Here is a 112,066-nt window from a genome sequence, read left to right as displayed (position 1 = left end):
CGAGAAGCAGCTGCGCGAGCTGCACATCAAGCTGCGCAACCCCATGGTGGTCACCACCGAGGCTTGATTGCCTAGCTTCCCGTGAACAGCGCCGGTCGCTGTTCACCACCGGGCGCCAGTTCGCGAAAGCGGCTGGCGCTTTTTTGTTGCTTTGAAATTGGGAGCTGCTTGCGCCTGTCAATCTTGAAATTCAGATAGTTTTTAGTCTGAATTCAATGAATGGCATGCGGTAGAAGCTATGAATATTGATGGCTATCAAGCAGCAGGGCGACTCCGCATGCTGTCATCCTGGCCGCGCTAATATGCTGCGATGGAAGTCAGGCCCTACAAGATTCCGCAGTCCGTGCTGGTCGTGATCTACCGTGAAGACGGGAAGGTGTTGCTGCTGCGTCGCAGCATTGCGGCGCCCGAGGGCGAGCCTTTCTGGCAATCCGTCACGGGCAGCAAGGACAGCCTGGACGAGGACTGGCATGAAACCGCGGTGCGCGAAGTGCTGGAGGAAACCGGCATCGATGCGCTGGCGCCGGACTGTTGCCTGACAGACTGGGAACTCGAGAACGTCTACGCCATCTATCCTCAATGGCTGCATCGCTACGCGCCGGGTGTCAGCCACAACCAGGAGCGTGTCTTCGGCCTCCGTGTGCCATCTCACCTGAGCGTGCACTTGAATCCCAGGGAGCACACCGCACATGATTGGCATGATTGGCGTGAGGCAGCCCAGCGCTGCTTTTCTTCTTCCAACGCAGAAGCTATTTTGCTGTTGCCGCGCTTCGAGCCGGCGCTGGCCAAGCGCCGGTGCAGGCAGCAGCCTTGAAACCATCAGTGCCTATGTCTGAAGTTCAGTTGTTTACACCGCCAGAGCCGCAGATCCTGCGCGTGGCCACCTACAACATTCACAAGGGTGTGCAGGGCCTGGGCCCTGCCAGGCGCCTGGAGATTCACAATCTGGGACTCGCGGTGGAGCAGCTCGATGCGGACATCGTCTGCCTGCAGGAAGTGCGCAAGATGAACCGCAAGGAGGAGCAGTACTTCGACCGCTGGCCCAATGTGCCGCAGGCCGAGTACCTGGCTCCCGAAGGCTACGAGTCCGTCTATCTGACCAATGCTTACACCAGGGACGGCGAGCACGGCAATGCGCTGCTCAGCCGCTGGCCGGTGATCGGCTACCAGCACGAGGACATCTCGGACCACCGCTTCGAGCAGCGCGGCCTGCTGCATGTGGAGCTGGACATCCACGGCAAGCGCGTGCACTCCATCGTCGTGCACCTGGGCCTGATTCCGGGCAGCCGCATTCGCCAGATTGCACTGCTGCAGCGCTTCATCGAGCGCGAGGTGCCGCCCAATGCGCCGCTGGTGGTGGCGGGCGACTTCAATGACTGGGGCAACCAGATCAAGCGCATGCTGGCGGGCTTCGGCCTGTTCGAGTACGAGGAGACGCAGGGCATTCTGACCTATCCTTCGCGGCTGCCGATTGCGCAGCTCGACCATATCTATGTGCGCGGCCTGACACCGCTGGGGCTGCAGGTGCCCAAGGGGCGCATCTGGTGGCGCATGTCGGATCATCTGCCGCTGATCGCGGAGTTCCAGCTATAGCAGCCCTGGGCCCGGCCCTGTGCCTTCCCCTTTCTCGCCATCTCTGGCTCCGGGTGCAGGCTGATTGAGTGATTGCTCCTGAAACAATAGCTTCCGACGCCTTGTGAATCTGCCTCTGGATGCCAAATCCTTTGTAGCTTCGGGAAGTTGATTCACTGGTACCATCCTTGGATGTTCAGAGATCTCGCCGATATGAAAAAAGACAACCAGGCCGAAGGTACGCCCGTCTCGGTCAAGATCCGCGAGCGGCTGCAGGCGGCGAACAAGCGTTTCCACGCCAACGACAATATTTCCGAATTCATCGAGCCCGGCGAGCTGGAGAAAATGCTGGACGAGGTGCAGGATAAGATGCAGGGCGTGCTCGATTCCATGGTGATCGACACCGTGCACGACCACAACACCCGTGCCACGGCCCGCCGCGTGGCCAAGATGTATTTGAACGAGGTCTTCCGTGGCCGCTACGTGGCCCAGCCCGCGATCACCGAATTCCCCAATGCCGAGCACCTGAACGAGCTGATGATCGTCGGCCCGATCACTGTGCGCAGCGCCTGCAGCCACCACCTGTGCCCCGTGATCGGCAAGATCTGGATCGGCGTGCTGCCCAACAAGAACACCAACGTGATCGGCCTGTCCAAGTACGCGCGTCTGGTGGACTGGATCATGGGCCGTCCGCAGATTCAGGAAGAAGCCATCATCCAGTTGGCTGATCTGATCATGGACAAGACCCGTCCCGACGGACTGGCCGTGGTCATGGAAGCCTCGCATTTCTGTATGTCCTGGCGCGGCGTGCGCGAGATGGACTCCAAGATGCTGAACTCCGTCATGCGCGGTGCCTTCCTGACCAACTCCGAACTGCGCCGCGAATTCCTCTCGCTCATAGCAGCCCGAAAATAAATGATCCCCCTGTGGCGCTTCGCGCCTTCCCCCAGGGGGGGACGACGCCTTTGCTGCGGGGCGGCCCTTGCTTGGCGTCCCTCACATGTGCTGCGCCAGTCACATCACGCACTGGCCATGTTCGGCCAGATGAGCAACTGAACTTTTCTTTTCAAAAGGCTGCGCGTCGCGCGGCCTTTTGCATTTCCGGCTCCCATGTCCCTGCAAGCGTTCACTCTCATCATCCTGGCCGGCCTGATTCATTCGGGCTGGAACATCGTGGCCAAGAAGGCCGGCGGAGACGCCCGCTTTTCGCTCTACACCGCCATCTGCAACGCCATCATCTGGCTGCCGCTGGGCTGGTGGCTGGGCAAGGATGTGGTGCCTGGCTGGGGCTGGATGGAGTGGGCATTCGTCACGGCCAGCGCCGTGCTGCATGTGGCTTATTTCATTGTGCTGCTGCGCGGCTATCGCGTGGCCGACCTGACGGTGGTCTATCCGCTGGCGCGCGGCAGCGGGCCGCTGATCTCTTCGCTGGTGGCCGTGATCTTTCTCGGCGAGCAGATCTCCACGCTGGGGGCTGCCGGTATTGCGGGCGTGGTGCTGGGCGTGTTTCTGATTGCGGGCGGCCCGCGCATGATTGTGGCCATCCGTGAGGGGCAGGATCTGGAGGCTCGCCAGCGCGTGCTGTCCGGTCTCTACTACGGCCTGCTGACGGGGCTGTTCATTGCCAGCTATACGGTGGTGGACAGCTATGCCGTCAAGATGCTGATGATGTCGCCGATTCTGGTGGACTATATGGGCAATCTGATCCGGCTGGTGATTCTGGCGCCGCTGGCCGCCAGGGACTGGCCTGAGACCAAGCGCCTGTGGCGTCTGCAGTGGCGCTATGCGGCCGTGGTGGCATTTTTCAGTCCCATTGCCTATGTGCTGGTGCTGTATGCGGTGCAAAGCGCGCCCATCTCCCATGTCGCGCCTGCGCGCGAGGTGTCCATGCTGTTCGCGGCCCTGATCGGCGGCAGGCTGCTGGGCGAGGGCGACCGAGCATTGCGCATCGCCGGTGCCATCATGATCGCTCTGGGCGTGACCGCTCTGGGGCTGGGTTGAAATGGGCGGATGTATCGATTTGGCCTGCAGCCTTTGACTATGGATCGCAGGCCGCTGTTTTTGAAGAGAGCTGACAATGCCGACCTGGGAAGTTCTGATCACATTCTTTGGCGTGGCCCTGCTGCTGGGCCTGAGCCCCGGCCCCGACAATCTGTTTGTGCTGGTGCAATCGGCCCAGCGCGGCTGGCGCGTGGGGCTGTGCGTGGTGGCGGGTCTGTGTCTGGGCATTGTCGGGCACACGGCGGCGGTGGCGCTGGGCCTGGCGGCCGTGGTGGCCGCATCGCCCATGCTGTTCACGGTGCTCAAGCTCTGCGGCGCTGCCTATCTGGCCTATCTGGCCTGGGGAGCCTGGCGTGCGCCTGTGCATGTCGAGGAAACTGCCAGGGCGCAGACCGAGCGCGATGTGTTGAGCCTGAGAGTCGCTTTGCGCTGGATGGGCCGCGGTGTGGTCATGAACCTCACCAATCCCAAGGTGCTGATCTTCTTTCTGGCCTTCCTGCCCCAGTTCACCGACCCGGCACGCGGCAGCGTCGCGCTTCAGGTCATGGTGCTTGGCTGCGTGTTCATGCTGGCGGCCTGGCTGGTGTTCGGCTCCATCGCCTGCTTTTCGGGTCTGTTCGGTCAGCTGCTGCAGCGCTCCGCCCGCGCTCAGCGCTGGCTCAACCGCATTGCCGCCACCGTCTTCGGCGCGCTGGCGCTGCGCCTGGTGATGGTGCAGAGGTAGGGAGGGACAGGGCCTAGCGATGCTGGTGGCGAAACTCCTGTGTTTTTCCGCCGTATCCATAGGCTGCGGCACGTGCATCGATCAGATGCACATAGGAGACCTCGTGCAGCCTGGGTAGCAAGCCCGCCATGGTCTGGTGAACAGCCTCCAGATAGAGCGCTTTTTCCGCCTTGGTATTGGTTTCGTCGGTGATGCTGATGCTCAGGTAGAACGAGCTATGGCCGGTTTCGGCCAGGGTCCGGCCGTCGATCCACCATGCATCGGCAGGCACATACCGAATGGAAATGGCGATGAGCTCGGGCTGCTTGTGCAGGATGTCCCGGGTCAGGCGCGCAATCTGCGAGCTGACTTCGCGGCTGAGCTGGGCATCGGCTTGTCCCGATAGCTGGATGTCGATATGTGGCATGGCATTGTCCTTGAATGGGTTGGTGAAGACAGCCTCATTCTGTGGACTCTCTATCCATTTGAAAAACGGAAAGATATGATTGATACCTGCGGTTTTTCCGATGGATAAAACATGGCCTCTCTCGAAATTTCCCAGTTGAGAACCCTGATTGCGGTGAGCGAGGCCGGCAGCCTGACGGCGGCCGCACCCCGATTGTTTCTCTCTCAGTCTGCGGTCAGCGAGCAGATCAAGAAGCTGGAGGACTGTGTGGGTCAGCAGCTGCTGCTGCGCGGCAAGGCCGGTGTGACGCCGACGGCCAGCGGTCTGCAGTTGCTCGATCATGCCCGCCGCATCACGGCCATGGCCGACGAGGCGCTCCTGGACTTGCGTGGTGAGTCCCTGCGCGGGCGGATCCGCCTGGCGGTGACGGACTACTTCAAGCCCGGCCTGCTGGCCCGGATGCTGAAGCAGCTGGCGCATATCCATCCTGGCGTGCGCATGGAGGTGAGCGTGTTGCGCAGCGTCGAGGTGCACGCAGCCGTGTCTTCAGGCCGCAGCGATCTCGGCCTGGTGATGTCGCTGGACAGCGCACAGACGCAGCTGCAGGCCATGGGCTGCAGCGAGGCGCTGGTATGGGCCAGCGCACCGGGCTGGCAGCAGGCAGGGCCGCTGCCGCTGCTGGTGCTGCCGCAGAGTTGCGCCTTGCATCAGCTGGCAATCAGGGAGTTGGAAAAGCGGGCCATTGCGTATGAGATCGCGCACCAGGCCTCGGGCGTTGCAGGCCTGCAATCGGCCATCGCTGCAGGTCTGGGGGTGGCCTGCATCAATGCCTCGGCGCTAGGAGAAGGCGTGGTGCAGACTCCGGCGGGGCTGAACCTGCCCGGTCTGCCCCGGGTCTGGTTTGGTTTGCTGCCGGCGAAAGGCGAGGAGCCGGAACTGCTGGGGCAGGTGCGCGCCCTGCTGCTGCAGCAGTGGTCGTTCTGAACCTGGGCTACTCCGGGCAGGCCGGTGCTAGCCCCAGGACAGCGCCGAGAGATCGTTCACGAACACCGGCATGTCCTTCCATAGTCCGCGCAGCTTCTTGTTCGCCACGGTCACCCATTGTGGTGTGTAGAGAAAACCATGCACCGAGTCGTGGGCCAGCAGGCGCTGGGCATCGCCAAGCAGGCGTGCGCGATCGGCAGGGCGCGGTGTGCTCTTGATCTTGTCGAACAGCTCGTTGAACTCCTTGGACTGGTAGCCCCAGTAGTAGTCGGGCTTGGCGAAGTTGCCCAGATCAAACGGCTCGACATGCGAAATGATGGTCAGGTCGTAGTTCTTGTTGGTGTAGGTGCCAGACAGCCATTGCGCCCACTCCACGTTCTGCAGCTTGAGCTGGATGCCGATCTTGGCCAGCTGGGCCGCAATCAGCTCGCCGCCCTGACGCGCATAGGGCGCGGGCGGCAGCGTCATGGTCAGCGTCAGCGGCGTCTTGATGCCGGTTTCGGCCATCAGTGCCTTGGCTTTTTCCAGATCGAAGGGGTTCACGCCCGTGGTGTCCACATAGCCAAAGGCCGTGGGCACATAGTAGCTGCCGATGGGCACGCCATAGCCGTCGGCGGCGCCGGCAATCACGGCCTTGCGGTCGATGGCGGCGGCAATGGCGCGGCGCACGCGGATGTCGTTCAAGGGCTTGCGTGCATTGTTGATGGCCAGAATGGTCTTGGCGCGCGAGTTGCTCACCACCACCTGAAAGCGGGCATTGGCCTTGAACTGAGGCACGCTGCGCGGTGAGACGCGCGGGAAGGCATCGACATCGCCGGCCAGCAGGGCTGCAACCTGTGCCGCGGGGTCGGGAATGAAGCGGAACACGGCGCGCTTGATGCGAATGCCCGGGGCCGAGCGGTAGCCGGGCCAGGCGCTCAGCGTGACCGATGCGCCCCTGGCCCAGGCCGACAGCTGGTAGGGGCCGGTGCCCACGGGCTTGGCGGCATTGGTGGCGGCGCTCTTGGGCTCGACGATGATGGACGTGGCCTGTCCCATCATGAACAGAAAGTCGGGGTCTATCTCCTGATTGCTCAGCACCACCGTGTGCTCGTCGACGACCTTGGTGCTCAGATTGGCAAAGGTGCGCTTGTCCTTGTTGGTGCTCCTGTCGGCCGCCGCACGGTCAAACGAGAACTTGACGGCTGCGGCGTTGAAGGGCTCGCCGTTCTGGAACTTCACGTCCTTGCGCAGGCGGAAGGTATAGGTCTTGAGGTCGGAGGAAACCTCCCAGCTCTCGGCCAGCAGTGGCGAGACGCTGCCGTCGGCATTGATTTTGGTCAGGGTTTCGAACACGTTGTAGAGCACGACTTCGGCAATCGAAGAGGCGGCTCCTGCCGTGGGGTCGAGTCCTGGTGGCTCCAGGGTCATGGCCAGCGTGACGCTGTCTTTCCTGGCCTGGGCGAGAGCTGGCCAGGTGGCGAACAAGGGCAAGCTGGCAGCCGAGCTGGCCAGCAAGGAGCGGCGATTGAGCATCAACAAAGTCTCCGAGGGGGCTGGCCGCATGGGGCCATCAAAAGCGCTGCAAGTCATCGCGGGGAGCGGACTTGATTCCTACGCGTTTTTACACCAGTCGGAGCGGTCTTTGCGGCGGGCGCAGGCATATCGCTGCTGCGAGTGTGAACAACTGTTTGCCGGCTCGGTTCAGATGACTCGCGGTGCGGCCTTAACCAAGGCCTGGGTATACGGGTGTTCGGGCGCTGAGAACAGCTGGCGCGGCGTACCGCGCTCCACCACCAGGCCCTGATGGAGCACCAGAACCTGATCGCAGACATGCTGGACCACGGCCAGATCGTGGCTGATGAACAGATAGGACAGGCCCAGTTCGCGCTGCAAGTCCTGCATGAGATTGAGCACCTGGGCCTGCACGGAGACATCGAGCGCACTGACCGGCTCGTCGGCCACGATCAGGCGGGGTCGGGTAATCAGTGCGCGAGCAATCGCGATGCGCTGACGCTGGCCGCCGGAGAACTCGTGCGGATATTTGTCGGCATCCTGCGCGCGCAGACCCACCTGTTCAAGCACCTCCAGTATCTGAAGACGCCGTGCCTCGTGGCCGGGTTTCTCGTTCAGGGTTGCCAGCGGTTCGCTGACGATGCGCTCTACCGTCATGCGCGGGTCCAGCGACCCATAGGGGTCCTGAAACACCATCTGGAAGTCGCGCCGCGCCGCGCGCAGCTCCTGTTCGCCAAGCTGATGCAGATTTCGGCCCAGCAGTTCCACCGTGCCCTCGCTGGGGCGATCCAGCGCCATGACCAGGCGCGCCAGCGTGGATTTGCCCGAGCCCGATTCGCCGACCACGCCCAGGCTCTGTCCTGCGGGCAGTTCAAAGCTCACGCCGCGCAGCGCCTGCAGCGGCTCGGGCCTGTGCCACAGCGATGTGCGGGCGCGTGAATAGGCTCGTTTCAGGCCGCTGGCCTTCAGCAGCATTTCGCTGGCGGCTACTGTCGCGCCGGTAGCGGCTGGCCCGTTCATGCCTTGGCTCCTTGCGTCAGCACCTGCTCATACAGGCAGCGTGCCACATGGGGCTGGCGCCAGAAGGCCAGAGAGGCCGGTGCCGCCATGCTGGGCTGGTGCAGGGTGCGGGCCGGGGGCGGCTGCACATAGCAGTCGTCCCGGGTGTGGGGGCAGCGGCCTGCAAACGGGCAGCCTGCGGGCAGGTCCACGAGCTCCGGCACGGCGCCTGCGATGGTGGGCAGATGGCCCGCAGCTGACGCGGCCTGGAGCTGCGGCCGGGCGGCGAACAGGCCGCGCGTATAAGGGTGGGCGCGCCTGGCGAACACGGCCTCCGTCATGCCGGACTCGACCACGGTGCCGCCATACATGACCAGCAACTGCTCCACATTCTGGGCAATTACGCCCAGGTCATGGCTGATGAGCACCAGCGCCATGGAGTGCTCGGCCACCAGCTCCTGCAGCAGATCCAGAATGCGCTGCTGCACCGTCACATCCAGGGCGGTGGTGGGCTCGTCGGCCATCAGCAGATCGGGTCCGCAGGCCAGGGCCATGGCAATCATGATGCGCTGGCGCTGGCCGCCGGAGAACTGGTGCGGGTAGTCGTCCAGGCGCTGTGCAGCCTGTGCAATGCCCACTCGCTCCAGCAGCTCGGTGGCGCGGGCGCGGGCCTGGGCGCGGCTCATTCCCAGATGCAGGCGCAGCGGCTCTGCCACCTGGCGGCCGATGCCGTGCACGGGGTTGAGGGCGCTCATGGGTTCCTGAAACACCATGGCCATGCGGTTGCCGCGCAGCGCGCAGAGCCGGCGCTCGCTCAGGCCCAGCAGCTCCTGGCCGTCCAGCTGGATGCTGCCGTCCACCTGGGCATGTTCGGGCAGCAGGCCCAGCAGCGCCAGTGCCGTCAGCGATTTGCCGCAGCCCGATTCGCCGATCAGGCCCAGCGTGGCACCGCGCTCCAGCGTGAAGCTCACATCGCGCACGGCCTGGGCTCGGCCACGATGAGTTTGCAGATTGATGGTGAGGTTGGAGACTTCAAGCAAAGCCATGTTGATTCAGCGCTCGCGTGTCAGTCGGGGGTCCAGCAGGTCGCGCAGACCGTCGCCCAGCAGGTTCAGGCCCAGCACCGACAGCGCTATCGCCACGCCGGGCCAGACGGCCAGCAGCGGTGCCTGGAACATCAGGGTCTGGGCTTCGCTGAGCATGCGCCCCCAGGAGGGCTCGGGCGGCTGCGTGCCCAGGCCCAGATAGGACAGGGCAGCCTCGGCCAGAATGGCCAGTGCGAACTGAATGGTGGCCTGTACAACCAGCACCGAGGCGATGTTGGGCAGCACATGGCGCAAGGTGATGGCCGTGCGGCTTTGCCCGCAGGCCCGTGCCGCCATCACATAGTCGCGCGACCAGACGGCATTGGCCGAGGCGCGGGTGATGCGCGCAAACGTGGGGATGTTGAAGATGCCGATGGCGATGATGGCATTGACCATGCCCGGCCCGTAGACCGCCGTGAGCATGATGGCGGACAGCAGGGCAGGGAAGGCAAAGGTGAAGTCCGCCAGCCGCATGATGATTTCCTCGACCCAGCCGCGGCGGGCGGCGGCAACCAGACCCAGCAGCACGCCCAGCGCCAGTCCTATGCCCACGGCAATCAGGCCCACCGCAATCGAGGCGCGCGCGCCGACCAGAATCTGCGAGGCCAGGTCGCGCCCGAAGGCGTCGGTGCCCAGCCAGTGCCGGCTGCTGCTGGCCTGCAGGGCGGCGTCCATGTCCATCTCGTAGGCCGAGCCCGGCGTCCAGACAAAAGACAGCAGTGCGGCGGCAATCAGCAAGGCCGTGAGCAAGGCGCCGAGCACAAAACTGCGGTGCTGTCTGGCGCGCTGGCCAAGGCCGAGCGGCTTTGTGCGCGAGAAGGCGCGTGTGGGGTAGTCGGGCACGCGAACGCGGGTATCGGTCTGCCTGCTCATAGGTCGCTGGCTTTGAGACGGGGGTCGATGGCGGCATAGAGCACATCGACGACAAAATTCACCACCACCACCATGGCCGCCAGCAGCAGCACGCAGTTGCGCACCACGATCACGTCGCGGTTGGAGATGGATTGAAAGATCAGCCGGCCCAGGCCCGGCAGATAGAACACGTTCTCCACCACGATGGTGCCGGCCAGCAGATTGGCGAACTGCAGGCCCATGACGGTGACGACGGGAATCATGGCGTTGCGCAGCACATGGCGCCAGAGCGCCGCGCCGCGTGACAGTCCCTTGGCGCGGGCGGTGCGCACAAAGTCCTCGCGCAGCACTTCTAGCACCGCAGAGCGTGTGATGCGCGCGAGGATGGCGGCCTGCACCACGGCCAGCGACACGGCGGGCAGCAGCAGTGCCTGCAGCGCGGGCAGCAGGCCACCGCCGGCTTCCTCGCTCCAGCCCGGAAAGCCGCCGGCCGAGAACCATTGCAGCTTGACCGAAAACAGCAGGATCAGAAGAATCGCAAACCAGAAATTGGGAATGGCAATGCCGATCTGGGCCAGGCCCATCAGGCCCACATCGCCCCAGCGCTTGTGGTTGGCGGCGGCCAGCACGCCTGCCGCAATGGCGAGCACGGCGGTGATGCACATGGCCATGACGGCCAGCGGCACGGTCACCGCAAGGCGCTCCCAGACCAGCTCGGTCACGGCGGAGCCATAGGCATAGCTGTTGCCCATATCGCCCTGCAGCAGGCCGGCTATCCACTGCCAGTAGCGCGTCAGTGCGGGCTGGTCCAGGCCCAGTTGCTGGGTCATGGCGACCACGGCCTCGGGCTCGGCATCGGGGCCCATGAGCATCTGGGCGGCATTGCCGGGCAGGACTTCCAGCACGGCAAACACCACGATGGAGGCGCCGATCAAGGTGGCAATCAGCGTGAGCAGGCGTTTGAGCAAGAAGATGCTCATGGCGTGAGGCGTTGTTTCATCGTGAAGTGGGCGCAGGCGACGTATGCGTGCTGCGCAGCATAGCGGCCATTGTGCCGCTTCCTGGAGGTGCAGGCTTTGTCCCGGATGCAGCCATGTCTTGGGGAGCTTGGGATAATGTGGGCCGATACCGAGAACTGCACAGGAGCTGGCACATGGCATTGATGATTACCGATGAATGCATCAACTGTGATGTGTGCGAGCCCGAGTGTCCTAACGATGCCATCTACATGGGCGAGGAGTTCTACGAAATCGACCCGCACAAGTGCACCGAGTGCGTAGGCCATTTTGACGAGCCGCAGTGCGTGCAGATCTGTCCTGTGGCCTGCATACCGGTGAATCCCGAATACATCGAAAGCCATGAAGTGCTGTTCAAAAAATATGAGCAGCTTACGCAGGCCAAGAAAGAAAATTAAGGCTTTTAGGGTCTGGATTCCTTGTATATCAAGCGCAAATAGCTCCTGATTCAGGAGCTATTTTCATTCTGCTTCGGGTTCAGGCTTCACCACCTGCAGGCGGGGCGGTATCGGGTGCCGGTTTGCGGGCAGGCTTGGGGCGGGGCGCCTTGGTGGTGTGGATGGCGAGAGTGGCCTTGTCCATCTGGCCTGCCACCATCTCGGGCCAGGCCTTGAGCGAATGTGCGATGGCGTCTTCGATCAGCTTGAACTGGTCGGGGGCCGGCTTTTTGAGCACCCAGCTGGCGACCTCGCCCTTGTGGCCGGGGTGGCCTATGCCCACGCGCAGACGCCAGTAATTGGGCGAGCCCAGCTGGGCATGGATATCGCGCAAACCGTTGTGGCCGCCATGGCTGCCGCCGAGCTTGAGCTTGACCACGCCGGGCTCGAAGTCCAGCTCGTCATGCACGACCAGGATTTCCTCGGGCTGGATCTTGAAGAAGCGCGCCAGTGCGCCCACCGACTTGCCCGAGAGATTCATGAAGGTCTGCGGCTCCAGCAGCCAGACGGTCTGGCCGTGGATGCTGGTGCGGGCCATCAGTCCCCAGTAGCTACGTTCGGGAACCAGACTGACCTTGAGTTCGCGCGCCAGCGCATCAATCCACCAGAAGCCGGCGTTGTGCCGGGTGTCTTCATATTCAGGGCCGGGATTGCCGAGGCCGACAAACAGTTTGATCATTGCTGGATTATCTTCTTGCTAGCAAAGCTGGGCTGGCACGCTGGTTCTGCGTGGCCCAAAGAAAAAGCCCACCGAGGTGGGCCTTTTCTTGGAGTACAGCGACAGGCGCCGTACCGAAGACACAAGAATTACTTCTTGCCCTTCTTGGCGGGGGCAGCTGCGGGAGCAGGTGCGGCGCCTTCGGCAGGAGCCACTTCGGGCAGCTTGATGGAGATCAGCGAAGGGTTCTTGTTGGCGCCACGCACCACAGCCTTCACGCCGTTGGGCAGCTTCAGAGCTTGCAGGCCCAGCACGGACTTGGAAGTCAGAGCGCTCAGGTCCACCTTGATGAACTCGGGCAGGTTTGCGGGTTCGCAGATCACTTGCAGTTCGTGCATCAGAGGAGTCACGGTGCAGTTCTCGACCTTCACGGCGGCGGATTCAGCAGCGCCTTCGAAGTGCAGGGGCACGTTCATGTGCAGCTTGGTGTTGCCGTCCACGCGTTGGAAGTCGATGTGTTGCACCAGCTTCTTGTAGGGGTGGAACTGCACGTCGCGCAGCACGACCTTGGTCACTTGACCGTTGATTTCCATGTCCAGGATGCTGGAGTGGAAAGCTTCCTTGTGCACAGCGTGCCACAGGGCGTTGTGATCGATTTCGATCAGTTGGGCTTCACCAGCACCGTAGACGATACCGGGGGTCTTGCCCGACAGACGCAGACGGCGGCTCGCACCCGTACCTTGCTTGGCGCGCTCAGTAGCGACGAATTGCATAACTAACTCCTAGATGGGCGGACCGCGACCAGTCTCGCCCGATTGATAAAAGAATCTGCACCTTGCAGCAAGGCCGTGGATTCTTGCGGTGGCCTCGAAACGCTCAAACCTCCCGAAGGAGGTTTGCTTGGGCTCGAGGCCGAAAAACCAGAGATTTTAAGCGGTAAACAGACTGCTCACCGAATCACCTGTGGAAATGCGGTGAATTGTCTCGGCAAACAGGCCGGCCACGGACAGCTGGCGAATCTTGCCGCACTGCTGGGCTGCGGGGCTCAGAGGAATGGTGTTGGTCACAACCACTTCGTCCAGAGCGCTGCCGTTGCCGATGCGTTCCAGGGCCGGGCCCGAGAAGATGGGGTGCGAGCAGTAGGCGTACACGTTCTTGGCGCCGCGCTGCTTGAGCACTTCTGCAGCCTTCACCAGCGTGCCAGCGGTGTCGATCATGTCGTCCATGATCACGCAGTTGCGGCCGTCGATATCGCCGATCACGTGCATGACTTCGGACACGTTCGCCTTGGGGCGACGCTTGTCGATGATGGCCAGATCGCAGCCCAGTTCCTTGGCCAGGGCGCGAGCACGCACCACACCGCCAACGTCGGGGGAGACGACGATCAGGTCTTCGTAGTTCTTCTGACGCAGATCACCCAGCAGCACAGGGGTGGCGTAGATGTTGTCCACGGGAATGTCGAAGAAGCCCTGGATCTGGTCGGCGTGCAGGTCCATGGTCAGGACGCGCTCGACGCCAACTGCCTGCAGCATGTTGGCCACCACCTTGGCGGTGATGGGCACGCGGCTGGAGCGGGGGCGGCGATCTTGGCGGGCATAGCCGAAGTAGGGGATCACGGCGCAGATGCGCTCGGCCGATGCGCGCTTGAGGGCATCGACCATGACCAGCAACTCCATCAGGTTGTCGTTGGTCGGTGCGCAGGTGGACTGAACCACGAAAACGTCGCGGGCGCGAACGTTCTGCTTGATCTCGACCGCGACTTCCCCATCGGAGAAACGGCCAACGTCGGCAGCACCCAGAGTGGTGCCGAGGTGCTTAACAATCTCTTCGGCCATGCCTGGATTGGCATTGCCCGTGAAGACCATGAAATCAGAGTGATGTGAATGCATTGTGCGTCCCAGTGCTGTGGGTTGCTATGACGCAAGAAGATGTTTGGCAGGGGAAGAAGGATTCGAACCTTCGCATGCCGGAATCAAAATCCGGTGCCTTAACCAACTTGGCGACTCCCCTACACAGGCCTTTTGTCGAAGACAAACAGCCTTATAACTTGTTATCTGGAATCCAGCTGTGAAGTGGGTGTTTTTCCAGATTTTTGCAAATCCTGATCTGCCAGGTGCTTTGAGCACTGCTCAGATCAATGTTTTGCTCAATGTTTTTCGCTATCGGTGCAAATACTGCACTTCCAGAGCCCGTCATTGTAGCATGCAATTTCAGTGATTCTAGCCAGTCTCTGACTTTCTTCACTTCAGGCTGCAGACCTTCGGCGACGGGCTGCAAGTCGTTTCGGCCAAAACCGAAGTGATTCGCAGCGAAGTCGAAGATTCTAGCAGGCTTTGTATCGCGCTTCAGTGACTCGCTGGAAAAAATCCTTGCGGTCTCCAGGCCCTGTTCGGGTTTGACCACCAGAAACTGTTGCTGAGGCAGGGCGTCGCCATCTGTCAGCGGGGTGATGACTTCGCCGATACCGCTGACCCAGGCCGAGTGGCCGCACAGAAAGAAGGGGACGTCGGCGCCGAGCTTCAGGCCAATGCTTTGCAGCTCCTGGCGCGAGAGCTTCAGATTCCAGAGACGGTTCAGCGCCATCAGCGTGCTGGCTGCATCGGACGAGCCGCCGCCCATGCCGGCCTGGGCCGGCAGCTGCTTTTCAATGCCTATGCGCACGCCCTGGGTGCAGCCTGTGGCCTGCTGTAGGGCGTGGGCCGCGCGGGTGATCAGATCATCGGCGGGCAGGGCGATGCCGTTGAGGTCCTCGCGGCTGATCTGGCTGCTGGCGGTGTGCTCGAAATGCAGCACATCATGCCAGTCGATGAGCATGAAGACGGATTCCAGCAGGTGATAGCCATCAGGCCTGCGGCCGGTGATGTGCAAAAAGAGGTTGAGCTTGGCCGGGGCCGGCACGTCATAGAGCGAGTGCATGGCGTGTATGTGTCAGTCAAAAAACGGTGCGGCGATGGCGCCGGGCTGCTGGCGGGTCAGCGGGCGTCCTGGTCGAGAACAATGCGCAAGGAAGCCTCGGGGGGGGGGCTGGTGCGGTCGGCGCGCAGGCGGCCTTCGCTGATTCGGGAAAGATCGGTTTGCCAGCCGCTGACGGCAGTGTTTCTGCCTTGCAGCCAGTCGAACAGGGCTGCAACGGGGATTTCGCTGCCGGTCATCCGGCTGATGAGTTCGGGCAGGGAGTCGGACTGGGTGATCTGATCGCCCTGCTGCAAGGTGGCTCCGGCACGTGTCCATTGGAGCCGGGCCATGATGGAGCCCAGAGGATTGAAGACCAGCAAGGTGCCGCTTTCGGGCTGACCTTGCAACTCGAAGCCGGCGCTGAAGGATTGTTGCTGAGCATCCTGAACCTGCAGCGCCATGCGGCCGGACCAGTGGTGGCTGGCCGTTGCATCGAGCTGCAGCTGCCGCACGGGTTGGGCGCAGCCGCCGAGCATGACCGCTCCCAGGGCCAGCCCGAGGGCCGGAAGCATCTTCAAGAAAGTCGGGCTGCGCTTCATGGCGTCACTTTGAGGCGTTTTAGCGTTTCCAGCAGTGTGTCATTGCTGCTGTCCGCCTTCAGGCCCTGGCGCCATACGAGCTGGGCGCGGTCCTGCTTGCCCAGGGCCCACAGGACTTCGCCCAGGTGGGCGGCAATCTCTGCATCCTGGCGCTTGGCATAGGCCTGCTCCAGCAGCTTTTCGGCTTCGTTCAGATTGCCGCGGCGGAAATTCACCCAGCCCAGGCTGTCGGTGATGAACGGGTCGCCGGGTTCCATGTCCAGAGCCGTCTGTATCAGGGTCTGGGCTTCTTCCAGCTTGATATTGCGATCCGCATAGGAGTAGCCTAGTGCGTTGTATGCATGCTTGAAGTCGGGGGCGCGTTTGATGATGTCGCGCAGCAGGCGCTCCATCTCGCTGAAATTGCCGGCTCTTTCCGCCAGCATGGCGGTGTCGTAGGCCAGTTCCACATCATCGGGGAACTGGCTCAGCAACTGGGCCTGCAGTGCGTAGGCGTCCTTGTTCAGACCGGCATCGCGCAGCAACTGCACCTCGGCAATCTGCTTGAGGCGCTTCTGGTTGGGGCCGTTGGCCGGAATGGCCTGGATCAGGGCGCGAGCTTCCTTCACCTTGCCCTGGCGGGCCAGCAGATCGGCGCGGCGGGCCTGCACGCTGAGCAGGTTGGCGGAGTCGGGGATGCGTTGCAGATAGATGTCGGCTTCGTCGTAGCGCTGGCGCTTTTCTGCCAGATCGGCCCTGAGCAGATAGAGCTGGGATTCGCCGGCAGAGCGGCCCACGCCTTCAGGCAGTTTGGGCAGCAGGGAGCTGAACTGCGTCAGGGATGTATCGGCAGCATCCAGCTCGTTGTCCTGCAGTTGCAGATTGGCGAGCATGGCCCAGGCTTCTGGGAATTCGGGCGCTTCGCGGGTGATGAGTTGCAGCTGGTTCTTGGCATCGGCATTGCGCTTTTGTCCCAGCAGCACGCGGGTATAGGTCAGGCGCAGCTGCGGCGAATGATTCTTTTCCAGATAGCGCTTGACCAGCGGCTCCACTTCGGCGGAGCCCGATTCCAGCAATTCCATGGCCAGCAAGGCGATGGCGCCCGATTCCGGGCTCAGCTTGGCACCGTTCTGCAAGGCTTGCAGTGCGGCAGGCTTCTGGCGGGCAATCAGGCGCATATGACCTATGGTCGCCCAGGCCATGGGGCCGTTCTGCGGGTCCTTGAGGTCGATCTCCAGCGCCTGCTCGACCACATCGGCGGCCAGAGGCTTGTCCGAGGCATTGTTGTAGAGCTGGGTGATGGCCAGGAAGGTGGCGCTGCGGTTGGCTTGCGGGGTCAACTCGACCTCGCGGCGCAGATAGCTGGCCGAGTCTGCGATGCGGTTCATCACCACCAGGATGCGCAGTACGGCGCGGTTGGCGGCGCGTGACTCGGGGTAGGCCTCCAGCCAGGCACGGGCATTGCGCAGGGCGCGGTCACCTGAGCGGGACTGGACGGCCAGTTCGGTAGCGCGGCGATAGAGGTTTTCGTTGTTGCTGGTGCGCGCCGCTTCCATCATCAAGGCCTGGGCGTCCGTGAGGGCACCTTCCTGGGCGGCCATTTCCCCCACCAGAATCTCGTAGAACAGCTCGGCAGACAGGGCCGCTTGCTCATTCTCACGCTCTGCCGCCCGTTCGAGATCGGTGCTTTGCTCGATCTTGTCCGGCTGGGGCGGCGGGTCGGCAGGCTGGGCGGATGCGATTGCCGATCCCATGGCCACAACGGCAGCCACGGCGAGTCCCTGAAAACGTAGAGGATGAACCATCGGCCCATAATAATCCAAGCTTGTTGAACACTTGGCGAAGAAGAGATTGCATGCCTGAGTTACCCGAAGTCGAGGTCACGCGCCGCTCTTTTGCAGACCGTATTGCGGGCGCGCAGATTGAAGCCGCCACCTTGGGAAAGCCCCTGCGCTGGCCACTGGGTCTGCAGCCGCAGGCGCTTACCGGCAGAGTGGTGCTGGGGGTGCGCAGACGCGGCAAGTATCTGCTGCTGGACCTGAGCGAAGGCCTGCTGCTCATGCACCTGGGCATGTCGGGCAGTCTGCGCTTCGCGGGCCGCGACGAGGCGCCGCTTGGCGATGGCGGGCCGCATGATCACTTTGATCTGCAGACATCGCGCGGATTGCTGCGCCTACATGATCCGCGCCGCTTCGGTGCCGTGGTCTATGTTCCGGGCGAGAGCGATGCTCTGGCGCGCAAGCTGCTTGACCATCTGGGCATGGAGCCCTTGAGCGAGGGGTTCACGCTGGCGGCCTTCAAGGCCGGGCTGGCCGCCAGCCGTTCGCCCATCAAGCAGCTGCTACTCAGCGGCAGCGTGGTTGTGGGTGTAGGCAATATCTATGCCTCCGAGGTGCTGTTTCTATCGCGTATTCACCCGGCAACCCCGGCGCGCGATGTGGGCGTGCGCAAGGTCAGGGCTTTGTATGAGGCCATTCGCGCCGTGCTGGCCCTGGCGGTGGAAAAAGGCGGCACCACCTTGCGCGACTTTTCCGCTGCCAATGGCATGGAAGGGCATTTTCAGCTGCAGGCCCAGGTCTATGGCCGCGATGGCCTGCCTTGCACGCATTGCGGCGCAGCCATACGGCTCATGCGCCAGGGGCAGCGCAGTACCTATTACTGCGCCAGCTGTCAGAAAGTCGCGAAAACTCTCTGAATTTGATAGCAAATACCTTAGTTTGAGTATGCGTTTCGACCAGTTTTGACGTCACAATTCCAGGCTGGGTCTGATATGCCTTGGGGCTGTTGTCAATGTGGCGGGGCGGGCGCTGTTCCGTGCCGCCGAGCGCAGATACTTCACAGTGATAAATATCAGGCCGGACTCTGGAAGAGCCGTAGATGCCGTCAAGGGGCAATGCTATATATTGATCAGGCGGCCAGCCTTGTCTGGCCTGCCGACTCAGACAAACAAGAGGGGTAGATGTGTCAGCTTCATTCAACGAGCAGTTCGGTCAGTATGGTGCGTGGCGACGAGGCTTTGCCACCCAGCTGCAGGAGTTGCGTGAATGGTTGATTGCCCAGGATCTGCTGGACGCCTCGGTGCAGGAGCGCTTGCAGAGGCTGGAAGAGCAGATGCGCTCGGACAAGGTCATGGTGGCCTTTGTGGCCGAGTTCTCGCGTGGCAAGTCCGAGTTGATCAATGCCGTCTTCTTCGCACATTACGGCCGCCGGCTGATGCCGGCCAGTGCCGGTCGCACCACCATGTGTCCGGCGGAGCTGGGCTGGGAGCCCGAGCTGCCGCCCTGCCTGCGTCTGCTGCCCATCGATACCAGAGAGTCGCCGGAGAGCCTGGGCCAGTGGCGCATGCGCGCCGATGCCTGGGTGCAGCACCCGCTGGATACCGCCAATGCGCAGCAGATTGCAGACACCCTGGCCAAGGTGGCCGAGGTGCGCAAGGTCTCCATCGACCAGGCCAGGGCCTGGGGCTTCTGGCATGACGACGAGACTGCCGACAACCCCATGGTCGATGCCGATGGCTGGGTCGAAGTGCCCATGTGGCGCCATGCCCTGATCAATATGCCTCACCCTTTGCTCAAGCAGGGGCTGGTGATTCTCGACACCCCCGGGCTGAATGCCGTGGGAGCCGAACCGGAGCTGACGGTCAATCTGATACCCCAGGCGCATGCCGTGGTCTTTGTACTGGGGGCCGATACCGGCGTGACCAAGTCCGATCTGGCCATCTGGCGCGATCATGTGCTGCCGGCAGGAGCAGGCAAGGTTGGGGAAGACGAAGCGCTGGCTGCGTCGCGTCTGGTGGTGCTCAACAAGGTGGACACGCTGTGGGACAGCCTGAGCTCCGGTGCCCAGGTGCAGGCTCAGCTGCGCCGTCAGCAGCAGGACTCGGCCCAGTTGCTGGGGGTGGCGCTGGAGCGCGTGCTGCCCGTCTCGGCCCAGAAGGGGTTGGTGGCCAAGGTGGGACACAACGACAGCCTGCTTCAGGCCAGCGGCCTGCCCGCCTTCGAGGACCTGCTGGCCAACGGCATCATGGGGCAGCGCCAGAAAGTGCTGCAGACCGCCATGCGCACCAATGTGCAGCAGCTGCAATCGCAGGTGGAGCGCGTCATCAATATGCGCCGCGGCGATCTCGATGATCAGTTGGCCGAGCTTTGTGGTCTGCGCGGCAAGAATGCGACGGTGATCGCCAGCATGCGGTCCCGCATCGAGGCCGAACACAAGGAGTTCGACCAGAGCGCCAGCCGCATCCAGGCCATGCGCAACATCCATATGCGCATGCTCAAGGATCTCTTCCAGCTGCTGAGTTCGACCACGTTGAAGGCCGAGCTGTCGGAGCTCAAAGAGACCCTGGATCAGCGCGGGCTCAAACTGGGCCTGCGCAATGTCTATGAGCAGACCTTCGGACGCCTGCATGCCGTGGCTGCCAGGGTGCAGGTCCAGGCCGATGAAATCCAGACCATGATGAGTGCCTCGTTCAAGGAGCTCAATGCGGAGTTCGGCTTCTCCCTGCAAACGCCGCCGCAGCTGGTGCTGTCCGAGTTCAGGGACGACTTGCGCGGCATCGAGGGCAGCTACACCCAGTACCTGGGGTTGAGCAGCGCTCTCAAGCTCAGCAGCGCCGATTTTTCGCAGCGCCTGATCAAGGCGCTGGCGCTGCGTCTGCGCACGGTGTTCGAAGCGGCATCGAACGATGTGGAAATGTGGAGCAAATCACTGACTGCGCCGGTCGATGCACAATTGCGCGAACGTAAACGCAGTTACACGCGCCGCCTGGAAGCGGTGGACCGCATCAGCGGCGCTGCCACGGAGCTGGAGGAGCGCATTGCCGACATGGAGAATGCGCAGACCCGCCTCGCAGCGTTGCAGACACAGCTGACCAGCGCATCGGCGCAGTTGCTGGATCCGCTCGGCGGCGGGCGACCGCCAGTCGCTTCCATGCCGCTGGACATCAACCTGGTAGCCTGAAATCTTGACTCTCCCTTCGATTGCCACCGCCGTGGTGCAGTGGCAGGCCAGTCATGGCCGCAATCATCTGCCCTGGCAGCAGACCCGTGATCCTTACCGCGTCTGGCTGTCCGAAATCATGCTGCAGCAGACCCAGGTCAGCACGGTGCTGGGCTACTACCAGCGTTTTCTGGATGCCTTTCCCGATGTGGCCAGCCTGGCTGCCGCCCCTCAGGATGCCGTGCTGGCGCTGTGGAGCGGCCTGGGCTATTACAGCCGTGCGCGCAATCTGCACAAATGCGCACAGACCGTGATGCAGCAATGGGGCGGGGCCTTTCCGAAAACGGCCGAAGAGCTGGCGACCCTGCCAGGCATTGGCCGTTCCACGGCCGGTGCCATTTCATCATTCTGCTTTTCAGAGCGGGTGCCGATTCTGGATGCCAACGTGCGCCGTGTTCTCACGCGGGTGCTGGCGTTTGATGCGGATCTGGCACAGTCCAGAAATGAAAAGCAGCTGTGGGAATATGCCCAGCAACTGTGCCCCACCGAGAATCTGCACGAAGCCATGCCGCGCTACACCCAGGGGATGATGGATCTGGGCGCCAGCGTCTGCACATCGCGCAAGCCCACTTGCCTGGTGTGCCCCTTGCATTCCGAATGCCGGGCGGCCCGCGCCGGCAACCCGGAGAACTATCCTGTGCGCACACGCAAGATCAAGCGCAGCTCCGAGTCCTGGTGGCTGTTGCTGGCGGTGGATACGCAGCGCCGCGTATGGCTGCAAAAGCGTCCGCAAGCCGGTATCTGGGCCGGGCTTTACAGCCCGCCGGTCTTTGAAGACTATGCGGCACTGCAAAGCTATGCGCAGGCCGCCTGGTCTCGGGACGGGACCCGGAGCTGGCAGGATCTTCCAGGCTTTCTGCATGTACTGACCCACAAGGATCTGCACCTGCATCCGGTTCTGGTGCCCGTCGATCAGGCGCATACCGCCCTGGCGTCAGAGGCCGATGAATCCTGCTGGGCGGATGCAGCGGCCTGGGCCGAGCTGGGTCTGCCGGCCCCGATCCGCAAGCTGCTCGACGCCGAGCTGGCCTGAGCGCCTGCCGCATGAATGAAAAAAGGTGACGGCCGGCGTCACCTTTTTTCATGGCTGCAGATTTCAGAAGCGCAGTCTGGGCATCAGCATGGAGCAGCGCAGCCCCATCAAGGCCAGCCACAGGGCCCTGGCCTGCGGGTTGTTGCGCTGCGCCTGCAATTGCCGGCCGGCGGCTACCACCTGCTGGCGCAGGACTTGCTGCGCCCTGCGGTCGCCTTGACTCTGTGCGCTCAGCCAGAGTTGCTGGTATTGCTGCACGCTGACCTGGCAAGGCTCGCCGAGTAGATGGCGCGACGAAACGTTCAGCAAGGCCTGAGCCTGCGGGGTGTGTCGTGACTGGCTCATGCGATCTCCTCCTGCTTCGAAGACTTGTTCGGCACTTCGCTCTCGCTGCGTCCAAAGGCGTACCAGTCCACATGGCGGGTGCAGATCATGACCAGGGCCAGCACGCCGAACAGGGCGATGGAGCCGACGACCAGAGCGGTCTGTTCCAGCTGCAGCAGCACATACAGCAGGCCGTACAGGGCCGAGATGGCAATCGCGAACGGCAGGCCGCGTTTGATGCTGCCCAGAATATGGCTGGCATAGAAAGCCAGCAGAGCCACGCAGGAGCTGGCCGCAATCGCATAGGCCGTGGCAAAGCCCAGGTGTTCGGACAGGCTGATGAGCAACAGGAAGAAGCTGCACAAGGCTGAGCCGACCAGCAGGTACTGCACGGGGTGAACGCGCAGCTTTTTCATGACTTCGAACAGGCCGACCGCGACAAAGGTCAGGATCACAAAAAGAATGCCGTACTTGGTGGCGCGCTCGCTCAGCGAGTAGACATTGACCGGGTTGACGAACTCCGTGTCCATGGTTTCGAGGCAGGGGCCGCTGTCGTCATGGCCACGGGCTGCAGAGGCGGCGTAGGTTTCCGAGCTGCCCCAGTAGCCGGGGCTGCAAAGACGTTGCTGGCGGGTGAAGGCCGTGCTGGCAGAGGTGGCCAGCGAGGACAGCTCCCAGCTGGCGGTAAAGCCGCTGTCCGTCACTTCGCGTCGGCTGGGTAGAAAGCTGCCGCCAAACGAGGGATGAGGCCAGTCGGCAGTCAGCGTGACCTTGCTTTCCGTGGCGATGGGGCTGAAGGCGAGCTGCTCCGTGCCCAGCAACTGCAGCTTGATGTCCAGGTTCAGGGCTTCGCCCTTTTTCAGCAGGCTGGCGTCAATCTCTGCCTGAATGCCTTTGCCGTAGCGCTCCAGTGGCGTGCCGGATTCGACCGCCAGATCCTGGCCGTTGGCCTGCAGCGTCGCGCTGCGGATGCCGCGCGGGTCGCTGAGCGCAAATGCCACAAGGACCTTCTTGCAGCGCACCACGGCGTTGGGCTCGCTGGGCTTGGGCAGCTCCGCATACTGCGCGGCATTGGCAAAACCGGCCGATATCTGGTCGTGCAGCACATAGGTGTTGATGTGATGCAGGCCGCGCGAGCGCTCCTCCATCTTGGCATTGGCGTCGTGGTTGAGCGTGTCGGGCAGCAGCATGCGCTGGAATTCCCGTGTGCTGTATTCCACTTTTTTGCCATTGGTCGTGCTGGTGGTTTCCGTGCAGTTCTGCACCAGGGCCGGGCCGATCAGCGTCTGCGTGCCGGCCAGGCTGGAGACCACGCTTTGCACGGCGTAGTCGCGGTTGCGGATGCGGTCTTTGACCACATCCTGAATCATGGACAGACCGGCCATGAGCAAGGCCAGAACGATCAGCAGTGAGACTGTCTTGAACAGCAGTCGGTTTTTCATGCGTGCTCCTGAATGAGGGATTTCAGGACCAGTGTCGGCAGCGACTGTGTGGACGCAATGAAGTCTGTGAAGCGGGTGTGAAGTCCTGCCCGAAAGCTCTGGCCGCCTAGCTTTCGGGTGCGAAATCCAGCGTCACGGCAAGGCCGGGGTGACGATTGTGGACCTGCATGCTGCCGCCATGTAGATGCATGATGCGGGTGACGATGGACAGGCCCAGCCCGGTGCCGCTGCGCTCTCCGTTGGGTCTGGGCGTCGTGAAGAAGCGCTCGCCCAGGCGGGCCAGCAAGGGCTCGGCCACGCCTGGGCCCTGATCGCTGACGGTGATGCGATGCGGGGCCAGCTCGAGCTCGATCACGCTGTTCTCTGTAGAGAAATCCAGGGCGTTCTGCAGCAGATTGCTGATGGCCAGAATGACCAGGCCTGCCTCCCAGGGGCCGCTGCTGTCCACGCCGCTCAGGCGCATGGCCATGCCGCGTTGCTCGGCGTGGCTTTGCAGCGAGTTCATGGCTTGCCGGGCACATTCCATCAGGCTGCAGCCATGGCTGGTGTCCAGTTGCTGACGCTGTTCGAGACGGCTGAGCTGGAGCAACTGGTCGATCAGGTTCTGCAGGCGCAGGCTCTGGTCCACCACCTGTCTGGCGAACATGGCCCGGTCCTGGGGCGGCAGCTCTTCCTGCAGCAACTCGCCCGCGCCGCGTATGGCGGCCACCGGGCTTTTGAGTTCGTGGGTCAGGGCGCGTACATAGCCCTCGATATAGTCGCGCCCTTCCAGGCGCTTGCGCATATTGTCCATGGCTTGGGCCAGCTCGCCCAGCTCGCCGGGCATGTCGGGTATGGCCGCAGGAGCCGAGGTCTGTGCGGGGTGGGCAGACTCGTTGAGCGTGGGGGCCTGTACATGCTGCGCATAGTTGCGCAGCCGGCGCACGTGAAGCACAAACCACCAAGTCACGGCACAGCCCACGGCGGCGGACAGCAGCACAAACAGCAGGCCGCCGCGCAGAATTTTCTGCTCCGCGCTGTCGACGATTTTCTGTACCGAGCTGGAGGGCTTGGAGGCGGTCAGCACCCCGGCAATCTGGCCGTCCACCATGATGGGCGCCGAGACATACATGACGCTGCTGGATTCGTCCTCCTTGACGGCGCGCGTGGTGCGCGCGCCATACTCGCCGCGCAACGTCAGATAGACATCACGCCAGCGCGAGTAGTCGGCGCCCTGGTCCTTGCCCTGAGAGTCGAACAGCACCATGCCCCGGGCGTCGGTGACGGTGATGCGCAGATCCAGCGTGGTCTTGCGTGTGTCCCAGATCCAGGCCTGTATCGGCTTTTGCGTGTAGCCCTGCAGTTGGGTGGCAAAGGAGCTGTCCGCGCCTGCTTGCAGCAGGCCTTTTTCCATGTCGGCACTGGCCAGGGTGGCCAGTGCATAGGCGGTCTCCACCAGCGTGTCCTCGGTCACCTTGCGCACGCTGGGCTTGATCTCCACCATGAAGACGCGCAGCACAAAAAAGGCGGCCAGGCCGTTGATCAGGAAGAAGGCAAAGAAGAGACGCAGGCCCAGACGCATACCGGCTATCCGGGCTGGTTCAGGCTGTAGCCCAGACCGCGGTGGGTGACGATGAGCTCCTGATCGGGCAAGCGCTCGCGCAGTTTGGCGCGCAGGGTCTTGATATGGGTGTCCACCGTGCGGTCCGTGCTCTCGCTGTCCAGGCCCCAGATTTGCTCCAGCAAGGCGTCGCGGCTCAGTATGCGGCCCGCTGCGTTGACCAGGCTCTGCAGCAGCTGATACTCGCGCCTGGTCAGATCCAGCGCCTTGCTGTGGATCAGAGCCCGTTGGCCTTGCTCATCTATTTGAAGAGCCTTCGCAAGCTGGGCGGGCGCTGCAGGCTGAAATTGCCTGGAGCGGCGCAGCAGGGCGCGGGTGCGCGCCAGCAGTTCGCGCGGGCTGAAGGGCTTGGTCAGATAGTCGTCCGCGCCCAGTTCCAGGCCCAGAACCTTGTCCATCTCCTCGCCTCTGGCGCTGAGCACCAGTACCGGAACAATCGAGCCGGCAGAGCGTAGCTCGCGGCACCAGTCCAGGCCGTTGCCGTCGGGCAGGCCAACGTCCATGAGAAGCACGTCAAACGCTGTCCTGCTCCATTGCTGGCGCGCATCGGCGATCAGCAGGCTGTGGGTGACGGCAATGCCCTCGCGCTCCAGTGCGTAGCAAACCGTTCGTGCAATGGCCGGGTCGTCTTCGAGCAGCAGCACATGCATGGCTGGCGTCTGAGGGCTGAGCATGCGGGTCAGCTGATCGGGTGGACGGCTTCCGGGGCCAGGAACTGTTGAGAGACCTGGATGAACTTGTCGCGGAAATCCAGTGAGCGGTGGCGGCGCACGGTGGGCCACTGCTTCTCGAAGTGCCGGGCAAGAGCTTCGACGAGAAAGACCGAGCGATGCTGCCCGCCCGTGCAGCCTATGCCCACGGTGACGTAACTGCGATGGTCTCTGGCCAGCAGCGGCAGCCAGCGTTCGAGGAACTGCTGTATGTCCAGCTGCATCTGCTGCACCTCGGGCAGGGCGCCCAGATAGTCGGAAACCGGCTTGTCCAGGCCCGTCAAGGCACGCAGTTCCTTGTCGTAGAAGGGGTTGGGCAGCATGCGCACGTCAAATACATAGTCCGAGTCGATGGGCATGCTGTGCTTGAATCCAAAGGACTGGAACATCAGCGTCATCTGTCCTGCCGGTGCTTCGATGATCTGCTTGATATAGCTTTGCAGCTGCGCCGACTTGAGGTCACCGGTGTCGATGACGATGGAGCGGTCGCGCAGCAGGCCCAGCAGCTCCCGCTCCTTTTCGATATCGAGCTCCAGTGCCTGGCGCTCGTTGGTCAGGGAGCCGGGGGACAGGGGGTGACGCCTGCGGGTTTCCGAAAAGCGCCTGATCAGCGTGCTGCTGTCGGCGTCGAGAAAAATCATGCGCGGCATCAGCCCCTGCTTTTTCAGGCGATGCAACTGATCGGGCAGCTGGGGCAGGCCCTTGGCGCTGCGTGCATCCATGGCAATGGCCACTTTCTCGTCCTGATGGTTGAGCTTGAGCTCCACAAAGGACTGCAGCAATTCCGGGGGCAGGTTGTCGACGCAGTAGTAGCCAGCATCTTCCAGCGCGTGCAGCGCAACGGATTTGCCCGATCCGGACATGCCGCTGATCAGAACAATCTCCATGGACATGATTTCAAACTCCTCTGACTTTGCCGCTCTTGCGGGCTGCCGTGCTGGCCTTGGCACTTCGGGCCGGGGTGGCCGATGAACGCAGGGCGCTGTTGGCGGCCTGCTTTGCAGGTAATCTTGCCATGGCCAGCATTTCTCTGGCATGGGCCATGGTTGCTTCGGACAGGTGCTCGCCGCCCAGCATGCGGGCCATTTCCATCTCGCGTTCTTCGCCCGCCAGCGGGTCCACGCTGCTGATGGTGGTGTTGGACTTGGGGCGCTTGGTCACCCGGTAATGCTGGTCTGCGTAGGCAGCGACCTGGGGCAGGTGGGTGACGGCCAGCACCTGGCGCGACCCGCCCAGAGAGTGCATGAGGCGGCCCACGGTTTCGGCCACGGCTCCGCCCACGCCGGAGTCCACCTCGTCAAAGATCAAGGTTCCGGCCTGGCCCAGCTCGCTGGTGGTTACGGCAATGGCCAGCGAGATGCGCGACAGCTCGCCGCCTGATGCCACCTTGGCCACGGGTTTGGGCGTGGCGCCGGTATGGCCGGCCACGAGAAAGGTGATCCCGTCCGTGCCGGCAGGGCTGGCGGCTTCGGCATGCTCCAGCTGCACTTCGAAACGGCCCCCCTTCATGCCCAGGCTTTGCATGGACTGGGTGATGGCGCGTGACAGGCGTGGAGCAGCCAGGGTGCGCTGCTGCGAAATTTTGCGCGCCTCGGCCTGATATTTGAGCTGGGCAGCCTGCTCTCTGGCGCGTAGACCCTCGACATCGACGGCGGCATCCAGTTGGTGCAGCTCCTGCTTCCAGCCTTCGAGCAGAGCGGGTAACTCTTCGGGCGTGCGCTTGTAGCGGCGAGCCAACTGCATCCACAGCGACAGGCGTTCGTCGAGATCGGCCAGCAGCTCGGGGTCCAGATCGGCGCGGCGCAGATAGGCTTGCAGCGAGTGGCGGGCATCGTGCAACTGGGCCACACAGGAGCCGAGCACGTCGGCAATGCTCTGAAACTCGGGCTCCAGATGCTCCTGGTCCTGCAGCAGGTGGTGGGCTCTGCCCAATGGGGTGGCCGCTCCTGCATCGTCATCTTCCAGCAGCTGGAGGCATGACTGGGCCGAGTCCATCAAGGTCTGCGCGTGCGACAGGCGCGTGTGCTGGGCGTTGAGCTCATCCCATTCTTCGGCGCGCGGCGACAGCTTGTCCAGCTCGGATATCTGCCATTGCAGTCGCTCGCGTTCGCGCTGCAGATTGTCCTGGGCCGAGAGAGCCTGCTCCAGAGCCTGATGGCTCTGGCGCCAGTCTTGCCACAGCGACTTGAGCTGGGCGGTTTCAATACCGCCGTAGGTATCCAGCATGGCGCGTGCCGCGTCCGGCCGGGTCAAGCTTTGCCAAGCATGCTGGCCATGAATGTCGATCAGCTGATCGCCCAGGTGGCGCAGCTGTGTGGCCGTGGCGGGCGAGCCATTGATCCAGGCGCGGCTGCGGCCCAGGCTGTCTATGACGCGGCGCAGCAGCAAATCCTGCTCCTGCGCAAACCCCGACTCTTCCAGCCATTCGTGAATGTGGGGGGGGCAGTCGAACTCGGCGCAGATATCGGCCTGGGGGCAGCCTTCGCGTACCACCTGCGCATCGGCGCGTGCGCCCAGCACCAACTGCAGGGCGTCGAGCATGATGGATTTACCGGCGCCGGTTTCGCCGGTCAGCACCGTGAAGCCGGTCTGCCAGTCCAGGTCGAGTGACTGGACAATCACAAAGTCCCGCAGGACGATGCGCTTCAAGGCCATGGTCAGACGCCTCCCTCGTTCCAGCCCAGCTTTTTGCGCAGGGTGTCGAAGTAGTTCCAGCCCTTGGGGTGCAGAAAGTGCACGCTGTGATCGGCGCGGGTCACCAGGATGCGGTCGCCATGCTGCAGTGATTTCAGGGACTGCATGTCAAAGTTCGCGCTGGCATCGCCACGGCCGCCCACCACCTCGATAGTCACCTCCTGTGCGTCCGAGAGCACGATGGGGCGGTTGGAGAGGTTGTGCGGCGCGATGGGCACCATCACCCAGGCTGGAATCGAGGGGTGCAGCATGGGGCCGCCGGCCGAGAGCGCATAGGCAGTGGAGCCCGTGGGGGTGGCCACGATCAATCCGTCGGCGCGCTGGTTGGAGACAAAGCTGCCGCCGACCTCGATGCGCAACTCCACCATGCCCGAGGTTGAGCCACGGTTGACCACCACGTCATTCATGGCCTGGGCTTCAAACACGCACTGGCCGTCGCGCATGACACGAGCATTCATCAGCGTGCGTTCGTCTTCCTCGTACTCGCCCTGGAGGATGGGCGTGATGGAGGCTTCAAATTCATCCAGAGCAATGTCGGTGACAAACCCGAGGCGGCCCTGGTTGATGCCAACCAGCGGTGTGCCATAGCGCGCCAGATGGCGGCACACGCCCAGCATGGTGCCGTCACCGCCCACTACCAGGCCGAGGTCGCAATGCTTGCCCAGGCCATCCACGTCCATGCTCGGGTAATCGGGCAGGCCCGCATAGATGGCTGACTGGGTATCCAGAATCACCTCACAACCCATGCTGCGCACATAACCGGCAATCCGTTGCAGTGCTTCGCTGGCCGCATCGGAGGGAACCCCTGCTGCCGGTGTGTGGTACTTGCCGATCAGGGCAATATGGTGGAACGTGGATGTCATCTGGGAAATTACATCATTAAAATGAAATCATGCTCGACGAACGTGCCAAGTTATTGCTCAAAGCGCTGATCGAGCGTTACATCGCTGACGGTCAACCAGTCGGCTCGCGCACTCTTTCACGTGCATCCGGGCTTGAATTGTCGCCTGCCACCATACGCAACGTGATGGCCGACCTGGAAGAGATGGGCCTGATCATCAGCCCTCACACATCGGCAGGCCGCGTGCCGACAGCCAGGGGATACCGCCTGTTTGTCGACACCATGCTGACAGTGGATCGCTCCGATCTTGTAACGCCCGGCCTGATGCCCGAACAGCCGCAGAAGGTGATCGCCAATGCGGCCAACCTGCTGTCCAACCTCTCCCAGTTCGTGGGCGTGGTCATGGTGCCGCGTCGCAGCTCCGTCTTCAAGCATATCGAGTTCGTGCGCCTGTCGGAGCGGCGCTTTCTGGTCATCATCGTCTCGCCCGAAGGCGATGTGCAAAACCGCGTGATCTTCACGGATGTGGATTACGAGTCCTCGCAACTGATAGAAGCCTCGAATTTCCTCAATCACCATTACGCCGGTTTGACAATGGAGGAGGTGCGTGCGCGGCTGCAAACCGAGGTGGAGCAATTGCGGGGCCAGGTTGCCAGCCTCATGCAGGCGGCGGTGAATGTCGGCGCCGAAGTCATGAGCCACCATGATCGTGAGGATGTGGTGATCGCCGGCGAACGCAATCTGCTGTCGGTGAGTGATTTTTCCAGCGACATGGGCAATCTGCGCCGTGCTTTCGACCTGTTCGAGCAGAAAACGCAGATTCTCAGGCTGCTGGACTTCTCCAATCAGGCCGATGGCGTGCGCATCTATATCGGTGGCGAGAGCCAGACCGTACCGTTTGAAGATCTCTCCGTAGTGAGCGCCCCCTATGAACTTGACGGCAAGGTGGTAGGCACTCTGGGGGTGATCGGCCCTACGCGTATGCACTACGACAAGATGATCCAGATTGTCGATATCACATCCAAACTGGTGAGCAATGCTCTGAGTCACAAGCGTTAGGCCCTACAATGGCGAAGTTTTTCTGGTGGCAGCCACGGCTGTTGTCAGTGTTGGGGCGTTAGCTCAGTTGGTTAGAGCAGAGGACTCATAATCCTTTGGTCGTCGGTTCAAGTCCGCCACGCCCTACCAAGCTGCACGAAAGCCTGCTGTCTTCATCGATGGCAGGCTTTTTCTTTGGCCAAACGCGGAAAATTTGCCAGATTTGATCTGGCGGCTGTTTCTGCTCTGCTAGAATACAACCCTGTTGCGGCTGTAGCTCAGCTGGATAGAGTACTTGGCTACGAACCAAGGGGTCGTGGGTTCGATTCCTGCCAGCCGCACCACAAAACGTCAAGCCTCAGAACTGCAAAGTTCTGAGGCTTTTTCGTTTCCGGATCTGGGGTTGCCCGGTTTTCAGATGCCCTCAGGCCTTGGGGATCAGCAGGCTGAAGGTGCTGCCCTGGCCAGGCTGGCTGCTGATCTGCAGACTGCCGCCATGGCGCTGTGCCACGGTGCGTGTGAAGGCCAAGCCCAGGCCTACGCCGTCCATGCGCTGGTGCTGCTGCAGACGTTCAAAGGGCTGGCTGAGTCTGGCTAGTGACTCCTCATCCATGCCGGGGCCGTGATCGCGCACGGCAATGCCCCAGTAGCTGCCCTGCTCGACGATACGGATATCGATCACCGCGCCGGTATCCGCATCCTGCGGCTTGCCGTACTTGATGGCGTTGGTCAGCAAGTTGATGACCGCGCGGTGCAGCAGACCGGGGTCGCCGTGCACGCAGGCTTCGGTATCCGGCAGCTCGAACGCCAGTTGCATGTTCTGCTGGCTGGCCTGGGTCCAGCAGTCCGAGACGGCCTGATCCGCCAGCAGGCCCAGGTCCACAATCTCGCTGCGGTATTGCTGCCGCTGGGCTCTGGCCAGATGCACAAAGTCGTCAGCCAGTTGCAGGGACGACTGGGCGTAGCCCTCTATGCGGGCGAAGAGGGCCTCCTCCGACTCGATGCGCTTGCCCGTGCGCTGCATCTCCAGCAAGGTGATGATGGAGCCAATGGGTGCGCGGATATCGTGGGAGATGAACTGCATGGCCTGGTCGCGCTGGGCCTGTGCGCTGCGCAGGTCGCTGATATCGACCAGGGTGATGAGCCAGCCCGAGGTGGGCGGTGCCTCGAAGGTCTGGCTCAGCAGCATCAGGTGGCGACCCTGTGAGTCGCGCCCCTCGCTTTGACGCGGCAGCGTGGCATTTTGCATGGCGCTGCGGGTCAGAAGGGGGGCGTTGGCGTTGGGCGCTCTGGCAGCGTGTTCCTCGTCACTGGCGGCGTGGCGGAGTTCAGCCAGCAGCAAGATCAGGTCGTCGCCTTGCTGCAGGTTGCGGCCCAGGCTTTCGACATAGTGGTGGGCTGCGGTATTGGCCAGCAGCACCAGTCCGTTGCGGCCGCAGACAAAGGTGGCGGATGGCAGCTGGCGCAGGCTTTCGCTCACGAAGTGATGCAGGGAGCGCAGCTGGCGCGAGGCCTGCTCCACGGCCGAGATGCGCTGATCCAGGGCATCTCCCTTGAGTGCACTGTGGCTGGCAGTCGGCAGCCCCTGGTCCTGCAGATCGCGCAGCTCCAGCGCCAGAAAGCGTGTTGCGGCGCGCAGGCGCAGCCAGCTCCACAGCGGGTAGGCAAGCGCCAGGCTCAGCAGCGCTGCGGCGGGCTCTGTCTGGATATGGCCCCAGCGCGGTGCCAGGCCGGCAATCAGCAGACTGAGCAAGGCCAGCAGGATGCTGGAAATCAGCCCGCCAGAAGGGCCGAACCAGGCAAGGGCCAGAAGGCCCAGCATCACGGGCAGCAGATTGAGGCTGCGGTTGAGCAGGGCAGACGCCGGCTCCAGATGTGTGCCCTGCAATATGCCGTTGAGCACATGGCCCAGCATTTCCACATTGGAGATCAGGCGTGCATTCAGGCCGTTGGGCGCCGTGAACTTTTCGCCGAGGCCGGCAGCGGTCGCTCCGATGAGCACATATTTGCCGCGAAAAGCAGCGGCAGGAATATTGCCGCGCAGCACGTCGATATAGGAGTAGGTGGTGAATGGCGAGCCAGTGCTTTTCTGACGGTCCTGCGCTGCTTTGGCAAAGGCGATGAAGCGGGGCTGCAGCTTTTGCCAGGAGTCGGTGGCCGCCAAGCCGGCTGGCGGCTGGGCCGGTGGCGGGCAGGGGCGGCCGGTTTGGCCCACGCAATGCAGGCTCTGTGCCATATGCCACCAGGGCTGGGACGATGTGCCTTCCTGTGCGTAAAAGCGCCGCACCACCCCGTCGGCATCCATCGGCATCTGGGTGTGGCCCAGTGCGGCTGCTTCGCCGGCAAGACCCTTGAGCGGAGCGGTGGCACCGTTTTGCGCGGCGCGTGTGACGGGCAACACCACATTGCCGCTTTTTTTCAGTGCTTGCTGCAGCAGCAGGTCGTCGCCAGGGTAGTCCAGGTCCTCCTCGCTGAAGACCACATCCATGCCGATGGCGCGAGGCTGGCCCTGCGCGATGCGATCCAGCAAGGCCGCGTGCAGCGCGCGGCGCCAGGGCCAGCGGCCTATGCTGTCGATGCTGTCATCGTCGATGGCCACGATGACGACTTCGGGCGAGGCCGGACGCTGGTGCAGCCAGACCGAGGTGTCCTGAAGAATGCCGTTGATGCGTGGCAGCTGGCCTGGGCCGCTGAGCCACCAGGTCAGGCCGAGCAGGAAGGCGCTGAGCAGCAGCCAGCTCAGGCGCAGATTCTGCAAGCGGCTTTTGCGCGGGCTGGGAGCTTCAACCATGTGGATGGCCCGGGTTGATGCTCATAAAACCGTAGCTTCTAGCGCATGCCAAACATGAATTTAAGGTATGAATCCTATGTAATTTCATGAAATTCAAGCGCTGGCAGCTATTGTTTTTACTGGCGCATCAGACGCAGGCCATCGCCGGAAGTCAGTGTCTGTCCTTCGGACGAGGTCACCCAGTTGCCGGTCTGGAACTGGCGCGCGGCAGAGAGGTTGCTGCGCAGACCGTTGGCATCCTCGACCTGCATCTGCAGATAGTAGGTGCCGGCGGCCAGCTCCTGCGTGCTCCACTGCGGCTGGGTCACCCAGGTATCGACCAGGGGCGCGGCAAAACTGGTGTCGCTAGCCACCACGATGCGGTAGCGTTGGCCCTCTTCGCCAGCCCAGTGAATATGGCTGCTGCCCTCGCCGGGCGCGCCGCCGATCTGCAGCTCGGGCGATTGTGGTGCCAGGGCCAGTTTCATCTTTTGCGGGGCGGCGAAGGGGCCCGCATCCGGCTGGCCGTTGCCCAGCGTGCGGATGCTGCCCACGCGCCACAGATATTCACCAATGGGCAGCTTGGCCAGCGCCTCGGCGGGCAGGGCGCAGTCCTTGAGCTCGCTGGCGTCGATCAGGGGCTGGGCAAAGCTGCCGTTCGCAGCGATGACCTGGATACGGTAGGCTGAGGCTTCGGCCACCTGGGTGCACTTCAGGCCGTGCTGACCCTGTCCGACGGTGGCGTCGGGCGCTGGCGACTCATAGAGCGGGGGCACCGGATGAGCCTTCACGCGCAGCGCCTGCAGGCTGGGTTTGCCGGGAATGCCGTTGGCATCGATGGCGCGAATCGTGGCAATATAGCTGCCGTCTTCCACACCCGTTAGGCGTGCCGGTGACCGGGTGAACAGGCCGCCGCGTACGATTTGCGTCAAATCCTTGTCCTGGGCCAGCAGCACCTGATAGCGCACGGCACCTGCCATGGTGGGCAGGGGCAGGCTGACCCAGCTGGCGTCTTCGATCAAGGCGGGCCAGGCCGCAATATCGGGAGCCGCCAGCATGGTCGTGGGCTTGCCGAGCTGGCCGTCGGCGGACACGGACAGGCCTTGACCGGGCTTGAGCAGTGCAGAGGGCTGGCCCGTATGCACGGCAACCGAGCCTTCGTCGACCGCAGCAGCCGTGCGGCCCTGTTCGTCGCTCCAGACCAGAAACCGGGTGCCGCGCACGCTGGTCGATGCTGCCTGGGTACGTACCTCGAAACGGCGCTCGCCATTGGCTTGCTTGGGCACGTTGGCCTCGATAGCGCCCTCGCGCAGATCAATCACGGACTGCAGGTTGCCGGCACGGCCTTTGCGGCGCATCTGGCGCAGCTCGACATCGGATTCGGACTGCACGCGCACCAGAGAGCCATCGGCCAGGCGCACGGAGACAAAGGCATTGGCGGGAACCTGGAGCGAATCGCCTTCCTGCAGCAGCTGGCCTTTTCGCACGGGCTGGGCCGGCGCTTTGGTCGAGTCGGCGAGATGGTCGAGCGAGCGCGTGCTTTGCACATCGCCCTGCACAAACTCCACCGAGGCCATCGCCGCGCGCAGCAGGCGGGTGGGAATTTCCAGCACCGAGCCGGGGCGCAGACGCAGCGGGTCCTGCACCTTGTTATGGCTTTGCAGCGCCGTCCAGCGCTTGTGGTCGCCCAGATAGCGGGCCGCCAGCTCCTCCAGCGTATCTCCGCTCACCACGCGGTGGGCCATGGCATCGTTGCCGCGCGGCGTGATCTGGGCATGGGCGACACCTGTCGCCGTCATCCCCCCGAATACGACCCAGAGCATGCCAGCGCCCAGCATGGGCAAAGGGGTGCGGGTAGAGCGAAGGGTTGGACGTAAATCAGGCATTGGAAGATCAGAGGCGTAGGGGCTGCTCAAACTCAGGCAGCCGGGGTTGCAGGCTCCGCAGTTTCGGGGGCATCGAGGCGGTAACCATAGCCATAAACGGCCGAGATGGCATAGGGCTGGCCAGCACGTAGATTCAGCAGATTGCGCAGGCGCGAGACATGGGTGTCCAGCGAGCGCGACTGAACCTCGGCGTTATGGCCCCAGACGACCTCGCGCAGATGATCGCGCGAGAGCAGTCGGCCCTGGTTCTGAAACAGCGTCAGCGCGAGCGTGTATTCACGGTGCGTGACTTCCACGGGCTTGCCCTCCATCTCTATGCCGTTGGTAGCGGTGAGAAAGCGGTAGGGGCCGAAGTCCAGCACGCTTTGTGCCGTCAGCGGATAGGCGCGGCGCAGCAGGGCGGCGATGCGTGCGCGCAGCTCGCCCGCGCGGATGGGCTTGATCATGAAGTCATCGGCGCCGCTGGCCAGGCCTTCGACAATGTCGGCCTCTTCGCTGCGGTGGGTCACGAAGATGATCGGCACTTCCTTGCTGATCTGCTCGCGGACCCAGCGCACGATGTCCGGCCCGCTGCTATCGGGCAGTTCCCAGTCGACAAGCAGCAGATCGAAGCTTTCACGACGCAGGGCCTGCTGAAGGGCGGCTCCCTTGAGGTAAGAGTGACAGCTGTGCCCAGCTTCCGTCGCGACTTGTTGCAACAGTTCCAGTTGTAGTGGATCGTCATCCAGGGCAGCAATGCGCATCGGTCGTTCCTTTAGTGCGAAGGATTAAATCCGCGCTGCCTCATGAGTGCCGAGGCAGCGTCCCATAGGGGGTGAGGAGCTATTGCTCGGCGGCCTCACGCAGTTGTTCCAGCGCCTGGATCACCTGGTCGTCGCTGACGTCGGCCAGCGTCTGCAGGCGCGGCTTCAGGCCGGCCAGCGCCGTCGCGCCTTCGCGTTGCAGCTGGGCAATGCTTTGGCCCGCTTCCTTGGGTGCTGCAAAGCCAAGGCTTTGCAGTAGCAACTGGCCGTCGGCAGCCACCAGCTTGAAGTAGAACTGGCCGTCCGTCTCGCGGTACTGCTTGAACTGGGGCAGTGCCGTCTTGGCTGCCTTGGCTTTGGCCTTGCTGGCCTGCGCCAGATTGCGGATGCCCACGGCGGCGCGCAGCTGTTGCAGCAAAGGAGTCGCCAGTTTGCGAGCCTTGACCGCGCCGGCCTGGAGAATCTCTTCCAGCTCGGCGGGATGGGCAATCAGGTACTCGTAGCGCTCGCGCATGGGGGCGATTTCGCGGTCGATGCGCTCGAACAGGATCTGCTTGGCATCGCCCCAGGCAATGCCCTCGGCATATTGCTGGCGCAGTGCGGCACTTTCCTCTTCGCTGGCAAAGCCCTGGTAGATCTGAAAGAGGGCCGAGCCTTCGACTTCCTTGGCTTCGCCGGGAGCGCGCGAGTCGGTGGTGATGCTGTTGATGAGCTTCCTGAGCTGCTCGCGCGGTGCGAACAGCGGAATCGTGTTGTTGTAGCTCTTGCTCATCTTGCGACCGTCAAGGCCGGGCAGGGTGGCTACAGACTCTTCCACCACGGCTTCGGGCAGGGTGAAGTACTCGCTGCCGTAGATGTGGTTGAAGCTGGACGCCATATCGCGCGCCATCTCCAGATGCTGGACCTGGTCGCGGCCCACGGGGACCTTGTTGGCATTGAAGATCAGGATGTCGGCACCCATGAGCACGGGGTACATGAAGAGACCGGCGGTCACGCCGTCGTCAGGTTCGGTGCCGGATGCATTGTTCTTGTCCACCGCCGCCTTGTAGGCATGGGCGCGGTTGAGCAGGCCCTTGCCGGTCACGCAGGTCAGAAACCAGGTCAGCTCCGGAATCTCGGGGATGTCCGACTGGCGGTAGAAGGTCACATGCTTGGGGTCCAGGCCCGCAGCCAGCCAGCTGGCGGCAATCTCGATGGTCGAACGCTGCACGCGCTCGGGGTCCTGGCACTTGATGAGGGCGTGGTAGTCGGCCAGAAAGTAGAAGTTCTCCACATTCTTGTCGCGGCTGGCGTCGATGGCCGGGCGCATCATGCCTGCGTAGTTGCCCAGGTGCGGGGTACCGCTGGGGGTGATGCCGGTCAGAAAACGGGTGGTGCTCATAGGGATCAACAACAGATATCAGTAGCAGACCAGGCGCTGGGTTCAGCGCAGCAAGGCCATGAAGGGGTAGAGGATCAGATCGATGGCCGAGTAGCCCAGGCTCATCAGCGGGCGCAGCCAGAAGCTGCCGACCACGCCGGCGATCACCAATGCCATGACGATGAAGAAGCCATAGGGCTCGACGCGTGCCAGCACTTGCGCCTGCTTCCAGGGCAGCAGACCGACCAGGATGCGGCCGCCGTCCAAAGGCGGCAGCGGAAACAGGTTGAAGGCCCACATCACCAGGTTGACCAGGATGCCGGCGCGGCACATCTCGAGGAAAAAGCGCTCCTGCAGACCTGTGCCTACCAGCACGATCAGCAGCAGGCCCCAGAACACGGCCTGCACGAAATTGGAGGCCGGGCCGGCCAGCGCGACCCAGATCATGTCGCGCTTCGGGTGACGTAGATGGTCGAAGCGCACGGGTACGGGCTTGGCGTAGCCGAAAAGAAACGCGCCCGAGGTCGCGAAATACAGCAGCAGCGGCATCAAGATGGTGCCGATGGGGTCGATATGCTTGATGGGGTTGAGCGTGATGCGCCCCATCATGGCTGCGGTGTTGTCGCCAAAGTGACGCGCAGCATAGCCGTGCGCCGCCTCATGAATGGTGATGGCGAACAGCACGGGCAGTGCGTAGATCAGGACGGTTTGTATGAGTTCGGTGGGTTCCACGCGCTGATTGTCTCAGACGTCGCGTCAGGCTGCTGTGTTGTGCCGGGACAAGCCGTGGGTGCTTGCAGAAATACGGGTTGCACATAAGTTGTGTGGTAAGCCAGATGTAGCAAAATGCAACTCGCGCAAATTCCCGGGCACGGCTTGCACGTCGGAGCAGGTTTGTGCGGTTTGACGACATCAATACACAACACGGCGTTCGGCAGGACAGGGCAAGGGGATCGATATGACGGTAAGCAAGCGACTGGTAATCGCATTTGTCAGCATCAGTGTTTTTGTGCTGGCTTTGATGGGAATTGCCTGGTCAGCAATGTCCGATGTGCTGGAGGTGCTCAAGGCGGGCTCGCTGACGGTGCAGCAGTCACAGAGCCTGATGGCCGAGGTGGAGCGCTCGCGCTGGTGGCTGCTGGCACTGGGGGGCTGGGTCTGCATTTCCTGCGCCTGGTCCTGGGTCAGCCTGCGCCGCCGCATCGTGGCACCCTTGCAGGAGGCCATCCTGATTGCCGAGACCGTGGCCGCAGGGGATCTGAGCAAGGAGTTCTCTTCCAATGCCGAAGGCGAGTTCGGACGTTTGCTGACGGCGCTGAGCACCATGGAAGACACGCTGACCGAGCTGGTGGGCCGTATCAAGCAGTCCACCGACTCGCTGGCCGTGTCGGCCTACGAGATCGATGCCGGCAACACCAACCTCTCCAGCCGTACCGAGCAGCAGGTCAGCGCGCTGACCGAAACCGCTGCCAGCATGGAGCAGCTCACCGTCACCGTGCGCCAGAACGCCGAGCGTGCCCATTCGGCCAGTTCTCTGGCCGTGACGGCCTCGGCCACGGCCGGGCGCGGCGGTGATGTGGTGGATCAGGTGGTTCACACCATGGACGCCATCAGCAGCAGCTCGCGCAAGATTGTGGACATCATTCAGGTGATTGAAGGCATTGCCTTCCAGACCAATATCCTGGCGCTCAATGCGGCCGTGGAAGCGGCCCGTGCGGGCGAGCAGGGACGTGGCTTCGCCGTGGTGGCCAGCGAGGTGCGCTCGCTGGCGCAGCGCAGTGCCGAGGCGGCTAAGCAGATCAAGGAACTGATCACTGCCAGCGTGACCCAGGTTGAAAGCGGCTCGGGCCTGGTGGGCCAGGCCGGCACCACCATGAAGGAAATCATGCAGTCCGTGGGCCAGGTCACCGGGCTGCTGGGTGAAATCTCGGGCGCGCTGCAGCAGCAGAGCGAGGGCATTGCCCATGTGAACACGGCCGTGGCCCATATGGACAGCACCAATCAGGAAAACGCAGCCCTGGTCATGCAGGCCACGCAGGCCGCAGCGGCGCTCAATGCGCGCACGCAGGATCTGCAGCAGGCCGTGGGCGCCTTCAAGCTCGATGATGATGAGGCACCGGGTCTGGCGCCTGCTGCCATGCCGGCGCCGCGCCGGGCTGCAGCGGCTCAGGTTCAGCCAACTCGTGCACCTGAGCTGGCCTACGAAGAGTTCTGATTCAGGACAACGCGCGCAGATGGCCGTAGACGGCCAGAGCCGTAAAGCCGCAGTGCAGGCAGATGGCCATTGCCAGCAGGGTTCTGCGGCGCAGCATGGAATCATCCGAGCGCGCCGACAGTCCTGGAGATACATGGAATGACTGGCCTTTGCCATAGGCCAGGATCGCCCACGCCGTCCAGAGGGTGGCGAGGGCATAGATCAGCCATGACAGAGACGCCTGCCAGAACAGCAGCATCACCATTACCGAGTAGACACACAGAAAGCCGATGAGCCAGGGCCAGTGACGCTGAACAAAGTCTTGCGGTGGCAGCCTTTTCTGCATGAGGCGGTGCTTATTCGGGCTGCAGGCCGATGTCCTTGAGGTTGCCCATGCCCTGGCGCACCACGACGGGCGGATTGTTCGAGGCCATGGGCGTGAGGTCCAGCACCGTGGTGGGTTGCTGCGGGCAGGCTCCGGAGTCGACCACTGCGTCCAGCTCATGCGGAAAGCGCTCCAGGATGGAGTCGGCATCATTGAGCGGCTCGGTCCCGCCAGGCGCGATCAAGGTGGTGGCCAGCAAGGGCTCGCCCAGCTCTTCCAGCAGCAGCTGCAGCCCCTTGCGATCCGGCACGCGCAGGCCTATGGTCTTGCGCGAGGGGTGGCTCAGGCGCTTGGGCACTTCCTTGCTGGCTTCAAGAATAAAAGTGTAGGGGCCTGGCGTGGCCAGCTTGAGCAGGCGGTACTGGCGGTTGTCCACGCGGGCATAGTTGGCCAGCTCGGACAGATCGCGGCACAGCAGCGTCAGGTGGTGCTTGTCGTTGATCTGCCGTATGCGGCGCATGCGATCGACGGCGTTCTTGTCGTCCAGATGGCAGACCAGGGCATAGCTTGAGTCGGTGGGCACGGCAAGAATGGCGCCCTTGCGCAGCATGTCCGCTGCCTGCTTGATGATGCGGGGCTGCGGGTTCTCTGGATAGACTTCAAAAACGGTGGTCATGCGGCTTCTCTCTGTTTTTTATGCGCGCTGTATGCGGTCCTCCAGCAGCTCCCAGACGGGTGTGAGCTGGCTGGGCAGATAGGGCAGCTGTCCCAGGTCTGTCTGCGATTCATCGGGGCTGTGAAAGTCGCTGCCGCGCGAGGCGGCCAGGCCGAATTCCACAGCCAGATCGGCGTAGCTTGCATATTCATGCGGGCGGTGGCTGCCCGTGACAACTTCCACGCCCTGGCCGCCGAGTTCCTTGAACTTGGAAAACAGCGCATATTCCTCGTTGTGGCTCAGGTCGTAACGCGCCGGATGCGCAATCACGGCCACGCCGCCGGCATCCACGATCCAGCGCACGGCGTCGTGCAGATTCGCCCAGACATGGGCAACATAGCCAGGCTTGCCTTCGGTCAGATAGCGTTTGAAGACCTCATAGGTGTCAGCGCAGACCCCGGTCTCCACGAGAAAGCGGGCAAAGTGGGTGCGCGAGATCAGCTCGGGGTTGCCTGCGTGGCGCAGCGCGCCTTCATAGGCACCCGGAATGCCGGCCAGTTCCAGCTGCCTGGCCATTTCGCGGGCGCGTGGGCCACGGCCATGGCGCGTGTCGTAGAGGCCTTGCTTCAGCGCGGCATCGTCGGCGTCAAAGCCCAGACCCACGATGTGCACGCCGCGGCCCGAGAAACTGACGGAAATTTCCGTGCCTGTCAGATAGTCCAGCCCCGCTGATCTGGCGGCGGCGGCCGCACGATGCTGGCCGCCGACCTCGTCGTGGTCGGTCAACGCCCAGAGCTCCACTCCCCGCTCCGCAGCACGCAGAGCCAGTTGCTCGGGCGTCAAGGTGCCGTCGGAGACGACGGAGTGACAGTGCAGATCGGCGTTGAGATAGGTTTTTGGCACGGCTTCATTGTAGGCCGCTGCAGGCAATCATGACCTGGGTCATCGCGCAAGCATGCTTGCGGCGGCTGCTTGTAACAAAGCTCAAATATGCCGCCCGTATGCCGAAGAAGGATTGCCTGCAGCGCTTGTGAGACTCAGAAAGCGTTACGGCTGCCACGGTATTGCTTGATTTATTGAGATGGATAAAAAATGAAATTGAATCAGTTCTCGGTGTCACAAAAGCTGTGGGCTTTGGTGATCGGCTTGCTGGCAGGCTTGCTGCTGGTGTCGGCAGGCAGTCTGATCTATCTGGATCGCGTCTATGTGAGCATCTCCAAGGAGGCCACACGTACCCGAACGGCCGCCAATATTGCCAGCGAATGGCGCCATCTGACCGAGCAAAGCGTGGATCGCTCCATCGTTGCTGCCATCTCTTCCGAAGAGAACCTGGTGGAGCAGCAGCGCAAGCTGATGAGCGACGGGATTGCGAATATCACCGAGCTGCAGAAAAAGCTCAATGAACTGGTCACCGACGAGGAATCGCGCAAGGTGCTGGATGAAGTCGCCGAGCTCAGGCGTGCGACGCTGGAGAGCAATGCCGCAGTCCAGGCCGCGCGCAAGGACAATGACTTTGCGGCGGCCTTCGATCTGGTTGAAAAGCAGCTGCGTCCCAACGCCAAGGTCTACGTGGATGCGCAGCGCAAGTTTGTGCAGTTGCAGGAGCAACGCAGCCAGCGTGCGATTGCCGATGGCGAAGCACGCCAGTCTCAGGCCTATGTGGCTATCGGTCTGGTCTGCGGCCTGATCGTTCTGCTCGGTCTGGCGATGGCGGCTCTGATCCTGCGCTCGATCATCGCTCCGTTGAATGAGGCTGTAACTCTGGCTGACTCCATCGCTGCCGGCGATTTGACGGCCACCGTGCGCAATGACCGTCATGACGAGCTGGGTCGCCTGCTCAAGTCCCTGAACGCCATGGCCGAGCGCCTGCGCTCCGTGGTCGGTCAGGTGCGCTCGGGAGTGGAATCCGTCTCTTCGGCCTCGGGCCAGATTGCCACGGGCAACCAGGATCTGTCGGCACGCACCGAGCAGACGGCGGCCAATCTCGAGGAAACCGCAGCCAGCATGGAAGAACTGACGGCCACCGTCACCCAGTCTGCCGACACGGCGCGTCAGGCCAATCAACTGGCCTCGACCGCCGCCCAGGCCGCCGAGCAAGGCGGTCGGGTGGTGCAGCAGGTGGTGCAGAGCATGGGCCAGATCACCGACAGCAGCCGCAAGATCGCCGACATCATCGGCGTGATCGACTCCATTGCCTTCCAGACCAATATCCTGGCCCTGAATGCAGCCGTGGAAGCGGCACGTGCTGGTGAGCAGGGGCGTGGCTTTGCCGTCGTAGCTGGCGAGGTGCGCAGCCTGGCGCAGCGCAGTGCCGAAGCCGCCAAGGAGATCAAGCAGCTCATCACCACCAGCGTGGACAATGTGCAGTCAGGCTCGCAGCAGGTAGAGCTGGCGGGCCAGAGCATGAGCGAGATCGTGGCCAGCGTGCGCCGCGTCAGCGACCTGATCGGCGAGATCACGGCCTCGTCCACCGAGCAGCGCGACGGCATCAACCAGGTCAATCAGGCGGTGAGCAATCTGGACCAGATGACGCAGCAGAACGCGGCGCTGGTGGAGGAGTCCAGTGCGGCGGCGCTGTCCATGCAGGAGCAGGCGCGTCGCCTGGCCGAAGTCGTGTCCGCCTTCAAGCTCGGCCATGAAGCCGGCTATGCCAAGGCGGCTGCCCCCCAGCGCCCGGCCAGCCGCGCCATGCCGGCCATGGCACCGGTGAAACAGACCGCCGCTGCAGCTCGGCCTGCGATCAAGAAAGCGCCTGCAGGCCCGACTCCCTCGGCACTGAGCGCCAGCAAGGCCAAGTCCGCTGCGGACTCCGACGATGGGGACTGGGAAACGTTCTAAATAAACATGGGCCCGAGAAGGGCCCATGTTTCTATGGCTGATGCCTACTTGACGTAGCTAGGAGACCGGGGACCTGCAAGCAGGCCGCGTGGCATAGCTGGTGAGATCAGACGCTGGCTTGCAATGGCTGAAATTTGTACGCTGCGATCGCTAACAGTGTCCACGATCTGGTTGAGCAATGCCGTAATCAGCATTCCTGCGAGCCCTCCTCCGGAGTTTTGCCCTTCTGCGCTGGAGGCGGTAGCCCTACCATCCCATAGTTGAGTGCCTGTGCGCAGATCTACCAGCTTGGCTTCTAGAGTGACAGTGGTCGAGCTGCTGATGACGGCGTAGCTGGTGCCATAGCTTTTGATCTCCAAGTAAAGAGCCGCGTCAGCGCCAAAGATCTTCTGCAGTTTCGAGACAGGAAGTTCTTGTGCATCCTCAGCGCTGACTATGCCGTTTTGCCTGAACATCTCATCTGTCACAGCCACTGGTAGGACGTAGTAGCCCGCTTCTGCCATGGGCAGAGAGATCTGTGAGAGAACGCCGGCAGGCGCGTTAACTTCTGGAGAGTGATTGACAGGAGGAAGGACCAGAATAGATGCAGGCTTTGCATTTCTCAAGGCAGAGTAGTCATACGGTGCATTTGTTGCGCAGCCTGTTAGCGCAACGGCGGCGGCAAGGCCGAGAACTCTGAAAAAGATACCTGGTTGCATATCAGTTCTTTTTGCCTGTAAAGGTGTTGAGCAATAAATCCATAAAAGCAATGGATTCAGGAAAATTCTGCTTTTCGGCAGTCAGTTGCTCAATGGTTTTTTCTTGATTACCAGATTTTGAGTAAAGCAGAGCCATATGTGCTCGAAATCCTGGAGGCAAGGCTCTTCCGGATGCGCGAACTTTTTCTTGCGCCTCTTCTAGCTTGAGTAACTGGTCTTCGGGGGCATTACTCCCGTCATTCTTGAGGTACTCATAAACCTGGGGCTGGTACTCATTCCAGGAGTACAAGGGTTGTGGCTTGGTGGCACAACCGCTTGCAAAGATGCAGATGATGGCTATGCAGGGCGCGAGCACGGTGCTTCTCATTGCTCTGGCCTCCAGGCACCGCCATCAATACCGGCTGCAAGCTTGTCTACGGCTTCGCGAATGGCTAGATCCAGAACTTTCCCGTTGAGGGTGGAGTCATATCCGGCAGTGCTACCAAAGCCCACAATTTCTCGGTTTGAGAGACTGTATTCACCAGCACCTTGAACGGCATAAACGACCTCAGAAGTTTGCACTTTGACAACATTTATGCTGACTTTGGCGTACGCTACCTGCTCTTTTCCACGGCCAAGGACGCCAAAGAGCTGGCGGTCACCTGTTACCTTTCGGCCAAATTCTGTAACGTCGCCAGTCACTACATACGAAGCGCCCTTGATCGACTGTGCTTGCTTGTTGAAACCCGCTTCCTGGCGCGTTTCAGACATGTTGTCTCGGTCTAGAACACTGAAGCGACCACTTTGTTGCAGGTGGCCGACCAGAATGGTTCGAGCTTGTCCACCGAGGCGATCCACGCCATCCGAAAACATGCCACGTTGGAAAGTGGAGCGGTTATCAAATTTCCCCACGGAGATAGGGCTGCGCACCCCTTGAAATGCTACCGTTGCAGAAGCTGGCTTAGCCGTTTCGAGAGCTCTTGACTGCTCTGTTGCTGCGCAGCCCATTAAATTCGCAGAGATTGCTGCACTTGTAATCAAGTAAACCCACAAGTTTGATCTCATTTTTCTCCCTCTCTTCTTCAGATATATTGCAAACATAAATTGTAACTAAACATTTTTATTCTTCGAATTAATACGACTCTTCTAGCGAGAGAAGGGATGGAAGGCGTAACAAGGATTGGCTTTCTAACTGATGGATGCCCTTTAAGAACTTCATCACCTGCTTCAAGGTGTGTAATGAATCCATCGGCCAACCATTACTGAGAGGACGCAGCGGGCTTTCTCATTCTTGCCGCCAGATCCTGCCTTGCGGAAGTGTTGTCTGCCTTCAAGCTGGGGCGATACCGAGGCTTTCGCGGCCGCACCCGTATCGCTCGTGAAAGTGCCAGCGACGATCAAGTTGATCAGGCCCGCTTCTCAGCGCGTCGCAGCCCTTCCCAGGCTGACGGAGACCAGGCCCAAGGCCCGGTCGGTCGCAAGCGCTCTGGACGACGAGAGCTGGGAGCAGTTCTAAGTAGCGGACTCGGCGCGCAGAGTACAGGCGCCGCGTTCCCGGTGACGGCTTCTCTGGCTGGGGCGAAGATCAGAAGCCCATGTTGCCGGCACCGCCCTCGAAGTCCTGCGCAGCTTCCACGAGAAACTGCACCTTGCGTTCGCCGCGCCATTCGTTGATGTCCAGGCGATAGGCCAGGGTGGTGCGCGCGGGCAGCGGGTCGGTGTGGTTGAACCAGATGCCGTCGATCTTGGAGCCATGGTGCAGCAGCTCCAGCTTCAGATGCTTTTCGCCGACCAGGCGCTGCGAGGTGATTTCCAGCTCTTCGCTGAAAGTCGGCGCGGCAAAGCCCTGACCCCAGACGGCCAGCTGCATTTGTTCGATCAGGCCGGTGTCCAGCCATTGGGGCGACAGCGGCCCGTCGGTCTCCAGCCTGCGTGTCAGTGTGGCCGCATCCAGCCACTCCCTGGCGACCTGGGCAAAAGCCTGCTCGAACTCGTCAAAGTGCGCTTCCTCGATGGTGCAGCCTGCTGCCATGGCGTGGCCGCCAAAACGCAGTATCAGACCGGGGTGGCGCTTGCTGACGAGGTCCAGCGCATCGCGCAGATGAAAGCCTGGAATGGAGCGTCCCGAGCCCTTGAGCTCATGCTCCTTACCCGGAGCGCCACTGGCGGCAAAGACAAACGTGGGCCGGTGCAGTTTGTCCTTGATGCGTGAGGCCACCACACCGACCACGCCTTCGTGAAAGTCGGGGTCGAACACGCTGATGGCCGGTGGCGGTGTCATGCCGTCCTCGCACAGGCCTTCGGCCATGAGCAGGGCGTGCTCGCGCATGCTGACCTCAATCTCGCGACGCTCGCGGTTGATGCTGTCCAGCATGCGTGCCAGATTGTCGGCGCGGCCCGCATCTTCCGTAGTCAGGCACTCGATGCCTATGGTCATGTCGGCAAGCCGTCCGGCCGCGTTGATGCGCGGTCCCAGGGCAAAGCCGAAGTCGATGGTGGAGGCCATGTCGAAGCGGCGGCCCGATGCCTCGAACAGCGCGCGTATGCCGGGCTGCATGCTGCCTTTGCGAATCTGCTTGAGGCCCAGTGCTACCAGGCGCCGATTATTGGCGTCGAGCTTGACCACATCAGCCACCGTGCCCAGCGCAACCAGTGGCAGCAATTGCTCCAGCCTGGGCTGGTTGTGGCGATCAAAGCGGCCGCGGTTGCGTAGCTCGGTGCGCAGGGCCAGCAGCACATAGAACATGACGCCCACGCCGGCCATGGATTTGCTTGCAAACTCGCAGCCAGGCTGGTTGGGGTTGACGATGGCGTCCGCTGGCGGCAGGTGGTCGCCCGGCAGATGGTGGTCGGTCACCACGACCGACATGCCCAGCTCCTTGGCCACGGCCACGCCTTCCACGCTGGCAATGCCGTTGTCCACGGTGATCAGCATGTCGGCTCCGGTCTCCTTGACACGCCGCGAGATGGGGGCGGTCAGGCCGTAGCCGTCGACCACGCGGTCGGGCACGAGGTAGTCGGCATGGGCCGCGCCCAGCATGCGCAGGCCGCGCAGGCCCACGGCGCAGGCGGTTGCGCCATCGCAGTCGTAGTCGGCGACGATGCACAGGCGCTTTTGCGCGGCTATGGCATCGGCCAGCAGTTGTACGGCAGCATCGATGCCGCGCAGGCCCGAGGGTGGCAGCAGCAGGGCCGGCGCATCGTCCAGCTCGTCGGCCGAGCAGACGCCTCGTGCTGCATAGAGCTGGGCCAGCAAGGGATGAATCTTGGCCTGCAGCAGTACAGAGACACTGTCGTTGGGGATGGATCTGGGAATTATCTTCATAGCATTTCCCGTAGATCAGGCAAGCGTTTCGTGCCCAAAACACTCTTGATCCTGTCCATCAGGCTGCGTGGCTGGCTTTGCCATTGCACGGCATTGCGCTCGCCGCAGAGCGTGAGCTTGACCGGTTCTCCGCGGGCAGCCCGCTGCTGCAGCTCGGCGATCAGGCTGCTGTCCAGCGCCTGCCAGGTTTTTTGCCAGCCTTGCACATTGCCTTGCAGCGCAGTGTGGCGTAGGTCATCCACGCACACGGTCCGGGAGTTCGCCGCAGGCAGGCTGGCAAGGTCTCCCGTGCCATGCACCCAGAAAGAGTTGATGGGCGGCAGGCCGCGTTCGGCGCGCCGGTCGTTGAAGACATGGGTGTAGAGCAGCATCTGCAGCTCGGTCTGCAGACGCTGAATGATGGCTCCCTGAATAGGATCGGGCATCCAGGGGCGCACGTCGCGGCCCAGCGCGCGGTCCATCGAGGCGGTGGCCAGACCCTTGAAGGCCGTACCTCGTGCCAGCCAGAGGTCGGCTCGCAGATATTCCAGCGTGATGCCGTCGTCGCTGAACCAGGGGGCGATCAGCGCCAGCAACTGGCGGGATTCGTCTTCGTCCAGTGGCGCGCCGGCCGGGTCGGTCTGATGGACCTGGTCCGGCGTGATATGCCAGTGGCAGGGCGTGATGAAGGCACAGGCCTGGCTGCTGTCTCCAGCCGCCAGCGCAGCCCAGGGAATCAGCCCGGGCGTATCGGGAAGTTGCATGCCACGGGCCAGGGCGCGCTCATGCGGAGGAGAGAAGTCCATCTCGTCGCCCTGCACCAGCGAGGTCGGCTTCAGCGTTGCCAGCAAGGCCTGCAGGTGAGGGAGTTGCAAACCGTCCCATGCCTGGGGAATGTCGGCAGGGCCGCTGGCATAGGCAACAATGATTTCAGAGGCGCCTGTGCCCAGGGCTTGGGCGGCAGGCAGCAAAGGCGCGGTCAAAGACATGGGCGCTATTGTCGGGCATGGCCGCCGCCTGGGCATGGTGCGGGGGGCTTTGTCACCTCGCGGGCATATTTTTCAGGGTGTAGACCAGGCTGTAGCTCGCATCGTCGGCGATGGCGGGCATGCAAGCATTCCAGTCATCCCAGCGCTGGCGCATGGCTTGCAGGCGCTCGGGCTGCTGGCCGGCCAGATTGGCACGCTCGCGCTCGTCCTGTGCCAGATTGAACAGGTATTCGTTGTCTTCCACGCGCAGGTATTTCCAGTCGCCTTCGCGCAGCGCACGCTGGTTGCGGTAGAGCATGCGCCAGTACAGCGGCCGGGCAAACTCCGCACCGTCGCTGCGCAGCACGGGCAGCAGGGAGACGCCATCCAGCGGGTAGTCTGGATCGGCGCTCACACCGGCTGCATCCAGCACTGTGGCCGACCAGTCCATGGTCATGCATGGCTGGGTGCTGCTGCGATGGGCATCGATCACGGCAGGCCAGTGGGCGATCCAGGGCACGCGGATGCCGCCTTCGGTCAGGTCCATCTTGCCGCCCACGAGAGGCCAGCTGTCCGAGAAGCGCTCGCCGCCGTTGTCGCTGGTGAAGACGATCAGCGTGTTGTCGAGCTGGCCGTTCTTGCGCAGGGCTTCGACGATCCAGCCTATGCCCTCATCCATGTGATGAATCATGCGGCGGTACTGGTGAATATTGCCTCCCGCCAGATGCGTGATGCCCGCTCCCAGCTGCTCGGCGGTCTCGCGGTCATCACGGGTTTCCCAGGGCCAGTGCGGCGCCGTGTAGTGCAGGCTCAGGAAGAAGGGGGCATCGCCCTCGCTCATGCGGTTGACGAAGTCCACGCTGCGCTGGGACAGCAGGTCGGTCAGATAGCCTTCGTCGTGGTGCTCCTCTTCGCCCACCCACAGATCATGCTGGCCCGAGCTGCTCAGATGGGTGAAGTAGTCCACGCCGCCCGACATGGGGCCGAAGTATTCCTCGTAGCCCGAGCGCAGCGGGCCGAAGTGGGGAGGGTAGCCCAGATGCCATTTGCCTATCAGTGCCGTGCGGTAGCCCGCTCCCTTGAGCAGCGAGGCGACTGTGGGGATTTCGGGCGGCAGACCCAGCCTGGCGCCCAGCGGGGTGCCGCGCGTCTTGCTGTTGATGGGCTCCTCGGCCGCACCGCGCAAGCGGTATTGATAGCGGGCCGTGGCCAAGGCAAAACGCGTGGGCGAGCACACGGGGGAATTGGCATAGCCCTGGGTGAGCCTGAGGCCGTTGGCGGCCAGGCGGTCGAGCACCGGTGAGACCGGGCCGAAGTCGGCATCGCGGCCGCCGTAGCAGCCCAGGTCGGCATAGCCGAGATCGTCGGCGACGATAAAGATGATGTTGGGACGAGTCATGGAATACGGGGCGTTGTCATGGGGCGGATGGCTGGCGCAAGCGCTCATTCCATCTTCATGCCGGTGGCCTGGGCCAGCACCCGGTAGCGGTCGGCCAGGGCCTGAATGCGCTTGGTGGCTGCATCGCCTGTCAGTCCTTCGTAGACCATGTCGTTGACACGCATGCGCTCGCGCAGCGTGCCGTCCTTCATGGCCTTCTCGAAGAGGGCCTGGATTTTCTGCACCAGCGGCTCAGGTGTGCTGCTGGGCACCCAGGCGGCGAAAAGCACTTCCTGCTGCAGCTCCTTGTGTCCCAGTTCGGCCACCGAGGGGACTTCCGGCAGCAAGGGGTTGCGCTGGGCCGTGGTCACCGCCAGCGCGGTGATCTTTGCGGAGCTCACATGGGGCAGCATGGCGGTGGAGCTGATGACGCCGCCGTCCACCTCGCCCGAGAGCATCGCCAGCGTGGCTGGTGCATTGCCTTTGTAGGGCACGTGGTTGACCTTGGCTCCGGTGGCGTAAGTCAGGATGCTGGAAGCCAGATGGCCGGGGGTTCCATAGCCGGCGGACCCCAGCGTCAGGCCCTTGTCCTTGCCGCGGGCGATGAACTGCTCCAGCGTCTTGATATTGGTTTTGGGGCTGACGGCCATCAGCATGCCTTGCGAGGCAAACACCATGACGGGACGCAGGTCGCCATTCTTGAACGGCATGCTTTTGAAGATCAGCGGGTTGACCGTGAGACTGGTGTCCAGGCCGATCAGCATGGTGTATCCGTCGGCGGCAGCCTTGGCGACGTAATCGGCTCCTATGTTGCCGCCGGCGCCGGTGCGGTTTTCCACCACGAACGGCTGCTTGGTCTCGCGTTGGAGTACTTCCCCTACGCCGCGCGCCAATATATCCACCGCCCCTCCGGGTGCGAAGGAGGCGATCAGTCGAACCGGCTTGCCGGGCCAGGCAGAGGCGGCGGCGCCATCGGCAGGCTGGGCCTGGGAGGCGAATGCCGTGCAGCCCAGCAGCAGAGCCAGGCTGGTTTGAAGAAGGCGGTGGGGTGCAATCAGGCGAGCCATGGAATCACTCTCTTGTCTGAGGAAGGTGCTGGCATTTGCGAAAATCCCGGCATTTCCTTTGTCTCTGTATTGGGAGCGCCCACTGTAGAAGTGGCGGCCACAATTGATCTAATCAACTCATCTCCGTGAATACCCGACAACCCACCTCCATTCAGCAGATGCTGCTGTTTCGCATCAGCCGCTTCTTCGGTGTGGCGGGCGGCATGGCCATGCGCATGTGCGAGGCCCGCTTCGGCCTCACACGCCGCGAATGGGGCGTGATGGCGACGCTGGCGACCGAGGAGGGCTTGCTGTCATCCGAGCTGGCGCAGAAGGCACAACTGGACAGGGCGCGCACTTCGCGGGCGCTCAGCGGCCTGGAGGAAAAAGGCTGGGTGCTGCGCAAGCCTCTGGATGGAGACCGCAGGCGCGTGGCCATCTATCTGACCGAGGAGGGGCGGCGCATGTACGGTCTGATACTGCCCGAGATGGTCAAGATTCATGCCGATATCGTGTCCGTTCTCAGCGATGAGGAACTGGCCTTGTTCGACGGCCTGCTTGCAAAGCTCCAGGCCCATGCGGTGACGCTGGAGCAGCAGGATCAGTATGCGGATCTGCCGCGCATAGGGCGCAGCAGGCCGCCTCGGTAAAGGGGCGGTGGGCAGTCAGATCGCATAAGGCTGGCGCTGTCGGCAGGGCATTGCCGGCAATGCCACAATGCTGGCAACATGCAATTTCCCTACGAACTGGCCGTGGGCTGGCGCTATACCCGTGCAGGGCGCGCCACACGCCGCAATGGCTTCATCTCCTTTATCTCGGGTGTCTCCATGCTTGGCATTGCGCTGGGCGTGGCGGCGCTGATCATTGTGCTGAGCGTGATGAACGGCTTCCAGAAGGAAGTGCGGGATCGCATGCTCAGCGTCGTCTCCCATGTGGAAATCTACGCCCCGCAGGGTGCACCCCTGCCCGATGTGGAGCGCACCATGCGCGAGGCCAGAGCCAACCCCGATGTGGTGGGTGCCGCGCCTTTTGTGGCGGCCCAGGCATTGCTGGCACGCGGCGAGGATATGAAAGGCGCTTTGGTGCGCGGTATCGATCCGGCGCGTGAGGGCGAGGTGACCGATCTGGCGGCCACCAGCGGCGAGGTGCTCAAGCGTCTGGTGCCTGGCGAGTTCAAGGTGGTACTCGGCATCGAGTTGGCGCGCAGTCTCGGTGTCAGCGAGGGCGATGTGATCACGCTGATCGCTCCCAGCGGACAGGTCACGCCGGCCGGCGTGCTGCCGCGCATGAAGCAGATGACGGTGGCCGGCACCTTCGATTCCGGCCACTACGAATATGACTCGGCGCTGGTGATGATGCATTACGAGGATGCCCAGCGCATCTTCCGCCTGGAAGGGCCGACCGGCATTCGCCTCAAGCTCAAGGACTTGCACGAGGCGCCGCGCGTGGCGCATGAACTGGCGGACACACTGACGGACCGTTTGTTCATCCGTGACTGGACGCAGCAGAACAAGACCTGGTTTGCCGCCGTTCAGCTTGAAAAACGCATGATGTTCATCATCCTGACCCTGATCGTGGCCGTTGCGGCTTTCAATCTGGTGTCCACGCTGGTGATGAGCGTGCAGGACAAGCGTGCCGACATTGCCATCCTGCGCACCCTGGGAGCCTCGCCCTCGTCCATCATGGGCATCTTCATGGTGCAGGGCGCCATGGTCGGCGTCATCGGTACTTTGGCCGGTCTGGCGCTGGGGCTGGCGATTGCCTTCAATATCGACGTCATCGTGCCTGCCATTGAGCATGCGCTGCATGCCAACTTCCTGCCCAAGGACATCTACCTGATCAGCAAGATGCCCAGCGAGCCGCAGTCCACGGACATCGTGCCGATCGCTGTGATTTCCCTGATTCTTTCTTTTGTGGCCACGATTTACCCCAGCTGGCGTGCCAGCCGCGTAAACCCTGCGGAGGCACTGCGTTATGAATGATGTTGTGATGGACCAGAGCGTGCTGGAGGCACGCGGCCTGACCAAGCGCTTTGCCGAAGGCAAGCTGGATGTGACCGTGTTGCAAGGTGTGGACCTGCAGGTTCAGGCGGGCGAGACACTGGCCATCGTCGGCGCCTCGGGCTCGGGCAAGTCCACCTTGCTGCACTTGCTGGGCGGGCTGGATGCGCCAACCACGGGCAGCGTAAGCCTCATGGGCCAGCCTCTGCATCAGCTCAGCCCGCAAAAGCAGGGCGCGCTGCGCAACCGGCATCTGGGCTTTATCTACCAGTTCCATCACCTGCTGGCCGAGTTCTCGGCCCAGGAGAATGTGGCCATGCCGCTGCGCATCCGACGCGACGCCAAGGAGGATTGCATGGATCGTGCAGCCGAGATGCTGCGCGCCGTTGGTCTGGGCGAGCGCATGGCGCATCGCCCGGCCGAGCTGTCGGGCGGCGAGCGTCAGCGCGTGGCCATTGCACGTGCGCTGGTCACGCGCCCGGCCTGTGTGCTGGCCGACGAGCCCACGGGAAACCTCGATCGCGGTACGGCCGATACGGTGTTTGCGCTGATGCTGGAGCTGGCGCGCAGCCATGGCACGGCGTTTGTGATGGTCACCCATGACGAAGGACTGGCGGCGCGCTGCGACCGCATGGTCAGACTGGGGCGCGGGCAACTGGCCTGAGCGTCGCCAAGCGGCGGCAAGGCCCGTATCACTGCAGCTGCAGTGATACGGGCTTTTTTATGGAAAATACGCCTGAAACGATTGATCAGTAAGCGCTGACGGCTGCATTTTTGATAGCAATTGTGGCTTGCTCACGCGCCGAGGCCTGTAGCGGCACGGCAGGGCGCTGCCTGGCCGAGCCGGGCTTTGCCGAAACATCCTGCGCCGTCAGATCGTCGGTGACCTCGCGCAGCCTGGCGGATTGGGCCAGCGAGGTCTGCACCACCTCGCCCATGATCTGCGTGACCTGGCGCGAGGAGTTCACGATCTCGGCCATGGTGGTGCCGGCTTCGCGCACCTGGGTCACCCCCTGGGTGACCTGGGTCACCGAGGTCTGGATCAGCTGCTTGATCTCCTTGGCGGCCTCGGCGCTGTGCTGGGCCAGTTGGCGCACCTCATTGGCCACCACGGCAAAGCCGCGTCCCTGGTCACCGGCGCGGGCCGCTTCCACGGCGGCGTTGAGTGCCAGCAGATTGGTCTGGAAGGCGATGGAGTCCATCATGCCGATGATGTCGCTGATCTTGCGCGAGCTGGCGCTGATGGATTCCATGGTGCTCACCACATCCTGCACGGTGCGGCCTCCGGCTTCGGCCACGCTGCAGGCGTCCTGGGCCAGCTCGTTGGCCTGGCGTGCATGGTTGGCACTCTCGGTCAGCCCTTCCACCGTGGCGCGCAGGGTTTGCGCCGCGGTCACGCGGCGTGTGATGTTGGTGGCGAACTTGACGACCTTGAAGGGGCGGCCTTCGGCGTCGAGTATGGGGTTGTAGCTGGCTTCGATCCAGACCTGACGACCGGCCTTGCCTATGCGCAGATACTGGCCTGCATCGTGATGACCCAGGGCCAGCTTGTGCCAGAAATGCTGGTAGGCCGAGGATTGACGCTCGTGCGGCTGGACAAACATGCTGTGGTGTCTGCCCACGACTTCGGCAAGGGAGTAGCCCATGGTCTGCAGAAACAGATCGTTGGCTGTCAGGATGTTGCCGTTCAGATCGAACTCGATGATGGCCTGTACCTTGGCAATGGCTTCGAGCTGGCCGCGGGCATCGTCTTCATGCTGCTGCTGTTCGGTGATGTCGGTGGCGTACTTGATGACTTTGCGCGGCTGACCCTGGCTGTCAAAGATCGGGTTGTAGCTGGCCTGCAGCCACACATCCTCGCCCTGGCTGTTGATGCGACGGTAGCGGCCGCTGTCATGCAGGCCTGCCGCCAGGCGCTGCCAGAACTGGGCGTACTCGGCAGAGGCCCGGGTCTCCTCGTCCACAAACATGCGGTGATGCTGGCCCACGATCTGCTCGGCGCTGTAGCCCATGGTGCGCAGAAAGTTCTCATTGGCCGTCAGCACATGACCTTGCAGATCGAACTCGATCACGGCCTGAACCTGATCCAGTGCAGCCAGCTTGCCCTGCATGTCGGCGCGCTGATGACTTTGACTCAGGCGTTGCCAGAGCGTGCTTTGCAGAAGTCCCGTCATAACTTGCTCCTTTGGCCGGTAGCGCAGGGCAGTGGGTGAAGTTGCTTAATGTTTTATTTGTTTCAATGTGTGTACCGTAGGACAAGGCTGGAAACTGTCTGTAGTCACTTGACGTGTCATCTGCCGATGCTGCCATGCGCAGACAGCCCGGCCGATGCATGATGCGCAGATGCCCACCTGGATAGATACCCATTGCCACCTCGATGCACCCGAATTCGCGCCTGACAGAGATGCCGTGCGCGCCGCTGCGCAGGCCGCAGGCGTCACGCATCTGGTCATTCCCGCCGTGCAGCGCAGCCACTGGCAGGACGTGATTGCGCTTGCACATCGCCATGGGGACAGCTATGCGCTGGGCATTCATCCGCTCTACACGCCCGGCGCCCAGGAGTCCGATGTCGCGGCGCTGCGCGAGCTGCTGAGCCAGCAGCGCGGCGACCCGCATCTGGTGGCGGTGGGCGAAATTGGCCTCGACTTTTTTGTCCCCGGACTGGATGAGCAGCGCCAGATCTGGTTTTACGAGCAGCAGATCCGGCTGGCTCGCGAGTTCGAGCTGCCCGTCATCCTGCATGTGCGCAAGAGCAGCGATCGTCTGCTCAAGACCTTGCGCCAGCACCGGGTTGCGGGTGGCATAGCTCATGCGTTCAACGGCAGCGCACAGCAGGCACAGGCCTTTATCGACCTGGGCTTCAAGCTTGGCTTTGGCGGCGCCATCACCTATGAGCGTGCACTCAAGCTGCGCGAGCTTGCAGCCAGCCTGCCGCTTCAGGCCCTGGTGCTGGAGACCGATGCGCCCGATATCCCGCCGCACTGGCTCTACACCACGGCCGAGCAGCGCGCGGCCGGCCAGCCTCAGGGGCGCAACAGCTCGGCCGAGCTGCCGCGCATTGCGGCGGAGATTGCGCAGCTGCGCGGCATGGACATTGAACAGCTGGCACAGGCCAGCACGGCCAATGCACGCGCAGCGCTCTCAGGCCTGCCGGCATTCTTTTAGGTAAAACAGCATCTGGCCGTTGCAGGTCAAGTGGAAGCTGCTCATCTTTTCGAATATCAGTCCAAGGGTCATGCCAAGCATGGCTGGGCGACAATAGGGCATGACCGAGGATTCTTCTGCCACCGTGACAGAGACAGGCACGCGCTGGCAGGGGCTGGCGGCGGTGGCCGATGTGCGCACGCGGGCCCTGGTGCTGGGCAGTTTTCCGGGCCTGAAATCGCTGCAGCTGGCGCAGTACTACGCCCATCCGCAAAACCAGTTCTGGCCTTTGCTGCAGGCCTTGTGGCCTCAGCATGCGCAGCCGCCGCGCGCCGACTACGTGGGCCGCTGCGAGTGGCTGCTGGAGCGTGGTCTGGGCCTGTGGGACGTGTATGCGAGTTGCGAGCGCGAGGGCAGTCTGGACAGCTCCATCCGCTGTGCCCAGGTCAACGACTTTGCCGGGTTGCGCCAGCGCTGCCCGGATCTGCAGCTGGCATTGCACAACGGCGGCGAGAGCTACAAGCATGCTCGCCAGACCGAGGCGCTGGGGCTGACGGCCCTCAAGCTGCCTTCGACCAGTCCGGCCAATGCCAGCTGGTCTTTCGATAAAAAACTGCAGGCCTGGCACCATGCGCTGGCGGCCCATGGCCTGCTTTGAAGATTGGTGTGAAAAGTGATCCGTAAAACCCGTGGCGGTGCCAAATCCGCGCAGGACAAGAATCTGGGCAGCGCGCAGGAGCTGCCCGAAGTCAGCGTCTCCGACGATGGCGATATCCGCTATCTGCATCTGGGAACGCCCTGGGTGCAGGGCTCCATGCGCATTCGCGACCCTTTTGATATCGACCTGGAATATGTGCAGCGCATGATGGGCTGGCTGCTGTTTACCGAGCCAGCCGAAGTGCCCCGAATGCACGCCATGCAATTGGGGTTGGGAGCCGCCGCCATCACCAAGTTCTGTCACAAGAAGCTGCGCATGAAGACCACGGCGGTGGAGCTCAATCCTCAGGTGCTGGCCGTGTGCCGCAGCTGGTTCAAGCTACCACCCGACAGCAGCACGCTGCAGGTGGTACTGGCCGATGCGGCCCAGGAAATCAAGAAGCCCGAATGGCAGGGCACGGTCGATGCACTGGCCGTCGATCTGTACGACCACGAAGCGGCGGCTCCCGTGCTCGACAGTGCCGAGTTCTATGCCGATTGCCGCAATCTGCTGACCGAGGACGGCGTCATGACCGTCAATCTGTTTGGCCGCTCCTCAAGCTTTGACAAAAGCCTGGATCAGATGGCCCAGGCTTTTGGTGAGGACGCGCTCTGGGCCTTCCGCCCCACGCGCGAGGGCAATACCGTGGTGCTGGCGCAGCGCAGGCCGCGTGTGCTGCAGGGCGCCGAGCTGGATCTGGCCTGTGACCAGGTGCAGGCGCGCTGGGATCTGAACACCACACGCTGGGCCAAGGTGTTTGTGCCGGCCCGCGATGCCGAGGCCGGCAGCAAGACGGTCAGAGCCAAGGTCGATCGCATCAGCCGCGGCGCAGCCGGTTGATTGCAAAGCCTGAGTAAATTCCTGGTGTCGGCCTTGAGGATGGCGGTTTTCTGCCGATGATATGGTCATGACGATCAGTGCCATCTCCTCCAGTTCTGCCAGCTCAGCCTCTTCGGGGGCCGGCGCGGCATCGCGTATCCAGCAGCTGCAAAAGCAGATCAAGGATGCAACCAACGAGCTCAAGGAAGTCGCCAACAGCGACGCGGATGCCAAGACCAAGAAGCAGCAGACGCAACTGCTGCAGGCCAAGATCCAGATGCTGCAGGCCCAGATTGAGGCCCTGCAGAACCAGCAGGCGCAGCAAGCCCAACAGGTTGCTCAGCGTGGCACCGAAACCGTTCAGTCAAAGCAGGACGAGGCGGTGCAGAGCAGAAGTCGCAGCAATCCGGGTCAGGGTGGGCTGGGCGGTCTGGTGGACGAATACGCCTGAGCTGCATCAGACAAAAGGGATAAAAGGCCTTCGTCGGCCTGTTATGCAACGTCCTGATCGGCAGCATGGGCCGATGGCGGTACAGTCAAGGCAGTTTTGTTGCTGCAGCCGCCCATGTCATTGACTGAATCCCTCCTGCCCCGATCCGTCAAGCCAGCCCAGTACCAGGGGCCTCTGGACTGGCGCACGTTGGTGCAATGGCTGCAGGAAGACGGTGTGATCACGGCGCAGGAGGCAGGGCGCACGGTGGCGCGCTGCTCGGCCGCCGAGAGTGCGCAACTGCCGCTGGTGCGTCTGGCCAATGTGGGTGTTGTCGGCGCCCTGACGCACCAACCGCTGGATCTGGAAACCCTGACCCAGTACCTGGCCCAGCGCAGCGGCCTGGCCTATCTGCGTATCGACCCGTTGCGCGTGGATGTAGGCCGAGTTGGTGAGATCATGAGCGCCAGCTACGCCGAACGCCACAAGGTGCTGCCCGTGCAGGTCACGGCCAAGGAGGTAGTGATTGCCACGGCCGAGCCCTTCATCAAGGACTGGGTGAGCGAGGTCGAGCGGCAGGCGCACCGCAGCGTTCGCTGCGTGGTGGCCAATCCGCAGGATATCAAGCGCTATACGGCGGAATTCTTTGCGTTGGCCAAATCCGTGCGTGCTGCCGAGAAGGCCGGCGGTGCGACCGGCGGCGCGAGCTTCGAGCAGCTGGTGGAGCTGGGCAAGAGCAACAAGCAGCTCGACGCCAACGACCAGGGCGTGGTGCGCGTGGTGGACTGGCTGTGGCAGTATGCCTTCGACCAGCGCGCCAGCGACATCCACCTGGAGCCAAGGCGTGAGCAGGGCGTGATCCGCTTTCGCATCGACGGTGTGCTGCATCCGGTCTATCAGATGCCCATGGGGGTGCTGAATGCGATGGTGGCGCGTGTCAAGCTGCTGGGTCGCATGGACGTAGTCGAAAAGCGCCGCCCGCTGGACGGGCGCATCAAGACGCGCAATCCGCGCGGCGAAGAAGTGGAAATGCGCTTGTCCACCTTGCCCACGGCCTTTGGCGAGAAGATGGTGATGCGCATCTTCGATCCCGAGAACACGGTCAAGAATCTGGATGCCCTGGGCTTCAGCGCCCATGATGCCCAGCGCTGGGAAGATCTGGTCAAGCGTCCGCACGGCATCATCCTTGTCACCGGTCCCACGGGCTCGGGCAAGACCACCACGTTGTATTCCACGCTCAAGCGGGTGGCGACCGAGGAGGTCAATGTCAGCACGGTGGAAGACCCCATCGAAATGATCGAGCCCAGCTTCAACCAGACCCAGGTTCAGCCCCAGCTCGACTTCGGCTTCACCGAAGGCTTGCGCGCGCTGATGCGCCAGGACCCGGACATCATCATGGTGGGCGAGATCCGCGATCTGGCCACGGCCGAGATGGCGGTGCAGGCCGCGCTGACCGGTCATCTGGTGTTCTCCACGCTGCACACCAACGATGCGCCCAGTGCCGTCAGCCGCCTGATGGAGCTGGGCGTGCCCTCGTATCTGATCAATGCCACCTTGCTGGGCGTGCTGGCCCAGCGCCTGGTGCGCACGCTGTGCCCCAGCTGCAAGGTGCGCGATGAAGATGCCAAGCCCGAGGATCTGGCCGAATCGGTCAGGCCCTGGAAGCTGACCGGCAGCTACCAGCCCTACAAGCCCGTGGGTTGCGAGGACTGCCGCATGACAGGCTATCGCGGTCGCATGGGGCTTTACGAGCTGCTGATGGTCACCGAGACCCTCAAGAAGCAGATTCACGATGCCCCGTCGATGGACGTCCTGCGTCGCCAGGCCGTGCAGGACGGAATGCGTCCCCTGCGTCTGGCAGGGGCCTTGCGGGTCGCCGAAGGCCTGACCACCTTGCCAGAGGTGCTGGCCTGTACGCCGTTGATGAGCGAAATCTGAGGGCCAGGCTGCAAGTGCTTGCTGTCCCGCAAGGGCCGTCAGGCAAGGCCGGCAGGTAGCGGGTTTGCCCACAGTAGATGGGTGCAAAACGTCAGCATTAGGGTATGCCCTTTGTAGGTGGAATCCACATCAATTTGGCATATCTATGACACGAGAATCGCCAAGTCGTGATTTCCGTAAGGAGACGTTTTGTGAAAATCAAGAGCCAAAAAGACTTTTTCTCCGGTCTGATGTTCTTGGCCGTCGGTCTCGCATTTGCGATCGGCGCGTCCAACTACACCATTGGCACCGGCGCCCGTATGGGTCCAGGTTACTTCCCTCTGATCCTGGGTGTGCTTATGGCCATCCTGGGTGCAGCCATCTGTGTCGGCGGCCTGACCAAGGGCCCCGAAGGTGGTGACAAGATCGGTAAGTGGGCCTGGAAGCCGGTGTTCTTCGTGCTGGCTGCCAACTTTGCCTTCGGCATTCTGTTGGTGGGCATACCGGCTGTGGGCATCCCCCAGTTCGGTCTGATCATTGCGATCTACGCTTTGGTCTTTATCGCCAGCATGGCCGGTCAGACCTTCAACCTCAAGGAAACAGCCATCCTGGCCACCATTTTGGCGGTCGGCAGCTATTTCGCTTTCGTGTGGGCGCTGAATCTGCAGTTCCCCGTGTGGCCTAGCTTCATCGCTGGCTAATCAGGAGCATCGTCCATGGATCTGATTCAGAACTTGTCGACGGGTTTTGGCGTGGCTTTCACGTTCCAGAACCTGATCTACTGCTTTGTGGGCTGTCTGCTCGGTACGCTGATCGGCGTGCTGCCCGGCATTGGCCCTGTGGCGACCATCGCCATGTTGCTGCCAGCAACTTATGCACTGCCTCCCGTGGCGGCGCTGATCATGCTGGCCGGTATTTACTACGGCGCCCAGTACGGTGGTTCCACCACCGCCATTCTGGTGAACCTGCCAGGTGAATCGTCCTCTGTGGTGACCGTGATCGACGGTTACCAGATGGCCCGAAAAGGCCGGGCGGGGCCCGCGTTGGCGGCAGCCGGTATCGGCTCCTTCTTCGCAGGCTGCGTGGGTACCGTGATTCTGGCTGCCTTCGCACCTCCCCTGACCGAAGTCGCTTTCAAGTTCGGCCCTGCCGAGTACTTCTCGCTGATGACCCTGGGTCTGATCGGTGCTGTGGTGCTGGCTTCCGGTTCGCTGCTCAAGGCGATCGCGATGATCGTGCTGGGTCTGCTGCTGGGTATGGTCGGTACCGACGTGAACTCCGGCGTTGCCCGTTACAGCTTCGATATTCCTGAGCTGACCGACGGTATCGACTTCGTCGTGATCGCCATGGGTGTGTTCGGTTACGGTGAAATCATTGCCAACCTGTCCAAGCCTGAAGACGAGCGCGAAGTGTTCGCCGCCAAGGTGACCGGTCTGATGCCCACGGGCGAAGACTTCAAGCGCATGATTCCTGCCATGCTGCGCGGCACGGCCCTGGGTTCGGCCCTGGGTATCTTGCCTGGTGGCGGTGCCATGCTGTCGGCCTTTGCTGCCTACACTATCGAAAAGAAGACCAAGCTGAAGCCCGGCGAAGTTCCTTTCGGTCAAGGCAATATCCGTGGCGTGTGCGCTCCCGAGTCGGCCAACAACGCCGGTTCGCAGACATCGTTCATTCCTCTGCTGACCCTGGGTATTCCCCCCAACGCCGTGATGGCGCTGATGGTGGGTGCCATGACGATTCACAACATCCAGCCCGGTCCTCAGGTGATGACCAGCAACCCCGAACTGTTCTGGGGTCTGATCGCCTCCATGTGGATTGGTAACCTGATGCTGATCATCTTGAACCTGCCGCTGATCGGCGTCTGGATCAAGCTGCTGACAGTGCCTTACCGCTGGCTGTTCCCGTCCATCGTGTTGTTCTGTGCTATCGGCGTGTACGGTACCAACAACAACGCCTGGGACGTGTGGATGGTGGGTATCTTCGGTTTCATCGGCTATGTGTTCCACAAGCTGGGTACCGAACCTGCTCCTCTGCTGCTGGGCTTCATCCTGGGCCCGATGATGGAAGAAAACCTGCGCCGTGCCCTGCTGCTGTCGCGTGGTGACTGGTCGGTCTTCGTGACCCGCCCCATCTCTGCCTGCCTGCTGGCCGCTGCCCTGGTGCTGCTGGTCGTGGTGCTGATGCCTGCAGTGAAGAACAAGCGTGAAGAAGCTTTCGTGGAAGACTGATGGTCTTGCCTGATTGCTGAACCAAGCGCAAAAGCGGCCCGCAAGGGCCGCTTTTTTGATATGAGGACCTTTGTTTCGGGGGCCATGGATTAGGGCGGCAAAATAGCTGCAGTTATTCGAAAGATTGCATGGCCTTGTCTCTATTGCCCGCGCAGCACCCCCAGCGGGTCTTGCTGCACAACGAAATTCACGCGCGTCCTGCGGAAATCATGCAGGCCCCTCTGGCCATCACGCATATCGTGATGCTCACCGATGCGGCACAGCGCGAGGCCAGCCGCGAACATGTGGCGGCCCTGCTGCGCAACCACCACCGTCCCCTGCCCGATGCGGCAACCACCCATGTGCTGATCGACCTGGGCGCGTTTCGCCTGCGCTGGGAGCAGCACACCGAGTTTGTGGCCTGGACCTTCACCACGCCCATGGCGCAGGCCGGCGTGGCCGATGTGCGCGAGCCCGAGACCGCCATCGATGCCGTGCCTCGCGACTGGCTGGCCGCCCTGCCGGGGCAGTGCCTGAGCAGCCTGCACCTGTGGGCACTGAACGAGCAGGATGTGGACCCGCACTATCTGATGCGCCACATGCTGCATGCCGACACCCTGGTTGGCTCACGCGTCTCCGGCGGCGCAGGCTCCATCTACACCGACTTTGCGATTCATCCCGACGGCTTCTCGCGCATGCTGCTGCTGGCGGGCGCCGATCTTTCGCCGCGTCGCCTGGGCCGTCTGGTGCAGCGCGTGCTGGAGATCGAGACCTATCGCATGGCGGCGCTGCTGGGCCTGCCGGCCGCGCGCAAGGCTGCCGCCGTGCTGGCCACGGCCGAGCGTGAGCTGGCCGAGCTGGCGAACTCCATTCGCGCGGCAGACCGCGACACGGAACCGGCGCTGCTGGACCGACTGACCCGGCTGGCCGGCCAGGTGGAGAGCGAGTATGCGGCCACGCATTCGCGCTTTTCGGCCAGCTCCGCCTATTTCGAACTGGTGGACAGGCGCATTCAGGAAATTCAGGAGACGCGGGTGGATGGCATACAGACCATTCGCGAATTCATGGATCGGCGCCTCACGCCTGCGCGCGCGACCTGCGAATGGGCGACACGCCGCCAGAATGCGCTGTCCGAGCGAGTCTCGCGCGTCAGCAGTCTGCTGCGCACGCGCGTCGAGATCGAGCAGCAGCAAAGCAGCCAGCAACTGCTGGGCACCATGAACGACCGCCAGGGCACGCAGCTCAAGCTGCAATCCACGGTGGAAGGTCTGTCGGTCGCGGCCATCACTTACTACATCACTGGCCTGATCAGCTATCTGGCCAAGGGCGGGCAGAAACTGGGCTGGCCCTGGTCGCCGGAGTCGACGGCGGCCATGGCCATTCCAGTCGTGGCACTGGGTGTCTGGTGGTCGCTGCGCAGGCTGCATCACAAGCTGTTTCATGGTCGCAGTCATTGAACGTTGAATTGACTGTTGGTGCTTGCCCATAAAGCGCTGGCAGCTATGGATTTTGATAGTGTCGGGCAGCTTGCCCGGCTTGGAAACTGTGTGAAAGGACACTGACATGGACTTTGGTATCTCCGGGCGCTGGGCTCTGGTCTGCGGCGCCAGCAAAGGTTTGGGTTTTGGCTGCGCCAAGGCCCTGGCCGAAGAGGGTGTGAATCTGGTCATCAATGCCAGAAGCGCCGAGACATTGCAGCTGGCAGTGCAGAAGCTGCAAGCCATTGCTCCTCAGATCAAGGTCATCGGTGTCGCTGCAGACATCACCACGCCAGAAGGTCGCACGGCAGTGTTCGAAGCCGCCGGCGGCCCGGGCAAGGACTACGACATCGTCGTGACCAACGCCGGCGGCCCGCCTCCTGGCGACTTCCGCACCTGGGACCGTGAGGCCTGGATCAAGGCCGTGGACGCGAATATGCTGACCCCCATCGAGCTGATCAAGGCCACGGTGGACGGTATGGCCGCGCGTGGCTTCGGCCGCATCGTCAACATCACCTCCAGCGCGGTCAAGGCGCCCATCGACATCCTGGGACTGTCCAACGGCGCGCGCAGCGGCCTGACGGGCTTTGTGGCCGGCCTGGCGCGCTCGGGCATTGCTGCCAAGGGCGTGACCATCAACAGTATCCTGCCCGGCAAGTTCGACACCGATCGTCTGGTGGCCACTCATCAGGCAGCGGCCAACAAGACCGGTCAGGACCTGGATGCCGTGCGTCAGGCCCAGGCCGCACAGATTCCTGCCAAGCGCTTTGGCACGGCCGAAGAATTCGGCGCCATCTGTGCCTTCCTGTGCAGCCGCCAGGCTGGCTATATGACGGGCCAGAACATCCTGCCCGACGGCGGTCTGTACCCCGGCACTTACTGATCGTTGATCGACGACCGAAACGACAAAGCCCCGCATTGCGGGGCTTTTTTCTGGGGCGGCGGTCTATTTGCGGGACGACACGACGATGCCGGTCACGATCAGCGCAAACGCAAGCGCGTGGTAGAGGTGCGGGGTTTCGCCGAGCACGGGAATCGACAGCAGGGCTGTGAACAGCGGAATCAGATTGCCGAAGAAGCCTGCAATGGCGGGCGTGGAGCGCTGCACGCCCAAGCCCCAGAAACGGTAGGCCAGAATGGCCGGGCCCACGGCGATGAACAGCAGGCTGCCCAGCAGCGGCCAACCTGGAACCAGGCGGAACTCACCCAGCAGGGCTTCGCCGCCCGTGAAGAGGCCGGACCAGAGCAGGCCGAAAACGATCTGAGCGAGCAAGAAGCTGGCCCAGTGCGACTTCACCTCCTGTGGGCCGCTGCTGCGCGACAGCAGCCAGGTGTAGAAGGCCCAGGCGATGGTGGCCAGCACCATGAATAGGTCGCCGGGCACAAAGTGCAGATCGAGCAGCGTCTGCCAGTCGCCGCGCGACATCACCACCGCCACGCCCAGCACCGAGAGCAAAGCCCCGCCCATCTGCCGGCGGCTGACGCGAATGCCCCAGCACAGCCGGCCTATGGCCAGCATCCACACCGGCATGCTGGAGCTCACCAGCGTCACATTCAGCGGGGTCGAGGTCTTGAGCGCCAGATACAGCAAGGCGTTGTAGCAGCCTATGCCCAGCAGTCCCAGCATCATGTATTGCCGCCACAGAGGCCAGATTGGACTGTTCTTGCGCAGCACCCGCCACGCCAGCGGCAGCAGCAGCACAAAGGCGATGCACCAGCGCAGGAAGTTGAGCGCGAAAGGCGAGATCAGGTCGTGAGCAAGTCGGCCCACGATGGCATTGCCGGCCCACAGTGCCGGAGCCAGGCTGAGCATGGCCACTGTGGCTGGTTTCAGGGGGGAATTCATTGGTTGCCACTGTAACGTGCGACCGTTGGTCTTTGGGCCTGTCACACCGTGTGGCGGCGGCAGTTGGCGGCAAACCGGCGACCCTCAATAGTGATGCAAGCCTTCCCGTTTTGCGAAGCTGAGCACAATGCAGGCTTGGGAGATTTTTCATGAAGCAGCAAACCACGCCGCTCCAGCAGCAATGGCTGCAGGCACAACATGTCATGGCCAGCAGGCCGCCTCTGCGTCCGCGCCAGCCGCTGTGCATTGACGATCAACAGATCGGTAGTATCGAGGAAGACTTTGCGCGAAAGCTGGGGGCCGATCTGCTGGCTGCGCACGGAATAACGCTGAGGCTGCTGGCCGGGCAATGGCTGCTGAAGGGCGAGGGCGGGGCGACCGAGAATCTGAACCGGCTGGCCCTGGCCATGCGCAGTGCCGGCCTTGCTGGAGCGTGGCGCAACGAGCAACTGGCGGTCTGCAATGCGCAGGGACGGCAACTGGCGACCGTCGAGCGTGGTGCCGTGCGGCCGCTGGGCATTGCCACCTGGGCCGTGCATCTGGTGGGCGTCTGCGCGGACGGCGCGCTCTGGGTGCAGCAGCGCGCAGAAGACAAGGCCAACAACCCCGGCATGTGGGACACCTTGATGGGTGGCATGGTCTCGGCAGCAGACAGTCTGGCCGAGGCGTTGGCGCGTGAGACCTGGGAAGAGGCGGGTCTGCGGGTGGCCGAGCTGGGCCAGCTCAGGCATGGTGGCCAGGTGGTGTTTGCAAGGCCCAGCGACGAAGCCGAGGGGCAGGGCTATATGGTCGAGCGCATAGACTGGTTCTCGGCCCTGGTGCCCGATGCGCTGCAGCCCTTGAACCAGGACGGCGAGGTGCAGCGTTTCGAGCGGCTGGATCTGGCCGAGGTCCAGAGCTGGATGCTGCAGGGCTGTTTCACGCCGGAGGCCTCCCTGGTGCTTGCCGCCTACATGGACTGGTAGGACGGCAAGGCCGCTAGCGCGGGCTCTCCACGGCGGTGGGCTTGAGCCGGCTGGGTGCCAGGGCTCCGGCCTGCTCGAGAATCGGATAGGCCACTGAGCACAGCAGGGAGTTGATGCGCTTGAGGTCGCTGATCATGTCGATATGCAGAGAGCTGGTCTCTATGCTCGATACCGTGTGCTGCGACAGACGCTCCAGGTGGGTGGCCGAGTAGGCCAGCTCCAGATCGCGAAAGCGCGCTTTTTCCTCGAGCAGTTTTTGCGCTTCGCGCACATTGCCGTTGAGAAAGACGCTCATGGCCAGGCGCAGATTGTCCAGCAGATGCTGGGTCAGCTCGTGAATCTCCAGCTTGCCGGCGGCCGAGAACTGGCGCCCCTTCTTGATCTTCTTGTCTTCCAGATCCAGCAGCACGCGCTCGATGATGTCGCCGATCTGCTCCATATTGATGGTGAAGCTGATGATTTCCGTCCAGCGCTGACCTTCGCGCTCGTCGAGTTCGGCGCGTGAGATCTTGGTCATGTAGTACTTGATGGCCGAGTACAGATCGTCCACCGTGGATTCCAGGTGGCGCACTTCCACGGAGAGCTTGGCATCGTCGGTCTCGGCGACCTTCTGCAGGCCGATCAGCATGGACTCCACGACGTCGGCCTGGTGCAACGATTCGCGCACGGCGCAGGTGATGGCCAGCGAAGGCGTGGACAGGGCTGAGGGATCCAGGTGGCGAGGGCGCAGCAGCTTGGCCGCGCTTTCCTCCTCGGGCTTGGGCAGCATGGCGGTCACCCAGCGGGCCACGAGTTGGGTCAGGCCGATGAAGCACAGGCTGTTGAAGATGTTGAAGGCCAGGTGGAACATCACCACGTTCTGGCCGGCGTTGGCCAGATAGGGCTGGGCGTACTGCGTCCACAGTCCGATGAAGGGCGCAACGATGGCTACGCCCATGATCTTGAACAGCAGATTGCCCACGGTGACCTGACGTTCTTCCACCGCCGACTTGGCGGTGGTGAGCGCCGCGACCAGGCCGCTGCCCAGGTTGGCGCCCAGGGTCAGGCCCAGCGCCACATCCAGAGGAATGGCACCCGAGCTGGCCATGGCCGCAATCAGCAGCACCACGGCCAGGCTGGAATAGGCCAGCACGGCCAGTACCGCGCCCAGCAGCAACTCCATGAACAGATCGCTGCTGACCGAGGCCAGCAGGGTGCGCACGGCCGGGGCCTGCAGCAAGGGCTCGGTGGCTTCCACCACCAGGCGCAGAGCCAGCAGCATCAGGCCCAGGCCGATGAGCACGCGGCCGATACGCCCGGGCTTGGAATCCTTGCGCGAGATATAGAGCACCACGCCGACAAAAATGAACAGCGGCGACAGCCAAGAGAGGTCGGTGGAGAACAGCACGGCCATCAGGGCCGTGCCGACATCGGCGCCGCGCATCACGGCCAGGGCCGAGGGCAGGGTGATCAGACCCTGGCCGACGAAGGACGAGGTCATCAGCGAGGTGGCGGTGCTCGACTGCACCAGAGCCGTGACGCCCATGCCCGAGAGCGCTGCAGAGAAACGGTTGCTCATGCTGCGGGCAAGAATATTGCGCAGGTTGGCGCCGAAGACCTGCAGAACGCCGGTGCGAACCATCTGAGAGCCCCAGATCAACAGGGCAATGGCTGCTAAAAGATTCAATAAATGCTTCATGTTCTGCCCGCGAAGGAGCGACCTAATATACCGCTGAGTGAGGTGGTTCTGCCTGGATGCCTCGCTCTTATCGCACAAATAAGTGCGGAATAAGGAAAACAATAGAACAAAAACGAAATATTAAAAACATCGTTTCTACGGATGCGAAATAGGAAAAAACCGAAATCTTTTGAAGTCTGCATTGCCTATGCTGCTATCAAAAGGTGGTTTCATGATTCCTTCACTGCCCGACGCTGCTGCTGTGGGCTTTCTTTTGACGCTGCTGGCGGCGCTGGTAGCCGTAGGCTTGCTGCTGTGGTGGGGCTGGCGGCTGTGGCATGTGCGCTGCGGCAGGCCCAGGCCGCCGCTGCGCATCTGGCAGTGGGAGCTGGCCGTATGGCTGTCCATACTGCCCATTGCCACGCTGGTGGGGCTGGCGCAGATTGCCTGGGTCGATCATCGGCAGGAGCGGCAGAGGACGGCGCAGAAACGGCTGACGCATATCACGCTGGAGCGGCCCGTGGTCTGGGGCGACATCGTCCTGCCCGCGGGCAGCCATATCCAGCGCGAAGCGCCCCAGGGCGCAGCAAAGCGGCGCGGGCAGCTCGATCTGCAGGGGCTGAAGGAGATACGCTTTCCCCATCCCGTGCAACTGGGCGATATCTGGGTCAACGCCCTGAGCGTCTACCACCAGGTGCTGCTGGAGCTGGATCGGCCCTACGAATTCTCGGCCCCGGGCCGTCAGACGGTGCGCTGCGAGCCCGGAAACATGGTGCAGTTGAGTGCCGGCGAGCAGCCCCGCAGCTTCGACAAAAACCTGTTTCCCAGGCGCTTGAACGGTCTGCTGCTGGCGGACTGGGTGTTTGATGACTGTTTCATCACCACGCCCATCAGCGTGCGCTACTGGAAGGACGACAGGCTGATCTGGGCCGATGAGCCTGTCTATGCGTCGGCGGCATCCGGGCCGGGCACGATGCAATGAAAAAGCCCGCTGTCTGCTTCAGAAACAGCGGACTTTGCCCATGGGTAGTAGCGGTGCCTAGGAGGCCCGGGCCTTGGCGCGCCTTGCACGCAGCAGCTCGTCGAGTATCAGCAGGATGGCGCCCAGCGTGATGCCCATGTCGGCCACGTTGAAGGCCGGGAAATGGCTGCTGCCCCAGTAGAAGTCCAGAAAGTCCACCACATAGCCGTGCTGCAGGCGGTCCACCACATTGCCAATGGCCCCGCCCAGAATGCTGGACAGCGACAGGCAGAACATCTTCTCGCCGGGGTGCTTGCGCAACTGCCAGACGATGAGCACGGTGGCAATCACGCCGATGGCCACGAACAGCCAGCGCTGCCAGCCGCTGCCGCCTGCGAGGAAGGAGAAGGCAGCGCCCGTGTTGTGCGCGCGCACGATGTTGAAGAAGCTGGTGATGGGAGTCCAGTCCCCATACTGGTAGTGGCTCAGAATCATCTGCTTGGTGATCTGATCCACGCCGATGATGACAAGCGCCCACAGCAGCCAGGGCCAGATACGGCCAAGGCCTGCGGAGGAGGTCTGGGTGTTGCTCATGGCAGCTCTTTGCTAATGTTTTTTGATAGCGGTTAGCGCTTGATTCAAAAGGATTTCAGCATAAATCAATGCTGAAAATGGCTGCCAGCAAGCGCTGGCAGCTCACTTTTGACGGATCAAGCCTTGGTGCGGACTTCGCCCGTGCCGTGCAGATTGCTGTCGCAGCGGCCGCAGATCGAGGGATGCTCGGGGTTCACGCCCACGTCTGCACGGTAATGCCAGCAGCGCTCGCACTTGGCGTGCTCGCTGGCCTTCACGGTGGTGGTCAGGGCATCGCCGGCCACGGCAGTCGCTGCCGAGGTGATGAAGACGAACTTCAGATCGTCCTTGAGGCTTTGCAGCAGGGCCAGGTCTTCGGGCTCGGCCGTGAGCGTGACTTCGGCCTGCAGGGACGAGCCCACGGCGCCGGTGGTACGCACCACTTCGATGTCCTTGTTGACCAGGTTGCGGATCTCGCACAGGCGCGTCCACTTGGCCAGCAGGCCTTCGTCGCCGGCGGGCAGCTCGGTGAACTTCTCCAGGAAGATGGATTCGCTGTGACCCACGATCTTCCAGGCTTCCTCGGCCGTGAAGGACAGGAAGGGCGACATCCAGCGCAGCAGCGCCTGGGTGATCTGGTAGAGCGCGGTCTGAGCCGAGCGGCGTGCCAGGCTCTTGGGGGCGCTGGTGTAAAGGCGGTCCTTGAGCACGTCCAGGTAGAAGCCGCCCAGGTCTTCGGAGCAGAACAGCTGGATCTTGGCGACTACAGGGTGGAACTCGTAGACCTTGTAGTGGGCCAGAATTTCCTGCTGCAGCTGGGCCGAGCGGGCCAGCGCGAACTGGTCGATCTCCAGCATCTCGCCATAGGCCACGGCGTCCTTGCTCGCATCGAAGTCGCTGGTGTTGGCCAGCAGGAAGCGCAGCGTGTTGCGGATGCGGCGATAGGCGTCCACCACGCGGGCCAGGATCTTGTCGTCGATGCCCAGGTCGCCCGAGTAGTCGGTCGAGGCCACCCACAGGCGGATGATTTCCGCGCCCATCTTGCTGGACACATCCTGCGGGGCCACGGTGTTGCCCAGCGACTTGGACATTTTCTTGCCCTGGCCGTCCACGGTGAAGCCGTGGGTCAGCAGGCCGCGGTAGGGCGCGCGGCCGAAGATGGCCGATGCCAGCAGCAGCGAGCTGTGGAACCAGCCGCGGTGCTGGTCGTGGCCTTCCAGGTACAGGTCGGCCTCGGGGCCCTTGTCGTGGTGGTGCTCGGGATGGGTGCCGCGCAGCACATGCCAGAAGGTGGAGCCCGAGTCGAACCAGACTTCCAGAATATCGGTGCTCTTGGTGTAGCTTTGGGCTTCCTCGGCACCGAGGATATCTTCGGTGCTTACGCGGCTCCAGGCCTCGATGCCGCCCTGCTCGATCATGGCAGCCGCCTGGTCGATGATCTCCATGGTGCGCGGGTGCAGGGCGCCCGTGTCCACATGCAGGAAGAAGGGGATGGGCACGCCCCAGCTGCGCTGACGCGAGATGCACCAGTCGGGACGGCCGGCGATCATGGCGCGCAGGCGGTCCTGACCGTTTTGCGGGTAGAAGTTGGTCTGCTCGATGGCGTCCAGCGCGATCTGGCGCAGGGTCTTCTCGGGCTTTTGCGCGGGATCGGTGAACACGCCTTCGCCTTCGTCCATGCGGATGAACCACTGGGCGGCAGCGCGGTAGATGACGGGCGTCTTGTGGCGCCAGCAGTGCGGGTAGCTGTGGCTGATGGTGGTGGTGTCCATCAGGCGGCCCGCGACCTTCAGGGCGTCGAGGATGACGGGTACGGCCTTCCAGATATGCTGGCCGCCAAACATGGGCAGGTCGGCCGCGTACACGCCGTTGCCCTGCACGGGGTTCAGGATCTGCTTGTAGTCCATGCCGTTGGACATGCAGCTGTTGAAGTCGTCCACGCCATAGGCAGGGGCCGAGTGCACGATACCGGTACCGTCATCGGCGGTGGCGTATTCGGCCAGGTACACGGGCGAGATGCGGTCAAAGCCCTTGTCCACATGGGCCAGCGGGTGCTTGAAGGGCATGTGGTCGAGCTTTTCGCCCTTGGCGGTGGCGACCACGCTGCCTTCCAGCTTCCAGCGGTCCAGGCATTTCTCGACCAGGGCGGAGGCCACGATCAGCAGACCGCGCTCGGTGTCCACCAGGCTGTATTCCAGGTCGGGGTTGACGTTCAGCGCCTGGTTGGCGGGGATGGTCCAGGCCGTGGTCGTCCAGATGACGATGAAGGCTTCCTTGTCGAGCTTGTCCAGGCCGAATGCTGCGGCCAGTTTGGCAGGCTCGGCAGCGGGGAACATCACGTCCAGGGTCTGGCTCTGCTTGTCGGCGTATTCGATCTCGAACTCGGCCAGCGAGGAGGCGCAGTCAAAGCACCAGTAAACGGGCTTGAGGCCGCGGTAGACAAAGCCACGCTCCATCACCTTCTTCAAGGCGCGCAGCTCGGCGGCCTCGTTGGCGTAGCTCATGGTCTTGTAGGGATGATCCCAGTCGCCGAGCACGCCCAGGCGCTTGAAGTCCACCATCTGCTGCTCGATCTGCTCGGCGGCAAAGGCGCGGCTCTTGGCCTGCATCTCGTCGCGCGGCAGATTGCGGCCATGCAGCTTCTCGATGGCGTTCTCGATGGGCAGGCCGTGGCAGTCCCATCCCGGTGCATAGAGCGCGTCGAAGCCTTCGAGCTGGCGGCTCTTGACGATCATGTCCTTGAGGATCTTGTTCACCGCATGGCCGATGTGCAGCTTGCCGTTGGCGTATGGAGGGCCATCGTGCAGGATGAACTTGGGCGCGCCGCTGCGGGCGTCGCGCAGCTTCTTGTAGATGCCCTTGTCGTCCCATTCCTTGGCCCAGGCAGGCTCGCGCTTGGGCAGGTCGCCGCGCATGGGGAAGGGGGTGTCGGGCATGTTCAGCGTGGCGCGGTAGGCGGACGCTTCGGGCTTGTTGGACTTCGAATCAGACATGGGAAACCTTGAAAGCAATGCAATGCCCGGGCAGTTCTGCCTGGGCGTGAATGGTGAGGTGAGCGCCAGTGCGCTGCTGCGCCTGGGACGTGCGAGCAGCGAGCGTCAAATTCGGTCGCGCGTGGTCTGGCGACGAGTCTCTGTGTGCGACGAGGTATGGGACGGTATGTGGGCCGAGGCGAAAAACGCGCGCGCGTCATCGCAGTCCTTGGCGATGCCGACCGTCAGGGCATCGAGACTGTCATACTTCAGCTCGTCGTGCAGTTTGTGCAGAAGTTCCACGCGGATGATTTTACCGTAGGCACCTTCTCCACCCAGTTGGGCGGGCCAATCGAAACAGTGGGTCTCCAGCAGCACCCGTCCGCCGTTGATGTCGTTGGGGTCCAGCGAGGGGCGCACGCCCAGGTTGGCCACGCCCTGCAGCGGCTTGTCCGTCAGACCATGCACCAGCACGGCAAAAATGCCGCTGGCGGCAGGCTTCCAGTGGTCGAAGCGCAGATTCAGCGTGCGAAAGCCGTCCTCGGCTCCGTCTATGGATTCGGCCAGCTTGCGGCCCAACTTGCGACCGTGCACCACATGGCCCGAGATGCGGTAGGGGTGGCCCAACAGCTTGGCGGCCTGAAGCATGTCGCCGGCCGCCAGCGCCTCGCGCACGGCCGTGCTGGAGACGCGCAGGCCATGGACTTCATAGCTGTTCATGCGCGCCACATCAAAGCCCAGGGCCTGGCCGGCGTTGTCCAGCATGGCGTAATCGCCAGCGCGCTTGGCACCGAAGCGGAAGTCGTCGCCCACCAGCACGTATTTGGCGCCCAGGCCAGAGATCAGCACATCTTGAATGAAGTCTTCGGGGCTCTGACTGGCCAGAGCCTGGTTGAAGGGCAGGATCACGACTTGATCGACGCCGCAGACCTCGAGCTGGCTGAGCTTGTCGCGTAGTGTGCCCACGCGGGCCGGGGCCATCTCAGGCTTGCCCAGCTTCTTGGCAAAGTAGTCGCGCGGGTGCGGCTCGAAGGTCATGGCGCAGCTGGGGATGCCGCGTTGGGCTGCCTCGGCCTTGAGCAGGCCCAGCATGGCTTGATGTCCCCGGTGTACACCATCGAAATTGCCGATTGTCACAGCGCAGGCCGGGGCCAGGCCGGGATGATTGATACCGCGGAAAATCTTCATGGACTGCTTCGTTCTTTATAGCAACTGGCGCCGATGCATGCGACACAAGCCGTCAATTTGACATAGTTTCAGAGTATATTGCTTCAAATCAGGCAGCCGTGGAGGCTGCATGAGTGTGCCCAAAAGCGCCAAGACGCTTGTCCGTTTTCCGTGGTCCAAGTTTGACTGTATGGAGGCTGGTTGTGAAAGTCTTGAAGCTGACAGCCCAGGGGCTGCCGCAGTCCTGGGTAACGCTGGAGCAGGCGGCGCTGCATTACGCAGCAGAAGAGGTGCGCTGGGAAGCCGGTGTCGAAATCGCCTGCTTTCGTGGTGGCCACAATGCGGTGACGGGCAAGCAGTCAGTCATTCACATCAACTCCATCATCGGCACCAAGGGCATGCCGAACATCAACCCGCACGAGTTGCTGCCGGGGCTGACGAACGGCAAACTTTTTGCACGTGACCGCTGTGTCTGCGCCTATTGCGGGCGGCAATTCCACGAGGGCGATCTCACACGCGAGCACATTGTCCCCGTGAGCACCGGCGGGCAGCATAGCTGGATGAATCTGGTCACGGCCTGCCGCGCCTGCAACCACCGCAAGGGGGCCAGAACACCGGAGCAGGCCCGCATGCCTCTGCTCTACACGCCCTACACGCCCACGCTGTGGGAGGATTTCATCCTGAGAAACCGCCGCATTCTGGCCGACCAGATGGAGTTTCTTGTGGCCCATGTGCCGCGTGGATCGCGCTGGCGCAGCTGAAAAGCAAAAAAGCCCCGGGCTGGAACGCGCGGGGCTGTGAAGAGAGGACGCAGGCAGTAGATCAGGCGGTGGTGGCAACGGCCTTTTGCCAGGCCTCGTAGAGGTCTTCGCCCGTGTCGCGCACGCGCTGGCCGATCAGGGCCATCTCGCGCTGGTCTTCGGGCTTGGCCAGTTCCACATAGCCACGCGCGGCCGACAGGTCGTAGGGCTCGCCGTCTTCGTTGGAGTAGGCGAAGTAGACCTGCTTCACGCCGGCCAGCAGCATGGCCGTGTAGCACATGGAGCAGGGGTAGCCGCTGGCATACATGACGGCTCCCGACAGATCGGTGCTGCCCTGGGCCTTGGCCCCTATGCGCAGGGCCTGCATCTCGGCGTGGGCCGAAGGGTCGCAGAGCTCATCCACCTGGTTGACGGCGCGGGCCAGCACCTGGCCGTCCCTGACCAGCACGGCGCCGAAGGGCCAGGTCGCGGATTCGCGGCCCTTGACATTGCCCATGGCCAGGCGGATGGATTCAAGCAGGTATTTGCCGCTTTCGTTTTCGTTCTTCATAGAGTTGTTCTCCTTGGTAAAAATCAGCTGCCGCGGTAGGTGTTGAAGAACCACGGCGAGCACAGCATGGGCACGTGGTAGTGCTGGGCCGCGTCGAAGATGGAAAAGCGCACCAGCACTTCTTCCGACAGCGCCGTGGGCTCCTTGAAGTGCTCGCCCGTGTAAAAGCGCAGCTCGAAGTCCCCGGTACGGGCCGCGGCGGCGGGCAGCATGGGGGCTTCGGTGCGGCCGTCGGCATTGGTGCGGGTGCTGCTCAGGCGCTGCGCCGGGGTCTGCGCTACGTCGTAGAGTTCCACCCGCATGCCAGCGATGGGACGTCCGCTGGTGAGGTTGAGTACATGGGTGCTGATGCCTGCCATGGTGTTCTTTCGGTGGGTTGCGATAGAGCGGTGTCGCGGCCTCAGCTGCCGCGCGAATAGGTGTAGCTCCAGGGGCCGAACTGAATGGGCAGGTGGATGCGCTCTGCGGTGTTCACGATCTGGAAGCGCACCGGAACCTTGGACAGAAAGGCCGGGCGTGGCAGCCTGGCGTCCTTGGCCGCAAAGTACTCGTCCACATGCAGCAGCATTTCGTAGCGGCCGCTGCGGTAGCTGTCGTCGATCAGTAGCGGTTCGTCGGCACGGCCGTTGGCATTCACGACAAAGCTGTGTATCGGCACATAGGTCTCGCCGTCGAAGCGCGAGAAGTCGATGCGCAAGCCCGTGGCCGCAGAACCATGGAAGGTGTCCACGGCATGCATGGTCAGGCGCGGGCTGACGCCATGCAGCACGATGGGGCCGGTGGCCTGGGCGGGCGCTACCGGGGCCTTGTCGGCGGCCAGTGCGCCGTGTGTGCCCGTCAGGGCCGAGGCGCCGAGCGCCAGGCCCGAGAGTGCAAACTGCCGGCGCGACGGGGTTGATGTGTGTGTGGAATGCATGCGGGATGACTCCTTCAGGCGTTCTTGCGGCGCTGGATGCGGGCGACGAAGGCGATGGCGAGAACCGCTGCCAGGGCTTCCACGATGGCCACCAGGTACAGGCCCGGAGCGACCTTGCCGGTAGAGGCCTTGATTACGCCCATCAGATAAGGGGCGCCGAAGCCGGCCAGATTGGCCACCGAATTGATCAGCGCCACGCCCACGGCGGCTGCGCCGCCGCTGAGCAGCATATTGGGCATCTGCCAGAAGACGGGAATCGCGCTCATGGTGCCCACCAGTGCCAGAACCATGGCCGTCAGTGCCACCACAACGGGGATGCTGTCCATGCCCATGGTGACGGCCAGGGCCAGCATGCCCGCGGCGCCCAGCAGGACCGAGCCCGCAAAGTGCCAGCGCACCTCACCACGGTGGTCGGAATGGCGGCCGTTGATGATCATGCCGGCCGCGCCGAGCAGATAGGCTGCACCGGCGATCCAGCCCACCTGCATGGTGGATGTGAAGCCGGCTTCGCGAATCACGGTGGGAATCCAGAAGGTCAGCGTGGAGTTGGCGCACAGCAGGCAGAAGAACACGGCGATCAGCAGCCACACCATGGGGTTGCCGAACAGGGTGCGCCAGTCGCTGTGGCGCTCGCCCTGGGCCTTCTGGTCGATCTCGAGCTGCTGGCGCACGACGGCGCGGTCCGTGTCGGTGAGCCATTTGGCTTGCTCGGGACGGTCGGTCATGTAGAAGTAGGCAAAGATGCCGGCCAGAACCGAGGGAATGCCTTCGATGATGAACAGCCACTGCCAGCCGTGCATGCCGTGCGCGCCTGCGGCCCAGGTCATGATGCCGCCAGCCAGCGGGCCGCCGATGACGCCGGCGATGGCCGAGGCCGACATGAAGGTGCCGAAGGCCTTGGCGCGGCGCTTGGACGGATACCAGAAGGTCAGGTAGAGGATGATGCCGGGGTAGAAGCCGGCCTCGAACACGCCCATCAGAAAGCGCAGGATGTAGAACTGGGTCGGTGACGTCACCCAGGCCTGCAAGATGCAGATCAGGCCCCAGCCTATGGTGATGCGCATCACCGTCTTCTTGGCGCCTATCTTCTGCAGCAGCATGTTGGACGGCACTTCAAACAGGAAGTAACCGATGAAGAAGATGCCGGCACCCAGGCCGTAGACGGCTTCGCTGAACTTCAGGTCGTCGAGCATCTGCAGCTTGGCGAAGCCGATATTGACGCGGTCCAGCCAGGCCAGCACCCACAGCACGCCCAGAAAGGGCAGCAGGCGCCAGGAAATCTTGGAATAGGTGGCGTCGACCTGATCGACGGAAGCAGCGGTGCCGCTGATCGGCACATGATGAGCACTCATGGCAAGTCCTTGTCTCGGAAATTTGTTGTTGGGTTTGCGGACACTTGCATGGTCGCGACTTGTGGCGATATGCGAAACTAAGCGCCTGCTATGAGCCGCATAGCAAAATGCATATCTCTAGGGAAAACACGTGTCTCGCAGCGAAGAACCGTTCGATACCTATTTGCTGCGCGTGCTGTGCACCTTGATCAGCGAGAAAAGCGTGTCGCGCGCGGCAATACGCCTGAATCAGTCTCAGCCGGCCATCAGCGCGGCGCTGCGGCGCTTGCGGGCCATCTTCAACGACCCGCTGCTGGTGCGGGACAAGAACCGCATGGTGCCGACGGCGCGCGCGCTTCAGGCGGTGGAGCAGGCACGTGCGGCGCTGGGGTTGATCGACGGTCTGCTGAGCGTCGGCAAGGAATTTGTGGCCGAGACCACCCAGCTGCGCTTCACCATCGCCATGCCCGACTATCTGGCGCCGCCCTTCATGGCGCGCGTGGTCCAGCTCATGCGTGCGCAGGCGCCGGGCGCGAGACTGGTCCTGCTGCCGCTGGGCCAGAACTTCGACTACGAGCAGGCCCTGCAAAGTGGCGAGGTGGATATCGTCATCGGCAACTGGCCGAGTCCGCCCGAGCATTTGCACATGTCCACGCTGCTCGAGGACGAGGTGGTCTGCCTGCTCGACGAGAAGCATCCTCTGGCCGGGCCGGGCCGGCTCACGGCCGAGCACTATCTGCAGGCCGCGCATGTGGTGTTCACGCCTTACTCGCCCGATCAGCGCGGTGTGGTGGAGAGCAGTCTGGGCACCATGCGCGTGAGCCGTGACGGCCGCGTGCAGTGCTCGCATTTCTCTATGGCGCCGGACCTGCTGGTGGGCACCGACCTGCTGCTGACCACCAGCCGCCATTTCGCGGCCTACCACGCAAGGCGGCTGCCGCTGGCCATGGTGCCTCTGCCCATGGGCAACCGCGTCATGCGCTTCTACCAGCTCTGGCATTCGTCCCGGCACCGGGATGCCTCCCATATCTGGCTGCGCGCACTGCTCAATCAGGCCTCGCAGGTGCTGACGACATCGACGTAGCCGGCTGCTATACGGGCTATAACAAGCCAGCACTGTGAGGCGGCAAATGCGCTTCCTACACTGGCTTCATGACCAGCACCACTACCCCCTCCATCCCCACGCTCGACGAGCTCAACACCATGACGCAGGCGGCCTTTGCGGCCGCACTCGGCGAGGTTTTCGAATACGCCCCCTGGGTGGCCGAGGCGGCTGCACAGCAGCGCCCCTTCGTCAGCCTGGACGCTCTGCACCAGGCCATGCTGGCCGCCGTGCATGGCAGCCCGCGCGAGCAAACCCTGCGCTTTCTCTGTGGCCACCCCGAGCTGTCGGTAAGTGCCGTGCGCTCCGGCACGCTGACCGTTGACTCCCAGCAGGAGCAGCAAAGCGCAGGCCTGGGGGATCTGGCGCAGGAACAGGGCGAGCGCCTGGCCGAGCTGAACCAGGCCTACCGCACGCGCCATGGCTTTCCCTTCATCGCCTGCGTGCGCCACTACACGCGCGTTGGCCTGTTCGCCGAGCTGGCCTCGCGCGCCGAGCGCGACACCGAGCAGGAGTTCGTTGAAGCCCTGCGCCAGATCGGCTTCATCAGCCGTCTGCGCCTGTCGCAACGCGTGAGTGCTGGCAGCCTGCAGGCCGCCTGAGCGCCCGTACGGCTGCCCAAGCCCGCAATGCGGGGCTTTCCCGCACTTGCGGTGTTTTCAGGCCGGTTGGCGCCGGATGTCGGAGAGCGTGACCCGTGTATCGGTCCGCACGGATTGCGCTGGCACGGGGCGGGCTGCCTACTGCCGCAGTGGGAGTTCTCTGCGCTGGCTGAAATCCCCGCATGCTTGTGATTGAATTCGGGTTTAGACCTCATTTCTCGTTTTCATGATCGTCAGAGATCGCCCGTCGGGCTTCAAGCTGCTGTGGATTGTCCGGGGCTCGGTGCTGCAACGCATCAAAGGCGTGCTCGCCGTCAATATCGTGCTGGCCATCATCGTCACCGTGGCGCATGGCACGCTGTTTCACACCAAGATCCCCATCACGCCGATTCCATTCACCCTGATCGGTCTGCCGCTGGCGATTTTTCTGGGCTTTCGCAACAACACCGCGTATGCGCGCTACTGGGAGGGCCGCAAGCTCTGGGGCGAGATCGTGATCTATGCACGCACGCTGGCGCGCCAGTGCCTGAGCCTGATTGAACTCGACCACCCCGTAGACCCGCGCCAGCGGGCCAACGATGTACGGGTGCGCATGGTGCACCGGGCCGTGGCTTTTTCTCATGTGCTGCGGGCGCAGCTGCGCTGCCTCAAGGACGATGTGGCTGCCCAGCAGTGGCTGACCCATGCCGAGTGGCAGCGCCTGCAACTGCTGCCATTGAATCAGCGCACCGATGCGCTGATGCTGGCCATGGGTCAGGATCTGGGGCAGTGCGTGCGCGACAGGCGCATAGACCCCTGCCTGGCCGTGGAGCTGGACCGCACCCTCAATGGCTTCACGACGGCTGCAGCCTCCTGCGAGCGCATCCGCAACACGCCGATTCCGTTTTCCTACACCTTGCTGCTGCACCGTACGGCCCATCTGTACTGCTTTTTGCTGCCGTTCGGCCTGGTGGACATCACGGGCTTCATGACGCCATTTGTCGTGGCCATCGTGGCCTATACCTTCTACGGTCTCGATGTTCTGGGCGACGAGCTGGAGGAGCCGTTCGGCATGGAAAGCAACGATCTGGCGCTGGACAGCATCTGCCGCAGCATAGAGATCAGCCTCAGCCAGTCTCTGGGCGATCCCCAGGTTCCGGCACCGCTCAAGCCGGTGGACTATCTGCTGACCTGAGGCTCTCCACAATGCAAAAGCCCTGAACTCATCACTCAGGGCTTTGTTTCTGATAGCGCCTGGCGCCAATGCCGCCTAGACCGTGGCGCGATCCTCGTCCACGGCCTTTTGCCAGGCCTCGTAGAGGTCTTCGCCGGCATCGCGCACGCGGTGGCCGATGACGAGCAGTTCGCGCCTGCCTTCGGGGCGGGCCAGCTCCTCATAGCCGCGCGCAGCCGACAGGTCGTAGGGCTCGCCGTCTTCGTTGGAGTAGGCGAAATACACCTGCTTCACGCCGGCCAGCAGCATGGCGGTGTGGCACATGGCGCAGGGGTAGCCGCTGGCATACATGACAGCGCCGGACAGATCCGTGCTGCCCAGGGCCTTGGCGGCAATGCGCAGGGCCTGCATCTCGGCGTGGGCCGTGGGATCGCACAGATCATCAACCTGGTTGACGGCGCGCGCCAGGATCTTGCCGTCACGCACCAGCACGGCACCGAAGGGCCAGGTCGCGGATTCGCGGCCCTTGACATTGCCCATGGCCAGGCGGATGGACTCCAGCAGATACTTTTCGCTGTCTTGCTTGCTCATGCATGTCTCCTTTGACTCTTGTGAATGGCGCAAGAATCATAGGAAGAGCGGCAGGGTCCATAGCGCATGCAGGAAGCAAAACAGCACGCCGAAGCGTGCTGTTGACTTTTAGTTTTAGGTTGAATGCAGTTGCCGTAATTTTGATGAGTGTTGATGCAGGCTTTCAGGCAAAGACGCCGGCGCTGTCCTGCATATGGGCCGATACCGTGCCCAGGTGGTGCAAGGTGTCGCCACCCGTCATCTCCATCTGGGTCAGGCGTTTGAAGTAGTGGCTGCCCACATACTCGTCTGTCACACCGATGCCGCCATGCAGCTGCACGGCCTGCTGGCCCACATAGCGCATGGACTGACCCAGCTGCACCTTGGCGCGGGCGATGGCGACATGGCGCTCCTCGGCTGGCGCTACCAGCTTGAGCGTGCCGTAGTAGCTCATGGAGCGTGCCAGCTCCAGCTGCATCTTCATGTCGGCCACGCGGTGGCGCAGGGCCTGGAAGCTGGAGATCACCACGCCGAACTGCTTGCGCTGGTTCATGTACTCGGTGGTGAGCTTGAGCGTCTGCTCCATCACGCCCACACCTTCGGCGCAAAGCGCAGCATTGGCCACATCCTGCGCCAGGGTGAGTGCGGCCACGCCGTTGGTGGTGATCAGGGTGGCCGATGCGGCATGGCAGACCAGGTCGGCCGCGCGCCCTTCGTCCTGGGTGGCATAGGGTTTGCTGCTCACGCCCTCGCGGCCGTTCTCGACGAGGAAGAGCGCAATCTTGCCGTCGAGCTGTGCCGGCACGATGAAGGCGTCGGCCTGGTCGCCTGCAGGAACAATGTTTTTCGTAGCATCTACCGTATAGCCATCGGCGGATTTGGAGGCTTTTGCAGCGCAAACATCAATCTGGTAGCGCGCCTTGCGCTCCTGCGATGCGAGCACCACCAGTTTTTCACCGCTGGCGATACGGGGCAGCCAGGCTTGCTTGACGGCCTCGTCACCAAACTGGCCGAGCAGGGCAGAGGCCACGAAAGCCTGGGTCAGCGGCTCCATCACCAGACCGCGGCCCAGCTCCTCCATGACCACCATTACATCGACCGCGCCTTGGCCCAGGCCGCCATATTGCTCGGGCACTGTGAGGGCCGTCAGGCCCAGCTCGGCCAGCTCGTTCCAGACCTCGCGCGAGAAGCCGCCCTGCTTGGCAATGCTCTGGCGTCGCTCGAAGGTATAGCCCTTGTCCACCCAGCGGGCCACGGCATCGCGCAATTGCTGCTGGTCGTCGGAAAAATCGAAATCCATATTTGTCTCCTGCCACCAGGCCGCAATTGGCGCGAAGCGCCAAACCAGCCCAGCGAAGCTCAATCTAGAACCCCCTCCCGGAGGGGGCACGGGGGAGTAGTCCTGTTTCGCAAAGCGAAGCCGGTTCTTGGCTAGCCAAGAACCGTCTGAGCAACGATGTTTCGCTGCACCTCGTTGGAGCCGCCATAGATGGTGGTCTTGCGCATATTGAAGTAGGTTGCGGCCAACGGCGCATTGCCCAGAACGTCGCCAGGAAACTCGCCCTGGTAGCCGGCTTCCATGGCTTCCTGGATATAGGGCAGGGCATAAGGGCCGGCGGCGAGCATCATCAGCTCGGAGTAGCGCTGCTGAATCTCGCTGCCCTTGATCTTGAGCAGGCCGGCGATGTCCAGCGGGTTCTTGCCCGATTTCATGGCCGACAGCACGCGCAGCACCAGCATTTCCAGCGCGATCACATCGATCTCCAGCAAGGCGATCTGGTCACGGAAGCGCTGGTCTTCCCAGACGCTTTCGGTCTTGGCGATGCGCTTGAGGCGCTCCAGCTCGCGCTTGGCACGGTTCACATCGGCGATATTCGTGCGCTCGTGGCTGAGCAGGTGCTTGGCATAGGTCCAGCCCTTGTTTTCCTCGCCGATCAGCTGGTCAGCAGGCACTTCCACATTGTCGAAAAAGACCTCGTTGACCTCGTGCGAGCCGTCCAGCAGCTTGATGGGGCGCACGGTCACACCGGGCGACTTCATGTCGACCAGCAGGAAGCTGATGCCGGTTTGGGGCTTGCCCTCGTTGCTGGTGCGCACCAGGCAGAAGATCCACTCGCCGTACTGGCCCAGCGTGGTCCAGGTCTTCTGGCCGTTGACGATGTATTTGTCGCCCACGCGTTCGGCTCGGGTCTTGACGCTGGCGAGGTCCGAGCCCGAGCCCGGTTCGGAATAGCCCTGGCTCCACCAGACTTCGCCACTGGCGATGCCTGGCAGAAAGCGCCGATGCTGCTCCGGCGTGCCATAGGCCATGATCACGGGCGCCACCATCACGGGGCCGAAGGGCACGATGCGCGGCGTGCCGGCGAGTGCGCATTCTTCCTCGAACAGGTGCTTTTGTACGGCGCTCCAGCCGGGGCCGCCAAATTCCTTGGGCCAGCCGTAGCCGAGCCAGCCTTTTTTGCCCAGAATCTTGGCCCAGCGCTGCATGTCGTCACGCGTCAGGTGCAGATCGTTGCGCACCTTGTGCGCAATGTCCTCGGGCAGATTTGCCCGCACCCAGCTGCGGATCTCTTCGCGAAAAGCCTGTTCTTCAGGGGTGAATGCCAAGTCCATGCGTTGTCTCCTGCAAATGCTGGAGATTTGTAGCACGCACGTTCTTTTTCTGGCTGTCCGGGTTGCGACAAATGGTGGGAAACCCCAGGGATAAGCATCCCCTGAGCAGGCTGCGCCTGCCTGCTTTCCCTTGCTTGGCGTGCGCCAGTTTTTGGCACTGGCGGTTCGTTTGTCATGAAACAGGCTGCCAGCGCTTATTGGATAAACGCTGGCAGCTATCAGTTTCTGTCTGGATTTATTCAGCCGGGGCAGCAGGCGGTTTCACACCTAGCGATTCGCACAGCATCTGCACGGTGGCGCGCAGCTGGGCAACTTCGGTTTCGAGCGCATCCACACGCTGCTGCAGGGCCGATGCATTGCCGCCTGTGCTGGCGCTGCCGGTGCTTGCCAGAGCGTTGACATCCACCGGGCCGCAAAGCAGGTGGGCCCAGCGCTGTTCACGGGCACCGGGGCCGCGCGGCAGCTGCACGACCAGCGGACCGCCTTTTTCCTCGCTGCGCTCACGCAGTTCGTCAAGAAAGGCTTCGACCGAGGAAATGTCGGCAAAGCGGTGCCAGCGCTCGGAGTTGATGCGCAGCTCGCCAGCGGTCTGGGGGCCGCGCAGCATCAGCAGGGCCAGCAGCACGGCGGACTGGTCGGGCACGCCAATGCCGCGCGGGAAGTTGTGCTCCCAGCGCGTGGAGCGCACGCTGCTGATTTGCACCGAAAGGGTCTTGAGTCGCAGGCTGTCCAGTGCCTCCTGGGCTTCACCCTCGCTGACCTCCATCACCGGGTCGCGGCTGGATTTCTGGTTGCAGCCCGTGACCAGGCTGTTGAGCGTAAGCGGATAGCTATCGGGTACGGTGCGGGCCTTTTCCATCAGCGTGGCCAGAACGCGGGCTTCGATGGCGCTCAAAGGGGTGTTGCGTGGGTCAAACGGCATGGGATCTCCTCGAAAGTCTTAGGGCAGCGCACAGGAACTGGTGCAAACCCGATAGGGTTTGTCCGTCAATGCGACAATCGCCGCCCATGAAAAACATCGTGATCCTCATCTCGGGCGGCGGCTCGAACATGGCTGCCATTGTGCGTGCATCCCAGCAGCAGAACTGGGCAAAGCAGTACAACGCCCGTGTGAGCGCCGTGGTGAGCAACAAGGCCGAGGCTCAAGGCCTGGTGTTCGCGCGGGACAATGGCATCGCCACCGAGGTTCTGGATCACAAGCAGTTCGACAGCCGCGAGGCCTTTGATGCCGAGCTGGCACAGGTCATCGATCGCCATGCGCCCGATCTGGTGGTGCTGGCCGGTTTCATGCGCATTCTCACGCCGGGTTTTGTGTCCCGCTACGAAGGCCGGCTGATCAATATCCATCCCTCGCTGCTGCCTGCCTTCACCGGTTTGCACACCCATCAGCGTGCGATTGATGCGGGCTGCAAGTTTGCGGGCTGCACCGTGCATCGCGTGACGGCCGAACTCGACGTGGGCCCCATCCTGGAGCAGGCCGTGGTGCCCGTGTTGCAGGGGGATACGGCCGAGTTACTGGCCGCGCGCGTGCTGGAGCAGGAGCACATCATCTATCCCCAGGCCGTGCTCAATCTGATCAAAGGATGATTCAGATTTGATAGCTGCTATCGCTTTTCAGGTAAGCGATTGAGCCTGATTTCAGCTTGATTTTTGCGGCTCGACAGGCAGGCGGCGAAAGCGTGGCTGCTCCACGCCATCGATCACCACCGTCTCGTTGAACATCGCCGCGGGGCGCACCCACAGGCCATGCTCGCCATAGAGCGCGCGGTAAAGCGTCATGGGCTCCAGCGTTTCGCTGTGGCGCACGGTGGCTATGACTTCATAGCGCATGCCTTTGTAGTGTTCGTAGAGACCGGGTTCGGTGGTGATGAGTGCAGGCAGATCGTGGACGGACATGATGCTTTAAAAAGATGAGCTGTCAGCGCTTGAAGGAAAAGGGCTGGAGCCCGTTTTTACTATGAATCGCTTTGATTGGCCCAGCGTCATAGATTTCTGGTGCCAGCCAGGGCCAGGGCGAGAGTGGGACAATTGCGCCCATGCATCCCAAAGCCCTTCTCGACGCTTGCTCTGAACTCGTCAAGCGCGCCCTGACATTTGAACACCCGGCCGATGCCGTGGTGTCCCGCTTTTTCCGCGAAAACCGCTATCTGGGCCCGCGCGAACGCGCCACCCTGGCCGAAACCACTTACACCGTGCTGCGCAAGAAGCTGCTGTTCGAAGCGCTCGCGCATTCGGGCAGCGGCGCACGCGAGCGCCGGCTGGCCATTCTGGGCTTTGCTGCCGTGCTGCGCGAGCAGGCCAAGAAGGAAGGCAAGGTCAAGAACAAGGACGGCCAGGACAGCGAGACCTTTATCAAAGCCGCGCTGACGCCCCAGGAACTCAAGTGGCTGGCTGCCTGCGACGGCGTCAAGCCCGAGGAGCTGATGGAGGCACACCGCCACAATCTGCCCGAATGGCTGGTCGAGCCGCTCAAGGCCCAGCTGGGCGACGAGTTCTGGACACTGGCTGCCAGCATGGAGCAGGCCGCTCCGCTGGATCTGCGCGTCAACACGCTCAACGACAAGCGCTCCGATCTGCGCAAGGAACTGGAAAAAGCCGGCATCAAGGCCGAGCCCACACCGTTCTCGCCCATAGGTCTGCGTGTGGACGGCAAGCCCGCGCTGGCCAAGCTCGATGCCTTCAACCGCGGTGCCATCGAGGTGCAGGACGAAGGCTCGCAGCTGCTGGCCCTGATGCTGGACGCCAAGCGCGGCGAAATGGTGGTGGACTTTTGCGCCGGTGCCGGCGGCAAGACCCTGGCGATTGGCGCGTCCATGCGCAATACCGGTCGTCTGTATGCCTTCGACGTTTCGGGTCATCGCCTCGATGCGCTCAAGCCGCGTCTGGCGCGCTCGGGTCTGTCCAATGTGCACCCTGCCGCGATTGCCCACGAGCGCGACGAGCGCGTCAAGCGCCTGGCCGGCAAGATCGACCGCGTGCTGGTCGACGCTCCCTGCTCGGGCCTGGGTACGTTGCGCCGCAACCCCGACCTCAAGTGGCGCCAGAGCGTCAAGGCCGTGCAGGAGCTGACGCAGAAACAGGCAGCCATCCTGGAAAGCAGCGCCCGTCTGGTCAAGGCCGGCGGCCGTCTGATTTATGCCACCTGCTCCATCCTGCCGCAGGAAAACGAAGCCATTGCCGAAGCCTTCAGCGCCGCTCACCCCGAGTTCGTGCCGCTGGACGCGGGCGAGGTGCTGGAGCAGCTCAAGATTGCCGACGGCGACAAGCTCTGCAGCGGCGGTGACGAAGGCAGGCGCTATCTGCGCCTGTGGCCGCACCAGCACGAGACTGACGGGTTTTTCGCCGCTGTTTGGGTGAAAAAGGCGTAACTTCGGTGCAAATCCGGTATCTGCTGCCGGGAAATCGGCAGCAGATCGGCCGGCGTCTCGCCTAAAATGGCACGACCGTGCTTATCGGGTGAGCGCGGTTTTTTGCCAAAGGCTTTGTTATTTATGTCGCTGGATATAGCCTCGATCTGGAATGCCGCCGTGGATTGGATGGCCAATGGCCTGTGGGATCTGTCGTGGTGGCAGCTGCTGCTCTATACGCTGATCACCACCCATTTCACGATTGCGGGTGTCACGATCTTTCTGCACCGCAGCCAGGCTCATCGGGCGCTGGACCTGGGGCCTATTCCCTCGCATTTCTTCCGGTTCTGGCTCTGGCTGGGCACGGGCATGGTGACCAAGGAGTGGGTGGCCATCCACCGCAAGCACCACGCTAAGTGCGAGACCGCGGATGACCCGCACAGCCCGCAGACGCGCGGTCTGGCCAAGGTGATGCGCGAAGGAGCCGAGCTCTACCGCGCCGAGGCCAAGAACGAGGAAACGCTCAAGAAATACGGTCACGGCACGCCCGACGACTGGATGGAGCGCAATATCTATCGCCATTCGGTGATGGGCCCTTCGCTGATGCTCATCCTCAATGTGGCGCTGTTCGGCGCGATCGGCCTGTCGATCTGGGCCGTACAGATGGTCTGGATTCCATTCTGGGCTGCGGGCGTGGTCAACGGCGTGGGGCATTTCTGGGGCTATCGCAACTATGAGGCGACGGATGCCTCCACCAATCTGGTGCCCTGGGGACTCATCATCGGCGGCGAAGAACTGCACAACAACCACCATACCTTCCCCACTTCGGCCAAGTTCTCCGTCAAGCCCTACGAGTTCGACATCGGCTGGGCCTATATCAGCCTCATGCAGAAGCTGGGCTGGGCCAAGGTCAAGAAGACCCCGCCGCGCCTGCGCATGGGCGCCGTCAAGCCCGTGGCAGACGAGCTGACGCTGGAAGCCATCATTGCCAATCGCTACGAGGTCATGGCCCGTTATGCGCGCGGCGTGCGCACGGCGGTTCAGCACGAGCTGGATCTGCTCAAGCAGAAGCAGGCACAGAAGTCGGATGTTTCCCTGCTCAAGGGCGTGCAACGCTGGCTGCACCGCGATGCCGACAAGGTGCCCGAGCGTGCCCAGGGCCAGCTGGCGCAGGCGCGCGCTGCGCACCCGGTGATTGACCAGATGCTGGTCATGCGTGAAGAGCTGCGTCAGCTATGGCTCAACACCAGCCTGAGCCGCGAGCAACTGACCGGCCAGCTGCAGGCCTGGTGCCAGCGCGCCGAAGCCAGCGGCATTGCGGCACTCAAGGATTTCTCCGTCAAGCTGCGCGCTGCCCACGTCTGAGGCCGAGCCTGCCTAGCTGCTGCCAGATTCTGGCAAGCGTGAAGCTCAGGCCTTTTCCCTCTTCAAGCCGCCTGGCTGCCCTGTTCGGGTGGGGGCGGCTTTGCTGTATCCGGGCCGCTGGATACTGAATCCAGGCCGCGCCCGCCGGCGTGCTCAGCTGCACCCAGGTGCGGCTGGGGCAACGCCAGCTTTGCCCGGTCTGCAGCACCATGAGCTGGCCGAAGTGATTGTCGGTAAAGCTCAGCGGCCCTATGGCCAGACGCAGCGGCCCTTGCTGGCAGAACAGTTCGCTGCCTGGTTCAAACAGCAGCGATGCAGCTTGTCCGCTGTTGAGACTATGTGCTTTCGGGGTGAGATCCGGCTGTGACATGGTGGCTAGAGGTCTGTGATTCAGGCCCTCAAGCGTAGGGAAGCGAGGCTTGGCAGAACAGGCACAGCAAGCGTTTTGTGCAGGCGTAGCAGCGCGGATTCTGGTGTATCTGTTCTACCCTGTTTGCTGACAATCTGTATCTGTTGCAGAACAGGTCTTGCTGGCATGATGCCTGCCCGGCCCTGCGTTTTTGTCATCATGCTGACTTCCACCATCTCCGAATCACAGCCTGTCGATGAGGCGGCAAGCGATGCGCTGCTGCCGCTGTATCAACGGCTGGCCGCGCACTACAGCGCAGCCATAGAGCTGGGGAGCCTGAAGCCCGGGGAGCGCATGCCGTCGGTGCGCGAGCTGATGGCGCGGCATGACATCAGCCTCTCGACGGCCTTGCAGGTGCTGCGCTTTCTGGAAGCGCAGGGCTGCCTGGAGGCCCGGCCCCGCGTGGGCTACTTCGTGTGCGCGATGAGGGCGGGTGATATCCCTCTGACCAGCGAGCCGGACCTGAGCCAGCCACTGGCTCCCGGCGCACACGCGCATTTTGTGGGCATTAACGAGCATATTTCGCTGTTGCTCGAGCGCGGCCGTCAGGCCGAGGTCTATATGGATATCGGTGGCTGCACGCCGCCTGCCTCTTTGTTCGATCATCACTATCTGAACAAGACCGTCACCCGGCTGCTGCGCGAGCATCCGACCCTGCTCTCGCAGGGGCGCTCTCTGCTGGCCAATCAGGGCAACCACCCGCTGTTTCAGCAGGCCATGGCCAGACGGGCGCTGGCCTCCGGTATCCGTGTGGCGCCTGCCGATGTGCTGGCAACCACCGGCAATTCCGAAGCGGTGAGCCTGGCGCTGGCTGCCGTGGCGTCGCCCGGCGATATGGTGGCTGTCGAATCGCCGACCTATTACGGCCTGCTGCAGGTGGTGGAATCCCTGCAGCTGAAAACGCTGGAGATTCCTTGCAGCCCACGCACCGGCATGTCCATCGAGGCGCTGGAGCTGGCCTTTCAGACCCAGCCGCGCCTGAAGGCCGTGGTGGTGGTGCCGGATCTGCAGATGCCCCTGGGTGCACGCATGCCGGACGAGAACAAGGCCAGACTCGTGGCCCTGTGTGCAGCCCATGGAGCGGCGCTGATCGAGGACGACTCCTACGGTCTGTTTGTCGAAGGGCTGCCGGTGAAGCCGCTCAAGGCCTGGGACAGCGTCTCCGGGCATGTGATCTATTGCCAGGCCTTCAACAAAAGCCTGGCGCCGGGCCTGCGTCAGGGTTGGATGAATGGCGGCCAATGGCATGGCCGTATCCAGATGCTGAAATTTGCGCAAAGCCGCAATACTCAGACGTTGGGGCAGCTGGTCGTGGCCGAGGTGCTGGGCTCACCCACCCATCAGCGCAGTCTGGAAAAGCTCAGGCAGCAACTCAAGCGCCAGCGCGAGGCCATGGCCAGATTGGTGATACGCCATTTCCCGCTGGGCACGCGCATGAGCCTGCCAGGCGGCGGCCTGTGCCTGTGGCTGGAGTTTCCCGCGCAGATGTCCACCTCGGACTTGTTCACAGTCGCATTGGCGCGCGGCATACGCATTGCACCGGGCAGCATGTTCTCCAATTCCGGCCGGTATGAGCACTGCATGCGTCTGGCCTGCACCCATCCGGTCGACGAACTCATGGAGAGGGCGATGCAGGATCTGGGCGCGATGGCGTGCCGGCAGCTGGGACAGAATCCGCGCTGCTAGCGCTGGGCAAGGTCCTTTATTTCGTCGGCTGACCGGCCATGCACTTGCTCAGGAAGTCTCGGGCCTTGCTGCCCTCCTTGTAGAAGGTGCTGATGACCTCCTTGCCTTCCACGGAGACCTTGAAGCGGGATTCCTCCTCCTCGCCCAGTTCCTTGACCAGCGCCTCGGGTCCGCCCAGTGCGTAGACGATGGCTCCCCATTTGCCACCGGACATGGTGTAGTTGATGGCACCGACCTGCTGGGGGCGGTCCTGGTTCTGGGTCAGCGTGGTTTGGATCTTGCGCGGGCTGGCGGGCTGTGGAATGTCCATGCCAAGAAAGGTCAGCAGGGCACCATTGTGCTTGGCTGTGGGGCCGGAAAGCTGAACGGCGCCGGACATGCTGCCAAAAATCGCCGCACATCCAAGACCCGAGCGCGGGTTCTTCTCGTCATGCGAGAACATCCAGTAGCCCTTGCGCAGCTTCTGGTACTGCGGGTCTTGTGCAATTCTCTGTCCTTCCTTGATCAGTTCCTGACCTTCGCGCAGCAGCTCCAGCTGGCCGCGTGCCAGGCCGCCCAGGGCATCGGCAGGGGAAGGCTCGGCGCGCTGGGGGGCGGAAGGCGCGGAGCTGCTGAATTGTTCGCAGACGGGCACGGAGGCCAGACCCGGAGAGCCGCCGGTCATGCCGACCTGGCGCTGGCCGGGGCCGGGTCCCGTGGGGCAGATGAATGTCTGGCCGAAGACGGCTGGCGACACGGCAAGCGAAAAAAGCAATGTGCTCAGCGTCCTGTGATTCATGTGATCCATCCCTGCTCGTTGCAAAGTGCCCAGTATAGGGATGCTCGCGGCGCTGGTCCTCGCACTGGGACAGGCATGGCGAAGGCGTAAAAAAACCGCCTGCACTTGCGTGAGGCGGTTTTTCAAGAAGCAGGCTGAATTACTTCAGCTTGGTTTCCTTGTACTCGACGTGCTTGCGAGCCTTGGGGTCGAACTTGATGATCGACATCTTTTCAGGCATCGTCTTCTTGTTCTTGGTCGTTGTGTAGAAGTGACCGGTACCAGCAGTGGAAGCCAGCTTGATCTTTTCGCGTCCGCCTTTAGCAGCCATGGTGTTTCTCCTTCAGGAAATTAAGCTTGGCCACGAGCGCGCATGTCTGCGAGCACGGAGTCGATACCGTTCTTGTCGATCAGGCGCAGAGCAGCGCTGGAAACGCGCAGGCGCACCCAACGGTTTTCGCTCTCCACCCAGAAGCGGCGGTATTGCAGGTTGGGGAGGAAACGACGCTTGGTCTTGTTGTTGGCGTGGGAAACATTGTTGCCCACCATGGGCTTCTTGCCCGTAACTTCACATACGCGTGCCATTGGGACACTCCGATAGTTGAATCGGCCGCCGGCTCTGGAATCCTGCAGGAGCAGGAGGTGCCGACAACCTCACCTCGCCAGTTTGTAATGGGTGGCGGTAGCCCGATTGCGGAAGTCCCGAAGCACGGTAAAGCGCGAACCTGGAATTCAGCAAAGTCTGCGATTATAGCGTTCTCGCAAAAAAGCCCCTGGTGCCGGCCAAAACTGGCCAAACCCAAGGGCTTTTGCGCCGAACATGCGCTAACAGCCGCTCAGACGCCGAGGCGTCCTGGCGCTATCAGGATTCCTGTTCCAGGAAGCGCTGGGCGTCCAGGGCTGCCATGCAGCCGGTGCCGGCGCTGGTGATGGCCTGGCGGTAGACATGGTCCTGGCAGTCGCCGGCGGCGAATACGCCGGGCACGCTGGTCTGCGTGGCAAAGCCCTTGAGGCCGCCCTGAGTGACGATGTAGCCGTTTTCCAGCTCCAGCTGACCCTGGAAGATGTCGGTGTTGGGGTGGTGGCCGATGGCGATGAAGGCGCCTTGAAGCTTGACCTCTTCCGTGTGGCCGTCCTGCGTGCTCTTGATACGGATGCCGGTCACGCCGCTCTGGTCGCCCAGCACTTCATCCAGGGTGAAGTAGGTCTTGAGCTCGATCTTGCCTTCCTTGACTTTGTCCATCAGCTTGTCCACGAGGATGGGCTCGGCCTTGAACTTGTCGCGGCGGTGCACCAGGGTGACCTTGCTGGCGATGTTGGACAGATACAGGGCCTCTTCCACGGCCGTGTTGCCGCCGCCGATCACGCAGACAGGCTGCTCGCGATAGAAGAAGCCGTCGCAGGTGGCGCAGGCGGAGACGCCGCGGCCCATGAAAGCTTCCTCGGAAGGCAGGCCCAGGTACTTGGCCGAGGCGCCGGTGGCAATGATCAGCGAGTCGCAGGTGTAGACGCCGCTGTCGCCGGTCAGGGTGAAGGGACGCTTGGAGAAGTCGACCTGGTTGATGTGGTCGAAAACGATTTCGGTCTTGAAGCGCTCGGCATGTTCCTGAAACCGCTGCATCAGTTCGGGGCCTTGCACGCCCATGACGTCGGCAGGCCAGTTGTCCACTTCGGTGGTGGTCATCAGCTGGCCGCCCTGTGCCATGCCGGTGATCAGCAGAGGCTTGAGATTGGCACGGGCGGCGTAGACGGCGGCGGTGTAGCCGGCAGGGCCGGAGCCCAGGATGAGAACTTGTGCGTGTTTGGTAGAGGACATGGAGCGGAACTCTGGAAAAAGCAGGCCGACAACCGGCGCGCGGTCATGAAAACATTGGAAAGATGTGGGAGTATCGCTCCGGATCAAGGTCTGCGCGTGCAGCGGTTTTTAATCACCGGAATTGTTAAAAATGATAGTGATGAAGCGAATCGGGCTGCCGTATGGCTGTTTTGTTGCATGTGCTTGCATTACGCTGAGCGATCGTCTTGGCCGAATGTACCGCTTGGATAAGGGCCTAAGGTAAGCTTGCGCCTGCGTATGACATATACATTGAACGCTTCGAACGCGTCTTCTTCCAGCAAATCAAAATCCCGCGCTGCCGCTCCGCGCTATGGAGTGATTCGCTTCAGCCAGGAGGTTTTGCTGTTGATCGGCCTGCTGGCACTGGTGTTCTGGCTCATGGCCATGTTCACCTACTCGCCGCAAGACGCAGCCTGGTCCACTTCGGGCGCCGGGCAGAGGCCGTTTGTGCATAACTGGATGGGCCGTGTGGGCGCCTGGCTGGCCGATGCCTGCTACTTCGGCTTCGGCATGTCCATCTGGTGGCTGGTGCTGGCCGCCGTGCAGACCTGGGTGACATCGCTGGTGCGCTGGATGCGTGGCGGGGTGAACAAGGATGGCAGTCCTCTGGCGCTGATGCCGCTATGGCGTCGCCGCTTTCTGTTCTGGGGCGGTCTGGCCATTTTGATGATTGCCAGCTGCGCGCTGGAATGGACGCGCCTGTACCGTTTCGAGAATCTGCTGCCCGGCCCCGCTGGCGGCGTGTTTGGTTACATGATGGGCTTCAACGCCCTCAAGTGGCTGGGCTTTGCCGGCTCGGGCCTGATCGGCATCTGCCTGTTCGTGCTGGGCGCCGCCATGGTGTTCGGCTTCTCCTGGGGCAAGCTGGCCGAGGGCCTGGGCGCGCGCCTGGACGGCATGGTGCAGTTCGGGCGTGAGCGCCGCGAAATTGCCAAGGATGTCTCGGCGGGCAAGAAAGCCGCTCGCGAGCGCGAGGAAGTGGTGTTTGACCGAACCGAGGGCGCGATCACGGCACCGGTGCATCAGCCGGTGCAGATCATCGAGCCCGTGCTGCAGGAGGCCAGCCAGCCCAGCGCCCGGGTGGTCAAGGAGCGCCAGAAGCCGTTGTTCACCGATCATCCCGACAGCAAGCTGCCTCAGGTGGATCTGCTGGACCAGGCCCAGCAGCGCCAGGAGCTGGTGTCTGCCGAGACGCTCGAGATGACCAGCCGGCTGATTGAAAAGCGCCTCAAGGACTTTGGCGTGGAAGTGCGTGTGGTTGCGGCCATGCCCGGCCCTGTGATCACGCGCTACGAGATCGAACCCGCCACGGGCGTCAAGGGCTCGCAGATCGTCAATCTGGCCAAGGATCTGGCGCGTTCGCTGTCCCTGGTGTCGATCCGCGTGATCGAGACCATTCCCGGCAAGAACTATATGGCGCTGGAGCTGCCCAATGCCAAGCGCCAGTCGATCCGTTTGTCCGAGGTGCTGGGCTCGCAGGTCTATCATGACGCCAAGAGCCTGCTGACCATGGGACTGGGCAAGGATATCGTGGGCAACCCCGTGGTCGCCGATTTGGCCAAGATGCCCCACGTGCTGGTCGCCGGCACGACCGGCTCGGGCAAGTCCGTGGGTATCAACGCCATGATTCTGTCTCTGCTCTACAAGGCAGAGGCGCGCGATGTGCGTCTGCTCATGATCGACCCCAAGATGCTGGAAATGTCAGTCTATGAAGGCATTCCCCATCTGCTGTGTCCCGTGGTCACCGACATGAAGCAGGCGGCCAACGGCCTGAACTGGTGCGTGGCTGAGATGGAGCGCCGCTACAAGCTCATGAGCAAGCTCGGTGTGCGCAATCTGGCCGGCTACAACAGCAAGATCGACGAGGCCAAGGCGCGCGAGGAGTCGATTCCCAACCCCTTCAGCCTGACGCCCGAGGAGCCCGAGCCGCTGCAGCGCCTGCCGCACATCGTCATCGTGATCGACGAGCTGGCCGATCTGATGATGGTGGTGGGCAAGAAGATCGAAGAGCTCATCGCCCGCCTTGCGCAAAAGGCGCGTGCGGCCGGCATTCATCTGATTCTTGCGACCCAGCGCCCCAGCGTGGACGTGATCACCGGCCTGATCAAGGCCAATATTCCTACGCGTATTGCCTTCCAGGTCTCCAGCAAGATCGACAGCCGCACCGTGCTGGACCAGATGGGCGCCGAAACCCTGCTGGGCATGGGCGACATGCTGTACATGGCCAGCGGCACCGGTCTGCCGATTCGCGTGCATGGCGCTTTTGTCTCCGACGACGAGGTGCACCGTGTGGTCAGCTATCTCAAGGAACAGGGCGATCCCGACTACATCGAAGGCATCCTGGAGGGCGGCTCTGTCGATGGGGAGGGCGGTGATGACGATGGCGAGGGCGGTGGCGAAAAGGACGAGCTGTACGATCAGGCCGTCGAAATCGTGCTGAAGGATCGCAAGGCCAGCATTTCCTATGTCCAGCGCAAGCTGCGCATCGGCTACAACCGCTCGGCCAATCTGCTCGAGCAGATGGAAAAGGCCGGCCTGGTCAGCTCGCTCACATCCAGTGGGCAGCGCGATGTTCTAGTTCCGGCTCGCAGCGAGTGAGCCGCGCACAAGAAGGAGAGTCATGAAACGTCTTTTGACTGCAATTTTGATAGCGGGCAGCGCAAGTGCTGCAATGGCTGATGGCCTGAAAAGCCTTGAGTCCTTCATGAAGAACGCCCAGGCTGGCAAGGCCGACTTCACCCAGTCCGTGACCTCGCCGCCCAAGTCCGGGCAGGAAGCGCGTACCAAGGTCTCCAGCGGCAGCTTCGAATTCCAGCGGCCCGGCAAGTTCCGCTTCAACTACACCAAGCCTTTCGAGCAGCTCATCGTGGCCGACGGCAAGACGCTTTGGCTGTACGACGCCGACCTGAACCAGGTGACGGAGCGCGCTCAGGCTCAGGTGCTGGGCAGCACACCGGCGGCCATCCTGACATCGGCCACCGACCTCAAGGCCTTGAAGGCCGATTTCGAGCTGGGCAACCAGCCTGATGCCGATGGTCTGGAATGGGTGCTGGCCAATCCCAGGCAGAAAGGCGGTCAGCTCAAGAGCGTGCGCATAGGCTTCACACCCGAAGGCAAGCTGGCAGCGCTGGATATCGAGGATAGCTTTGGCCAGCGTTCGCTGATGCAGTTCAAGGGCTTGCAGACCCAGGCTTCGCTGCCGGCATCGACCTTCCACTTCACGGTGCCCAAGGGGGCCGATGTGCTCAAGCAGTGAAAGCGCGGCACGTATCAGTAAAAAGGCCTGCGGATTGTGTCCGCAGGCCTTTTTTATGTGAAATAAGGGTCAATCCCTTGTAGGTAAAGCGCAGATAGCTATGTTTTTTGGAAGCTATCTGCCAGCTTGAAATCAGGCGCGCGTGGCATTTGCGGCAGCCCGCTTGTTGCCGAGGGCGAAATCCAGCAGGCCTGCCAGCACCAGCACGCAGACCACCGGGGTGACCCAGCCCATGCCCAGGGCGGAGCCGGGCAGCATGTCCAGCCAGGCGGGCACCAGGAAGTCGAGCTTGGCTGCCTTGGCAGCATCAAACAGGCCAAATATCAGGGAGGTGCCCATCACGGGGATGTAGACGCGCGCCGGCTGGCTCCAGCGGTGCAGCAGGCTTAGGGCGATCAGGGCGATGGCCACGGGATACAGGCCCACGAGCACAGGTACGGCCACGGCAATCAGTTGGGCCAGGCCCTGGTTGGCCACGGCAGTGCTGAAGATCGACAGGCCGATGACCATGGTGCGATAGGAGATGCCGGTCAGCTCGCTGAAGAAGCTGCTGCAGGCCGTAATCAGGCCCACGCCGGTGGTCAGGCAGGCCAGCATGATGACGGTGGCCAGCAGCCACAGACCTGCGGGGCCGAAGGTCTGCTGCACAAAGGCCGTGAGGATCTGCACGCCGGTGGAGGCGTTGGCGGCCAGCTGGCTGTTGGTGGCGCCCAGATACATCAGCGAGACATAGACCAGACCCAGGCAGGTCGCGGCAATGATGCCGGCATAGATGCAGTAGCGCGTATGAAGTCTGCTGTCGCTCACGCCGGCGGCCTTGATCGCGTTGACGATGACGATGCCGAAGATCAGCGAGGCCAGCGCGTCCATGGTCTGATAGCCCTGCAGAAAGCCTTCGGAGAAGGCTGCTGCCTGAGTGGCATAGGCCTCGGTGCTGACGCTGTAGCCATCCACGGGAGCCAGCACGGCAGAGCCGCCGAGCACGGCCAGCGCCAGGATCAGCACGGGTGTGATGATCTTGCCCACGTTGTCCATGAGCTTGCCGGGAAACAGCGACAGCAGCGCCACGGCCACGAAATAGGCGATGGTGAAGGCCAGCAGCATGGCAGGCGTGTTTCCGACAAAGGGGGCCAGGCCCATCTCGAAGGACACGGTGGCCGTGCGTGGCGTCGCAAACAGAGGGCCTATGGTCAGATAGATGGCCACGGCCAGTACCAGGCCGGCAATGCGGCCTATGGGGCTGGTCAGGGTGTCCAGACCGCCGCCCACACGGGCCAGGGCGATCACTCCGAGCAGGGGCAGACCGACGCCGGTCAGCAGAAAGCCGATCGAGGCTCCGAACAGGTTTTCACCGGCGGCCAGGCCCACCATGGGCGGGAAGATGATGTTGCCTGCCCCGAGGAACAGGGCAAAGGTCATGAAACCGAGGGCAAAAATGTCCCAGGTCTTGAGTTTTTTCATACGCGTAGGCTTAGGCGTGCAGCGCTGGCACGCCCCGGAGCAATGTGGAACCAAGGAAAGTTGCGGATGCTTTCGATTGATTTCTGGCTGATGGCGGTAGCCCTATCAGGCACAGGCATTGCGCGGCGCAGATGAGGCGGCCAGCAATGAATCTAAGCGTGCTGCCGGGCCTGGCTGGCCTGGTTTTTGGCAGGCCGGATGGGGGCAGTACCTCCATGGGGCGAGGGGTGGCCTCGTTAATGGAGAGATTTAATCCGTTAAAACGCTATTTTCTCTTATGAAAAATTCTGATAGTAGTGCTGGGGTTAAGCGTGCTTGCCGTCTGCTGCAATCCGCTGCGTAAAGCAGTCCCGACCCATTTGGCTGCACAGGCGGCCGTAGCGTTGGATACTTGAGGGGCCATGGTTACGCACAACAACCCCTCATCTTCAGCCATTCCTCATCAGCCCCTGGCCGAGCGCCTGCGGCCGCGCACGCTGGCCGAAGTCATTGGCCAGCAACATGTGCTGGGGGAGGGCATGCCGCTACGCCTGGCCTTCGAGTCGGGCCGCCCGCACAGCTGCATACTCTGGGGGCCGCCCGGCGTGGGCAAGACCACGATTGCCCGGCTCATGGCCGATGCCTTTGATGCGCAGTTCATCTCCATCAGCGCCGTGCTGGGCGGCGTCAAGGACATCCGCGAGGCCGTGGAGCAGGCGCAGGCCGCGCGAAGCGGCCTGCTGCAGCAGCGCACCATTGTGTTCGTGGACGAGGTGCACCGCTTCAACAAAAGCCAGCAGGACGCTTTTCTGCCCCATGTGGAAAGCGGACTGTTCACCTTCATCGGCGCGACCACGGAGAACCCTTCGTTCGAGGTCAACTCGGCCCTGCTGTCGCGGGCGGCTGTCTATGTGCTGCAAAGTCTGACGACGGACGATTTGAAGCAGATTGTGGCCAAAGCACAGGCCATCAAGGCGGTTCCCACTATCGAAGATGAAGCGCTGGATCGCTTGATTGCCTACGCTGACGGCGATGCACGCCGCTTGCTGAACACGCTGGAGACCTTGTCCATCACGGCCGAGCAGGCGGGGGTGGAAAGCATTACCGATGGATGGCTGCTCAAGGTGCTGGGCGAGCGCATGCGCCGCTATGACAAGGGTGGCGAGCAGTTCTACGACACCATCAGCGCACTGCACAAATCCGTGCGCGGCTCGGACCCCGATGCTGCGCTGTACTGGTTTTGCCGCATGCTGGACGGCGGGGCCGATCCGCGCTATCTGGCGCGCCGCATCGTGCGCATGGCCTGGGAAGACATAGGACTTGCCGACCCGCGCGCCATGCAGATGTGCAACGATGCCGCTGCGACCTATGAACGCCTGGGCAGTCCCGAGGGTGAACTGGCCCTGGCCCAGGCCGTGATCTACCTTGCCGTGGCACCCAAGAGCAATGCGGGCTATATGGCATACAACAAGGCCAAGGCCTTTGTGAAGGGCGACACCACAAGGCCTGTGCCGCTGCATCTGCGCAATGCCCCCACCAAGCTGATGAAGCAGCTGGACTATGGCCGGGATTACCGCTATGCCCACAGCGAGGAGGGCGGCTTTGCGGCGGGCGAGCGCTATTTGCCTGAAGGCATGGAAGACCCCGGCTTCTACCAGCCCGTGGCGCGGGGGCTGGAGATCAAGATCGGCCAGAAGCTGGCCGAGCTCAAGGCGCTCAACGACGCCGCTCGTGCGGTAGATGATGAGCAGGCGGACTTGTAAAGCGCGAGTTGCCCAGGTGTTGCACAACTGGCACTAGTTGAATGCTGCATTTTTTGCGGCATTTCTAGGGTTTTTCGCTAGTTCGGGTGGCAAGTCGTGACTAAGTGCCTGTATTTATTGGGCTTGCGCTATCGATGAAATTATTGCGTTGCAGCATTTTGGGCCTGCGCACGGGAAACCCCGGTTCTGAGTCCTGAAAACAGCTCCCTAGAATCGATTCACTCTTTTGCGGCAAGCAGCCCACAAAGCGGCGGACTGCAGAAGAGGAACCTTGGCATCGCTTGCTCCGTCGTTCGGGATGAGAGGCTCGCAGTGTCTCCGTCTTGGATCGAGGGAAGGGGAGCGCGCTTATGGATATCTTGCTGCAGCAGATCATCAATGGTCTGGTGTTAGGCAGCATGTACGCCTTGATAGCCCTGGGCTACACCATGGTGTACGGCATCATTCAGCTGATCAACTTCGCGCATGGCGAGGTGCTGATGGTGGGGGCTTTGACCAGCTGGAGCTGCATAGGCCTGATGCAGGAGGCCATGCCTTATCTGCCGGGCTGGCTCATGCTCTTGATCGCCGCCATCATCGCCTGCGTGGTGGCTGCATCGCTGAACTTCGTGATCGAGAAGGTGGCCTACCGGCCGCTGCGCAACAGCCCGCGACTGGCGCCGCTGATAACGGCCATCGGTGTCTCGATCCTGCTGCAGACCCTGGCCATGATCATCTGGAAGCCCAATTACAAGGCTTATCCCACGCTGCTGTCGTCCACGCCTTATGAGATAGGCACAGCGGTGATCACGCCCACGCAAATTCTGGTGCTGGCGGTCACGGCGATAGCACTGGCCACGCTGATGTACCTGGTCAACTACACCAAGTTGGGGCGCGCCATGCGGGCCACGGCCGAGAACCCGCGTGTGGCGGCGCTGATGGGCGTCAAGCCCGATATGGTGATTTCTGCCACCTTCATCATCGGTGCCGTGCTGGCCGCGATTGCCGGCATCATGTATGCCTCCAACTACGGCACGGCTCATCACACCATGGGTTTCCTGCCGGGTCTCAAGGCCTTTACGGCAGCCGTGTTCGGCGGCATCGGCAATCTGGCCGGAGCCGTGGTGGGCGGCCTGCTGCTGGGGCTGATCGAGTCCATCGGGTCCGGCTATATCGGCGATCTGACGGGCGGTGTGCTGGGCAGCCAGTACACCGACATCTTTGCCTTCATCGTGCTCATCATCATCCTGACGCTGCGCCCTTCGGGCCTGCTGGGTGAGCGTGTGGCGGACCGTGCCTGAGGGAGCGCCCATGAAGAACAACAAGACACTCCACTGGATCCTGGGCGGCATCGGCCTGCTGGTGCTGCCGCTGATCCTGCAGTATTTCGGCAATGCCTGGGTGCGTATCGCCGATCTGGCCCTGCTCTACGTGATGCTGGCGCTGGGCCTGAACATCGTGGTCGGTTACGCCGGCCTGCTGGATCTGGGCTATGTGGCTTTCTATGCTGTGGGCGCCTATATGTTTGCGCTCATGGCATCGCCGCATCTGGCCGAGACCTTCGAAGGTTTTGTGGCCATGTTTCCCAACGGGCTGCATACCTCGATCTGGCTGGTGATTCCGCTGGGTATGCTGCTGGCCGCCTGTACGGGGGTGTTGCTGGGACTGCCGGTGCTGCGGCTGCGTGGGGACTATCTGGCCATCGTGACACTGGGCTTCGGCGAGATCATCCGCATCTTCCTGAACAACCTGGATCAGCCCGTCAACATCACCAACGGCCCCAAGGGCATTGGCCAGATCGATTCGGTCAAGATCTTCGGCTTCGACCTGGCCAAGCGACATGAGATCTTCGGCTACGACATCTCCTCCGTCACGCTGTACTATTACCTGTTTCTGGTGCTGGTGCTGGCCGCCATCGTGATCTGCTACCGCTTGCAGGATTCGCGCATAGGCCGTGCCTGGATGGCGATCAGGGAGGATGAAATCGCCGCCAAGGCCATGGGCATCAATGTGCGCAATATGAAGCTGCTGGCCTTCGGCATGGGCGCTTCGTTTGGCGGCGTGGCCGGCTCGATGTTTGCTGCCTTCCAGGGCTTTGTCTCACCCGAGTCCTTCAGCCTCATGGAGTCCGTGATGATCGTGGCCATGGTCGTGCTTGGCGGTCTGGGCCATATTCCCGGCGTGATTCTGGGGGCGGTGCTGCTCTCGGCCCTGCCCGAGGTGCTGCGCTATGTGGCCGGGCCGCTGCAGCAGATGACCGATGGACGTCTCGATGCTTCCATCCTGCGCCAGTTGCTGATTGCCCTGGCCATGATCGTCATCATGCTGATGCGCCCGCGAGGCCTCTGGCCCACGCCCGAGCATGCCAAGAGCCTGGACCGCCAGTCCTGATGACTGCACAGACAAGGAATGTGAACTGATATGGCAGAGAGCACGACTTCCGCAGTCCTTCATGTCTCGGACATCTCCAAGCGCTTTGGCGGGTTGCAGGCGCTGTCCGGCGTGAGCATGAAGATTGAGAGAGGCCAGGTCTATGGCCTGATCGGCCCCAATGGCGCGGGCAAGACCACGTTTTTCAACGTGATCACCGGCCTCTATACGCCCGACACCGGCAAGTTCGAGTTGGCCGGAAAGCCCTATGAGCCGACGGCGGTGCACAAGGTGGCCAGGGCCGGCATTGCCCGGACCTTCCAGAACATCCGTCTGTTCGCCGAGATGACGGCGCTGGAAAACGTCATGGTCGGGCGCCATGTGCGCACGCATTCGGGTCTGCTCGGGGCGGTGTTCCGCACCAAGGGTTTCAAGGCCGAGGAAGCCGCAATTCGGGCCCGCTCGCGTGAACTGCTCGACTATGTCGGCATCGGCAAGTATGCGGACTTCAAGGCGCGTACCTTGTCCTATGGAGACCAGCGTCGCCTGGAGATTGCCCGTGCTCTAGCGACAGACCCGCAACTGATCGCGCTGGATGAGCCGGCTGCCGGCATGAACGCAACCGAGAAGGTGCAGCTGCGTGAGCTGATCGACCGGATTCGCAACGACCACCGCACCATCTTGTTGATTGAGCACGATGTGAAGCTGGTCATGGGCCTGTGCGACCGGGTGACGGTGCTGGACTATGGCAAGCCGATTGCCGAAGGCACGCCTGCCGAAGTGCAGAAGGATGAAAAAGTGATTGAAGCCTATCTTGGCACGGGAGGCCATTGAAGATGCAGGATCAAGTGCTGGAACAGGCGCAGGCCTCCAAATCCACGGCCCCGGTATTGCTGCAGGTGAAGGGCCTGAAGGTGGGCTATGGCGGTATTCAGGCTGTCAAGGGCGTGGACTTTCAGGTGCATCAGGGTGAGCTGGTGTCGCTGATCGGTTCCAACGGCGCGGGCAAAACCACGACCATGAAGGCTGTCACACGAGGGCTGCCGATTGCCGATGGGGAAATTCTCTACCTGGGCCAAAGCATCAAGGGCAAGGGTGCCTGGGATCTGGTGGCTGAAGGACTGGTCATGGTGCCCGAGGGGCGCGGCGTGTTTGCCCGCATGACGATTACCGAAAATCTGCTCATGGGTGCCTACACGCGCAAGGACAAGGCCGGCATACAGGCGGATATCGAGCGCATGTTCGGCATCTTTCCGCGGCTGAAGGAGCGCAAGGATCAACTGGCGGGCACCATGTCCGGGGGCGAGCAGCAGATGCTGGCCATGGCTCGCGCGCTCATGAGCCAGCCCAAGGTACTGCTGCTGGACGAGCCGTCCATGGGCTTGTCACCCATCATGGTGGACAAGATCTTCGAGGTGGTCAGCGATGTCTATGCGCTGGGGGTGACCATGGTGCTGGTGGAGCAGAACGCCAGTCGCGCGCTGGCGCTGGCCGATCGAGGCTATGTCATGGAGTCCGGCATCATCACCATGACGGGGCCGGGCCAGACCTTGCTGAGCGATCCGCGTGTGCGAGCGGCCTACCTGGGCGAGTAAGTCTCGACAAGGAGGCTGGCGCTTTCGATCACTGTGCGCTAGCCAGTCCTGATGCTGCTGCAGCAGCCAAGGGTGAACCCTAATTCCCCTGAGATTCATGAAAATGACAAAAAAATGACAAAAAAATGACGATTCTCATGGCTCATTGATTGTTTTGTTCATTTCTTTTGAGTTCCTTTTAATTCTTTTTTGTCATTTAATAGAATTTGTATATTACGAAAAGAAGTATTTAGAACGTTTTCGCGTTGCAGGTTGACCTCCTCTAGCAGCCGGCGCATTGAACGGTAGATTCCTGCTCTCCGCTGCTGTCTGGAGGAATCACAGGCTTGGTGACTGTTCCTAGCATGGTGCAGAGCTTGTATTTTATTTTTCGTGGTGCCTGAAGGGGTGTCTTGAAGACGCGCTGAAACGCGCAATGACTCAAGAGTAAACTGCGCCCCGTTTAAGCCGGGAACCATGCACTTTTTTTGCAGTGAGTCGCCTGGTTTCTTTTCCCCGGTAAGGAGCATTCATGCTGTTTGGCAAGCTATTGCCGCGCGAAGGCAATTTTTTCGAGATGTTCAATCAACATGCGGACCGCATCGTTGAAGCAGCTCATGCTTTCTCGCAACTCGTTGCAAATTACAACGATCCCCATCTGCGCGAAAAATACAACGCCGATGTGGACAACGCCGAGCGCGCAGCCGACCGTGTGACCCATGACGTCACCAAGCTGCTGCACAAGACCTTCATCACGCCCCTGGATCGCGAGCATATCCACTCGCTGATCAACACCATGGACGACGTTGCCGACCTGATTCAGGACTCGGCCGAGACCATGGCCCTGTATGACGTGCGTCACATGACAGACGAAATCACACGTCTGACCGATCTGTGCGTGCGCTGCTGCGAACGTGTGCGTGATGCCGTCAAGCTGCTGGACCGCCTCTCGGATCCCACGATCGTGGATGCCGCCAGCAAGACCTGCGACGAGATTGACCGCTTGGAAGGCGATGCCGACCGCGTGATGCGTGCGGCCATGAGCAAGCTGTTCCGTGAAGAGCCCGATGTGCGTGAGGTGATCAAGCTCAAGGCGATCTATGAGCTGCTGGAAACCATCACGGACCGCTGCGAAGACGTGGCGAACCTGATCGAGGGCATCGTCCTCGAGAATTCCTGATTCTCGCTGGAGCCCGATCATGGAGCCGGTACAGGCAGCCCTCTGGGTTGTGATTTTGCTGGTGGTGCTCGCCTTGCTGTTCGATTTCATGAACGGCTTTCACGACGCTGCCAATTCGATTGCCACCGTGGTTTCCACGGGGGTTCTCAAGCCTACTCAGGCCGTGGCATTTGCCGCGTTCTTCAACGTTGTGGCGGTTTTCGTCTTCCACCTCAGTGTGGCGGCAACCGTGGGCAAGGGTATTGTTCAGCCGGGCATTGTTGACACGCATGTCGTGTTCGGTGCTCTGGTGGGTGCCATCACCTGGAACGTCATCACCTGGGTCTACGGCATTCCCAGCAGCTCCTCGCATGCCCTGATTGGCGGCATCGTGGGTGCTGTGATTGCCAAGGCCGGTGCGGGCGCGCTGATTGCCAGCGGTATCTGGAAGACCGTGGCCTTCATCTTCGTCTCTCCCGTGCTGGGCTTTCTGCTGGGTTCGCTGATGATGGTGCTGGTGGCATGGATTTTCCGCCGGGCCAGCCCGAATCGCGTGGACAAGTGGTTCCGCCGTCTGCAACTGGTGTCTGCCGGTGCCTACAGCCTGGGTCACGGTGGTAACGATGCGCAAAAGACCATCGGCATCATCTGGCTGCTGCTGATTGCCACGGGTTATGCCAATGCCGGTGATGCCGAGCCTCCCTTGTGGACCATCGTGAGCTGCTATCTGGCTATCGGTCTGGGCACCATGTTTGGCGGCTGGCGCATCGTCAAGACCATGGGTCAGAAGATCACCAAGCTCAAGCCCGTCGGTGGCTTCTGCGCCGAATCCGGTGGCGCACTGACACTGTTCTTTGCCACTTTCCTGGGGGTTCCCGTCTCGACCACGCACACCATTACCGGTGCCATCGTGGGCGTGGGTTCCACGCAGCGCGCGAGTGCCGTGCGCTGGGGCGTGGCAGGCAATATCGTCTGGGCATGGATTCTGACGATCCCTGCTAGCGCCTTTGTGGCATCCATTGCCTACTGGGTCAGCCTGCAGCTGTATTGAGCTTGTGCACTCCTTGATTGATAGCTGTTGACGCTTTTCAATCAAGGGATTGACGGCAAAAAGGCTTCGCAATGCGAAGCCTTTTTTCATGACTGAAACATAGGCTCAGGCCACGGTTTCCTGCAGGCTGGATGCGACCTGGCGCTGCAGCAGCGACCTGAGCTGGCCGACCGGTGCCGGAGGGCTGAGCAGATAGCCCATGAAATGCTCGCAGCCATATTGCGCCAGCAGGGCACGCTGCTCCAGGGTCTCCACTCCTGCGCCGACTATCGTCATCTGATGGCGGGCGGCCAGCACGATGGCCGCCTGCACGGCAGCTTCGGCGGCATTGTTGGGGCCCAGGCGCTGGACCAGAGAGTGCGAGAGTTTGAGCTGGTTCAGGGGAAGCTGCTGCAGTGCTTGCTGCATATGGGAACTGTCGCCAAAGTCATCGAGTGACAGCCGCAGCCCCATGGTGCGAAGACGGGTGAGGGTCGGAATGATGTCCGTGTGCGAGGGGCTCAGCGCTTGGGTGGAAAGCTCCAGCAGCAGCAAGGCCGGGTCGGCCCCTGTCTGGCTGATGATGTCCTGCACCTGCTCGGCCAGATCGGCTTGCCTGAGTTGCTTGGCGCTGATGTTGACGCAGATGGGCAGCTTGCCCAGTTGTGGATCGGCTTTCCATTTGGCCAATTGCTCGCAGGCGGCTTGAATGCTCCAGCGGCCCAGCGGAACGATGATGTCGGTTTCCTCGCCCACAGACAGGAAGATGCTCGGTGGTACCAGTCCTCGCCTGGGGTGGCGCCAGCGCAGCAGGGCTTCCAGGCCGTTGACGTCGCCGCTGGCGGAGTATTGGGCCTGGTAATGCAGCTCGAACTGGCCCAAACGTAGGGCTTCGCGCAGCTCCTGCTCAAGGCGCTGGCGATCATTGGCCAGAATGCGCTGCTCGGGGCTGAAGAAGTGCAGGCCCCGGGCTTCCTCGTCGCGCAGGCGGTACATGGCGATCTCTGCCTGCTGCAGCAACTCGGTGGCGGAGCGAGAGTGCGGGCCGAACAAAGTGGCACCGATATTGGCCTCCAGCATCGCGCTTTTGTTGCCGAGCGGGTAGCTGCCGTTCAGACTTGCCTGCAGACGCTCTCCCAGACGTTCCACCAGTACCGTGCTCATCTCAATATCCGGAGAGAGATCCGAGACCATGATGACGAAGTGCGCAGCGTCCAGCCTGGCCACGGTATCGCAGGAGCGCACGCAGCCGAGCAGGCGCTGTGCGATGTTCTGCGCCAGGCCGGCCTGACTGTCTCCCGTGCAGGCGGGCGAGTCCGTCACCGGCTCCATATCTATGGTCAGCAAGGCCCCGCGCCAGCCCGTGCGCTCGGACTGGATCATGGCCTGGGACAGCCGGTCCAGCAGCAGGCGTCGGTTGGGCAGGTTGGTCAGCACATCGAAGAAGGAAAGGCTTTCAGCCTCGCTGGCATGAGGCAGCAGCTCCTTGCAGGCCAGCACGGTGTAATTGGCCGACAGCGCATGAGCCGACAGATTGAGCCTGCGCCCGTTGGGCAGCTGAAACTGGGCATTGGCCTGCTGGCGCGCAATCAGTGCTTGATGGCTCTGGGCGATATGGCTCAGAACCGGGGCAGAGCTTGCCGGGGCTGCGCTTGCGGCCGTCTGCAGAGCGGTTTGCAGAGATGTGCCTACCTTGAGGGTGGGCCCCAGCCAGGGAAACAGCTGCAGATAACCATCATTCCAGCGCTGAGCCCGGTTCTGGGCATCCAGCAGCACATAGCCGCTGCTGGTCTGCTCGAGAATGCGGAAAAGCTGCTCTCCGTACACGCCCACCAGGCTGGTGGCGGCGGAAAAGGCGCTTTGCCCGTGCATGTCGGATCTGGCAGACTTTTCGTTAGTTGCAGACATAAGACCTCTTCAGGCTGGCGCAGCAAAGCCGCCGCATTGCGAAACCGCTGTGATGCAGTCATTGCAAGATGTTCCTCAGATCGGCATTGTGGGTTCTGTGGAATGTGCAGGCGGTGCTTTGGGGCCCGGAGGCGAAAAATTAGACTTTTGCTTACAAAAGCGGCGCGATCGAATCAGCTTCGCAGTGCTCGAGACGCTGGGCCTATTGCGAAATCTTGCGTGCCTCTTCGACCTGATATTCGAAGTAATGCTGGAAGCTGTAGGCAATACTGGCCATCAGCACGGTGGCCCCCAGCATCAGGGACAGGCTTACCGCAAAAATCGTGGCCCATTGGGTGCGTCCCGCAGGCGCGTCGGCCTCTATCGAGGGATTGAAGAGTCGGTTCCAGTTTCCCTGCTCCATCAGGCCGTAGAGAATGGCGCGCAGGGCGCAGCCCGCAATGGTGAAGCCGAGCAGGGGGATCAGCAGCCAGCTCAGCCTGTCGTCCTGCCCCAGCTGCTGCACGCGCTCGATGCCGTAGATGCCGAGCGCCGTGGGAATGGGCAGCAGCCAGCCAAGCCAGTCCCCAAGTCCGTGCAGGTAAAAGCGGTGCAGCCCCAGCGGACCGCCGATCAAGGCCAGCCAGGCAGCAATCGTCTTGTTCTTGGGGCGAGCAGGCATGGCGGAGGTGGAGACAAATGGGTTCATGTCTGGTGGGCAGGCAGAAAACGAAGCAACGCATCCATTATTCCCTGCAGACGACATGGGCGGCTCAGGGCAATTGCGCTTCACATGCCGGGAAGCTTCAGTGAGGATTACGCCCATTTGCCGCAGCTATAGGCAGCTTCGGCAGAACTCGATATAATTTCAGGTTTTACGGCGTGTCGCTGGCCGGGTGGTCATGTCGCGTGTCTCAAACGCTGTAAGAAAACCTGCGCAGCTGGTCAAATTTTTGATGGCACTGGCTGTAACCACCCGAAGGAAACATCATGGTTGTTATTCGTCTCTCCCGCGGCGGCTCTAAGGCTCGTCCTTTCTACAACATCGTTGCAGCTGACAAGCGCGTGCGTCGCGACGGTGCTTTCATCGAACGTCTGGGTTTCTACAACCCTAGCGCTCGTGGCGCCGAAGAAGGCCTGCGTCTGGCTCTGGACCGCGTGAACTACTGGAAGAGCGTTGGTGCTCAAACTTCCGATACGGCTGAACGCCTGATCAAGGAAGCTGCAAAGAAGGTTGCTGCCTAATTTAGGCGGTTGCTCTCTAGGCACCTTTACCAAAGCGGGTTCCGTTGGCTTGCCTGACGGGACCCGTTTTTTATTGAATTTCTGCAATTTTTCTGCTGATCCCATGAGCCACATGCCTGTTCTTCAAGCCACGAGCTTGCCTGCTGATGCCATTGAAGTCGGTCGCATTGCCGATGCCTGGGGCATCAAGGGCTGGTTCAAGGTTCATGCCTTCAGCAGCGCCCCCGAGGCCCTGTTTGCTGCAAAAGACTGGTTTTTGCAGCCGGCGGAAAAAGGAGCCAAGCATTTCGTGGGCACCGTGGTTCTGCCCGTCAAGCAGGCCCGTTTCCATGCCGACACCATCGTGGCCACCTCGCAGGAGGTCGCCGACCGCAACGCCGCCGAGGCCCTGCGCGGTGCCCGCATCTTTGTGGCGCGTGAGCATTTCCCCAAGACCGATGATGGCGAGTTCTACTGGGTGGACCTGATGGGCCTGCAGGTGGTAAACCGCGAAGGCGTGGCGCTGGGCGTGGTCAAGGACTTGATGGCCACCGGCCCGCAGACCGTGCTGGTTCTGGGCTATGAGCAGGATGGCAAGGAGCAGGAGCGCCTGATTCCCTTTGTCGATGCCTATGTGGACTCGGTGGATCTGGCCGGCAAGAAAATCGTGGCCGACTGGCAGCCCGACTATTGAATTGGAATGCGCAATAGCTATTGATTTTGTAGCTGTAAGCGCTTTTAGATCATGCGTTTTGACATCATTACACTGTTCCCTGAACTGTTCGCGCCGTTTCTTGAAAGCGGGGTGACACGCCGTGCCTACAGCTCGGGTCAGGTGGCGGTGCATCTGTGGAATCCGCGTGATTGGGCCGAGGGCAATTACCGCCGCGTGGATGACCGTCCGTTTGGTGGCGGCCCCGGCATGGTGATGATGGCAGAGCCGCTGCAGCATTGCCTGGAGGCGATTCGCGCAGCCCGCGTCGAGGCTGATGCGCGAGAGCAGGCCGAGCCGGCTCCTGTGGTGCTGTTCTCTCCCATAGGCACCACCCTCAGGCATGCGGTGGTGGCCGACTGGGCTGAAAGCCGTGGCGCGGTGCTGCTCTGCGGTCGCTACGAGGGCATCGACCAGCGCTTCATCGATGCCCATGTCAGCCATCAAATCAGTCTGGGCGACTTTGTGCTTTCCGGTGGCGAGCTGGCGGCCATGGTGCTGCTGGACTCTCTGGCGCGTCTGCAGCCCGGTGTGCTCAACGATGAAGGCAGCTTTCAGCAGGACAGCTTCAATCCTGCGCTGGACGGCTTGCTGGACTGCCCTCACTACACCCGTCCCGAAGTCTGGAATGGCCAGGAAGTGCCGGCGGAGCTGCTCTCCGGGCATCATGCCAATATCGAGCGCTGGCGCCGTGATCAGCGTCTGCGCATAACGGCCGAACATAGGCCTGAGTTGATAGAGCAGGCCCGCCAGCAGGGGCTGCTCAATGCCAAGGATGAAGGGTTTTTGGCAAAAACAGCGTCCAAGCTATAATCTCAGGCTCTTTGATCCTCTATCCGGCCGCTGCAAGGAATGGCGGAGCCGCTTTCAGCGGTTCTCGTAATGCAGCAATAGCACCAATCCCGGTGCTTGCCAATTCTGGCGCGGACAAGATCAAGGTGGACTAAATCATGAATCTGATCCAGACCCTCGAGCAAGAAGAAATCGCTCGCCTGAACAAGACCATCCCCGAATTCGCCCCCGGTGACACCGTCATCGTGAGCGTGAACGTGGTGGAAGGTAGCCGTAAGCGCGTGCAGGCTTACGAAGGCGTGGTGATTGCCAAGCGTAATCGCGGCCTGAACAGCGGCTTCACAGTGCGCAAGATCTCCAGCGGTGAAGGCGTGGAACGTACGTTCCAGACCTACTCTCCCCTGATCGCCAAGATCGAAGTCAAGCGTCGCGGTGATGTGCGTCGTGCCAAGCTGTACTACCTGCGTGAGCGCAGCGGCAAGTCTGCTCGTATCAAGGAAAAGCTGCCCCAGCGCGTTAACAAGACTGCTGCTGCAGCCGAGTAATACGCGTATCGGAAGCGATTCCGTAAAAGCCGCTACAGTTCGCTGTGGCGGCTTTTTTTTATGTCTGCCTTGGCTTCGTGATTCTTGCTTTTGGTTTTGGCTGAACACCTACATGCCTGCATCTGATAATTCTCCGCTCCCCGTGTTGGGCATTGTTGATCCGCGCCAGGCGCGCCTGCTGGGTATCGATAGCCAGTTGCCGGCCGTTCCGCTGGATGCGCAGACGCCGCAGGCTCTGCGCACGCGCTTTGCCCAGCCGCCACAATGGCTGCCCGAGGCCATGCAGGAAAAGCGCATCACGGCCAGGCAGCCTTCCGATGCAGCCGTGCTCGTGCCTATCGTCATGCGCGAGCAGCCCACGGTATTGCTGACCGTGCGCTCGGCCAGACTGTCCACCCACTCGGGTCAGGTGGCTTTTCCTGGCGGCAAACGTGATCCCCAGGATGTCTCGGCCGAGGCCACGGCATTGCGCGAGGCGCACGAGGAGGTCGGACTGGCCCCCAGGAATGTCGAGGTGCTCGGGCGCCTGCCCCTTTATGTGACGGGCACGGCGTTTCACATCACCCCTGTGGTGGCTTTGGTCCACCCTCAGGCCAGCTACTTTCCCAATCCCGGAGAGGTGGCTGATCTGTTCGAGGTTCCGCTGTCCTATCTGCTCAATCCCGCGCATCACGAGCGTCATGCGATGCAGTGGCAGGGCGTGGATCGAGAATGGTTTGCCATGCCCTACCAGGATGGTGAGCAGCAACGCTACATCTGGGGAGCAACCGCGGGCATGTTGCGCAATCTTTACCGTTTTTTGGCCGCTTGAAAGGGCAGTTGTAACAAGCTGACAAACAGCACCGCTATGATGAAGCAATGAGCTTTTTTGCCATCCTGATCGCGCTGCTGCTGGAGCAGGCGCGCCCGCTGGCCCGGTCCAACCTGGTGCAGGCCGGTTACCGAGCCTGGACCGTGACCGTGCGCAGCAACTTCGATGCCGGCCGACCCCATCACGGCTGGCTGGCCTGGGCCATGGCCGTGCTGCTGCCCAGCCTTATCGTGCTGGGCATATTCTGGGCGCTGATGGAGTTCATAGGCTGGCCTGCCGCGATGCTGTGGAACGTCGCCGTGCTCTATGTCACGCTGGGTTTCCGCCAGTTCAGCCACCACTTCACGCGGATTCGGGATGCACTCGATGCGGGTGATGAGTTCGCTGCCCGCCAGGCCCTGGCCGACTGGCAGCAGGTCGATGCCAGCGAGGTACCGCGCAGCGAAGTGGTGCGTCATGTCATCGAGTACTCGGTGCTGGCCGCGCACCGCCATGTGTTTGGCGTGCTGTTCTGGTTTTCGATTCTCTCGGCCCTGGGGCTGGGGCCGCTGGGGGCCATCCTCTACCGCATGGCCGAGTATTTGTCCCGGGCCTGGTCGCGCAAAGGGGCAGAGGGGTTGCGTGCGCCGACCAGCGAGCGCTTGCACTGGGCTGCCGCCAAGGCCTGGTATGTGATCGACTGGCTGCCGGCGCGGCTGACGGCGCTTTCCTTTGCCATGGTGGGCAGCTTCGAGGAAGCCATAGACAACTGGCGCGTCTATGCCCAGCGCTTTCCCAATGACAACGACGGCGTGATTTTGGCGGCGACCGCGGGTGCCATCAATGTACGTCTGGGGGGCGAGGCCTTGCGCCGCCGCGATTCGGCCTATGGCGAAGAGGGCGATGACGCGCAGTGGCCGGAGGGCAGCGATGTCACGCCTGGACGGGAGCCGGAAATGGCCCATCTGCGCAGCGTGGTGGGGCTGGTCTGGCGCTCGGTGGTGGTCTGGTTACTGCTGCTGGCGTTGCTGACCTTTGCACGCCTGCTCGGCTGAGTCTTCGGGCCTGGCCTTCGGCGGTGAAAAGCCTGCCGTCGGGATGTCGATCGATCAGTGGGCAGGGCGCTCGTGGCGCTTGGCGCGATAAAAGCTCAGTATGCGCCGCACATATTCACGGGTCTCCGCATAAGGAGGCACTCCGCCATATTGC

109 protein-coding genes and 3 tRNA genes (2 of these 112 running past the window's edge) are annotated in these 112,066 nt (G+C 62.4%); 53 read left to right on the top strand and 59 right to left on the bottom strand.

All coding sequences use genetic code 11. The features are described from left to right. The 6 genes from aspS to F3J24_RS11705 all read left to right on the top strand — a co-directional run. Positions 1-67 carry the final stretch of an aspartate--tRNA ligase gene (aspS, locus tag F3J24_RS11730; protein ID WP_167006211.1) on the top strand. Its footprint begins 1,739 nt before the window's first position, so the window shows 67 of its 1,806 coding nt (coding positions 1,740-1,806); its start codon lies beyond the left edge, outside the window; the stop codon is at positions 65-67. A 243-nt stretch (positions 68-310) separates the two neighbouring features. Beyond that, on the top strand, positions 311-814 hold the full coding sequence (gene nudB, locus F3J24_RS11725; RefSeq protein ID WP_167006209.1) for a dihydroneopterin triphosphate diphosphatase: 504 nt from the start codon (positions 311-313) through the stop codon (positions 812-814). Positions 815-828: 14 nt separating this feature from the next. Beyond that, a complete protein-coding gene (locus F3J24_RS11720; RefSeq protein WP_167006207.1) occupies positions 829-1,593 on the top strand; it encodes an endonuclease/exonuclease/phosphatase family protein in 765 nt (254 codons plus the stop codon). 171 nt (positions 1,594-1,764) lie between these two features. Next, positions 1,765-2,487 (top strand): GTP cyclohydrolase I, encoded by a 723-nt coding sequence (gene folE, locus F3J24_RS11715; protein ID WP_167006204.1) that lies wholly within the window; start codon positions 1,765-1,767, stop codon positions 2,485-2,487. A 195-nt stretch (positions 2,488-2,682) separates the two neighbouring features. Then, positions 2,683-3,573, top strand: coding sequence for a DMT family transporter (locus F3J24_RS11710; RefSeq protein WP_167006201.1), 891 nt, complete (start codon positions 2,683-2,685; stop codon positions 3,571-3,573). Between the two features lie 76 nt (positions 3,574-3,649). After that, positions 3,650-4,297, top strand: a complete 648-nt coding sequence (locus tag F3J24_RS11705) for a LysE family translocator (RefSeq protein WP_167006198.1) — start codon at positions 3,650-3,652, stop codon at positions 4,295-4,297. A gap of 13 nt (positions 4,298-4,310) precedes the next feature. On the opposite strand, the gene F3J24_RS11700 is transcribed toward F3J24_RS11705, so the two are convergent. Further along, complete coding sequence (locus F3J24_RS11700; RefSeq protein WP_167006195.1) at positions 4,311-4,703, bottom strand: tautomerase family protein; 393 nt, start codon at positions 4,701-4,703, stop codon at positions 4,311-4,313. A gap of 111 nt (positions 4,704-4,814) precedes the next feature. Between F3J24_RS11700 and F3J24_RS11695 the strand changes: the two genes are divergently transcribed. Then, a complete protein-coding gene (locus tag F3J24_RS11695; protein ID WP_167006192.1) occupies positions 4,815-5,666 on the top strand; it encodes a LysR family transcriptional regulator in 852 nt (283 codons plus the stop codon). 27 nt (positions 5,667-5,693) lie between these two features. Here F3J24_RS11695 and F3J24_RS11690 read toward each other — a convergent pair whose 3' ends face one another. From F3J24_RS11690 to F3J24_RS11670, 5 genes are all read right to left on the bottom strand, one after another. Continuing rightward, positions 5,694-7,181 carry an ABC transporter substrate-binding protein gene (locus F3J24_RS11690; protein WP_167006189.1) on the bottom strand — a complete coding sequence of 496 codons (1,488 nt, stop codon included), beginning with the start codon at positions 7,179-7,181 and terminating at the stop codon, positions 5,694-5,696. A 168-nt stretch (positions 7,182-7,349) separates the two neighbouring features. Next, positions 7,350-8,180 (bottom strand): ATP-binding cassette domain-containing protein, encoded by an 831-nt coding sequence (locus F3J24_RS11685; protein WP_167006186.1) that lies wholly within the window; start codon positions 8,178-8,180, stop codon positions 7,350-7,352. After that, entirely contained in the window at positions 8,177-9,205 is a 1,029-nt protein-coding gene (locus F3J24_RS11680; RefSeq protein WP_167006183.1) for an ABC transporter ATP-binding protein, read from the bottom strand. The genes F3J24_RS11685 and F3J24_RS11680 overlap by 4 nt, the downstream gene beginning before the upstream one ends. Positions 9,206-9,211: 6 nt before the next feature. After that, entirely contained in the window at positions 9,212-10,117 is a 906-nt protein-coding gene (locus tag F3J24_RS11675) for an ABC transporter permease (protein WP_167006180.1), read from the bottom strand. Next, positions 10,114-11,076, bottom strand: a complete 963-nt coding sequence (locus F3J24_RS11670) for an ABC transporter permease (protein ID WP_167006177.1) — start codon at positions 11,074-11,076, stop codon at positions 10,114-10,116. The genes F3J24_RS11675 and F3J24_RS11670 overlap by 4 nt, the downstream gene beginning before the upstream one ends. Positions 11,077-11,249: 173 nt before the next feature. On the opposite strand from F3J24_RS11670, the gene F3J24_RS11665 reads away from it, so the two are divergent. Continuing rightward, positions 11,250-11,510 (top strand): YfhL family 4Fe-4S dicluster ferredoxin, encoded by a 261-nt coding sequence (locus F3J24_RS11665; protein ID WP_167006175.1) that lies wholly within the window; start codon positions 11,250-11,252, stop codon positions 11,508-11,510. Positions 11,511-11,589: 79 nt separating this feature from the next. On the opposite strand, the gene pth is transcribed toward F3J24_RS11665, so the two are convergent. From pth to F3J24_RS11630, 7 genes are all read right to left on the bottom strand, one after another. Beyond that, complete coding sequence (gene pth / locus F3J24_RS11660; RefSeq protein WP_167006172.1) at positions 11,590-12,228, bottom strand: aminoacyl-tRNA hydrolase; 639 nt, start codon at positions 12,226-12,228, stop codon at positions 11,590-11,592. Positions 12,229-12,356: 128 nt separating this feature from the next. Further along, entirely contained in the window at positions 12,357-12,980 is a 624-nt protein-coding gene (locus F3J24_RS11655) for a 50S ribosomal protein L25/general stress protein Ctc (RefSeq protein WP_167006170.1), read from the bottom strand. A gap of 156 nt (positions 12,981-13,136) precedes the next feature. Then, positions 13,137-14,096 (bottom strand): ribose-phosphate pyrophosphokinase, encoded by a 960-nt coding sequence (locus F3J24_RS11650; protein WP_003058452.1) that lies wholly within the window; start codon positions 14,094-14,096, stop codon positions 13,137-13,139. A 44-nt stretch (positions 14,097-14,140) separates the two neighbouring features. Further along, positions 14,141-14,217, bottom strand: a tRNA-Gln gene (locus F3J24_RS11645). A gap of 30 nt (positions 14,218-14,247) precedes the next feature. Continuing rightward, positions 14,248-15,123, bottom strand: coding sequence for a 4-(cytidine 5'-diphospho)-2-C-methyl-D-erythritol kinase (gene ispE, locus F3J24_RS11640; RefSeq protein ID WP_167006167.1), 876 nt, complete (start codon positions 15,121-15,123; stop codon positions 14,248-14,250). A 56-nt stretch (positions 15,124-15,179) separates the two neighbouring features. Then, positions 15,180-15,701: a lipoprotein insertase outer membrane protein LolB gene (locus tag F3J24_RS11635; protein WP_167006164.1), complete on the bottom strand. Its 522-nt coding sequence runs from the start codon at positions 15,699-15,701 to the stop codon at positions 15,180-15,182. Further along, positions 15,698-17,485, bottom strand: coding sequence for a tetratricopeptide repeat protein (locus tag F3J24_RS11630; protein WP_167006161.1), 1,788 nt, complete (start codon positions 17,483-17,485; stop codon positions 15,698-15,700). The genes F3J24_RS11635 and F3J24_RS11630 overlap by 4 nt, the downstream gene beginning before the upstream one ends. A 50-nt stretch (positions 17,486-17,535) precedes the next feature. Between F3J24_RS11630 and mutM the strand changes: the two genes are divergently transcribed. From mutM to mutY, 3 genes are all read left to right on the top strand, one after another. After that, positions 17,536-18,375 (top strand): bifunctional DNA-formamidopyrimidine glycosylase/DNA-(apurinic or apyrimidinic site) lyase, encoded by an 840-nt coding sequence (gene mutM / locus F3J24_RS11625; protein ID WP_167006158.1) that lies wholly within the window; start codon positions 17,536-17,538, stop codon positions 18,373-18,375. A 266-nt stretch (positions 18,376-18,641) separates the two neighbouring features. Further along, positions 18,642-20,639, top strand: coding sequence for a dynamin family protein (locus tag F3J24_RS11620; protein ID WP_167006155.1), 1,998 nt, complete (start codon positions 18,642-18,644; stop codon positions 20,637-20,639). A gap of 4 nt (positions 20,640-20,643) precedes the next feature. Beyond that, the gene (gene mutY / locus F3J24_RS11615; protein ID WP_167006152.1) at positions 20,644-21,711 is read left to right on the top strand and encodes an A/G-specific adenine glycosylase; all 1,068 of its coding nucleotides are present in this window, start codon (positions 20,644-20,646) and stop codon (positions 21,709-21,711) included. A gap of 63 nt (positions 21,712-21,774) precedes the next feature. Here mutY and F3J24_RS11610 read toward each other — a convergent pair whose 3' ends face one another. The 7 genes from F3J24_RS11610 to F3J24_RS11580 form a co-directional block, all read right to left on the bottom strand. Next, positions 21,775-22,056: a hypothetical protein gene (locus F3J24_RS11610; protein ID WP_167006149.1), complete on the bottom strand. Its 282-nt coding sequence runs from the start codon at positions 22,054-22,056 to the stop codon at positions 21,775-21,777. Continuing rightward, positions 22,053-23,477, bottom strand: coding sequence for a cell envelope integrity protein CreD (gene creD / locus F3J24_RS11605; protein ID WP_167006146.1), 1,425 nt, complete (start codon positions 23,475-23,477; stop codon positions 22,053-22,055). The genes F3J24_RS11610 and creD overlap by 4 nt, the downstream gene beginning before the upstream one ends. Positions 23,478-23,583: 106 nt before the next feature. Beyond that, the gene (gene creC, locus F3J24_RS11600) at positions 23,584-25,038 is read right to left on the bottom strand and encodes a two-component system sensor histidine kinase CreC (protein ID WP_167006142.1); all 1,455 of its coding nucleotides are present in this window, start codon (positions 25,036-25,038) and stop codon (positions 23,584-23,586) included. Positions 25,039-25,043: 5 nt separating this feature from the next. Then, entirely contained in the window at positions 25,044-25,727 is a 684-nt protein-coding gene (locus F3J24_RS11595; RefSeq protein ID WP_167007004.1) for a winged helix-turn-helix domain-containing protein, read from the bottom strand. Between the two features lie 29 nt (positions 25,728-25,756). Beyond that, positions 25,757-26,680: an RNase adapter RapZ gene (gene rapZ / locus F3J24_RS11590; protein ID WP_167006139.1), complete on the bottom strand. Its 924-nt coding sequence runs from the start codon at positions 26,678-26,680 to the stop codon at positions 25,757-25,759. Positions 26,681-26,684: 4 nt separating this feature from the next. Then, positions 26,685-28,442 carry a DNA repair protein RecN gene (recN, locus tag F3J24_RS11585; protein WP_167006136.1) on the bottom strand — a complete coding sequence of 586 codons (1,758 nt, stop codon included), beginning with the start codon at positions 28,440-28,442 and terminating at the stop codon, positions 26,685-26,687. Positions 28,443-28,444: 2 nt separating this feature from the next. After that, positions 28,445-29,344, bottom strand: coding sequence for an NAD kinase (locus tag F3J24_RS11580; RefSeq protein ID WP_003058424.1), 900 nt, complete (start codon positions 29,342-29,344; stop codon positions 28,445-28,447). 29 nt (positions 29,345-29,373) lie between these two features. Here F3J24_RS11580 and hrcA point away from each other — a divergent pair, with 29 nt between their 5' ends. The 3 genes from hrcA (at position 29,374) to F3J24_RS11565 (ending at position 30,704) form a co-directional block, all read left to right on the top strand. Next, positions 29,374-30,381 (top strand): heat-inducible transcriptional repressor HrcA, encoded by a 1,008-nt coding sequence (gene hrcA, locus F3J24_RS11575; protein WP_167006134.1) that lies wholly within the window; start codon positions 29,374-29,376, stop codon positions 30,379-30,381. 52 nt (positions 30,382-30,433) lie between these two features. Beyond that, positions 30,434-30,510, top strand: a tRNA-Ile gene (locus F3J24_RS11570). A 117-nt stretch (positions 30,511-30,627) separates the two neighbouring features. Further along, positions 30,628-30,704 (top strand) — tRNA-Arg (locus F3J24_RS11565). Between the two features lie 80 nt (positions 30,705-30,784). On the opposite strand, the gene F3J24_RS11560 is transcribed toward F3J24_RS11565, so the two are convergent. The 5 genes from F3J24_RS11560 to F3J24_RS11540 all read right to left on the bottom strand — a co-directional run bounded on the left by F3J24_RS11560 (position 30,785) and on the right by F3J24_RS11540 (position 37,851). Further along, on the bottom strand, positions 30,785-33,151 hold the full coding sequence (locus F3J24_RS11560; RefSeq protein ID WP_167006131.1) for a CHASE2 domain-containing protein: 2,367 nt from the start codon (positions 33,149-33,151) through the stop codon (positions 30,785-30,787). A gap of 116 nt (positions 33,152-33,267) precedes the next feature. Further along, the gene (locus F3J24_RS11555; RefSeq protein WP_167007001.1) at positions 33,268-34,974 is read right to left on the bottom strand and encodes a FecR domain-containing protein; all 1,707 of its coding nucleotides are present in this window, start codon (positions 34,972-34,974) and stop codon (positions 33,268-33,270) included. Between the two features lie 74 nt (positions 34,975-35,048). Continuing rightward, positions 35,049-35,759 (bottom strand): response regulator transcription factor, encoded by a 711-nt coding sequence (locus F3J24_RS11550; protein ID WP_167006128.1) that lies wholly within the window; start codon positions 35,757-35,759, stop codon positions 35,049-35,051. Positions 35,760-35,838: 79 nt separating this feature from the next. Continuing rightward, the gene (locus F3J24_RS11545; RefSeq protein ID WP_167006125.1) at positions 35,839-37,140 is read right to left on the bottom strand and encodes a tryptophan--tRNA ligase; all 1,302 of its coding nucleotides are present in this window, start codon (positions 37,138-37,140) and stop codon (positions 35,839-35,841) included. Positions 37,141-37,182: 42 nt separating this feature from the next. After that, complete coding sequence (locus tag F3J24_RS11540) at positions 37,183-37,851, bottom strand: site-2 protease family protein (RefSeq protein ID WP_043003435.1); 669 nt, start codon at positions 37,849-37,851, stop codon at positions 37,183-37,185. Between the two features lie 226 nt (positions 37,852-38,077). Here F3J24_RS11540 and F3J24_RS11535 point away from each other — a divergent pair, with 226 nt between their 5' ends. Further along, on the top strand, positions 38,078-39,334 hold the full coding sequence (locus tag F3J24_RS11535; RefSeq protein WP_167006122.1) for a methyl-accepting chemotaxis protein: 1,257 nt from the start codon (positions 38,078-38,080) through the stop codon (positions 39,332-39,334). A gap of 1 nt (position 39,335) precedes the next feature. On the opposite strand, the gene F3J24_RS11530 is transcribed toward F3J24_RS11535, so the two are convergent. From F3J24_RS11530 to F3J24_RS11520, 3 genes are read right to left on the bottom strand one after another with little or no spacing between them, the layout of a single operon-like run. Beyond that, entirely contained in the window at positions 39,336-39,659 is a 324-nt protein-coding gene (locus F3J24_RS11530) for a hypothetical protein (protein WP_167006119.1), read from the bottom strand. 10 nt (positions 39,660-39,669) lie between these two features. Further along, entirely contained in the window at positions 39,670-40,314 is a 645-nt protein-coding gene (locus F3J24_RS11525; protein ID WP_167006116.1) for an L-threonylcarbamoyladenylate synthase, read from the bottom strand. 18 nt (positions 40,315-40,332) lie between these two features. After that, positions 40,333-41,196 carry a 3',5'-nucleoside bisphosphate phosphatase gene (locus F3J24_RS11520; protein ID WP_167006113.1) on the bottom strand — a complete coding sequence of 288 codons (864 nt, stop codon included), beginning with the start codon at positions 41,194-41,196 and terminating at the stop codon, positions 40,333-40,335. 189 nt (positions 41,197-41,385) lie between these two features. On the opposite strand from F3J24_RS11520, the gene F3J24_RS11515 reads away from it, so the two are divergent. After that, positions 41,386-43,131 carry a methyl-accepting chemotaxis protein gene (locus F3J24_RS11515; protein ID WP_167006110.1) on the top strand — a complete coding sequence of 582 codons (1,746 nt, stop codon included), beginning with the start codon at positions 41,386-41,388 and terminating at the stop codon, positions 43,129-43,131. A gap of 44 nt (positions 43,132-43,175) precedes the next feature. On the opposite strand, the gene F3J24_RS11510 is transcribed toward F3J24_RS11515, so the two are convergent. From F3J24_RS11510 to F3J24_RS11480, 7 genes are all read right to left on the bottom strand, one after another. Continuing rightward, the gene (locus tag F3J24_RS11510) at positions 43,176-43,829 is read right to left on the bottom strand and encodes a DUF799 domain-containing protein (RefSeq protein ID WP_167006107.1); all 654 of its coding nucleotides are present in this window, start codon (positions 43,827-43,829) and stop codon (positions 43,176-43,178) included. A 1-nt stretch (position 43,830) separates the two neighbouring features. Continuing rightward, complete coding sequence (locus F3J24_RS11505; RefSeq protein ID WP_167006104.1) at positions 43,831-44,196, bottom strand: DUF4810 domain-containing protein; 366 nt, start codon at positions 44,194-44,196, stop codon at positions 43,831-43,833. After that, positions 44,193-44,873 carry a CsgG/HfaB family protein gene (locus tag F3J24_RS11500; RefSeq protein WP_050872095.1) on the bottom strand — a complete coding sequence of 227 codons (681 nt, stop codon included), beginning with the start codon at positions 44,871-44,873 and terminating at the stop codon, positions 44,193-44,195. Before F3J24_RS11500 ends, F3J24_RS11505 begins: the two co-directional genes overlap by 4 nt. Before the next feature lie 520 nt (positions 44,874-45,393). Beyond that, positions 45,394-47,133, bottom strand: a complete 1,740-nt coding sequence (recJ, locus tag F3J24_RS11495; protein ID WP_167006101.1) for a single-stranded-DNA-specific exonuclease RecJ — start codon at positions 47,131-47,133, stop codon at positions 45,394-45,396. After that, positions 47,130-48,101, bottom strand: a complete 972-nt coding sequence (locus F3J24_RS11490; RefSeq protein WP_167006097.1) for a phosphoglycerate mutase — start codon at positions 48,099-48,101, stop codon at positions 47,130-47,132. Before F3J24_RS11490 ends, recJ begins: the two co-directional genes overlap by 4 nt. Positions 48,102-48,153: 52 nt before the next feature. Beyond that, positions 48,154-49,479, bottom strand: coding sequence for a sulfatase (locus F3J24_RS11485; protein WP_167006094.1), 1,326 nt, complete (start codon positions 49,477-49,479; stop codon positions 48,154-48,156). 44 nt (positions 49,480-49,523) lie between these two features. Next, a complete protein-coding gene (locus F3J24_RS11480) occupies positions 49,524-50,525 on the bottom strand; it encodes a tripartite tricarboxylate transporter substrate binding protein (protein WP_167006091.1) in 1,002 nt (333 codons plus the stop codon). Between the two features lie 158 nt (positions 50,526-50,683). Between F3J24_RS11480 and F3J24_RS11475 the strand changes: the two genes are divergently transcribed. The 3 genes from F3J24_RS11475 to lolD all read left to right on the top strand — a co-directional run bounded on the left by F3J24_RS11475 (position 50,684) and on the right by lolD (position 53,168). Then, positions 50,684-51,154 (top strand): MarR family winged helix-turn-helix transcriptional regulator, encoded by a 471-nt coding sequence (locus F3J24_RS11475; RefSeq protein WP_003058288.1) that lies wholly within the window; start codon positions 50,684-50,686, stop codon positions 51,152-51,154. Between the two features lie 78 nt (positions 51,155-51,232). Next, positions 51,233-52,486 (top strand): lipoprotein-releasing ABC transporter permease subunit, encoded by a 1,254-nt coding sequence (locus F3J24_RS11470; RefSeq protein ID WP_167006088.1) that lies wholly within the window; start codon positions 51,233-51,235, stop codon positions 52,484-52,486. Further along, positions 52,479-53,168, top strand: coding sequence for a lipoprotein-releasing ABC transporter ATP-binding protein LolD (gene lolD, locus F3J24_RS11465; protein ID WP_167006084.1), 690 nt, complete (start codon positions 52,479-52,481; stop codon positions 53,166-53,168). The genes F3J24_RS11470 and lolD overlap by 8 nt, the downstream gene beginning before the upstream one ends. An 85-nt stretch (positions 53,169-53,253) precedes the next feature. Here the strand turns inward: lolD and F3J24_RS11460 are convergent, their stop codons facing one another. Beyond that, complete coding sequence (locus tag F3J24_RS11460; protein WP_167006081.1) at positions 53,254-54,678, bottom strand: methyl-accepting chemotaxis protein; 1,425 nt, start codon at positions 54,676-54,678, stop codon at positions 53,254-53,256. A 169-nt stretch (positions 54,679-54,847) separates the two neighbouring features. Between F3J24_RS11460 and F3J24_RS11455 the strand changes: the two genes are divergently transcribed. The 9 genes from F3J24_RS11455 (at position 54,848) to F3J24_RS11415 (ending at position 64,079) form a co-directional block, all read left to right on the top strand. Further along, the gene (locus F3J24_RS11455; RefSeq protein ID WP_167006079.1) at positions 54,848-55,669 is read left to right on the top strand and encodes a TatD family hydrolase; all 822 of its coding nucleotides are present in this window, start codon (positions 54,848-54,850) and stop codon (positions 55,667-55,669) included. 100 nt (positions 55,670-55,769) lie between these two features. Continuing rightward, on the top strand, positions 55,770-56,306 hold the full coding sequence (locus tag F3J24_RS11450) for a DNA-deoxyinosine glycosylase (protein ID WP_167006076.1): 537 nt from the start codon (positions 55,770-55,772) through the stop codon (positions 56,304-56,306). Positions 56,307-56,321: 15 nt separating this feature from the next. After that, positions 56,322-57,185 (top strand): spermidine synthase, encoded by an 864-nt coding sequence (locus F3J24_RS11445; RefSeq protein WP_167006074.1) that lies wholly within the window; start codon positions 56,322-56,324, stop codon positions 57,183-57,185. Between the two features lie 67 nt (positions 57,186-57,252). Continuing rightward, a complete protein-coding gene (locus F3J24_RS11440; RefSeq protein WP_167006071.1) occupies positions 57,253-57,615 on the top strand; it encodes a FlxA-like family protein in 363 nt (120 codons plus the stop codon). 114 nt (positions 57,616-57,729) lie between these two features. After that, positions 57,730-59,532: a GspE/PulE family protein gene (locus tag F3J24_RS11435; RefSeq protein WP_167006068.1), complete on the top strand. Its 1,803-nt coding sequence runs from the start codon at positions 57,730-57,732 to the stop codon at positions 59,530-59,532. A gap of 191 nt (positions 59,533-59,723) precedes the next feature. Next, positions 59,724-60,212: a tripartite tricarboxylate transporter TctB family protein gene (locus tag F3J24_RS11430; RefSeq protein WP_167006065.1), complete on the top strand. Its 489-nt coding sequence runs from the start codon at positions 59,724-59,726 to the stop codon at positions 60,210-60,212. A gap of 15 nt (positions 60,213-60,227) precedes the next feature. After that, positions 60,228-61,739, top strand: coding sequence for a tripartite tricarboxylate transporter permease (locus tag F3J24_RS11425; RefSeq protein ID WP_003058274.1), 1,512 nt, complete (start codon positions 60,228-60,230; stop codon positions 61,737-61,739). A gap of 128 nt (positions 61,740-61,867) precedes the next feature. Further along, positions 61,868-63,175 (top strand): DUF3422 family protein, encoded by a 1,308-nt coding sequence (locus F3J24_RS11420; protein WP_167006062.1) that lies wholly within the window; start codon positions 61,868-61,870, stop codon positions 63,173-63,175. A gap of 106 nt (positions 63,176-63,281) precedes the next feature. After that, positions 63,282-64,079, top strand: a complete 798-nt coding sequence (locus tag F3J24_RS11415; RefSeq protein ID WP_167006058.1) for an SDR family oxidoreductase — start codon at positions 63,282-63,284, stop codon at positions 64,077-64,079. 63 nt (positions 64,080-64,142) lie between these two features. On the opposite strand, the gene F3J24_RS11410 is transcribed toward F3J24_RS11415, so the two are convergent. After that, positions 64,143-65,042, bottom strand: a complete 900-nt coding sequence (locus tag F3J24_RS11410; protein WP_167006055.1) for a DMT family transporter — start codon at positions 65,040-65,042, stop codon at positions 64,143-64,145. Positions 65,043-65,191: 149 nt separating this feature from the next. On the opposite strand from F3J24_RS11410, the gene F3J24_RS11405 reads away from it, so the two are divergent. Continuing rightward, positions 65,192-66,007 (top strand): NUDIX domain-containing protein, encoded by an 816-nt coding sequence (locus tag F3J24_RS11405; protein WP_167006052.1) that lies wholly within the window; start codon positions 65,192-65,194, stop codon positions 66,005-66,007. A gap of 13 nt (positions 66,008-66,020) precedes the next feature. On the opposite strand, the gene F3J24_RS11400 is transcribed toward F3J24_RS11405, so the two are convergent. Further along, complete coding sequence (locus F3J24_RS11400) at positions 66,021-67,685, bottom strand: Na/Pi cotransporter family protein (RefSeq protein ID WP_167006049.1); 1,665 nt, start codon at positions 67,683-67,685, stop codon at positions 66,021-66,023. Positions 67,686-67,896: 211 nt separating this feature from the next. On the opposite strand from F3J24_RS11400, the gene F3J24_RS11395 reads away from it, so the two are divergent. Next, positions 67,897-68,646 carry a hypothetical protein gene (locus tag F3J24_RS11395; protein WP_167006046.1) on the top strand — a complete coding sequence of 250 codons (750 nt, stop codon included), beginning with the start codon at positions 67,897-67,899 and terminating at the stop codon, positions 68,644-68,646. Between the two features lie 57 nt (positions 68,647-68,703). Here the strand turns inward: F3J24_RS11395 and lspA are convergent, their stop codons facing one another. The 3 genes from lspA to F3J24_RS11380 all read right to left on the bottom strand — a co-directional run bounded on the left by lspA (position 68,704) and on the right by F3J24_RS11380 (position 73,358). Next, a complete protein-coding gene (gene lspA / locus F3J24_RS11390) occupies positions 68,704-69,219 on the bottom strand; it encodes a signal peptidase II (protein ID WP_167006043.1) in 516 nt (171 codons plus the stop codon). Between the two features lie 116 nt (positions 69,220-69,335). Further along, on the bottom strand, positions 69,336-72,191 hold the full coding sequence (gene ileS, locus F3J24_RS11385; RefSeq protein WP_167006040.1) for an isoleucine--tRNA ligase: 2,856 nt from the start codon (positions 72,189-72,191) through the stop codon (positions 69,336-69,338). 105 nt (positions 72,192-72,296) lie between these two features. Then, entirely contained in the window at positions 72,297-73,358 is a 1,062-nt protein-coding gene (locus F3J24_RS11380) for a bifunctional riboflavin kinase/FAD synthetase (protein ID WP_167006037.1), read from the bottom strand. A 182-nt stretch (positions 73,359-73,540) separates the two neighbouring features. On the opposite strand from F3J24_RS11380, the gene F3J24_RS11375 reads away from it, so the two are divergent. Next, complete coding sequence (locus F3J24_RS11375; protein ID WP_167006034.1) at positions 73,541-74,098, top strand: HNH endonuclease; 558 nt, start codon at positions 73,541-73,543, stop codon at positions 74,096-74,098. A 61-nt stretch (positions 74,099-74,159) separates the two neighbouring features. Here the strand turns inward: F3J24_RS11375 and F3J24_RS11370 are convergent, their stop codons facing one another. Genes F3J24_RS11370 through F3J24_RS11355 form a run of 4 tightly spaced genes read right to left on the bottom strand, consistent with a single transcriptional unit; the run spans position 74,160 to position 76,916 of the window. Beyond that, positions 74,160-74,648: a nucleoside deaminase gene (locus F3J24_RS11370; protein ID WP_167006031.1), complete on the bottom strand. Its 489-nt coding sequence runs from the start codon at positions 74,646-74,648 to the stop codon at positions 74,160-74,162. A 23-nt stretch (positions 74,649-74,671) separates the two neighbouring features. Continuing rightward, entirely contained in the window at positions 74,672-75,007 is a 336-nt protein-coding gene (gene uraH, locus F3J24_RS11365) for a hydroxyisourate hydrolase (RefSeq protein WP_167006029.1), read from the bottom strand. 41 nt (positions 75,008-75,048) lie between these two features. After that, entirely contained in the window at positions 75,049-75,564 is a 516-nt protein-coding gene (locus tag F3J24_RS11360) for a hydroxyisourate hydrolase (RefSeq protein WP_167006027.1), read from the bottom strand. A gap of 14 nt (positions 75,565-75,578) precedes the next feature. After that, the gene (locus F3J24_RS11355; RefSeq protein WP_167006025.1) at positions 75,579-76,916 is read right to left on the bottom strand and encodes an MFS transporter; all 1,338 of its coding nucleotides are present in this window, start codon (positions 76,914-76,916) and stop codon (positions 75,579-75,581) included. Between the two features lie 130 nt (positions 76,917-77,046). On the opposite strand from F3J24_RS11355, the gene F3J24_RS11350 reads away from it, so the two are divergent. The 3 genes from F3J24_RS11350 to F3J24_RS11340 all read left to right on the top strand — a co-directional run bounded on the left by F3J24_RS11350 (position 77,047) and on the right by F3J24_RS11340 (position 79,773). After that, complete coding sequence (locus F3J24_RS11350) at positions 77,047-77,979, top strand: LysR family transcriptional regulator (RefSeq protein ID WP_167006022.1); 933 nt, start codon at positions 77,047-77,049, stop codon at positions 77,977-77,979. 68 nt (positions 77,980-78,047) lie between these two features. Beyond that, a complete protein-coding gene (gene uraD, locus F3J24_RS11345; RefSeq protein ID WP_167006019.1) occupies positions 78,048-78,599 on the top strand; it encodes a 2-oxo-4-hydroxy-4-carboxy-5-ureidoimidazoline decarboxylase in 552 nt (183 codons plus the stop codon). Positions 78,600-78,825: 226 nt separating this feature from the next. Continuing rightward, positions 78,826-79,773: a bestrophin family protein gene (locus F3J24_RS11340; protein WP_167006016.1), complete on the top strand. Its 948-nt coding sequence runs from the start codon at positions 78,826-78,828 to the stop codon at positions 79,771-79,773. A 75-nt stretch (positions 79,774-79,848) separates the two neighbouring features. Here the strand turns inward: F3J24_RS11340 and F3J24_RS11335 are convergent, their stop codons facing one another. The 4 genes from F3J24_RS11335 to F3J24_RS11320 form a co-directional block, all read right to left on the bottom strand. Next, positions 79,849-80,343 carry a nucleoside deaminase gene (locus F3J24_RS11335; RefSeq protein ID WP_167006013.1) on the bottom strand — a complete coding sequence of 165 codons (495 nt, stop codon included), beginning with the start codon at positions 80,341-80,343 and terminating at the stop codon, positions 79,849-79,851. A 163-nt stretch (positions 80,344-80,506) separates the two neighbouring features. After that, the gene (locus F3J24_RS11330; protein WP_167006008.1) at positions 80,507-81,622 is read right to left on the bottom strand and encodes an acyl-CoA dehydrogenase family protein; all 1,116 of its coding nucleotides are present in this window, start codon (positions 81,620-81,622) and stop codon (positions 80,507-80,509) included. 131 nt (positions 81,623-81,753) lie between these two features. Continuing rightward, the gene (locus F3J24_RS11325; RefSeq protein ID WP_167006004.1) at positions 81,754-82,935 is read right to left on the bottom strand and encodes an acyl-CoA dehydrogenase family protein; all 1,182 of its coding nucleotides are present in this window, start codon (positions 82,933-82,935) and stop codon (positions 81,754-81,756) included. 235 nt (positions 82,936-83,170) lie between these two features. Further along, entirely contained in the window at positions 83,171-83,857 is a 687-nt protein-coding gene (locus F3J24_RS11320) for a YceH family protein (RefSeq protein WP_167006001.1), read from the bottom strand. An 86-nt stretch (positions 83,858-83,943) separates the two neighbouring features. On the opposite strand from F3J24_RS11320, the gene purN reads away from it, so the two are divergent. Next, on the top strand, positions 83,944-84,522 hold the full coding sequence (gene purN, locus F3J24_RS11315) for a phosphoribosylglycinamide formyltransferase (RefSeq protein WP_167005999.1): 579 nt from the start codon (positions 83,944-83,946) through the stop codon (positions 84,520-84,522). A 51-nt stretch (positions 84,523-84,573) separates the two neighbouring features. Here purN and F3J24_RS11310 read toward each other — a convergent pair whose 3' ends face one another. Beyond that, positions 84,574-84,831, bottom strand: coding sequence for a DUF1653 domain-containing protein (locus F3J24_RS11310; protein ID WP_167005996.1), 258 nt, complete (start codon positions 84,829-84,831; stop codon positions 84,574-84,576). Positions 84,832-84,971: 140 nt separating this feature from the next. Between F3J24_RS11310 and F3J24_RS11305 the strand changes: the two genes are divergently transcribed. Both F3J24_RS11305 and F3J24_RS11300 read left to right on the top strand, forming a co-directional pair. Further along, on the top strand, positions 84,972-86,303 hold the full coding sequence (locus F3J24_RS11305) for an RsmB/NOP family class I SAM-dependent RNA methyltransferase (protein ID WP_167005992.1): 1,332 nt from the start codon (positions 84,972-84,974) through the stop codon (positions 86,301-86,303). 123 nt (positions 86,304-86,426) lie between these two features. Continuing rightward, on the top strand, positions 86,427-87,647 hold the full coding sequence (locus F3J24_RS11300) for a fatty acid desaturase (RefSeq protein ID WP_167005990.1): 1,221 nt from the start codon (positions 86,427-86,429) through the stop codon (positions 87,645-87,647). On the opposite strand, the gene F3J24_RS11295 is transcribed toward F3J24_RS11300, so the two are convergent. Next, on the bottom strand, positions 87,622-88,017 hold the full coding sequence (locus F3J24_RS11295; protein ID WP_167005987.1) for a hypothetical protein: 396 nt from the start codon (positions 88,015-88,017) through the stop codon (positions 87,622-87,624). The two genes, F3J24_RS11300 and F3J24_RS11295, sit on opposite strands and share 26 nt — an antisense overlap. Before the next feature lie 198 nt (positions 88,018-88,215). Here F3J24_RS11295 and F3J24_RS11290 point away from each other — a divergent pair, with 198 nt between their 5' ends. Continuing rightward, the gene (locus F3J24_RS11290) at positions 88,216-89,742 is read left to right on the top strand and encodes a PLP-dependent aminotransferase family protein (protein ID WP_240154314.1); all 1,527 of its coding nucleotides are present in this window, start codon (positions 88,216-88,218) and stop codon (positions 89,740-89,742) included. A gap of 16 nt (positions 89,743-89,758) precedes the next feature. Here F3J24_RS11290 and F3J24_RS11285 read toward each other — a convergent pair whose 3' ends face one another. The 4 genes from F3J24_RS11285 to trxB all read right to left on the bottom strand — a co-directional run bounded on the left by F3J24_RS11285 (position 89,759) and on the right by trxB (position 92,315). Next, the gene (locus tag F3J24_RS11285) at positions 89,759-90,520 is read right to left on the bottom strand and encodes a hypothetical protein (protein ID WP_167005984.1); all 762 of its coding nucleotides are present in this window, start codon (positions 90,518-90,520) and stop codon (positions 89,759-89,761) included. A 139-nt stretch (positions 90,521-90,659) separates the two neighbouring features. Next, positions 90,660-90,830, bottom strand: coding sequence for a 50S ribosomal protein L33 (gene rpmG, locus F3J24_RS11280; protein WP_003058233.1), 171 nt, complete (start codon positions 90,828-90,830; stop codon positions 90,660-90,662). Positions 90,831-90,850: 20 nt separating this feature from the next. Further along, positions 90,851-91,084 carry a 50S ribosomal protein L28 gene (gene rpmB / locus F3J24_RS11275; RefSeq protein ID WP_003058229.1) on the bottom strand — a complete coding sequence of 78 codons (234 nt, stop codon included), beginning with the start codon at positions 91,082-91,084 and terminating at the stop codon, positions 90,851-90,853. A gap of 277 nt (positions 91,085-91,361) precedes the next feature. Further along, entirely contained in the window at positions 91,362-92,315 is a 954-nt protein-coding gene (gene trxB / locus F3J24_RS11270) for a thioredoxin-disulfide reductase (protein ID WP_167005981.1), read from the bottom strand. A gap of 258 nt (positions 92,316-92,573) precedes the next feature. On the opposite strand from trxB, the gene F3J24_RS11265 reads away from it, so the two are divergent. Next, the gene (locus tag F3J24_RS11265; protein WP_167005978.1) at positions 92,574-94,934 is read left to right on the top strand and encodes a DNA translocase FtsK; all 2,361 of its coding nucleotides are present in this window, start codon (positions 92,574-92,576) and stop codon (positions 94,932-94,934) included. Positions 94,935-94,956: 22 nt separating this feature from the next. After that, a complete protein-coding gene (lolA, locus tag F3J24_RS11260; RefSeq protein ID WP_167005975.1) occupies positions 94,957-95,592 on the top strand; it encodes an outer membrane lipoprotein chaperone LolA in 636 nt (211 codons plus the stop codon). A 132-nt stretch (positions 95,593-95,724) separates the two neighbouring features. Here the strand turns inward: lolA and brnQ are convergent, their stop codons facing one another. Further along, the gene (gene brnQ, locus F3J24_RS11255; protein ID WP_167005971.1) at positions 95,725-97,053 is read right to left on the bottom strand and encodes a branched-chain amino acid transport system II carrier protein; all 1,329 of its coding nucleotides are present in this window, start codon (positions 97,051-97,053) and stop codon (positions 95,725-95,727) included. 401 nt (positions 97,054-97,454) lie between these two features. On the opposite strand from brnQ, the gene F3J24_RS11250 reads away from it, so the two are divergent. The 7 genes from F3J24_RS11250 to F3J24_RS11220 all read left to right on the top strand — a co-directional run bounded on the left by F3J24_RS11250 (position 97,455) and on the right by F3J24_RS11220 (position 104,928). After that, positions 97,455-98,795: a replication-associated recombination protein A gene (locus F3J24_RS11250; protein ID WP_167005968.1), complete on the top strand. Its 1,341-nt coding sequence runs from the start codon at positions 97,455-97,457 to the stop codon at positions 98,793-98,795. Positions 98,796-99,145: 350 nt separating this feature from the next. Beyond that, positions 99,146-100,075, top strand: coding sequence for a branched-chain amino acid ABC transporter permease (locus F3J24_RS11245; protein WP_043003398.1), 930 nt, complete (start codon positions 99,146-99,148; stop codon positions 100,073-100,075). A gap of 10 nt (positions 100,076-100,085) precedes the next feature. Beyond that, positions 100,086-101,165, top strand: coding sequence for an ABC transporter ATP-binding protein (locus F3J24_RS11240; RefSeq protein WP_167005965.1), 1,080 nt, complete (start codon positions 100,086-100,088; stop codon positions 101,163-101,165). Positions 101,166-101,195: 30 nt separating this feature from the next. Next, positions 101,196-101,978 (top strand): ABC transporter ATP-binding protein, encoded by a 783-nt coding sequence (locus tag F3J24_RS11235; RefSeq protein ID WP_167005962.1) that lies wholly within the window; start codon positions 101,196-101,198, stop codon positions 101,976-101,978. A gap of 2 nt (positions 101,979-101,980) precedes the next feature. Beyond that, a complete protein-coding gene (locus F3J24_RS11230) occupies positions 101,981-102,739 on the top strand; it encodes an ABC transporter ATP-binding protein (RefSeq protein ID WP_034362735.1) in 759 nt (252 codons plus the stop codon). Between the two features lie 511 nt (positions 102,740-103,250). Next, positions 103,251-103,898 carry a DUF47 domain-containing protein gene (locus F3J24_RS11225; protein ID WP_003058214.1) on the top strand — a complete coding sequence of 216 codons (648 nt, stop codon included), beginning with the start codon at positions 103,251-103,253 and terminating at the stop codon, positions 103,896-103,898. A 19-nt stretch (positions 103,899-103,917) separates the two neighbouring features. Then, entirely contained in the window at positions 103,918-104,928 is a 1,011-nt protein-coding gene (locus F3J24_RS11220; protein WP_087084894.1) for an inorganic phosphate transporter, read from the top strand. A 105-nt stretch (positions 104,929-105,033) separates the two neighbouring features. On the opposite strand, the gene F3J24_RS11215 is transcribed toward F3J24_RS11220, so the two are convergent. Further along, a complete protein-coding gene (locus F3J24_RS11215) occupies positions 105,034-106,815 on the bottom strand; it encodes a bifunctional diguanylate cyclase/phosphodiesterase (RefSeq protein ID WP_167005959.1) in 1,782 nt (593 codons plus the stop codon). 202 nt (positions 106,816-107,017) lie between these two features. Continuing rightward, entirely contained in the window at positions 107,018-107,503 is a 486-nt protein-coding gene (locus tag F3J24_RS11210) for an NINE protein (RefSeq protein ID WP_167005956.1), read from the bottom strand. Positions 107,504-107,784: 281 nt separating this feature from the next. Between F3J24_RS11210 and rpsP the strand changes: the two genes are divergently transcribed. The 6 genes from rpsP (at position 107,785) to F3J24_RS11180 (ending at position 111,912) form a co-directional block, all read left to right on the top strand. Beyond that, positions 107,785-108,039 carry a 30S ribosomal protein S16 gene (gene rpsP / locus F3J24_RS11205; RefSeq protein ID WP_003058210.1) on the top strand — a complete coding sequence of 85 codons (255 nt, stop codon included), beginning with the start codon at positions 107,785-107,787 and terminating at the stop codon, positions 108,037-108,039. A 103-nt stretch (positions 108,040-108,142) separates the two neighbouring features. Then, positions 108,143-108,712: a ribosome maturation factor RimM gene (gene rimM, locus F3J24_RS11200; protein ID WP_167005953.1), complete on the top strand. Its 570-nt coding sequence runs from the start codon at positions 108,143-108,145 to the stop codon at positions 108,710-108,712. Between the two features lie 51 nt (positions 108,713-108,763). Then, positions 108,764-109,543, top strand: coding sequence for a tRNA (guanosine(37)-N1)-methyltransferase TrmD (gene trmD / locus F3J24_RS11195; protein ID WP_167005950.1), 780 nt, complete (start codon positions 108,764-108,766; stop codon positions 109,541-109,543). 137 nt (positions 109,544-109,680) lie between these two features. Then, entirely contained in the window at positions 109,681-110,067 is a 387-nt protein-coding gene (gene rplS / locus F3J24_RS11190; protein WP_003058206.1) for a 50S ribosomal protein L19, read from the top strand. A gap of 112 nt (positions 110,068-110,179) precedes the next feature. Next, positions 110,180-110,878 carry a CoA pyrophosphatase gene (locus F3J24_RS11185; RefSeq protein ID WP_167005947.1) on the top strand — a complete coding sequence of 233 codons (699 nt, stop codon included), beginning with the start codon at positions 110,180-110,182 and terminating at the stop codon, positions 110,876-110,878. Between the two features lie 47 nt (positions 110,879-110,925). Beyond that, complete coding sequence (locus F3J24_RS11180; protein ID WP_167005944.1) at positions 110,926-111,912, top strand: CobD/CbiB family protein; 987 nt, start codon at positions 110,926-110,928, stop codon at positions 111,910-111,912. Positions 111,913-111,966: 54 nt separating this feature from the next. Here the strand turns inward: F3J24_RS11180 and F3J24_RS11175 are convergent, their stop codons facing one another. Continuing rightward, positions 111,967-112,066, bottom strand: the final stretch of a protein-coding gene (locus F3J24_RS11175) for a lytic transglycosylase domain-containing protein (RefSeq protein WP_167005941.1). 791 nt of this gene lie beyond the right edge of the window; only the last 100 of its 891 coding nucleotides appear in the window; the start codon falls outside the window, past its right edge; the stop codon is at positions 111,967-111,969.

Origin of the sequence: Comamonas sp. Tr-654 (genome assembly GCF_011752915.1) — a bacterium.
Lineage (GTDB): Bacteria > Pseudomonadota > Gammaproteobacteria > Burkholderiales > Burkholderiaceae_C > Comamonas.
The sequence above is the reverse complement of the archived record's forward strand: the minus strand, read 5'-3'. Positions and strand labels throughout refer to the sequence as shown.

Coding starts and splice junctions, on each gene's coding strand:
- nudB (WP_167006209.1), top strand. CDS start 311: ATGGAAGTCAGGCCCTACAAGATTCCGCAGTCCGTGCTGGTCGTGATC.
- F3J24_RS11720 (WP_167006207.1), top strand. CDS start 829: ATGTCTGAAGTTCAGTTGTTTACACCGCCAGAGCCGCAGATCCTGCGC.
- folE (WP_167006204.1), top strand. CDS start 1,765: ATGTTCAGAGATCTCGCCGATATGAAAAAAGACAACCAGGCCGAAGGT.
- F3J24_RS11710 (WP_167006201.1), top strand. CDS start 2,683: ATGTCCCTGCAAGCGTTCACTCTCATCATCCTGGCCGGCCTGATTCAT.
- F3J24_RS11705 (WP_167006198.1), top strand. CDS start 3,650: ATGCCGACCTGGGAAGTTCTGATCACATTCTTTGGCGTGGCCCTGCTG.
- F3J24_RS11700 (WP_167006195.1), bottom strand. CDS start 4,703: ATGCCACATATCGACATCCAGCTATCGGGACAAGCCGATGCCCAGCTC.
- F3J24_RS11695 (WP_167006192.1), top strand. CDS start 4,815: ATGGCCTCTCTCGAAATTTCCCAGTTGAGAACCCTGATTGCGGTGAGC.
- F3J24_RS11690 (WP_167006189.1), bottom strand. CDS start 7,181: ATGCTCAATCGCCGCTCCTTGCTGGCCAGCTCGGCTGCCAGCTTGCCC.
- F3J24_RS11685 (WP_167006186.1), bottom strand. CDS start 8,180: ATGAACGGGCCAGCCGCTACCGGCGCGACAGTAGCCGCCAGCGAAATG.
- F3J24_RS11680 (WP_167006183.1), bottom strand. CDS start 9,205: ATGGCTTTGCTTGAAGTCTCCAACCTCACCATCAATCTGCAAACTCAT.
- F3J24_RS11675 (WP_167006180.1), bottom strand. CDS start 10,117: ATGAGCAGGCAGACCGATACCCGCGTTCGCGTGCCCGACTACCCCACA.
- F3J24_RS11670 (WP_167006177.1), bottom strand. CDS start 11,076: ATGAGCATCTTCTTGCTCAAACGCCTGCTCACGCTGATTGCCACCTTG.
- F3J24_RS11665 (WP_167006175.1), top strand. CDS start 11,250: ATGGCATTGATGATTACCGATGAATGCATCAACTGTGATGTGTGCGAG.
- pth (WP_167006172.1), bottom strand. CDS start 12,228: ATGATCAAACTGTTTGTCGGCCTCGGCAATCCCGGCCCTGAATATGAA.
- F3J24_RS11655 (WP_167006170.1), bottom strand. CDS start 12,980: ATGCAATTCGTCGCTACTGAGCGCGCCAAGCAAGGTACGGGTGCGAGC.
- F3J24_RS11650 (WP_003058452.1), bottom strand. CDS start 14,096: ATGCATTCACATCACTCTGATTTCATGGTCTTCACGGGCAATGCCAAT.
- ispE (WP_167006167.1), bottom strand. CDS start 15,123: ATGCACTCGCTCTATGACGTGCCGGCCCCGGCCAAGCTCAACCTCTTT.
- F3J24_RS11635 (WP_167006164.1), bottom strand. CDS start 15,701: ATGAAGCGCAGCCCGACTTTCTTGAAGATGCTTCCGGCCCTCGGGCTG.
- F3J24_RS11630 (WP_167006161.1), bottom strand. CDS start 17,485: ATGGTTCATCCTCTACGTTTTCAGGGACTCGCCGTGGCTGCCGTTGTG.
- mutM (WP_167006158.1), top strand. CDS start 17,536: ATGCCTGAGTTACCCGAAGTCGAGGTCACGCGCCGCTCTTTTGCAGAC.
- F3J24_RS11610 (WP_167006149.1), bottom strand. CDS start 22,056: ATGAGCCAGTCACGACACACCCCGCAGGCTCAGGCCTTGCTGAACGTT.
- creD (WP_167006146.1), bottom strand. CDS start 23,477: ATGAAAAACCGACTGCTGTTCAAGACAGTCTCACTGCTGATCGTTCTG.
- creC (WP_167006142.1), bottom strand. CDS start 25,038: ATGCGTCTGGGCCTGCGTCTCTTCTTTGCCTTCTTCCTGATCAACGGC.
- F3J24_RS11595 (WP_167007004.1), bottom strand. CDS start 25,727: ATGCATGTGCTGCTGCTCGAAGACGACCCGGCCATTGCACGAACGGTT.
- rapZ (WP_167006139.1), bottom strand. CDS start 26,680: ATGTCCATGGAGATTGTTCTGATCAGCGGCATGTCCGGATCGGGCAAA.
- recN (WP_167006136.1), bottom strand. CDS start 28,442: ATGGCCTTGAAGCGCATCGTCCTGCGGGACTTTGTGATTGTCCAGTCA.
- F3J24_RS11580 (WP_003058424.1), bottom strand. CDS start 29,344: ATGACATCCACGTTCCACCATATTGCCCTGATCGGCAAGTACCACACA.
- hrcA (WP_167006134.1), top strand. CDS start 29,374: ATGCTCGACGAACGTGCCAAGTTATTGCTCAAAGCGCTGATCGAGCGT.
- F3J24_RS11560 (WP_167006131.1), bottom strand. CDS start 33,151: ATGGTTGAAGCTCCCAGCCCGCGCAAAAGCCGCTTGCAGAATCTGCGC.
- F3J24_RS11550 (WP_167006128.1), bottom strand. CDS start 35,759: ATGCGCATTGCTGCCCTGGATGACGATCCACTACAACTGGAACTGTTG.
- F3J24_RS11545 (WP_167006125.1), bottom strand. CDS start 37,140: ATGAGCACCACCCGTTTTCTGACCGGCATCACCCCCAGCGGTACCCCG.
- F3J24_RS11535 (WP_167006122.1), top strand. CDS start 38,078: ATGACGGTAAGCAAGCGACTGGTAATCGCATTTGTCAGCATCAGTGTT.
- F3J24_RS11530 (WP_167006119.1), bottom strand. CDS start 39,659: ATGCAGAAAAGGCTGCCACCGCAAGACTTTGTTCAGCGTCACTGGCCC.
- F3J24_RS11525 (WP_167006116.1), bottom strand. CDS start 40,314: ATGACCACCGTTTTTGAAGTCTATCCAGAGAACCCGCAGCCCCGCATC.
- F3J24_RS11515 (WP_167006110.1), top strand. CDS start 41,386: ATGAAATTGAATCAGTTCTCGGTGTCACAAAAGCTGTGGGCTTTGGTG.
- F3J24_RS11510 (WP_167006107.1), bottom strand. CDS start 43,829: ATGCAACCAGGTATCTTTTTCAGAGTTCTCGGCCTTGCCGCCGCCGTT.
- F3J24_RS11505 (WP_167006104.1), bottom strand. CDS start 44,196: ATGAGAAGCACCGTGCTCGCGCCCTGCATAGCCATCATCTGCATCTTT.
- F3J24_RS11500 (WP_050872095.1), bottom strand. CDS start 44,873: ATGAGATCAAACTTGTGGGTTTACTTGATTACAAGTGCAGCAATCTCT.
- recJ (WP_167006101.1), bottom strand. CDS start 47,133: ATGAAGATAATTCCCAGATCCATCCCCAACGACAGTGTCTCTGTACTG.
- F3J24_RS11490 (WP_167006097.1), bottom strand. CDS start 48,101: ATGTCTTTGACCGCGCCTTTGCTGCCTGCCGCCCAAGCCCTGGGCACA.
- F3J24_RS11485 (WP_167006094.1), bottom strand. CDS start 49,479: ATGACTCGTCCCAACATCATCTTTATCGTCGCCGACGATCTCGGCTAT.
- F3J24_RS11480 (WP_167006091.1), bottom strand. CDS start 50,525: ATGGCTCGCCTGATTGCACCCCACCGCCTTCTTCAAACCAGCCTGGCT.
- F3J24_RS11475 (WP_003058288.1), top strand. CDS start 50,684: ATGCTGCTGTTTCGCATCAGCCGCTTCTTCGGTGTGGCGGGCGGCATG.
- F3J24_RS11470 (WP_167006088.1), top strand. CDS start 51,233: ATGCAATTTCCCTACGAACTGGCCGTGGGCTGGCGCTATACCCGTGCA.
- lolD (WP_167006084.1), top strand. CDS start 52,479: ATGAATGATGTTGTGATGGACCAGAGCGTGCTGGAGGCACGCGGCCTG.
- F3J24_RS11460 (WP_167006081.1), bottom strand. CDS start 54,678: ATGACGGGACTTCTGCAAAGCACGCTCTGGCAACGCCTGAGTCAAAGT.
- F3J24_RS11455 (WP_167006079.1), top strand. CDS start 54,848: ATGCCCACCTGGATAGATACCCATTGCCACCTCGATGCACCCGAATTC.
- F3J24_RS11450 (WP_167006076.1), top strand. CDS start 55,770: ATGACCGAGGATTCTTCTGCCACCGTGACAGAGACAGGCACGCGCTGG.
- F3J24_RS11440 (WP_167006071.1), top strand. CDS start 57,253: ATGACGATCAGTGCCATCTCCTCCAGTTCTGCCAGCTCAGCCTCTTCG.
- F3J24_RS11435 (WP_167006068.1), top strand. CDS start 57,730: ATGTCATTGACTGAATCCCTCCTGCCCCGATCCGTCAAGCCAGCCCAG.
- F3J24_RS11425 (WP_003058274.1), top strand. CDS start 60,228: ATGGATCTGATTCAGAACTTGTCGACGGGTTTTGGCGTGGCTTTCACG.
- F3J24_RS11420 (WP_167006062.1), top strand. CDS start 61,868: ATGGCCTTGTCTCTATTGCCCGCGCAGCACCCCCAGCGGGTCTTGCTG.
- F3J24_RS11415 (WP_167006058.1), top strand. CDS start 63,282: ATGGACTTTGGTATCTCCGGGCGCTGGGCTCTGGTCTGCGGCGCCAGC.
- F3J24_RS11410 (WP_167006055.1), bottom strand. CDS start 65,042: ATGAATTCCCCCCTGAAACCAGCCACAGTGGCCATGCTCAGCCTGGCT.
- F3J24_RS11405 (WP_167006052.1), top strand. CDS start 65,192: ATGAAGCAGCAAACCACGCCGCTCCAGCAGCAATGGCTGCAGGCACAA.
- F3J24_RS11400 (WP_167006049.1), bottom strand. CDS start 67,685: ATGAAGCATTTATTGAATCTTTTAGCAGCCATTGCCCTGTTGATCTGG.
- F3J24_RS11395 (WP_167006046.1), top strand. CDS start 67,897: ATGATTCCTTCACTGCCCGACGCTGCTGCTGTGGGCTTTCTTTTGACG.
- lspA (WP_167006043.1), bottom strand. CDS start 69,219: ATGAGCAACACCCAGACCTCCTCCGCAGGCCTTGGCCGTATCTGGCCC.
- ileS (WP_167006040.1), bottom strand. CDS start 72,191: ATGTCTGATTCGAAGTCCAACAAGCCCGAAGCGTCCGCCTACCGCGCC.
- F3J24_RS11380 (WP_167006037.1), bottom strand. CDS start 73,358: ATGAAGATTTTCCGCGGTATCAATCATCCCGGCCTGGCCCCGGCCTGC.
- F3J24_RS11370 (WP_167006031.1), bottom strand. CDS start 74,648: ATGAAGAACGAAAACGAAAGCGGCAAATACCTGCTTGAATCCATCCGC.
- uraH (WP_167006029.1), bottom strand. CDS start 75,007: ATGGCAGGCATCAGCACCCATGTACTCAACCTCACCAGCGGACGTCCC.
- F3J24_RS11360 (WP_167006027.1), bottom strand. CDS start 75,564: ATGCATTCCACACACACATCAACCCCGTCGCGCCGGCAGTTTGCACTC.
- F3J24_RS11355 (WP_167006025.1), bottom strand. CDS start 76,916: ATGAGTGCTCATCATGTGCCGATCAGCGGCACCGCTGCTTCCGTCGAT.
- uraD (WP_167006019.1), top strand. CDS start 78,048: ATGACCAGCACCACTACCCCCTCCATCCCCACGCTCGACGAGCTCAAC.
- F3J24_RS11340 (WP_167006016.1), top strand. CDS start 78,826: ATGATCGTCAGAGATCGCCCGTCGGGCTTCAAGCTGCTGTGGATTGTC.
- F3J24_RS11335 (WP_167006013.1), bottom strand. CDS start 80,343: ATGAGCAAGCAAGACAGCGAAAAGTATCTGCTGGAGTCCATCCGCCTG.
- F3J24_RS11330 (WP_167006008.1), bottom strand. CDS start 81,622: ATGGATTTCGATTTTTCCGACGACCAGCAGCAATTGCGCGATGCCGTG.
- F3J24_RS11325 (WP_167006004.1), bottom strand. CDS start 82,935: ATGGACTTGGCATTCACCCCTGAAGAACAGGCTTTTCGCGAAGAGATC.
- F3J24_RS11320 (WP_167006001.1), bottom strand. CDS start 83,857: ATGCCGTTTGACCCACGCAACACCCCTTTGAGCGCCATCGAAGCCCGC.
- purN (WP_167005999.1), top strand. CDS start 83,944: ATGAAAAACATCGTGATCCTCATCTCGGGCGGCGGCTCGAACATGGCT.
- F3J24_RS11310 (WP_167005996.1), bottom strand. CDS start 84,831: ATGTCCGTCCACGATCTGCCTGCACTCATCACCACCGAACCCGGTCTC.
- F3J24_RS11305 (WP_167005992.1), top strand. CDS start 84,972: ATGCATCCCAAAGCCCTTCTCGACGCTTGCTCTGAACTCGTCAAGCGC.
- F3J24_RS11300 (WP_167005990.1), top strand. CDS start 86,427: ATGTCGCTGGATATAGCCTCGATCTGGAATGCCGCCGTGGATTGGATG.
- F3J24_RS11295 (WP_167005987.1), bottom strand. CDS start 88,017: ATGTCACAGCCGGATCTCACCCCGAAAGCACATAGTCTCAACAGCGGA.
- F3J24_RS11290 (WP_240154314.1), top strand. CDS start 88,216: ATGCTGACTTCCACCATCTCCGAATCACAGCCTGTCGATGAGGCGGCA.
- F3J24_RS11285 (WP_167005984.1), bottom strand. CDS start 90,520: ATGAATCACAGGACGCTGAGCACATTGCTTTTTTCGCTTGCCGTGTCG.
- rpmG (WP_003058233.1), bottom strand. CDS start 90,830: ATGGCTGCTAAAGGCGGACGCGAAAAGATCAAGCTGGCTTCCACTGCT.
- rpmB (WP_003058229.1), bottom strand. CDS start 91,084: ATGGCACGCGTATGTGAAGTTACGGGCAAGAAGCCCATGGTGGGCAAC.
- trxB (WP_167005981.1), bottom strand. CDS start 92,315: ATGTCCTCTACCAAACACGCACAAGTTCTCATCCTGGGCTCCGGCCCT.
- F3J24_RS11265 (WP_167005978.1), top strand. CDS start 92,574: ATGACATATACATTGAACGCTTCGAACGCGTCTTCTTCCAGCAAATCA.
- lolA (WP_167005975.1), top strand. CDS start 94,957: ATGAAACGTCTTTTGACTGCAATTTTGATAGCGGGCAGCGCAAGTGCT.
- brnQ (WP_167005971.1), bottom strand. CDS start 97,053: ATGAAAAAACTCAAGACCTGGGACATTTTTGCCCTCGGTTTCATGACC.
- F3J24_RS11250 (WP_167005968.1), top strand. CDS start 97,455: ATGGTTACGCACAACAACCCCTCATCTTCAGCCATTCCTCATCAGCCC.
- F3J24_RS11245 (WP_043003398.1), top strand. CDS start 99,146: ATGGATATCTTGCTGCAGCAGATCATCAATGGTCTGGTGTTAGGCAGC.
- F3J24_RS11240 (WP_167005965.1), top strand. CDS start 100,086: ATGAAGAACAACAAGACACTCCACTGGATCCTGGGCGGCATCGGCCTG.
- F3J24_RS11235 (WP_167005962.1), top strand. CDS start 101,196: ATGGCAGAGAGCACGACTTCCGCAGTCCTTCATGTCTCGGACATCTCC.
- F3J24_RS11230 (WP_034362735.1), top strand. CDS start 101,981: ATGCAGGATCAAGTGCTGGAACAGGCGCAGGCCTCCAAATCCACGGCC.
- F3J24_RS11225 (WP_003058214.1), top strand. CDS start 103,251: ATGCTGTTTGGCAAGCTATTGCCGCGCGAAGGCAATTTTTTCGAGATG.
- F3J24_RS11220 (WP_087084894.1), top strand. CDS start 103,918: ATGGAGCCGGTACAGGCAGCCCTCTGGGTTGTGATTTTGCTGGTGGTG.
- F3J24_RS11215 (WP_167005959.1), bottom strand. CDS start 106,815: ATGTCTGCAACTAACGAAAAGTCTGCCAGATCCGACATGCACGGGCAA.
- F3J24_RS11210 (WP_167005956.1), bottom strand. CDS start 107,503: ATGAACCCATTTGTCTCCACCTCCGCCATGCCTGCTCGCCCCAAGAAC.
- rpsP (WP_003058210.1), top strand. CDS start 107,785: ATGGTTGTTATTCGTCTCTCCCGCGGCGGCTCTAAGGCTCGTCCTTTC.
- rimM (WP_167005953.1), top strand. CDS start 108,143: ATGAGCCACATGCCTGTTCTTCAAGCCACGAGCTTGCCTGCTGATGCC.
- trmD (WP_167005950.1), top strand. CDS start 108,764: ATGCGTTTTGACATCATTACACTGTTCCCTGAACTGTTCGCGCCGTTT.
- rplS (WP_003058206.1), top strand. CDS start 109,681: ATGAATCTGATCCAGACCCTCGAGCAAGAAGAAATCGCTCGCCTGAAC.
- F3J24_RS11185 (WP_167005947.1), top strand. CDS start 110,180: ATGCCTGCATCTGATAATTCTCCGCTCCCCGTGTTGGGCATTGTTGAT.
- F3J24_RS11180 (WP_167005944.1), top strand. CDS start 110,926: ATGAGCTTTTTTGCCATCCTGATCGCGCTGCTGCTGGAGCAGGCGCGC.